Origin of the sequence: Aerococcus sanguinicola (assembly GCF_001543145.1) — a bacterium.
GTDB classification, from domain to species: domain Bacteria; phylum Bacillota; class Bacilli; order Lactobacillales; family Aerococcaceae; genus Aerococcus; species Aerococcus sanguinicola.
This window is the reverse complement of the sequence record NZ_CP014160.1, coordinates 922,743-1,038,085: the sequence shown is the minus strand read 5'-3', so window position 1 is coordinate 1,038,085 and position 115,343 is coordinate 922,743. Positions and strand designations below refer to the sequence as shown.

98 protein-coding genes, 6 tRNA genes, 3 rRNA genes and 1 riboswitch (1 of these 108 only partly in view) are annotated in these 115,343 nt (G+C 49.0%); of the genes, 36 read left to right on the top strand and 71 right to left on the bottom strand.

Annotated elements, in window-relative coordinates; translation table 11 throughout:
* Window positions 1-962 precede the first annotated feature (962 nt).
* The 7 genes from proS to AWM72_RS04575 form a co-directional block, all read right to left on the bottom strand.
* On the bottom strand, window positions 963-2,414 hold the full coding sequence (gene proS / locus AWM72_RS04605) for a proline--tRNA ligase (protein ID WP_067973935.1): 1,452 nt from the start codon (window positions 2,412-2,414) through the stop codon (window positions 963-965).
* A 269-nt stretch (window positions 2,415-2,683) separates the two neighbouring features.
* Window positions 2,684-3,214, bottom strand: a complete 531-nt coding sequence (locus AWM72_RS04600; protein ID WP_070486409.1) for an acyl-CoA thioesterase — start codon at window positions 3,212-3,214, stop codon at window positions 2,684-2,686.
* Between the two features lie 28 nt (window positions 3,215-3,242).
* Window positions 3,243-3,815: an ECF transporter S component gene (locus tag AWM72_RS04595; protein WP_067973932.1), complete on the bottom strand. Its 573-nt coding sequence runs from the start codon at window positions 3,813-3,815 to the stop codon at window positions 3,243-3,245.
* A 19-nt stretch (window positions 3,816-3,834) separates the two neighbouring features.
* Window positions 3,835-4,476 carry an NUDIX hydrolase gene (locus tag AWM72_RS04590; RefSeq protein WP_067973928.1) on the bottom strand — a complete coding sequence of 214 codons (642 nt, stop codon included), beginning with the start codon at window positions 4,474-4,476 and terminating at the stop codon, window positions 3,835-3,837.
* 578 nt (window positions 4,477-5,054) lie between these two features.
* Window positions 5,055-5,849 carry a Cof-type HAD-IIB family hydrolase gene (locus AWM72_RS04585; protein WP_067973924.1) on the bottom strand — a complete coding sequence of 265 codons (795 nt, stop codon included), beginning with the start codon at window positions 5,847-5,849 and terminating at the stop codon, window positions 5,055-5,057.
* 18 nt (window positions 5,850-5,867) lie between these two features.
* The gene (locus tag AWM72_RS04580; RefSeq protein ID WP_067973919.1) at window positions 5,868-7,175 is read right to left on the bottom strand and encodes an alpha-amylase family glycosyl hydrolase; all 1,308 of its coding nucleotides are present in this window, start codon (window positions 7,173-7,175) and stop codon (window positions 5,868-5,870) included.
* A 76-nt stretch (window positions 7,176-7,251) separates the two neighbouring features.
* Entirely contained in the window at window positions 7,252-7,824 is a 573-nt protein-coding gene (locus AWM72_RS04575) for an SGNH/GDSL hydrolase family protein (protein WP_067973916.1), read from the bottom strand.
* 141 nt (window positions 7,825-7,965) lie between these two features.
* On the opposite strand from AWM72_RS04575, the gene AWM72_RS04570 reads away from it, so the two are divergent.
* On the top strand, window positions 7,966-9,423 hold the full coding sequence (locus tag AWM72_RS04570) for an NCS2 family permease (RefSeq protein WP_067976568.1): 1,458 nt from the start codon (window positions 7,966-7,968) through the stop codon (window positions 9,421-9,423).
* A gap of 466 nt (window positions 9,424-9,889) precedes the next feature.
* Here the strand turns inward: AWM72_RS04570 and AWM72_RS09405 are convergent, their stop codons facing one another.
* The 3 genes from AWM72_RS09405 to AWM72_RS04555 are packed head-to-tail and all read right to left on the bottom strand — an operon-like array spanning window position 9,890 to window position 11,293.
* Window positions 9,890-10,063 carry a hypothetical protein gene (locus AWM72_RS09405; protein WP_158444752.1) on the bottom strand — a complete coding sequence of 58 codons (174 nt, stop codon included), beginning with the start codon at window positions 10,061-10,063 and terminating at the stop codon, window positions 9,890-9,892.
* Between the two features lie 12 nt (window positions 10,064-10,075).
* Window positions 10,076-10,903, bottom strand: a complete 828-nt coding sequence (locus tag AWM72_RS04560) for a hypothetical protein (RefSeq protein ID WP_067973909.1) — start codon at window positions 10,901-10,903, stop codon at window positions 10,076-10,078.
* A gap of 3 nt (window positions 10,904-10,906) precedes the next feature.
* Entirely contained in the window at window positions 10,907-11,293 is a 387-nt protein-coding gene (locus tag AWM72_RS04555) for a DUF488 domain-containing protein (protein ID WP_067973904.1), read from the bottom strand.
* An 89-nt stretch (window positions 11,294-11,382) separates the two neighbouring features.
* Between AWM72_RS04555 and AWM72_RS04550 the strand changes: the two genes are divergently transcribed.
* From AWM72_RS04550 to AWM72_RS04540, 3 genes are all read left to right on the top strand, one after another.
* Window positions 11,383-12,231: a putative RNA methyltransferase gene (locus AWM72_RS04550; protein ID WP_067973900.1), complete on the top strand. Its 849-nt coding sequence runs from the start codon at window positions 11,383-11,385 to the stop codon at window positions 12,229-12,231.
* 241 nt (window positions 12,232-12,472) lie between these two features.
* Window positions 12,473-12,793, top strand: a complete 321-nt coding sequence (locus AWM72_RS04545) for a putative heavy metal-binding protein (RefSeq protein ID WP_067973897.1) — start codon at window positions 12,473-12,475, stop codon at window positions 12,791-12,793.
* A 451-nt stretch (window positions 12,794-13,244) separates the two neighbouring features.
* Window positions 13,245-14,540, top strand: coding sequence for a uracil-xanthine permease family protein (locus AWM72_RS04540; protein ID WP_067976566.1), 1,296 nt, complete (start codon window positions 13,245-13,247; stop codon window positions 14,538-14,540).
* Between the two features lie 166 nt (window positions 14,541-14,706).
* On the opposite strand, the gene AWM72_RS09400 is transcribed toward AWM72_RS04540, so the two are convergent.
* Together AWM72_RS09400 and pdxR are read right to left on the bottom strand one after the other, a co-directional pair.
* Complete coding sequence (locus AWM72_RS09400) at window positions 14,707-14,853, bottom strand: hypothetical protein (protein ID WP_158444750.1); 147 nt, start codon at window positions 14,851-14,853, stop codon at window positions 14,707-14,709.
* A gap of 231 nt (window positions 14,854-15,084) precedes the next feature.
* A complete protein-coding gene (pdxR, locus tag AWM72_RS04535) occupies window positions 15,085-16,470 on the bottom strand; it encodes a MocR-like pyridoxine biosynthesis transcription factor PdxR (protein ID WP_067973893.1) in 1,386 nt (461 codons plus the stop codon).
* Between the two features lie 63 nt (window positions 16,471-16,533).
* Here pdxR and pdxS point away from each other — a divergent pair, with 63 nt between their 5' ends.
* Window positions 16,534-17,418 (top strand): pyridoxal 5'-phosphate synthase lyase subunit PdxS, encoded by an 885-nt coding sequence (pdxS, locus tag AWM72_RS04530; RefSeq protein ID WP_372595697.1) that lies wholly within the window; start codon window positions 16,534-16,536, stop codon window positions 17,416-17,418.
* Between the two features lie 58 nt (window positions 17,419-17,476).
* Here pdxS and AWM72_RS04525 read toward each other — a convergent pair whose 3' ends face one another.
* The gene (locus AWM72_RS04525; protein ID WP_067973885.1) at window positions 17,477-18,787 is read right to left on the bottom strand and encodes a sensor histidine kinase; all 1,311 of its coding nucleotides are present in this window, start codon (window positions 18,785-18,787) and stop codon (window positions 17,477-17,479) included.
* Between the two features lie 88 nt (window positions 18,788-18,875).
* Between AWM72_RS04525 and AWM72_RS04520 the strand changes: the two genes are divergently transcribed.
* Window positions 18,876-22,247, top strand: coding sequence for a hypothetical protein (locus tag AWM72_RS04520; protein ID WP_067973880.1), 3,372 nt, complete (start codon window positions 18,876-18,878; stop codon window positions 22,245-22,247).
* 81 nt (window positions 22,248-22,328) lie between these two features.
* Here the strand turns inward: AWM72_RS04520 and AWM72_RS04515 are convergent, their stop codons facing one another.
* From AWM72_RS04515 to AWM72_RS04480, 8 genes are all read right to left on the bottom strand, one after another.
* The gene (locus tag AWM72_RS04515) at window positions 22,329-23,090 is read right to left on the bottom strand and encodes a LytR/AlgR family response regulator transcription factor (protein WP_067973877.1); all 762 of its coding nucleotides are present in this window, start codon (window positions 23,088-23,090) and stop codon (window positions 22,329-22,331) included.
* Window positions 23,091-23,800: 710 nt separating this feature from the next.
* A complete protein-coding gene (gene apf / locus AWM72_RS04510; RefSeq protein ID WP_067973874.1) occupies window positions 23,801-24,505 on the bottom strand; it encodes an aggregation-promoting factor in 705 nt (234 codons plus the stop codon).
* Window positions 24,506-24,876: 371 nt separating this feature from the next.
* Window positions 24,877-25,317 (bottom strand): GNAT family N-acetyltransferase, encoded by a 441-nt coding sequence (locus AWM72_RS04505; protein WP_067973870.1) that lies wholly within the window; start codon window positions 25,315-25,317, stop codon window positions 24,877-24,879.
* A gap of 127 nt (window positions 25,318-25,444) precedes the next feature.
* The gene (locus AWM72_RS04500) at window positions 25,445-25,963 is read right to left on the bottom strand and encodes a hypothetical protein (protein ID WP_067973867.1); all 519 of its coding nucleotides are present in this window, start codon (window positions 25,961-25,963) and stop codon (window positions 25,445-25,447) included.
* 112 nt (window positions 25,964-26,075) lie between these two features.
* A tRNA-Gln gene (locus AWM72_RS04495) sits at window positions 26,076-26,147 on the bottom strand.
* A gap of 13 nt (window positions 26,148-26,160) precedes the next feature.
* A tRNA-Tyr gene (locus AWM72_RS04490) sits at window positions 26,161-26,241 on the bottom strand.
* 85 nt (window positions 26,242-26,326) lie between these two features.
* Window positions 26,327-26,701, bottom strand: a complete 375-nt coding sequence (locus AWM72_RS04485; protein ID WP_067973863.1) for a hypothetical protein — start codon at window positions 26,699-26,701, stop codon at window positions 26,327-26,329.
* A gap of 95 nt (window positions 26,702-26,796) precedes the next feature.
* Window positions 26,797-27,015 carry a hypothetical protein gene (locus AWM72_RS04480; RefSeq protein ID WP_067973860.1) on the bottom strand — a complete coding sequence of 73 codons (219 nt, stop codon included), beginning with the start codon at window positions 27,013-27,015 and terminating at the stop codon, window positions 26,797-26,799.
* 254 nt (window positions 27,016-27,269) lie between these two features.
* On the opposite strand from AWM72_RS04480, the gene cdaA reads away from it, so the two are divergent.
* From cdaA to AWM72_RS04435, 8 genes are all read left to right on the top strand, one after another.
* Window positions 27,270-28,124, top strand: a complete 855-nt coding sequence (gene cdaA / locus AWM72_RS04475) for a diadenylate cyclase CdaA (RefSeq protein WP_067973857.1) — start codon at window positions 27,270-27,272, stop codon at window positions 28,122-28,124.
* Window positions 28,111-29,199, top strand: a complete 1,089-nt coding sequence (locus AWM72_RS04470; RefSeq protein WP_067973854.1) for a CdaR family protein — start codon at window positions 28,111-28,113, stop codon at window positions 29,197-29,199. Before cdaA ends, AWM72_RS04470 begins: the two co-directional genes overlap by 14 nt.
* 102 nt (window positions 29,200-29,301) lie before the next feature.
* Complete coding sequence (gene glmM / locus AWM72_RS04465; protein ID WP_067973850.1) at window positions 29,302-30,666, top strand: phosphoglucosamine mutase; 1,365 nt, start codon at window positions 29,302-29,304, stop codon at window positions 30,664-30,666.
* A gap of 911 nt (window positions 30,667-31,577) precedes the next feature.
* On the top strand, window positions 31,578-32,294 hold the full coding sequence (gene pyrF, locus AWM72_RS04460; protein ID WP_067973846.1) for an orotidine-5'-phosphate decarboxylase: 717 nt from the start codon (window positions 31,578-31,580) through the stop codon (window positions 32,292-32,294).
* A 32-nt stretch (window positions 32,295-32,326) separates the two neighbouring features.
* Window positions 32,327-32,968: an orotate phosphoribosyltransferase gene (pyrE, locus tag AWM72_RS04455; RefSeq protein WP_067973843.1), complete on the top strand. Its 642-nt coding sequence runs from the start codon at window positions 32,327-32,329 to the stop codon at window positions 32,966-32,968.
* Between the two features lie 32 nt (window positions 32,969-33,000).
* Window positions 33,001-34,242: an MFS transporter gene (locus tag AWM72_RS04450; RefSeq protein WP_067973841.1), complete on the top strand. Its 1,242-nt coding sequence runs from the start codon at window positions 33,001-33,003 to the stop codon at window positions 34,240-34,242.
* Window positions 34,243-34,993: 751 nt separating this feature from the next.
* Window positions 34,994-35,914 (top strand): peptidase U32 family protein, encoded by a 921-nt coding sequence (locus AWM72_RS04440; RefSeq protein ID WP_067973834.1) that lies wholly within the window; start codon window positions 34,994-34,996, stop codon window positions 35,912-35,914.
* 25 nt (window positions 35,915-35,939) lie between these two features.
* Window positions 35,940-37,187, top strand: coding sequence for a peptidase U32 family protein (locus tag AWM72_RS04435; protein WP_067973831.1), 1,248 nt, complete (start codon window positions 35,940-35,942; stop codon window positions 37,185-37,187).
* 681 nt (window positions 37,188-37,868) lie between these two features.
* Here the strand turns inward: AWM72_RS04435 and AWM72_RS04430 are convergent.
* From AWM72_RS04430 to AWM72_RS04385, 10 genes are all read right to left on the bottom strand, one after another.
* Window positions 37,869-39,665, bottom strand: a complete 1,797-nt coding sequence (locus AWM72_RS04430) for an ABC transporter ATP-binding protein (protein WP_067973828.1) — start codon at window positions 39,663-39,665, stop codon at window positions 37,869-37,871.
* Window positions 39,662-41,392, bottom strand: coding sequence for an ABC transporter ATP-binding protein (locus AWM72_RS04425; protein ID WP_067973823.1), 1,731 nt, complete (start codon window positions 41,390-41,392; stop codon window positions 39,662-39,664). The genes AWM72_RS04430 and AWM72_RS04425 overlap by 4 nt, the downstream gene beginning before the upstream one ends.
* Before the next feature lie 702 nt (window positions 41,393-42,094).
* Window positions 42,095-42,406: a membrane protein insertion efficiency factor YidD gene (gene yidD / locus AWM72_RS04420; protein WP_067973820.1), complete on the bottom strand. Its 312-nt coding sequence runs from the start codon at window positions 42,404-42,406 to the stop codon at window positions 42,095-42,097.
* A complete protein-coding gene (locus AWM72_RS04415) occupies window positions 42,399-42,980 on the bottom strand; it encodes a DJ-1 family glyoxalase III (RefSeq protein WP_067973816.1) in 582 nt (193 codons plus the stop codon). Before AWM72_RS04415 ends, yidD begins: the two co-directional genes overlap by 8 nt.
* Window positions 42,981-43,240: 260 nt before the next feature.
* Window positions 43,241-43,690 carry an Asp23/Gls24 family envelope stress response protein gene (locus AWM72_RS04410; protein ID WP_067973813.1) on the bottom strand — a complete coding sequence of 150 codons (450 nt, stop codon included), beginning with the start codon at window positions 43,688-43,690 and terminating at the stop codon, window positions 43,241-43,243.
* Window positions 43,691-43,769: 79 nt separating this feature from the next.
* Window positions 43,770-43,985: a DUF2273 domain-containing protein gene (locus tag AWM72_RS04405; RefSeq protein ID WP_067973809.1), complete on the bottom strand. Its 216-nt coding sequence runs from the start codon at window positions 43,983-43,985 to the stop codon at window positions 43,770-43,772.
* Window positions 43,986-44,002: 17 nt separating this feature from the next.
* Window positions 44,003-44,581, bottom strand: coding sequence for an alkaline shock response membrane anchor protein AmaP (gene amaP / locus AWM72_RS04400; RefSeq protein WP_067973805.1), 579 nt, complete (start codon window positions 44,579-44,581; stop codon window positions 44,003-44,005).
* A gap of 673 nt (window positions 44,582-45,254) precedes the next feature.
* Window positions 45,255-46,151, bottom strand: coding sequence for a LysR family transcriptional regulator (locus AWM72_RS04395; RefSeq protein WP_067973802.1), 897 nt, complete (start codon window positions 46,149-46,151; stop codon window positions 45,255-45,257).
* 260 nt (window positions 46,152-46,411) lie between these two features.
* Entirely contained in the window at window positions 46,412-46,840 is a 429-nt protein-coding gene (locus AWM72_RS04390; RefSeq protein ID WP_067973799.1) for a universal stress protein, read from the bottom strand.
* An 86-nt stretch (window positions 46,841-46,926) separates the two neighbouring features.
* The gene (locus tag AWM72_RS04385; RefSeq protein WP_067973794.1) at window positions 46,927-47,220 is read right to left on the bottom strand and encodes a GNAT family N-acetyltransferase; all 294 of its coding nucleotides are present in this window, start codon (window positions 47,218-47,220) and stop codon (window positions 46,927-46,929) included.
* A gap of 119 nt (window positions 47,221-47,339) precedes the next feature.
* On the opposite strand from AWM72_RS04385, the gene AWM72_RS04380 reads away from it, so the two are divergent.
* The 6 genes from AWM72_RS04380 to AWM72_RS04355 all read left to right on the top strand — a co-directional run bounded on the left by AWM72_RS04380 (window position 47,340) and on the right by AWM72_RS04355 (window position 51,232).
* On the top strand, window positions 47,340-47,648 hold the full coding sequence (locus AWM72_RS04380; RefSeq protein ID WP_067973791.1) for a hypothetical protein: 309 nt from the start codon (window positions 47,340-47,342) through the stop codon (window positions 47,646-47,648).
* A gap of 212 nt (window positions 47,649-47,860) precedes the next feature.
* Window positions 47,861-48,886 (top strand): SPFH domain-containing protein, encoded by a 1,026-nt coding sequence (locus AWM72_RS04375; RefSeq protein WP_198434433.1) that lies wholly within the window; start codon window positions 47,861-47,863, stop codon window positions 48,884-48,886.
* A 2-nt stretch (window positions 48,887-48,888) separates the two neighbouring features.
* On the top strand, window positions 48,889-49,086 hold the full coding sequence (locus tag AWM72_RS04370; RefSeq protein ID WP_067973789.1) for a type II toxin-antitoxin system antitoxin: 198 nt from the start codon (window positions 48,889-48,891) through the stop codon (window positions 49,084-49,086).
* Window positions 49,087-49,381: 295 nt separating this feature from the next.
* Window positions 49,382-49,768 (top strand): GntR family transcriptional regulator, encoded by a 387-nt coding sequence (locus tag AWM72_RS04365; RefSeq protein ID WP_067973786.1) that lies wholly within the window; start codon window positions 49,382-49,384, stop codon window positions 49,766-49,768.
* Window positions 49,765-50,649 carry an ABC transporter ATP-binding protein gene (locus AWM72_RS04360; RefSeq protein WP_067973783.1) on the top strand — a complete coding sequence of 295 codons (885 nt, stop codon included), beginning with the start codon at window positions 49,765-49,767 and terminating at the stop codon, window positions 50,647-50,649. Before AWM72_RS04365 ends, AWM72_RS04360 begins: the two co-directional genes overlap by 4 nt.
* Complete coding sequence (locus tag AWM72_RS04355; protein ID WP_067973780.1) at window positions 50,630-51,232, top strand: ABC-2 transporter permease; 603 nt, start codon at window positions 50,630-50,632, stop codon at window positions 51,230-51,232. The genes AWM72_RS04360 and AWM72_RS04355 overlap by 20 nt, the downstream gene beginning before the upstream one ends.
* Window positions 51,233-51,292: 60 nt before the next feature.
* On the opposite strand, the gene AWM72_RS04350 is transcribed toward AWM72_RS04355, so the two are convergent.
* The 14 genes from AWM72_RS04350 to AWM72_RS04285 form a co-directional block, all read right to left on the bottom strand.
* Window positions 51,293-52,387 carry an aminotransferase class I/II-fold pyridoxal phosphate-dependent enzyme gene (locus tag AWM72_RS04350; protein ID WP_067973777.1) on the bottom strand — a complete coding sequence of 365 codons (1,095 nt, stop codon included), beginning with the start codon at window positions 52,385-52,387 and terminating at the stop codon, window positions 51,293-51,295.
* Window positions 52,388-52,581: 194 nt separating this feature from the next.
* On the bottom strand, window positions 52,582-53,937 hold the full coding sequence (locus AWM72_RS04345) for a GntP family permease (RefSeq protein WP_067973774.1): 1,356 nt from the start codon (window positions 53,935-53,937) through the stop codon (window positions 52,582-52,584).
* Window positions 53,938-54,070: 133 nt separating this feature from the next.
* Window positions 54,071-54,143 (bottom strand) — tRNA-Thr (locus AWM72_RS04340).
* 17 nt (window positions 54,144-54,160) lie between these two features.
* Window positions 54,161-54,234 (bottom strand) — tRNA-Asn (locus tag AWM72_RS04335).
* 10 nt (window positions 54,235-54,244) lie between these two features.
* Window positions 54,245-54,360, bottom strand: a 5S ribosomal RNA gene (gene rrf, locus AWM72_RS04330).
* 84 nt (window positions 54,361-54,444) lie between these two features.
* Window positions 54,445-57,350, bottom strand: a 23S ribosomal RNA gene (locus tag AWM72_RS04325).
* 173 nt (window positions 57,351-57,523) lie between these two features.
* Window positions 57,524-57,595: transfer RNA gene (locus tag AWM72_RS04320), tRNA-Ala, on the bottom strand.
* A 22-nt stretch (window positions 57,596-57,617) separates the two neighbouring features.
* Window positions 57,618-57,691, bottom strand: a tRNA-Ile gene (locus tag AWM72_RS04315).
* Window positions 57,692-57,769: 78 nt separating this feature from the next.
* A 16S ribosomal RNA gene (locus tag AWM72_RS04310) occupies window positions 57,770-59,319 on the bottom strand.
* The 16S, 23S and 5S rRNA genes sit together here with 4 tRNA genes alongside, the layout of an rRNA operon.
* Before the next feature lie 448 nt (window positions 59,320-59,767).
* Entirely contained in the window at window positions 59,768-60,286 is a 519-nt protein-coding gene (msrA, locus tag AWM72_RS04305) for a peptide-methionine (S)-S-oxide reductase MsrA (protein ID WP_067973770.1), read from the bottom strand.
* 136 nt (window positions 60,287-60,422) lie between these two features.
* Window positions 60,423-61,715 (bottom strand): serine--tRNA ligase, encoded by a 1,293-nt coding sequence (gene serS / locus AWM72_RS04300; RefSeq protein WP_067973765.1) that lies wholly within the window; start codon window positions 61,713-61,715, stop codon window positions 60,423-60,425.
* A 339-nt stretch (window positions 61,716-62,054) separates the two neighbouring features.
* Window positions 62,055-63,443, bottom strand: a complete 1,389-nt coding sequence (locus AWM72_RS04295; protein WP_067973762.1) for a serine hydrolase — start codon at window positions 63,441-63,443, stop codon at window positions 62,055-62,057.
* The gene (locus tag AWM72_RS04290; RefSeq protein ID WP_067973758.1) at window positions 63,440-64,585 is read right to left on the bottom strand and encodes a sensor histidine kinase; all 1,146 of its coding nucleotides are present in this window, start codon (window positions 64,583-64,585) and stop codon (window positions 63,440-63,442) included. Before AWM72_RS04290 ends, AWM72_RS04295 begins: the two co-directional genes overlap by 4 nt.
* Before the next feature lie 27 nt (window positions 64,586-64,612).
* Window positions 64,613-65,317 (bottom strand): response regulator transcription factor, encoded by a 705-nt coding sequence (locus AWM72_RS04285; protein ID WP_067973754.1) that lies wholly within the window; start codon window positions 65,315-65,317, stop codon window positions 64,613-64,615.
* Window positions 65,318-65,482: 165 nt separating this feature from the next.
* Between AWM72_RS04285 and AWM72_RS04280 the strand changes: the two genes are divergently transcribed.
* Window positions 65,483-65,767, top strand: a complete 285-nt coding sequence (locus AWM72_RS04280; protein ID WP_067973751.1) for a hypothetical protein — start codon at window positions 65,483-65,485, stop codon at window positions 65,765-65,767.
* A 159-nt stretch (window positions 65,768-65,926) separates the two neighbouring features.
* On the opposite strand, the gene AWM72_RS04275 is transcribed toward AWM72_RS04280, so the two are convergent.
* From AWM72_RS04275 to AWM72_RS04240, 8 genes are all read right to left on the bottom strand, one after another.
* On the bottom strand, window positions 65,927-66,439 hold the full coding sequence (locus AWM72_RS04275) for a type 1 glutamine amidotransferase domain-containing protein (protein ID WP_067973747.1): 513 nt from the start codon (window positions 66,437-66,439) through the stop codon (window positions 65,927-65,929).
* Between the two features lie 201 nt (window positions 66,440-66,640).
* The gene (gene guaB / locus AWM72_RS04270) at window positions 66,641-68,122 is read right to left on the bottom strand and encodes an IMP dehydrogenase (protein ID WP_067973742.1); all 1,482 of its coding nucleotides are present in this window, start codon (window positions 68,120-68,122) and stop codon (window positions 66,641-66,643) included.
* Window positions 68,123-68,255: 133 nt separating this feature from the next.
* Window positions 68,256-69,299 carry a thioredoxin domain-containing protein gene (locus AWM72_RS04265; RefSeq protein ID WP_067973738.1) on the bottom strand — a complete coding sequence of 348 codons (1,044 nt, stop codon included), beginning with the start codon at window positions 69,297-69,299 and terminating at the stop codon, window positions 68,256-68,258.
* Window positions 69,300-70,833: 1,534 nt separating this feature from the next.
* Window positions 70,834-71,538, bottom strand: a complete 705-nt coding sequence (locus tag AWM72_RS04260) for a DUF1129 domain-containing protein (protein WP_067973735.1) — start codon at window positions 71,536-71,538, stop codon at window positions 70,834-70,836.
* 11 nt (window positions 71,539-71,549) lie between these two features.
* A complete protein-coding gene (gene ychF / locus AWM72_RS04255) occupies window positions 71,550-72,647 on the bottom strand; it encodes a redox-regulated ATPase YchF (RefSeq protein ID WP_067973732.1) in 1,098 nt (365 codons plus the stop codon).
* A 22-nt stretch (window positions 72,648-72,669) separates the two neighbouring features.
* Window positions 72,670-72,870: a DUF951 domain-containing protein gene (locus AWM72_RS04250; RefSeq protein ID WP_067973728.1), complete on the bottom strand. Its 201-nt coding sequence runs from the start codon at window positions 72,868-72,870 to the stop codon at window positions 72,670-72,672.
* A 12-nt stretch (window positions 72,871-72,882) separates the two neighbouring features.
* A complete protein-coding gene (locus AWM72_RS04245) occupies window positions 72,883-73,815 on the bottom strand; it encodes a ParB/RepB/Spo0J family partition protein (RefSeq protein ID WP_067973725.1) in 933 nt (310 codons plus the stop codon).
* Window positions 73,805-74,569 carry a ParA family protein gene (locus AWM72_RS04240; RefSeq protein ID WP_067973721.1) on the bottom strand — a complete coding sequence of 255 codons (765 nt, stop codon included), beginning with the start codon at window positions 74,567-74,569 and terminating at the stop codon, window positions 73,805-73,807. Before AWM72_RS04240 ends, AWM72_RS04245 begins: the two co-directional genes overlap by 11 nt.
* Window positions 74,570-74,913: 344 nt before the next feature.
* Between AWM72_RS04240 and AWM72_RS04235 the strand changes: the two genes are divergently transcribed.
* Complete coding sequence (locus AWM72_RS04235; RefSeq protein ID WP_067973718.1) at window positions 74,914-75,093, top strand: hypothetical protein; 180 nt, start codon at window positions 74,914-74,916, stop codon at window positions 75,091-75,093.
* 330 nt (window positions 75,094-75,423) lie between these two features.
* On the opposite strand, the gene AWM72_RS04230 is transcribed toward AWM72_RS04235, so the two are convergent.
* From AWM72_RS04230 to AWM72_RS04215, 4 genes are all read right to left on the bottom strand, one after another.
* The gene (locus AWM72_RS04230; protein ID WP_067973714.1) at window positions 75,424-76,278 is read right to left on the bottom strand and encodes a VOC family protein; all 855 of its coding nucleotides are present in this window, start codon (window positions 76,276-76,278) and stop codon (window positions 75,424-75,426) included.
* Between the two features lie 1,319 nt (window positions 76,279-77,597).
* Entirely contained in the window at window positions 77,598-78,314 is a 717-nt protein-coding gene (gene rsmG / locus AWM72_RS04225; RefSeq protein WP_067973711.1) for a 16S rRNA (guanine(527)-N(7))-methyltransferase RsmG, read from the bottom strand.
* Between the two features lie 8 nt (window positions 78,315-78,322).
* The gene (locus AWM72_RS04220) at window positions 78,323-78,652 is read right to left on the bottom strand and encodes a DsrE family protein (protein ID WP_067973707.1); all 330 of its coding nucleotides are present in this window, start codon (window positions 78,650-78,652) and stop codon (window positions 78,323-78,325) included.
* 253 nt (window positions 78,653-78,905) lie between these two features.
* Window positions 78,906-80,066 (bottom strand): MFS transporter, encoded by a 1,161-nt coding sequence (locus AWM72_RS04215; RefSeq protein ID WP_067973704.1) that lies wholly within the window; start codon window positions 80,064-80,066, stop codon window positions 78,906-78,908.
* 545 nt (window positions 80,067-80,611) lie between these two features.
* Between AWM72_RS04215 and AWM72_RS04205 the strand changes: the two genes are divergently transcribed.
* A complete protein-coding gene (locus AWM72_RS04205; RefSeq protein ID WP_067973697.1) occupies window positions 80,612-80,827 on the top strand; it encodes a hypothetical protein in 216 nt (71 codons plus the stop codon).
* Window positions 80,828-81,791: 964 nt separating this feature from the next.
* On the opposite strand, the gene mnmG is transcribed toward AWM72_RS04205, so the two are convergent.
* From mnmG to AWM72_RS04185, 4 genes are all read right to left on the bottom strand, one after another.
* The gene (gene mnmG, locus AWM72_RS04200) at window positions 81,792-83,696 is read right to left on the bottom strand and encodes a tRNA uridine-5-carboxymethylaminomethyl(34) synthesis enzyme MnmG (RefSeq protein WP_067973693.1); all 1,905 of its coding nucleotides are present in this window, start codon (window positions 83,694-83,696) and stop codon (window positions 81,792-81,794) included.
* Window positions 83,697-83,720: 24 nt separating this feature from the next.
* On the bottom strand, window positions 83,721-85,112 hold the full coding sequence (mnmE, locus tag AWM72_RS04195) for a tRNA uridine-5-carboxymethylaminomethyl(34) synthesis GTPase MnmE (RefSeq protein WP_067973690.1): 1,392 nt from the start codon (window positions 85,110-85,112) through the stop codon (window positions 83,721-83,723).
* A gap of 210 nt (window positions 85,113-85,322) precedes the next feature.
* On the bottom strand, window positions 85,323-86,174 hold the full coding sequence (locus tag AWM72_RS04190; protein WP_067973685.1) for an HAD family hydrolase: 852 nt from the start codon (window positions 86,172-86,174) through the stop codon (window positions 85,323-85,325).
* Between the two features lie 82 nt (window positions 86,175-86,256).
* Window positions 86,257-87,033, bottom strand: coding sequence for a DeoR/GlpR family DNA-binding transcription regulator (locus AWM72_RS04185; protein WP_067973681.1), 777 nt, complete (start codon window positions 87,031-87,033; stop codon window positions 86,257-86,259).
* Window positions 87,034-87,247: 214 nt separating this feature from the next.
* On the opposite strand from AWM72_RS04185, the gene AWM72_RS04180 reads away from it, so the two are divergent.
* From AWM72_RS04180 to phnX, 5 genes are read left to right on the top strand one after another with little or no spacing between them, the layout of a single operon-like run.
* Window positions 87,248-88,012, top strand: a complete 765-nt coding sequence (locus tag AWM72_RS04180) for an ABC transporter ATP-binding protein (RefSeq protein WP_067973678.1) — start codon at window positions 87,248-87,250, stop codon at window positions 88,010-88,012.
* A 1-nt stretch (window position 88,013) separates the two neighbouring features.
* A complete protein-coding gene (locus tag AWM72_RS04175; RefSeq protein WP_067973672.1) occupies window positions 88,014-89,645 on the top strand; it encodes an ABC transporter permease subunit in 1,632 nt (543 codons plus the stop codon).
* Between the two features lies 1 nt (window position 89,646).
* The gene (locus tag AWM72_RS04170) at window positions 89,647-90,648 is read left to right on the top strand and encodes an ABC transporter substrate-binding protein (RefSeq protein WP_067973669.1); all 1,002 of its coding nucleotides are present in this window, start codon (window positions 89,647-89,649) and stop codon (window positions 90,646-90,648) included.
* A gap of 26 nt (window positions 90,649-90,674) precedes the next feature.
* On the top strand, window positions 90,675-91,775 hold the full coding sequence (locus AWM72_RS09485) for a 2-aminoethylphosphonate--pyruvate transaminase (RefSeq protein ID WP_198434464.1): 1,101 nt from the start codon (window positions 90,675-90,677) through the stop codon (window positions 91,773-91,775).
* Window positions 91,762-92,541, top strand: a complete 780-nt coding sequence (gene phnX, locus AWM72_RS09480) for a phosphonoacetaldehyde hydrolase (RefSeq protein ID WP_067973665.1) — start codon at window positions 91,762-91,764, stop codon at window positions 92,539-92,541. The genes AWM72_RS09485 and phnX overlap by 14 nt, the downstream gene beginning before the upstream one ends.
* 437 nt (window positions 92,542-92,978) lie before the next feature.
* Here phnX and jag read toward each other — a convergent pair whose 3' ends face one another.
* Genes jag through rpmH form a run of 4 tightly spaced genes read right to left on the bottom strand, consistent with a single transcriptional unit; the run spans window position 92,979 to window position 95,517 of the window.
* Window positions 92,979-94,061: an RNA-binding cell elongation regulator Jag/EloR gene (gene jag, locus AWM72_RS04155; protein WP_067973662.1), complete on the bottom strand. Its 1,083-nt coding sequence runs from the start codon at window positions 94,059-94,061 to the stop codon at window positions 92,979-92,981.
* Between the two features lie 41 nt (window positions 94,062-94,102).
* Window positions 94,103-94,957 (bottom strand): membrane protein insertase YidC, encoded by an 855-nt coding sequence (gene yidC, locus AWM72_RS04150; RefSeq protein ID WP_230080837.1) that lies wholly within the window; start codon window positions 94,955-94,957, stop codon window positions 94,103-94,105.
* 43 nt (window positions 94,958-95,000) lie between these two features.
* On the bottom strand, window positions 95,001-95,339 hold the full coding sequence (gene rnpA, locus AWM72_RS04145) for a ribonuclease P protein component (protein WP_067973659.1): 339 nt from the start codon (window positions 95,337-95,339) through the stop codon (window positions 95,001-95,003).
* A 43-nt stretch (window positions 95,340-95,382) separates the two neighbouring features.
* On the bottom strand, window positions 95,383-95,517 hold the full coding sequence (gene rpmH / locus AWM72_RS09195; RefSeq protein ID WP_083272416.1) for a 50S ribosomal protein L34: 135 nt from the start codon (window positions 95,515-95,517) through the stop codon (window positions 95,383-95,385).
* Window positions 95,518-96,100: 583 nt separating this feature from the next.
* Here rpmH and dnaA point away from each other — a divergent pair.
* The 3 genes from dnaA (at window position 96,101) to AWM72_RS04130 (ending at window position 99,339) form a co-directional block, all read left to right on the top strand.
* A complete protein-coding gene (gene dnaA, locus AWM72_RS04140; protein WP_067973656.1) occupies window positions 96,101-97,447 on the top strand; it encodes a chromosomal replication initiator protein DnaA in 1,347 nt (448 codons plus the stop codon).
* 204 nt (window positions 97,448-97,651) lie between these two features.
* A complete protein-coding gene (gene dnaN, locus AWM72_RS04135; RefSeq protein ID WP_067973653.1) occupies window positions 97,652-98,803 on the top strand; it encodes a DNA polymerase III subunit beta in 1,152 nt (383 codons plus the stop codon).
* Window positions 98,804-99,000: 197 nt separating this feature from the next.
* Window positions 99,001-99,339, top strand: coding sequence for a hypothetical protein (locus tag AWM72_RS04130; RefSeq protein ID WP_067973649.1), 339 nt, complete (start codon window positions 99,001-99,003; stop codon window positions 99,337-99,339).
* Between the two features lie 62 nt (window positions 99,340-99,401).
* Here the strand turns inward: AWM72_RS04130 and AWM72_RS04125 are convergent, their stop codons facing one another.
* Window positions 99,402-100,580 (bottom strand): cation:proton antiporter, encoded by a 1,179-nt coding sequence (locus AWM72_RS04125; protein ID WP_067973646.1) that lies wholly within the window; start codon window positions 100,578-100,580, stop codon window positions 99,402-99,404.
* Between the two features lie 60 nt (window positions 100,581-100,640).
* Window positions 100,641-100,724, bottom strand: a riboswitch (Fluoride riboswitch).
* 409 nt (window positions 100,725-101,133) lie between these two features.
* Here AWM72_RS04125 and yaaA point away from each other — a divergent pair.
* The 4 genes from yaaA to gyrA are packed head-to-tail and all read left to right on the top strand — an operon-like array spanning window position 101,134 to window position 107,212.
* Entirely contained in the window at window positions 101,134-101,391 is a 258-nt protein-coding gene (gene yaaA / locus AWM72_RS04120; RefSeq protein WP_067973643.1) for a S4 domain-containing protein YaaA, read from the top strand.
* Window positions 101,378-102,499 carry a DNA replication/repair protein RecF gene (gene recF / locus AWM72_RS04115; RefSeq protein ID WP_067973640.1) on the top strand — a complete coding sequence of 374 codons (1,122 nt, stop codon included), beginning with the start codon at window positions 101,378-101,380 and terminating at the stop codon, window positions 102,497-102,499. Before yaaA ends, recF begins: the two co-directional genes overlap by 14 nt.
* Window positions 102,500-102,517: 18 nt before the next feature.
* Window positions 102,518-104,506 (top strand): DNA topoisomerase (ATP-hydrolyzing) subunit B, encoded by a 1,989-nt coding sequence (gene gyrB, locus AWM72_RS04110; RefSeq protein ID WP_067973637.1) that lies wholly within the window; start codon window positions 102,518-102,520, stop codon window positions 104,504-104,506.
* A gap of 45 nt (window positions 104,507-104,551) precedes the next feature.
* A complete protein-coding gene (gene gyrA / locus AWM72_RS04105) occupies window positions 104,552-107,212 on the top strand; it encodes a DNA gyrase subunit A (RefSeq protein WP_083505578.1) in 2,661 nt (886 codons plus the stop codon).
* Window positions 107,213-107,278: 66 nt separating this feature from the next.
* Here gyrA and AWM72_RS04100 read toward each other — a convergent pair whose 3' ends face one another.
* The 5 genes from AWM72_RS04100 to AWM72_RS04080 form a co-directional block, all read right to left on the bottom strand.
* On the bottom strand, window positions 107,279-108,574 hold the full coding sequence (locus tag AWM72_RS04100) for an ABC transporter permease (RefSeq protein ID WP_067973633.1): 1,296 nt from the start codon (window positions 108,572-108,574) through the stop codon (window positions 107,279-107,281).
* On the bottom strand, window positions 108,567-109,472 hold the full coding sequence (locus AWM72_RS04095) for an ABC transporter ATP-binding protein (RefSeq protein ID WP_067973630.1): 906 nt from the start codon (window positions 109,470-109,472) through the stop codon (window positions 108,567-108,569). Before AWM72_RS04095 ends, AWM72_RS04100 begins: the two co-directional genes overlap by 8 nt.
* Window positions 109,473-109,709: 237 nt before the next feature.
* Window positions 109,710-110,822, bottom strand: coding sequence for a lactate oxidase (locus AWM72_RS04090; RefSeq protein WP_067973626.1), 1,113 nt, complete (start codon window positions 110,820-110,822; stop codon window positions 109,710-109,712).
* An 857-nt stretch (window positions 110,823-111,679) separates the two neighbouring features.
* Window positions 111,680-113,428: an ABC transporter ATP-binding protein gene (locus AWM72_RS04085; protein WP_067973621.1), complete on the bottom strand. Its 1,749-nt coding sequence runs from the start codon at window positions 113,426-113,428 to the stop codon at window positions 111,680-111,682.
* Window positions 113,421-115,139, bottom strand: a complete 1,719-nt coding sequence (locus tag AWM72_RS04080; protein WP_067973618.1) for an ABC transporter ATP-binding protein — start codon at window positions 115,137-115,139, stop codon at window positions 113,421-113,423. Before AWM72_RS04080 ends, AWM72_RS04085 begins: the two co-directional genes overlap by 8 nt.
* 167 nt (window positions 115,140-115,306) lie before the next feature.
* Here AWM72_RS04080 and AWM72_RS04075 point away from each other — a divergent pair, with 167 nt between their 5' ends.
* A protein-coding gene (locus AWM72_RS04075; protein WP_144435176.1) for a hypothetical protein crosses the window boundary here: on the top strand, window positions 115,307-115,343 show its beginning. The gene runs 263 nt beyond the window's last position; the window shows 37 of its 300 coding nt (coding positions 1-37); its start codon is at window positions 115,307-115,309; its stop codon lies off the right edge, out of view.

Below are 115,343 nucleotides of genomic sequence, written 5' to 3'. Positions count from 1 at the left end.
TAGCCTGAACCCGACTATAGGGTGTGAGCAGTTGCCTCCAGACTTTGAATGACTGGAGGCAAAGTGATAAGGCCAGCTTAAGCCACAATCAAATCCCAGGAGTGTGGGTTGGCAGCTCCCAAGCTTTAAACAACCACCGAGAGTGTGGATTAGTAGCGATCAACCTTTAAGCAAACATCGGAAGTGTGGATCGAGGACGATCAACCCACAATCAAAAGGTCCGAATGCGGATTGCCAAGCCAAGTCCAAGTAAAATATGGCGCAGTTAATGTGTAAAAATATAATATAAGGATCAACAAGCTAGCAAGGGCCTCGCTAGCTTGTTTTCATTATGGTGAGGCTAAGCAGCTTGCCTAGCAGGAGGTCAACTTGCTAAACGAGGGGCATTCACGAATTAGCGCGACCCTATTTGCTAATCGGAGCCCCGTTTGCGAGTTGGCATAAGTCTACTTGCGAACGGAGGCCGCATTCGAAACTTGCCAAGACCCTACTCGCAAACAAGATCATCATTCGCAACTTGCCAAGACCCTACTCGCAAACGGACGCCTCATTAAAAAGTTCCCTGTCAGCTACTTGCTAATCAAGCAGTTTTTCAAAAGTTAACGATTATCCATCCCTCAAAAATAAGGAGATCGATATTTTAATGCTGGTAATCTAGTAAATTAAGATATAATTTCTGTATCATTTACTTGTAAGCAGTAGTGCAGCTTTGAATTTGATCGTTAGCCATGAACCAGCAAGCGATGTGAATTAGGGATAGTTGGCGTAAGCCTTACTAGCCCTTTGAAGCTCGCTAGGCGAGAGACCTTGGCTCGAGCCGGTGCCATGGCTCTTCAACGATCAAATTCAAAAGCGAAACGGATGCGCACCTACATAATTTAGCGAAATTTAAAAACCAAAAAAAGCCAGCAAAATACCCCAATAAGAGTGTTTTGCTGGCTTTCAGTTTTTCTAGATTCTAATTAATAAGCACGGGCATACCAAACTGTGTATTTAGCAGGTTTACCTGAGTAAAGGTCGACAGTTTTTTCAACAGGAGCGTGGAAAGGAATGTTCCGGGTGGTAAAACCTGTGGCTTCCTTAACCGCAGCTTCGGATTCTTCCGTGCCGTCCCAACCAGCTAGCACCCAGCCTGGGTATTGGCCTTCTTCATGGCACTTGTCGAGGTGGGCTTGGAGGTCTTCCATAGTGTCGATATCATAGTGCTCGTTGGCCTTACGGAATTGGTCGGCTTTTTCGTAAAGGCGCGTCTGCATAGCGTCTAGCTTGTCTTGGACCGTTGTAACGAGATCTTCTAAAGCAACAGATTCCTTGTCCTCTTGGTCGCGCATCTTGATCATGCAGCTGTTGTTTTCCATATCACGAGGGCCAAAGTCGAGACGGAGTGGAACTCCCTTCACTTCAACTTCATTGTACTTGTAGCCAGGTGAGTTGTTGGAATCATCTAAGCTAACGCGGAAGCCCGCTGCCTTCAGTTCCTCTTCGATTTCACGCAATTTCTCTAGGACTTGTGGGTTCTTCTTCAGATTGCCGACTGGCAGGAGGGCCACTTGGACAGGTGCCATCTTAGGTGGGAAGACAACCCCTCTTTCGTCGCCGTGGGTCATAATCATCGCCCCGATCAAGCGTGTCGAAGCGCCCCAAGAGGAGGTATAAGTGTGAACATGTTCATTATCTTCATTTAAGAACTTGATGTCGAAGGCTTCAGCAAAGTTTGTTCCTAAGAAGTGAGAAGTCGCAGCTTGAACAGCCTTCGTGTCCTTCATCATCGCTTCGAGCGAATAGGTATTGTCCCCGCCAGCAAAGCGTTCGGAAGGGGTCTTCTCCCCTGTGTAAACTGGCATGGCCAGGAGATCTTCCACGACATCTTGGTAAATCTTCAAGAAGTGGAGGACGCGCTCATGGGCTTCTTCAGCTGTCGCATAGGCACAGTGGCCTTCTTGCCAGAGGAATTCAGACGTTCTCAGGAAGGGGAAGGTCCGTTTCTCCCAGCGGAAGACATTGGCCCATTGGTTGAGTTCCATCGGCAGGTCGCGGTAAGAATTAATCCAGTCGCTCATGGCATTGCCGAAGAGGGTCTCTGAAGTTGGACGGAGGGCTAGCGGTTCTTCTAACTCTTCGTCCCCTGCCTTCGTCACCCAAGGCAGTTCAGGGGCGAAGCCTTCCACGTGGTCCGCTTCCTTTTCAAAGAAGCTTTGCGGGATCAACATTGGAAAGTAAACCTCTTCAACCCCACTCGCTTCATATTGGTCATTCAGGCCTTTTTTAATTTGTTTCCATAAGAAATAACCATTGGGCTTGAAAATCATGGTCCCCCGGGCAGGCCCATAGGCAAAAAGGTCTGCCTTCTGAATACTTTGTAAGTACCACTTGGAAAAATCTGTTTGTTGTAGGTTTGTTTCTTCTTGACTCATTTGTCTCTCCTTTTCTCCATAAAAAAACGCAGATTCCCACATCCTAAAAGGACGGAAAATCCGCGGTACCACCTTCGTTAAGTTTATCACTTCACTCATTGCGCCGTAACGGGGCGCCCCCGTAGCTTGTTTCCAAGCCAGTAACATGCAGGAGGTTCATCTTGCCAGAGGGGGTGTTTTCCCAGCACCAAACACTCTCTTCACCCATAGCAACACTACTGGTCTGCAGCTTGCTTCTATTGTGACCGAATTTCTAGAGAAAGTCAACTCTAATTTCCGGACTTGTAGTAGTCCTCGTCCAACCAGAAGACTTGCTTGGTCAACTTCTCGTGGAGGGCTTGGTCGGCCTGGCGCTGGCTGAGACGTTCCTGCCGGCGTTGGTCATAGCCCGAACAGATCATGGCCTCTTCCTCACTATCCGCCACGATCTCAGGCATGCGAAAATCAGGGTCATCCGTAATCGCGACAAAGGTCATAAATGAAGTCGCCGCAATATAACGTTCACCCGTGGCTAAGTGTTCCCCAAGGACTTTGACAAAAACCTCGCAGCTCTTCTTGCCCACTCCAGAGACAAAACTCTCCACGCAGACGGAATCATTTTCGGGGAGGGGCGCAAGAAAGTTCATCTTATCCATAGCTGCCGTCATCACAACTGTCCGCGACATTCTCGATGCCGAGACGGAGGCACTATTGTCAACGAGGGACAAAAGCTGGCCCCCAAACATATTGCCGAAACTGTTGGTTTCTTGGGGCATAATGCGGTGGGTTTGGACAACACGCGTTTCCTTGCAGTGTTTCATTACAATCGCTTCCTTTTTCAGTAGAATTTTATTTGAGTACTTTTTGAAGGGCTTGGGCGAGCAGGGGCAAGACCAGGGCAGAGGCCAGCATTTCAGCCAGACCATTCGTCAGGACCACCCCTAAGATAATGGGAAGAATGGCCGCTTCACTCACTCCCAAGGCCTGAGCATAGGCCGCCCGGGCAAAGAGGTAGATAGCTCCCATCACGAGCCCCGTATTACAAAGGGCGCCCACAGCCCCAATCAAGGCATAAACCCAGCGTCCAGAGAACTTTTTCCTCAAGTAGCTGGCTAAGACCGCCGTCAAAAAACCGGTCAAAAGCCGGGGCAGGACCGAAACTAGGGGATTAATAAAGACCGGCGAAACCACGGTCGGTTGAACCAGATGGCGCAACCAAGCCAGGACACCCCAAATCCCTCCTAGCATGGTTCCCACCTGCTTATCGAAGAGGCTGGCCCCCAGCATGACGGTAATTTGAACAATGGTAATACTAATAGGCCCTAAAGGAATATAGCCCAGCCAAGGGATAAAGGTTTGTAGCAACAAGACAGCCGTTAGCAGGCTGACAATAGCTAGGCGGTAGACTTTTTTTTCGTGCATTAGTGTCTCCTCAGTCTAATCAAAGCTTTCCAGAAAAAATATCGGCCTCGCCCGTTCGGACAATATCCATCAAGCGTTCGGTGAGCCGGGCAGTTAAGCCCCAGAGAACCTCATCATCCACATCATAGAAGGGCACCTGGTCCGTTACTTGGCGATTGCGGAAAGGATAGGCCTTGCCCCCAGGAATCTTCTCGTAGGGAAAGTCCGCGTCGATCTGGAGCTCATGGCTAAAGGTGTAGGTCTTGGTTTCTTGGCGGAAGAGTTTCATGAAGGGCACCAAGAAAGGATAGGCCACTTCATCCGGGTTGACTGCTAAGTCTTCCAAGCTATCAATGTTCAATTGGGCCACGAAGCAAGCAATCACTCGGTCGCGCTCCACAACATAATCCATCTCACCCAAAAGCGCAATTTTATCGGGAGTCAAGCCTAATTCTTCCACTGTTTCACGAATCGCGGCCTCCTTAAAGCTCTCGCCCTCCTCGACCCGACCGCCAGGAAAAGACGTGTCCCCCGCCTGGGAAATGCCGGCCGCCCGACTCTCATAGAGAATATAGAGCTCTTCATCAATGACAAGCAAGGGAATTAAGACCGCATAATATTTATTGATCCCTAGAGGCTGGGCTTCATAAGACTGAAAAATATGGTAAATTTTCTCGAGCAAGCTAAAGCTCCTCCTTTGTTTTTGATTCTTGGACTGAGGGTTAGGGGGTAGGGGACGGCAATACACAATCAAAGGGCTTGTTTGGGGATTGGAACTTGCCAAGCCACACTCCAAGGTCATGTTTGGAAGTTGAACGCTGGCAACACACACTCCAGGCCTTCGATTGAGGATTGGAACTTGCCGACACACACTCCAGGTCTTCGATTGAGGATTGGGGCTTGCCGACACACACTCCAGGCCCCTATTTGGAACTTGGCCAGCTTTCCTGGCACAGGTTACAGGTCTTCCCCGCTCTATTTGCATATAAGATGTTCGAATGCAAATAGACCCCGGCTATTTGCAGACAGGACTTATGAAGGGAAATTGCGAGCTGCTATTTGCGCTCAGAGCCGCTGAACGAAAACTGTGATTTTCTATTTGCGCTCAGAGCCGCTGAATGCAGATTGCACTCTTCTATTTGCACTCGGATCCCTCTGAGCGCAAAATGACAGCTGCTATCTGCACAAAGAGCCGCCAAAAGCAGGCTGGCAGTCTGCAAGCGAGAGCTGCATTTTCTCTCGCCAAGTCTCACACCCTTTTTACACCAATGTTTTGGCGGCGTGTTCGATGCCGTCGGTGTTGTTGTCGTGGGTGACGTAATCGGCGATGTCTTTGAGGGCGGGGATGGCGTTGCCCATGGCGATGCCACAGCCTGCCCATTCGATCATGGAGAGGTCATTTTCTTGGTCTCCGAAGGCCATGCTTTGGGACTGGTCGACGTCTAAAATACCGCAGAGGTGTTCGAGGGCCAGGCCCTTGCTGGATTCTTTAGGGTTGAATTCGAGATAGTAGGGTTCGCTCTTGACGATATTGTAGCGTTGGTACCAGTCGCTCGGAATTGCTCCTTCAATTTCAAGGACGCGTTCAGCTGCTCCTGTAATCATCAACTTAGGGAAGTGAACATCATCAGCTAGGAAGTCTAACTGAGCGATCGGCATGTCGAGGATACCCGATTCAACACCCACATATTGATCAATAGGGTCGCGGTGTACCAAGACCTGACTGTCGCTGTGACCGTGGACATCCATCCCGTGGTCCAAGGCAAAGCGGGTAATTTCATGGACTTGACTAACTTCTAAATAGCTTTCAAAAATAATGCGGTTTTCTTTAAGGTTGTAGATCACACTGCCATTAAAGCAAGAAGCATAGTCTACCAAGTCCTGGTCGATCTGGTCAAGGACCTTGTGGACACCTTTGAGGGGGCGGCCCGTAGAAATCGCCACATGAACGCCCTGGTCTTGGAGGTAGGCTAAGCCTCTGAGGGTTGATTCGGTAACTTTTTTCTCATCATTTACTAGGGTGCCATCGATATCAAAAGCAGCAAGTTTATACATTAAGCATCTCCTTCTCTATTAGCGCGGTACTCGGATATCCCCATCATAGGAGATAATAATTGGTCCTTCTGTCACATGAATTCGTCCTTCTTTGGCTTCATAGTGCCCCTCCCCTAAGAGATTGGCATATTTACCTTCAGGAATCCCTAGTTCAACTTCAATCTCATCATTCGTATCCCCTCTCAATTTAAAGAGGCCAAAAACGTGCTGGTTATAAAAGTGATAGCTCACCAAGAGCCAGTCATCACTCGCTGCCTGGTGGAAACAGTAGCCCGACTTGAAGACTTCCCGCTTCTTCAATTGCATGAGCTGGCGAATCATCGCTGTCAGATCATAGGGCTTATCCCAAGTAATAGCTTTCTTTTCGTGGATCGGGATCCGTTCTTTGGTCCCGTACTCTTGACCCATCATCAGCTGGGCGATGCCCTTACGGAAGAAAGAAAAGGCTGTCCAGTTCCTTAACTCGCAATGATTTTTTACTCTGGTTGCGATACGTTGGCCCACCTCTAATTCAAGTCCCCGATTTAAGACACTGGTTGACGCAGTGACTAGGGTACGCATATTCAACAGGAAGGCAACATTGGCTAAGTCCATCAAGCCGTCATAGTAACGTTCCAGAAGGCCAGCATGGGGGCGGATGTCCAGGACATCGAAGTTGCTGTACATCTCTCCTTCTGTTTCAAAGTCGATATTTTGCAGGCGCAGGTCAAGGAGTTCCGAGCCCGACATCTGGCCGCCTAACCAGTAGAAGTAAGGGTGGACATCCCCTACCTCTGCCCGGGCCGAGGAGAAGAATTCGGAGCGAATCAATTGGGCATGAGGAATATAGAAACCATCCACATAATGGGCCCAATACTTCATTCGCTCAATCAATGCATCCCACATCTTAGGATTGGAGAAGTTCAAGTCATAAACAGGGGCTGCTTCTGGAAGCCGGCTGTACAGGTTCCCATCCAGTCCCTGCAAGAAAAAGTCAGGGCGTTCTTGAACCAAGGGAGCATCCATAGCTAGGGCCACAATTTCCATGGTCAAAAGCAGCTTCATCCCCTTGTGTCGGACAGCTTGGACCAAATCCTCAAAGTCGGCCATGCTGCCATACTCTGTCCCGATTTCATCAAAACTTTGGACGAAGAGGCTATCTCCCTCTCCTTCCGTCTCTTGCTGGCTTGGAAAAATGCTCGACAGTAAAATTAAATCGACGCCTAAGTCCTTCAAACGGTCCAAATCAGCTTCTAAAGCTTTAAAGCTAGCTTCTGGGCTGTAATTTCTTAAATAGACTTGGTAAATGAGTTGGTGTCTCAACGTCAAGTTCGTTACCTTCGCCATACCGTCCTCCTATCTCAGTAGCAGCCGCTTAAACAGCTCGTATTCATTCTATTTTATATTTTAGCATATTTTTGCCTTAAGTTAAGTGCGAGACCCAGTCCCTTAAGTGCGCTGCGACCTTCTCCTGGCCTCGCCCCTTGAGGTGGATCCCATCCGGCATAAAATCTTCCGGTATCAACCATCGATTGGGATCTACAAAGGTCAAGTGCTTGGAGGAGGCCAGGTCTCGGACAGCCTGGACCAAATCGAGCAGGCGCGGCTCAGTTCGGACAGCAACAGGGGCTAAAAGTAAGATAGGAAGATTCCGACCAAGCTGTGCCCGTAATAAAGTGACCAGGCGGCCATACTGGTCCTGCCAAGATAATACAAAATTGTTCCATTCGTCGTCCGAAGTCCCCAGCTGGCGCCCCAGGTCATTGATCCCAAGCCAAAGAATGACTCCCGCCAAATTCTGGCAGCCTGCCAGTGTCTCCAACAGATAAAAGTTCACATCAACCAAACGGGCCCCATTGTAGCCACCATTTAAAAAACGATAACTTGCCTGGTCTTTAGCCAGTACACCTACAAAACCATGCCCCAGGCTAGTCAAATCATCGGGATTGCGGCCACAAGCGACCAAACTATCCCCCAAAGATAAGATTTCTTTCATTGTAACCCTCCTAATGACGAACATTAATAAGTTTTATAAATATAAATATTCGCGATTACCTTTATTTTTTCTCCTTTGTCCGCTATAATAAGGACGTTCATTAGTAAATTCGTAATAAGGAGAATCATTGTGACTAATAAAATTACAGAATTCTTTCAACTAGAAGCCAATCACACGAGCTTGTCAACCGAAATCATGGCAGGTATTTCCACCTTCTTCGCCATGAGCTATATTATTTTCGTGAATCCGGCTATCCTGTCACAAACGGGGATGCCCTACCAAGGGGTTTTTCTGGCAACCCTTTTTGCTTCCGGTATCGCTACCCTCTTCATCGGCCTCTACGCCAATGTGCCCTACGCCCTAGCCCCCGGTATGGGGCTGAACGCCTTCTTCACCTTCACCGTGGTCATGGGCCTGGGCTTCACCTGGCAGGAAGCTCTAGCTATGGTCTTCATCTGTGGCTTGGTGAATATTGCCATCACCGTGACCAATATCCGCCGGGTGATTATTAGCGCCATCCCGGAATCTATCCAACATGCCATTTCTGGAGGGATCGGGGTCTTCATCGCCTATATCGGAGTGAAGTCAGCCAACCTGATCCACTTCCAAGCCGATGCGGCTGCCATCACGCAGATTAACGGCGCTCCTTATGACGCTGGCCAGCAAGTCTATGAGGCTGGGGTTCAAGCGATCTCAAGCAACGGGTCAACCTTACCACAAATCGCAACCTTTACCGAGCCCTCAACCCTCCTAGCTCTCTTCGGCCTAGTGTTGACCGTCATCTTAATGGCTAAGAACATCCAAGGGGCGATCTTAATCGGGATTGTAGCAACCACTGCCCTCCAACTGATTATTGACCCTTCGCTCCTCCAGCAGGTAGACTTTGCCCAAGCGGGTTTAGCTAACTCCTTCAAGGAACTCGGCATCACTTTTGGGGCTGCTTTTGGTTCAGAAGGGCTCCTCTCCCTCTTCTCTGACCCCAGCCGCCTACCCTTGGTCCTAGTGACCATCTTCGCCTTCAGCCTGTCCGATATTTTCGATACCATCGGGACCTTTATCGGCACCGGGCGGGCTACAGGCATCTTCTCCAAGGAAGATATCGATAACCTGGACACCCGGTCCAATACAAAATTGGACAAGGCCCTCTTCGGCGACGTGGTAGGGACTTCCATGGGAGCCATCTTCGGGACCTCCAACACCACCGTCTTCGCCGAAAGTTCGGTCGGCATCGCAGCAGGTGGACGGACCGGCTTAACCAGCCTAGCCACCGGTATCTGCTTCTTCCTCTGCATCTTCATCGCCCCCTTCATCGGTCTGGTGCCAGCTTCCGCTACGGCCCCTGCCCTGATCCTGGTCGGCGTCCTCATGATGTCATCCTTCCGCGAAGTCGAATGGGGCGACTTCTCCATCGCCGTCCCAGCCTTCTTCGCCTCAGTCTTCATGGGCTACTCCTATTCCATCTCTAACGGGATTGCAGCCGGCTTTATCTTCTACTGCCTGACCATGACCGTAACCAAACGCACTAAAGAAGTCCACCCCGTCATCTGGGGCGCCAGCCTCCTCTTTATCCTTAACTATATCATCATGGCCTATCTTTAATAAGGGTGCGAGCAGTTGCGTCTAGACTTGAATGGCTGGAGCCCAAGCGGATAAGAACGGCTTTAGCCGATCGTTCCGATTGGGTGAAGTCACTTCAAGTCTGCAACTGCGAACCCGACTAATAAGGGTGTGAGACTTGGCGGTTAGACTTGGATGATTGGAGCAAGTAAGGATAAGAGCGAAGGATTCGCTCGTTCCTTACTTGTGAAATCACTCCAAGTCTGCCAAGTCGAACCCGACTAGATAGGGTGTGAGGGAGCGCGGGTAGAAGTGGACCTCTGGAGCAAAGCGACAGAGAAGACTGAAAGTCTTCGGCGACGCTTTGTGAAGAGGAGCCACTTCTGCGCGACCGAACCCAACTAGAGTACGAGGCTCGGCAGTTAAATCAACCATCCGCCTCATAAAGTACCCAAACAAATAAGCGCCTCCTCGATCGGTTAAATCCAATCGAGGAAGGCGCTTTGTTTTATTTTTGCTTGAGTAAACGATCAGCCAGGAAGAGATAGAGGCCTAGGCAGGTCAGGGCAGCTAGGACGCGCGTAAGGAAGTCTGGCAGGCCCAGCTTCTGACAGAGGACATAGAGGATGCCCGCTAGGATCAGGGCCAGAGCCAGTATGCCCATACGTTTGATATTAATCATCTTAGTCCCTCCTTAAGTCTGACTGTCGGCTTGGTCATAGTCAATAAATTCGTCGATCTGCCACTGGCTAACAATCCAGCTGGCGACAAGCACCGCAAGAATATCTAGCGCAATCCGGATCAAAAGCCCCACCGCATCCAGGTCATAGCTCAAGACCAAGAAGAGATGGTAGCTAATCACTAGGGGACTAAAGAAGTTAAAGCTAAACTGGAAGGTCTTGCCCTTCTTGTCCTGCTTACTGAGATACCTCTGCAGGAAACAAAAAACAAGTCCCACCGCAAAGCCCATCAAAGAGGCCCATAGGATGGAAAAGGCCATCAGGTTGCGGGGCAATTGGTAGAGATCGAAGGCGAGATTACCCAGGGTTCGAAAAACCGCAAAACTCGCCGTAAAGACCGCGATCCCCCGCCAATACAGGAAGGCCTTACGCTGGTAATGGTAGCGCTCGGTGGCCAAGTAGCGGCGAATTAACTGGTACTGGACCAAGAAAATAATAAAGCCCTTCAAGAGATTGATGGTCAGACTGGGCAGGTCCAAATGAGGCAGGGGTTCCGCTGTATACAAGAGCCAGAGCAAGAGCTCGCAGGCCACATAGACCACCGTTTTGTAGAAGGCATTCCCTGGCAGGCGGAGGTCGATTAAATCATAGGCCTTAGTCATTAGACTAAAGGCCAGCCCCATCACCACGATAAAATATAGCCAATAGGGCCAGCCTTCCGCAAAAAGAGCTGGCCGCCCAAAGATTAACTCGAGGGCGCTATCAGGGAAAAGCAGCTCCAGGCCAAGAGCAATGAGGGCCATCAAAGCGCCAATGGCCAAACTATAATAAGTTCTCTTCATGGTCTAGTCTCCCTCCAAGTCTGTCCGGATCCCCTTCAGTAGCGACGCAAGATAGGCTTCAAGAACAAGGACATGGTTCTCTTCTTCATTCTTACTGGCATAGAGGAGGGTCACCCGGTGGTCGCGCGCACGGCGGGCCAGGTCCAAGCAGGTTTCCTGGATCTCTTCATTCCCCTCTAACTCCTCTTCATAGGCCTGGCTAAAGTCCTCAAAGTCCAGGTCAGCCTGGTGGAAGGCCTGGCGCAGGTCCTTGGAAGGGGCGATCTCCTTGGGCCAAGCATCTAGCTGGGCCTCTTCCTTCTTGACGCCACGCGGCCAAAGTCGGTCGACCAAGACCCGGTAACCATCCGACTCTTCCACAGCTTCATAGATTCGTTTTCTTCTAAACATGAGACACCTTCTTATTTATGATAAGATAGTTCTAAAACCATCGCTTTTCAGCATGGTACACGATTAATATTAAAGGAAAGGTCCCTATTATGCAAAGTAAAAAGCAACGCGCCCAAGCAAAAATCCAAGCCTGGCAGGGACGACTCACTTGTCCCCTCTGCCATGAAGCCCTGAACCCAGACCTCCAATGTTCCAACCGCCACCAGTTCAACCTAGCTAAGCAGGGCTATATCAACCTAGCTCCCAACCACCAGGAAAAGCACTACACCGCTGACCTCTTCCAAGCCCGCCAAGTCGTTATGGGCGAAAACCAGCTCTACGGGCAAGCCCTCAGTCAGGCCTACCTAAGTATCGCTGCCCAACTTCCCCAAGGCCCTATCTTCCTAGCCGACCTGGGAACAGGCGAAGGCAGCCACCTGCTAGACTTCTTGGCCCAGTTCGGAGATAAAGAAGTCCACGGTCTGGGTCTGGACCTAGCCAAGGCCGGCATCCAAAGCGCAGCCAAGCAATCCAGTCAGGCGCTCTGGGCTGTGGCTGACCTGGCCCAGATTCCGCTCGCCGACAAGACTTTGGACCTAGCCTTGACCATCCTCTCCCCTTCCAATTATCAAGAAGTGAAACGGGTCTTAAAGACTGACGCCCCTTTTATTAAGATTATCCCAGGACCAAGCTATCTCATCGAACTCCGCCGCTTGGTTCTCGACCAAGAAGACGTCGCCCAAGATCCCAGCCAGAGCCGCCAACGTTTCCAGGAGAGCTTCCCAGAGATGGAGAGCTTCCACTACCATAACCAGCTTGCCACGACACCCGCTCTCATGGCTGAGCTCATCCAGATGACCCCGCTCATGTGGCACGCCTCAGACCAAGAGCGGCAGGCAGCTCTTGACCTCACAGAGATGACGATTGATTTAGAGATTTTGATTGGCTACAAAGCCTAAATTGCAGCTTTCCGACTTGCACTAAACGGTTCTTTATGCAAATAGCAAGCTTATATTTGCACGCGAAAGCTCTGGGCGAAAATAGCAGCATTCTATTGGCTCTCACCTGCATTTGCATACAAATAGAACTGCTAACACTCCCACAAGACAAAATATTTTAAAAGCAGTGTTTTTTCTAGCACCATTCTCTGTTATGATTAAATTGTAGAAAACGTTTACAATTAGAAATGGAGATGGTCTCATGATTAGCACAACTACTGCCCAAATTGAAGGCAAAAACATCCAAGCCTACCACGGCATTGTCTTTGGTGAAGTGATTACCGGAATTAACATGTTTAGAGATATTGGCGCCGGCTTACGCAATATCTTCGGCGGTCGGTCACAAGGCTACGAGGAGGAGCTCAATCAAGCCCGGGAAGAAGCCCTTAACGAAATGAAGGGGCGGGCCGAGGAATTAGGTGCCAATGCTGTTGTTGGGGTTAAGATGGACTACGAGGTCCTCGGCGCAGACAATGGCATGCTCATGGTAACCTGTAGCGGGACTGCTGTTTCTATTGATTAGCCTGAAAGGGCATGATAAAAGTCATTCGCTCCAATGATTCAGATCTGGATTCTGGAGCTGGTTTTGAAAAATTCTTTTTAAGAGGTTGGAACTTTTGTCCCAGCCTCTTTTGTTTTTTACCATATCTGCTTAGTGAGTATTCCCTCTTATTCTGACTTGCTCCAGTGAAAGGAAGCTAGCCGCGCGTCCTCACACCCTTATAGTCGGGGTCAAGCTAGCAGAAATAGCTCCTTTTCACAAAAGGGATCGACCGGCTAAAGCCGCTCTTATCCCTTTTGCTCCAGAGGTCCCTTTCTCCCGCATCCTCTCGCACCCTTATTTTTTAATTTTTTCTTAACCTTCCCTTGAATAAGGGATTTTTATGCGGTATAATTTCAAAAGTTTGGCCAGTTTTAGGCTGGCTCTTGATCAATGATTGGATATTGCTTTATGGAGGGATGAAGTCATGGAAATGAACACCAAACAGTTACGCATGAATTTTGATATTGAGGACACCCCGCCCTTTGCAGAGGGTTTACTGCTCAGCTTCCAGCACGTCTTCGCCATGTTTGGAGCAACGATTCTGGTGCCGCTCATCTTGGGTTTACCAGTCTCAGTGGCCCTCTTCTGTAGTGGTTTAGGTACCTTGATTTACCACTTTGCGACCAAGCACCAGGTTCCTGTCTATTTGGGATCGTCTTTTGCCTTTATTGGGGCCATGTCCTATGCCATTAAGCAACTGGGAGGCGACATTTCAGCCGCCCAGACCGGGGTCATCCTGACGGGTGTGATTTACGTCCTGGTTGCCCTCCTCGTCAAAGCCCTGGGAACCGGTTGGATCGACCGGCTCCTGCCCCCTATCGTCATTGGGCCAATGATTATTGTGATTGGTCTAAGCCTCTCTTCCTCCGCCGTCAGCAATGCGGGCTTTACCGCAGACGGGACCTGGCAGGAAATGCTAGTGGCTATCGTAACTTTCTTAATTTGCGCCTTCGTTAACGTTTATGGTCGGGGTTTCATCCGAGTTATCCCCTTCCTGATTGGACTCATCGGGGGTTACCTCACCGCTGCTTGCCTAGGCTTAGTGGACTTCACTCCTGTCCATGAAGCGGCCTGGTTCCAATTCCCCGAATTCCAACTTCCTTTCCAGACCCCCTTCTTCGATAACTATCGCTTCTACTTCGGTCCTGAAGCCATCGCTATCCTGCCCGTCGCCCTAGTTACCATCTCAGAACACATCGGGGACCACACCGTCCTCAGCGAAATTTGTGGCCGTGAATTCTTGAAAAAACCGGGCCTCCATCGTACGCTGATCGGGGACGGGGTAGCAACGGCCGTCTCTGCTTTTCTAGGTGGACCTGCTAACACCACTTACGGGGAAAATACAGGCGTTATCGGTCTGACCCGAGTATCTTCCGTTAGCGTCATCCGCAATGCGGCGATCATCGCCATTATACTGAGCTGCTTGGGCAAGTTTACCGCCCTCATCTCAACCATCCCCGCCTCCGTACTAGGTGGGATGTCCATCCTCCTCTATGGGGTCATCGCCAGCAACGGTTTGAAAGTCCTCATCGAAGCCCGGGTGAACTTCAACCAAGTCCGCAACCTGGTTATCGCCAGTGCTATGCTCGTCCTAGGCCTGGGCGGCGCTATCCTCCAAGTCGGCGTCTTCTCCCTCTCTGGGACCGCCCTAGCCGCCATCGTCGGCGTCTGCCTCAACCTAGCCTTGCCTGAATTCAAGGACCTCAAGATTAATTCTGACCGGTAAAAAAATAACTATCTAATAATAATAAAGAGTTCAAAGTTTTAGCCAATTCGCTAAGATACTTCGAACTCTTTTTCTTTCATACAAAGATCAGAATAATGATTAACCCTTTTAAAAATATACCAACAAATTTCAAAAAGGTTTAACCCATAACCCATTGTAGTAACAGCTATTTCTCTTTATCTATAAACGTTTCTTTTAAAGCAAAAAACAAAAAAATCACACCTATAAATTTTAAAATTGTTTCATTACCAGGATTTTTATCTCCTGATATGATAAAGAAAACTGCCATAAGAAAATTAATAAAGGCATTCATAACTCTTCCACCTTCTATGATATTAGTTACCTAACTCTTAAACAAAGACTAACATATATATATATATATATATATATCACGTAGGATAGAAAAGATTTACATATTTTTTACTGTTTATTTTCTTTGAGATAGACTTAATACTTTTGAAATAATTTTTCTATTCTTCATTATATTGAATAACAAAAATAACAGTATTATTTATTTGATGAAATCCAAACACCAATGAAACTCTTACACCCGACTCCCCTCCAAACTCTGGCCAAGGACTTCCAGCGCCTGGGGCAGGTCAGCTAGGGGGACGCCGCCCAGTCCGAGGAGATAGTCCGCCCAGGGCCAGGTCAGCTGGCGGCTATAGCTGGCCACACTGTCGATTTTCAGGCCCTCTGCCTGCCAGGTCTGGGTCAGCTGGTCCAGGTCATAGCAGTCAGGGTCTAGGCGAAAGACCAGGTAGAGGCCTGTATCCGCCTGGGTGAAAGACAGGCCCGGCAGCTCTTGGAGGGCGTCGAGAATCAGGCCCTGCTTCTTTCGGTAATAGGTATTCATCCGGTTGACATGCTTGGTGAAGGCTCCCTCCGCCATCCACTGGCTGAGGGTCAACTGGCTAGCAATCGAGGGGGTCAAGCCGAGGTCTGCACAAGTCGCGTAGGCGTCCAAGAGAGCGTCTGGCAGGACCATATAGGCCAGGCCCATAAAAGGCCCAATTGACTTGGAGAAGGACCCCGATAAGATGACCCGGTCGTCCCGGTCGATAGCCTTCATGGCAGGAATCCGCCGCCCCGCATACTTGAAGACGGAGTCGTAGTCATCCTCAATAATGTAGCGGTCGGGCCGCTCAGAGGCCCAGTTCAACAAGCGCTGGCGACGGCGGACCCCCATCACTTGCCCGGTAGGAAACTGGTGGTTGGGAGAGACCACCGCAATATTGGCCGGCGTCTGCTCCAGGTCCTTGACTGAGAAACCGTAGCGGTCAATGGGGATCTTCTCCGTTCCTTCAAAGTTCGCATGCAGGCTGGCTAGGTTCAGCGCATAGCCGGGATCTTCCAGGCCATAACAGGCTTGGCCGAAGACCTGGTTTAGAGCCAGTAAGTTATGGGAAAAGCCCCGGGTAATCACGATATTTTCAGCCGAAGTGGCCAGGCCCCGGAATTCATAGAGATAGTGGGCTAAGGCATTGCGGAGGGGCGCTTCACCCAGGGGATTGGCCTGCTGGTAGCGACTAGCCTGGGCCATTCCCAGACTGGCCGCTTGTTGGAGACCGGTCCGAGCCAGGCCTTCTAGGTCAACCGCTGAGGGCGAGAAGTCATAGCGCCAAGGGGAGGCCGCTTTTTCCTCCGTCAGATACTGGGGATAGACCGCCTCTCTCGGTCCCAGATGATCCAGTTCGATCTTATCCACGAAGAAACCACAGCGTTCTTTAGAGATAATATAACCCTCTTCCAAGAGCTGGAAATAGGCCGTCTTGACCGTGTTCAAGCTAACGCCCAAGTGGTCCGCATAGGCCCGAAAGGAAGGCAACTGGTCCCCACTCTGATAGTAGCCGTCCGAAATGGCCGCCTTCAAACGGTCATAAATCTGTTCATAAAGTTTCTCGCCTGGCTTAAAGTCAATCGATAACATGGCATCTGTACCCCTTTTTTTATTGATGTTTGTACCTTTAGAAGGTTACAGCTTTATTTTATAATAAATGCATTAGAAAAAGGAGGCCCAATCATGACAAAATTCCAAGAAGTTAACGACCAATTACTGGGTGGGGTCATTATGGACGTGATCAACCCTGAACAAGCCAAGATTGCCGAAGCAGCAGGTGCTGTGGCCGTCATGGCGCTCGAACGCGTGCCCGCCGATATCCGCAAGGCAGGTGGGGTCAGTCGGATGAGCGATCCAGCCATTATCCAAAAGATCCAAGAAGCGGTGAACATCCCCGTGATGGCTAAGGCGCGGATCGGTCACTTCGTTGAAGCCCAGGTCCTCGAAGCCCTAAAGATTGACTATATCGATGAATCGGAAGTACTCTCTCCCGCCGACAATGCCAACCATATCAACAAGCACGACTTCAAGACGCCCTTCGTTTGCGGTTGCCGCAACCTAGGAGAAGCCCTCCGTCGTATCAGCGAAGGGGCAGCCATGATCCGAACTAAGGGGGAAGCGGGGACGGGTGACGTGGTCCAAGCTGTCCAACACCTCCGCACCCTCAACCAAGAAATCGCCAATGTTCGCGCCCTCCAAGAAGACGAGCTCTACACCAAGGCCAAGGACCTCCAAGTGCCGATCGAGCTCCTGCGCTTCGTCCACCAAGAAGGACGCCTGCCTGTCCCCAACTTCTCTGCCGGTGGCGTGGCCACACCTGCTGATGCCGCCCTCATGCGCCAACTCGGAGCAGAAGGAGTCTTCGTCGGTAGCGGGATCTTCAAGAGCGGCAACCCAGAAAAACGCGCCCAGGCCATTGTCAAGGCCGTCGCCCACTACGACCAGCCCGACGTCATCGCGGAAGTCTCCTATGACCTAGGCGAAGCCATGGTCGGCCTCAACGAAGACGAAATCGACGTCCTCATGGCCCTCCGCTAAATTTACAAGCTATACCTCATTAAGACAAAAGCGACCTCCTTGACAAGGTCGCTTTTTCTTATGCATTCAAATCAATCAAGAGCTCCTGAACCAGGAGGTCGCCCAAGAAACTAGTAAAGTGCTGGATCCCTTGCTGCTGGCTCAGCTCTTGGACATTGACCAAGCCGTAGCCCCGGTCCTGGCCGGGCCCAGCCTTGGTGGACTGCCCCCTCTGCTGGAGCACGGCCCGCACTTGGTCAGGATCCTGGCAGCGGTTGGCCACACTGATGGACAGGTAGCCTTCCACCGCCTCCACCGCAAAAGTCAGCTCAGCTTGGTCAAAACCCTCGGATTCTTCGATGGCATTATCGAGCAGGATACCGACAATCCGGACCAGACCTGTCACCCCTTCCTGGACTTGAGGAAGGTCCTCGGCTACTTCAACATGGACAGGGATCTCATAGCTCAGGGCCAAGCTTAGCTTAGTCTGGACCAGTTCCCGCAAGGCATCATTGGGCAAGTCAGCCAGGTCAAAGATAGGATGGTCCTCTGCCAGGTCTAGACTAGTCCCACTCTCCTTGAGCGACTGGTAATAGCTCGTCAAGCCCTCCCAGTTCTGATGGTCAATATAGCCGCCGAAGCCCACTAAGAGGTTCTTCAAGTCGTGGCGAAAGCGCCGCATTTCCTTATATTGTTGGCTAATCAACCGCCCATATTCCGCATCTATCCGCTGCTCAGCCTGTTGGCGCTCTGCCTGGCGGATCCGTTCCGTTCCCTGGTAGAAGAGAGCCGCTGCTAAGACGAGGAAGACCAGTAAGAAAAGATTGGTCAAGGCCAGGTAGACCCAGGTCGCCGAATTAATAGCTGATACCTTTTGGAAGTCACGGACAAAGGCGGGAAAATATAATAAGAAAGCTAGGCCCACCGTCAGGAGCAAGAAAGAGATGTGCCGGCGAATCGAACTAGAGAAATACCGCCGCCAGAGCCAGTCCTCCAAGCGGCTGAGGCCGAAAAGCAGAGGGACTGAGCCCAGGAGCCAGACCAGGAAGTGCCCCAGTGTACCATAGGGGAGGCTTTCGTAGACAAGGTTAAAGTAATAGCTATCCTGGCAAGAAATATTCACAAAGATTAGGGTTGTCATGGTCATCACCTGGGTCAATTCTCGCCACTGCCAATAGAGCCAAGCCGCAACCAGGAGAAAATTAAAGGTCATGTAAAAGTTCAGGCTCACGATTAAAGGGTTCAGGGCTGTCGACAACAAGAGTCCGTACAAGACCAAGTAGCTAGTGACAGACCGCTTGCCCTTGGCCCAAAAATGGCAGGTATAGACCACCAAAGCCTGAAAAACAAAATCATAGAGGGTCAAATGGCTCATCAAATAAGCAAGCATGGCCCACCTCCTTCGTTCAAACTAGTTAAAAATTATATAACGTGCTATATTTATATTAATCGATATTACCATTATAAGGAGAATCCTCATGCAAAGACAATTAAAACAAGATATTCTAAAAATTCTTGCCTGTAGCGCCACCCTCTGCTTCTTCCTGAGCCAGGAAGTCCAAGCCGCTCCCCTCGAAACGAGTTCGGCTGTCCAAAGCAAGGAAAACGAGTCAGCCCCAGCAGAAGCAGCAGCAGACCGTCCAACAGAGGAGGAAACGCCCACCGCTCTAACAGAAACCAGTGAAAGTTCTGTCTCCACGGGCGAAAAAACAGCTGATGGCGATAAGTCCCTTCAAAGTGAAAAGGAAGCTGAATCGAGTGCCAAGACTGAAAAAACAAACCCCAATGAGGAAAAGTCAACAGCCAGCGAGAAGAAAGCTTCACCTACGCCTAAAGACAAACCCGCTAATACAGCGCCAACCGCTTCAAAGGCCACTTCCAAAGCAACCGCAAACCAGCCCGAGCCCTATCGACCAGTTGTCAGCCGACACCCTCTCTCTTCCCCAGAAGATCCTTCTTCAACCCCTACTGACCAACTTCCCCTGGTCTTCCAAGCCCTGGTCAAGAAGGGGCTCCCTAGTGATAAATTAATCAACTATTCTTATGGCTGGACCGATCACAACACTAAAAATCCGCACGGTTACCCCAAAAATCTGGCTGCAGAGCAAAGACTGACTATTATTGATGCTCCAAGCAACTGGTCCCGTCTAATCAAACTATCCGAAGACCAAAAACGCCTCCTGGTCACTTACACCCACCTAGAGACCGGCCGAGAGAAGAAGTGGACCATCTCATACATGCTCAATGACCAGCCCCTCGCCCCCGAGAAAGCCGCCACCCTGACCTTCCGCTATGATTTAGACCGTGGTTTTGACCGCGTCGTCGAACAAGCCGAAGAGTCAAAACAGGCTGAACTCCCCCCTTACCAAAGATTTAGTAAAGAAGGGCTAAGTGAACAAGAAGCCAAGCTTCAAATTATTTATGACTTTGATCTCATCGGTCTTTCTAGAGATTCAAGTGGCCGCTATTACTTCTTCCCTATCCAATCACGTTCCGGATCTCCCAAAGGCCGGCACCTCATCATTCCCGAACGCGAAAACCCTAGTAACCCCCTCCGTATCACTTTCCTCGGTCCCCTGCGCAGCAAAAATGACCGCGACATGCTCATTGGCGTCCAGAATTGGACCCTCAACCCACAGGACTTTGGGAACTTACGAATTTGGCGCTGGATAGATAAGAAAAAACTCCAAGAACCCTTAGAAGCTCGCCCTGGCATGTTAGAAGATGATAACAGCTATTTTATTGTTGAATCTGAAGAAAATCCTTTCTCTGAATTCGCCTACCAGGAACTGCCCCATAGTCCTAAAGGCGCTTCGGATGAAGAATTACTCAGCTTCCACCCGCTCTGGATGGGCGTCAATTGGAAGAATGTTGAGAGTAAGTGGGACCCTATCCTCAATCTTCCTTTTAACCAATTGAACTATTATTCGATAGATAGGAAGGGGCAGCTCAAGAATAAAATCGAGTGGTCTAAGTTTGTCATCCCCCATGAGGACGGCAAGCAAGTCGACTTGATCTACCAATTCGGATCGCAGCCTGCCTTAGACACCAAGAACTTTAAGGTCCACTGGCGGGTCTCCAAAGAAGATCTCGATGACAAGCAGACCCGCTACCACTACCAACAGATCTACCACTTTACCGACGAATGGGCCCAAAAAAAGGAAGTAAAGGTCGATCCCGCTTCCAAAATACCAAGTGACCTCGACTTTATCCTTGCTAAGAAAGCAGATGACCCATACCACTATTTCGCTAAGGAAAGCCAACGTGAAAAAATCGATGACCAAACCGAACACATCCATATTGACCGCTATGACCTGACTGAGCGAAAGGTCGGCAAGATTGTTCTGCCTGCACTGACTTCCCACAAAGAAGTTTGGCGCAAGGAAGTCTCAGACAATGACAGTGAGACCTATCAGATTAAATACAGGCTCCTTAGCCGCGACCAGGAGCAGGTCACAGATGGGCCCGAAAAAGTCTACACCTTGCCCCTCACTGAATGGAAAAGTGAGCCAATCCCCTTCATCAACACTGCTGAGGATTTGTATACGCAAGGGCCGGATAAGAAGCCTATCGATATCCCTAATATCTTCAACCTCCTACCCACTCCAACTAAGTTTGAAGGGACTAATGTCTATCCCATTTACTCTAAAAACGATTTCTACTTATTTAAATCCCCAGATAAAACGTCAGGATTCGAAGCCTTCCACTACCAAACTGAACCGGTGAAAGACAGTTCAGACTACCTTCTTACCATTACGAATATCAGCGGGGCAGAGGATCCTTACAACGGGGCCCAACGCCGCTACCGGGTCCAACAGTTTGGCTTGGAAAGCCCAACCCCATTCATTATCTATGCCATGAAGTTTTATACCGATTTGGACCATCCCGAACGCGTTTACCGCTATATCGGTAACGAATTTGGCCAAGGCGGAACAGGCACCGGGGGACGCCGGGTCCTCACCAAGGAGAAACCCTATGAAGAAAGCCAGGTCAAACTCCCTGATAAAGCAAATCCAGTGCCTGATGCAAAAGTATCTAAAGACGGAGCCAGTAAAGGGACAGACGGTCGCGATGACATTACCAAAGAGAAACCCTATGAAAAGAGACAGGTCAAACTACCCGATAAAGCAAATCAAGATTCAGATCCAGGAGAAGCTGGAGCTGGGGCTGGTAAAGGGACTGACGGTCGTGATGACATCACCAAGGATAAGCCTTATGAAGAAAGTCAGGTGACCCTACCTAATAAAGAAGAGGATAATAGGCCAGCAGCTTCCCATCGTCCTAGCAGACCGGGACAGGTGAACCAACCGACTAGTTCTTCAAGTCAGCACGTAGGAAATGAGCGCCCAAGTCAAGTCAGCTCTTGGCTGGATAAGATCCGCCAAAGCCTCAAAGATTGGGCGAGCCAACCCAGCCAACGCCTAGCTAAACGTCAGGCCCTGCTTGCCAGCGAAGACAATCAGCCAAAGACTGGCTCCTTAGCTCAGCTCATCCAAAACATTCAAGGAATCTTCTTGGAGCCAGGTGGCAGTCAAGACAGGAAGACAGCCCGGTCGCTCTCCCCAGAAGACCGGCCCCTGCGGACAAAAGACGGCCTCACAGTTAAGGAAGCCATCGCCCAACTTTTCCAAAAGCCTGTCCAGGCAGCGGAGGAGGAAGTGACTGATTCAGACCTCCAAGCTATTGAAGACCCAGCAGAGCCAGCGGAGGACACGCCAAGCGCTAAAACAGAACAGGCCTCCAAAGAAAGCCTGGCAAGTAAAGAAGACCAAGGAAGTCATTGGAAGCTCCCAAGCCTCCTCCTTCTCTTGATCCTCCCCCTTGCCTACTGGTGGAAGAAACGTCAGTAAATGAATATAAGAAAAAACGACTCGCCCAGCTTAGCCATAAAAACTAAGTCGGGCGGTCGTTTTTTATGATGAAGAAGATTTTTACCTGGTGTACTGGTTGGAGTAAGTTGCCATAGCTTCCATCAAGTTCTCATAACGGTCTCTGGAGAAAGGAATGGCACTACCATCTAGGAAGGTAATCTGACGCTCCTTGCTATTTAACTCCTGAATATTCTCAATATTAGCCAGGTAGGACCGGTGACAGCGGACGAATTGCGGGTAGTCGGTTTCAATATTTTTAAGGGAATCATAGAAATCCACCAAAGCCTCTGGACCAACTAGGCGGATGCGGTGGGCAGGCAGGGTCTCGAAATAATTAATCGCTGCGCTGCGGATCACCTGGGTCTGGGCTCCCTTCTGGATAACGAAGGGTGGGAGGCTCTGAGACAGGACCAGACTCCGCTCGTAGGCCGTCTTGATACAGGCAATCATCTTGTCCCGCATCTTGTGGGGATTATCCTTCAAAATATAATCCAAGGCTTCCAGATGGTAGGTCATAGTGAAGGGCATATACTCCTCATGAGCCGTGACAAAAACTAGCTTGGCCTGGGGCTGGTAGCGGCGGACCTTGCGCGCCAAATCGAGACCGTTCATCTGCTGGTCACCCAGGCGCACATCAATAAAATAAAGGCTATCCTGCTTGGTCGACGTCTGCTTGGCATAGGCAAGAACCTCTGCAGACTCATCAGTTGATAGAGCCAGGCGAATGGGTAAATCTTCTTCCATCACAAGATAATTCTTCACATAAGTCGTCATTGCTTCCAGGTGTGCTGGATTATCTTCACAAATAATTATTTCAAACATTCGCAAGCCTCCTAACTCCCTTAATTATAACATGTTGGCCTTCCAGATTCCCAGTCTCAAGGGCTTAGGAGTGATTTTCAACAGTTCAGGAGTTATGGTGAGAAAAGGTCAAAAATTAAATTTTGGGGATTTCTGTTTCAACTTTTATTCAGAGGCTCTGTTTGAAAGTTGGAGGTCTGCAACTTGTGTTCAAAGCCTCTGTTTGAAAGTTGACAAGCTCCTACTTGCACTCGAAGGCTCTATTTGAAAGTTCATGACCTGCTACTTGCACTCAGAGGCTCTGTTTGAAAGTTCATGACATCCTACTTGCGCTCAGAGGCTCTATTTGAAAGTTGCCCCATATTTGTCCTTAAATACTGAAAAAAGCTAGCACGGCTTAGTTCTGCCGTGCTAGCTTTTCAGTGTGTATATTGAATGTTTTTGGATGGTGTCGGGCTTTTGCAGCTAAGCGCGTGCCCTCACACTCTGTAGTCGGGTTCGCAAAGGCAGAAAGGGAGTGACTTCAGCAAAAGGGAACGGCCGGCTAAAGCCGTCCTTATCCCTTTTGCTTCCAGTCATCCCTTTCTAAGCGCCTTTGCTCTCACCCTACCTAGTCGGGTTCGGTCACGCAGCTTTCGTGTCACTTCACAAGTCCCCGCCGCAGTCTTTCAGACTGCTCTGGTGACTTGCTCCAGTGAACGAAAGCTAAACGCGTGCCCTCTCACCCTTTTTTAATACCAACCGTTGTTGTTCCAGAAGGCTAGGGCGTTGTCCCATGAGCCGTAGCGGCTGGCTACGTATTGGTCAGCGACGCGTTCTTGGTTGGCTGGGGAGTAGTCGCCACCTAGGTAGCTGGCTGATAATTGGTAACGTCCGATGTATTGGCCGTTAGTTGCTGAGTATGAACCGCCTGATTCGCGTTGAGCGATGATTTCTTTAGCGGATGAAGATGAACCGGTGTAGTTTGAAGCGGCTGGAGCAGCTTGAGCTGGTGCTTCGTAGCTGTAAGCTTGTTGTGAAGGTTGAGCAGCTGGTGCGTTAGCGTATGAAGTTGCTTGGGCTTGTGGTTGAGCTGCAACTTGGTCATTGTTTTCAGCTTTTTGGCCTTCAGCTTTGACATTGTGAGCCTTGCCGTCTTTGTCCACTTCGAAGGTTAATTTTTGGCCGGGTTCGATGAGGTTAGCGTTTTCGATGTCGTTAAGGTCAGCGATAGCATCCACGTCAGCGTTTACTGCAGCTGCGATAACGTTTAGGGTGTCGCCCCATTGTACAGTGTATTCTTTAGCGTCTCCGTCAACAGCCTTAACGTCTGCTTGAACTTGTTCAACTGTACGAGCCACCCATTCTGCGGCTTGAACGTCTTGACCTTGAACGGCTTGGAAAGCAAAACCTGCGATTGCGACACTTGCTCCGAAAAGTACCTTGTTAAATTTCATTTGAGTAAATTCTCCTTTTTCATCTCTTTTTTTATCTATATTCTTTCACTTCAGGCGAAGGCGTCAGGGCCTTGCCTCGTCGACAAGAAATATCTTAGCACGGCCCCCAAGACAAAAAAAGCCCTCCGACCGACTTGTTAATCAGCCTTAACGACTCTGTTAACAAGTCCGGAGTTTTTGAAATTTAGCTGAAAAAATGTAAAAATCCTGTAATAAAAAGCGGCTTGAATTGTCTTTTGTCAAAAATTACATACCGCATTATGACAAAAAAGCCTAAGAAAACATAAAAGAAAAACCCAAGCTAAGCAAGTTTGCCTTGAAAACAAGCTTTCTTAGACTGGGCTTCTTGTAAGAATTGTTATATTCTGCCGCTAAAGGGCCTTGCTAAAGCAATAAACCGGCCGTTCCATGAAGTCGACCAGGTCTTCCTTGAAGCGGTAACCGGCCTTGGGATAGAGGGCTTCGTGCTGGGAGATGACATAGAGCTGGTCCTGGCCCTGGCTCTTGGCTTCCAGTTCGACCAGGGACACTAAATGGTAGAAGATACCCTGCCCCCGGTGGTTAGGATCGACATAGACGGCGGATAAAAAAGGGCCATAGTCGAGGTCTGGTACAATATCTTCCTTTAAGAGCGAGGCAAAGGCCATCAAGCTCCCACTGGCATCCGTCACCACCAAGACCATTTCACCGTCTTGGAGCTTCTGGTCCTCTAATTTCTCCGCCAAGTAGGCCCCTCCTGGAGAGTCCACACCCTCCAAGGCCTCGAGTATAGACTGTGGCGCCTGGTCGCCTGGACGATAGATCGTTAACATGGTAATAACCCCTCTCTACATATTATAATTTGACTCTAACATGCCTGGGCGTAAAAACAAAACCTGTCAGCTTGGATGAACAAGTCACCCACACTGACAGGCTGAAACAAAGAGACGGGATAGGCGCTTAAACCGCGCCCTGGTCCGCCAACTTCTTATAAGTATAGAAACAAATACCGAAAAGCACTAGATTCAAGACAACCACAATTGCGGCCCAAATCCAACCCGCCATAGCGGAGAAGGCGCCCAGACCCGCCAAGTGGGTCAGCAAGGCATTGACCAAGGGAATGGCCAAACTAATGGCGCAGGCAATCACAAAGTTGGTCTTGGTCTGAGGATCAATCTGGAAGTCACGCAATTTTTGCCATTCTTTATAGAAGATAAAGACTAAAGCCAGATACAATAGCAAGTAAACCACGTTCATCAAGCGGACAGGGGTCGAATGGGCATAAACAAAGGTCTGCTTCATCTGGTCGACCATCTCTTGCCCCAACATCTCAAACTGGCTGGGGTCAAAGTCCTTAGCCTGGAAGGATGAGATAGTGGTAATCAATTGGGAAATCGCATTAAAGACATTAATCACAAGGAAAAATATAGCAAAACGTTTCAGGCGCCGGATGAGCACCTGGTCTTGGGAAAGCTCCATAAAGCACAACTCCTTTCTCGAGTTACCTTAAGTATAACAATTCTGTTGAATAGCTACAATATTCATTATTCATTCGCACAAAAAAAGACCAGCTCCCTGCTGGTCTCCTCAACTGGGGTAGCTGGATTCGAACCAACGCATAACAGAGTCAAAGTCTGTTGCCTTACCACTTGGCGATACCCCAATAATAATTGAAATGGTGGGAATAGGATTCGAACCTATGAACCCGAAGGAGCGGATTTACAGTCCGCCGCGTTTAGCCACTTCGCTATCCCACCCGACGAATCAATTTGATTTATCGTACTCAATTATAATAACATCTCAGTCTGGGCTTGGCAAGACCTTTTTGATATTTTTTTCGGATTAATCTCTCTCTTGCTTCCAATCATAGAAAAGATTGGCTAGGACAATCATAATAATCAAGCCTAGAGTCAGCAGGCCAGTCAGCTTAAAATCAGTCCAAGTAATAGTGCCTATTTCAACAAAGGGTTGAAAAGCTATTAGAGGAAAAGAGAGGATAGGAATACCAATAAGGTACTGATAAAATTTCTTTTTACCCAAATCCTTACGTTTATCCAAAAACTGACTACTGACAAATAATGATAATAAGAAGGTTATTCTCGCTAACCATTGAAACCACCAAGTAACTTCTGCCTGGCTAATCAAAAAATAAAAGTAAAGCAGCCAGCTGAGGCCTGTTAGCCCCTTCCATAGTGACCAAAGCTGTTCTTTCCTCATCTAACTTCTCACACTCCTAAATATATGTTAAGGCTATAGTGATAATCATAGTTTAACATAATTTGGTTTTTTGCAATTAGATAAATCAAATCACCCTATCTCCGATTAGTCGGCTTTCCCCACTTGGCCTGGTATTTAGCCTTCTGATAGGCTTTAATCCGTGGCCCAATCATAGCTGTTACCGCAAAGAAAAGGCCCCAAGTTAGGTCTGTCCAAATAAAGGGCCAACCCGTCTCTTTAAAAATTCGAATGAAATAGACCGCAACAATCATCGTCAGACTAAGTTTTAAGAGATCAGTCACTTGAATTTTCATTATTCTGTCACTCCTTTTCATGGATACGCTTTTATTTAATTTTAACAAAGCATTAAATAAAAACCAATTTTTCTTCTAGCTGCCATTAATAGATTTAACTTCTATAATAAGGTTAATTATCTACCCCAGTCATTTTAAAGATTTCCTAAGCTTTAAGCCAGGCCTCAAGGGAGGTTTAGGGGGCCGGGTATGCTATACTTAATAGGTAAGAATGCTCTGGGCATTCGTGAATTAGCTGATAAGGAGGCCTCGCCATGTCTTTTGACTGGTCATCTATTTTTACTTTCCAACACCTCTTCAATCTGATTGATATCTTGATTGTCTGGTTTCTCTTCTACCAATTGTTGAAGGTGATCCGACATACCAAGGCGATCAATATTTTGAATGGGATTTTTGTCTTTATCGTGATTAAGATTCTGAGTTCGGTCTTTCGTCTGGAGACCATCGATTGGATCATGAACAGTATTATCCAGTGGTCCGTCGTAGGGGTCTTGATTATCTTCCAACCTGAGATCCGGCGCGGTCTGGAACATTTGGGCCAACGCCTCTTTACAGCTAAGAAGCAGCAGATGTACGCCAACCCCATGGAGGAAATGGTGGAAGAGATTATTGACGCTTCCAAGTACATGGCCAAGCGGCGGATTGGGGCCCTGATCTCGATTGAGCAGGAACAGTCCCTGACCGAATTCGCCAAGACCGGGATCAGCCTGAACGCCGCGATCAGCTCCCAGCTCCTCATTAATATCTTTATCCCCAACACCCCCCTCCACGATGGGGCGGTCATTATCCAAGATGGGGAGATCACATCCGCGGCGAGCTTCCTGCCCCTCTCGGAGAACCCCGATATCCCTAAGGAACTGGGGACCCGGCACCGGGCAGCAGTCGGCTTGAGCGAGCAGACCGATGCCATTACTGTTGTCGTCTCTGAAGAAACTGGGGGCATTTCCCTGACCTACCACGGCCGGATTATCCGCGACCTCTCCGAAGACGAACTCCGCCAAAGCCTCCAAGACCACTTCATTGTGGCTGAAGAACAGTCCGAAAGCAATATCCTGAGCCGCCTCTTCGCTAAAGAAGAGAAGGAAAGCGAGGCGCATGACGATGAATAAAATTTATGACAATAAGTGGTTAACTCTCCTGGTCGCCCTCTTCCTCGCCTTGACCATGTTCGTCTTCGTTAAGGCTGAGCGCTACAATGACAATCCCATTTCTTTCTTCCAGAATGTGAGTGAGAATTCGACGGAGACCATTTCCAATGTCCCCGTCCACATCAAGGGCAATGTCCAAAACTACTATATTACCGGTCTGCCCGAAACCGTGGACGTGGAGCTGTCGGGACCAGCCAATCTTATCCAACAAACCTTGGAGGCTGAGAACTTCAAGGTCGTCACTGAGGACTTGGAGCAGCTCGGCCAGGGCCAACACTATATCAAGCTCCGCCTGGAAGGGATCTCCAAGGAATTGCATTACAAGCTCTCCCCTTCCAGCGTCAATATCACTATTGCGGAACTCCAGACCCAAAATTATCCCATTGAGGTCCGGGTGAACAGTGATAAGCTCTCCCCCGACTATGCGGTCGGTAATGTGAGTGTCAACCCTCAAACCGTTACCCTGTCAGGCTCTGGCGACAAGCTCCAACAGATCAGCCAGGTCTATGTCAATGTGGATATCCCGAGCGATGCCAGCGACTCCTATACCACTTCGGCCACGGTCCTAATCGCGGATAGCCAGGGGCAGATGCTGGATATCAGTGCCGATCCTAAGCAAGTGGAAGTCCAAGTCGACATCCAGTCCAATACCAATACCGTCCCCATCCAATTTGAAGCTATCAACGGCCGGGCCGACACCGACTATGAGATCGAACCCCTTACCACCCATAACACGGTGCTCTCGGGAGATCCCGCCAGCATCCACCAGCTCAACCGGGTGATGGGCTATGTCGATGTCAGCCAGATTAGCAAGGAAGAAGAAACACAGGTGGACCTGGAACTGCCAGCCGGGGTAGCCTCCATGGAACCGGCCCAAGTCCGGGTCAAGGTCACGCCCCACCGGCAGAACGCTGCCAGCCGCCAAGAAGAAGCAACAAGAGAGGCTAATTCCGCTAGCAGCCAGCGGTCCCAGGAGAGCCGGTCGACAGCTGACCGCCCAAATTCTCCCAGCCAGGAACAAGACCCCTCCGCCTAGACCTTTAAGTTCGAACTTCACAGGCTGAAGCTTTCATGTTAAGATGACTTGTACAAAAGAAAAAATCCTCGAATTAAACCAATACTAAGGAGATTATTCATTATGCGTAAATATTTTGGAACGGATGGCGTTCGTGGTGAAGCTAACCGCGAATTGACACCAGAACTCGCCTTTAAATTAGGCCGTTGTGGGGGCTATGTCCTCCTCCAGCATGCCGGCGAACAGAGTGAAAATCCGCGTGTCCTCGTGGCGCGTGACCCGCGAATCTCAGGGCAATTGCTTGAACATGCCCTGATCTCCGGCCTCTTATCCGTTGGCATTGAAGTCTTCCAATTAGGCGTCATTTCAACCCCTGGGGTGGCCTACTTGACCCGGACAACCGGTGCCACAGCTGGTGTGATGATTTCAGCCAGCCACAACCCAGCAGCGGATAACGGGATTAAATTCTTCGGCAGTGACGGCTTCAAGCTTTCTGATGACCAAGAACTAGAAATCGAAGCCCTTCTCGACCAGGAGGAAGACGACCTGCCACGGCCAAGCAGCGAAGGTTTAGGTACAGTGAGTGAATACCTGGAAGGGGCCTCCAAGTACTTGGAATTCCTCGAATCCACCATCACTTCTTCACTCGAAGGCATCAATGTCTGCATCGACGCGGCTAATGGGGCAACCTCTCCCTTGGTTAACCGCCTCTTCGCTGACCTAGAAGCCAACTTCCAAACCATGGCCTCTTCCCCTAACGGCCTCAATATTAATGACGGCGTGGGGTCCACCCACCCTGAAGCCCTCGCACAAATGGTCCTCGACAACCAAGCTGACGTGGGGATCGCTTTCGATGGCGACGGCGACCGCTGTCTGGCTGTCGACGAGAAGGGCCGCTTGATTGATGGCGACCACATCATGTTCATCTGCGGCAAGTACTTGAACGAGCGCGGACGTTTGACGAACAACACCATTGTTGCCACCGTCATGTCCAATCTCGGCTTCCATAAGGCGACAGAAGCCGCTGGCATCAATGTGGAAACTACCAAGGTCGGCGACCGCTATGTGGTAGAAGCCATGCGCGAACACGGTTACAACCTAGGTGGTGAACAATCCGGCCATATCATCTTCATGGACTACAACACGACTGGTGACGGCCTACTGACCGCCATCCAATTGCTCTTCGTCATGAAGCAAACTGGGAAGAAACTCTCCGAACTCGCCGACGAGATGCAATCTTACCCACAAATCCTCGTCAATGTGCGAGTGACCCGCCAAGGCCGCGAAGATGCCATGAAGTCTGAAAGCGTCCAAGACGTTATCCAAGCCGTTGAAGCCGACATGGGCGGTGACGGACGGATCTTGGTGCGCCCTAGCGGTACCGAAAACCTCCTCCGCGTCATGGTCGAAGCCAAAACAGACGAACTCGCCGCCGACTACGCCAACCGGATTGCCGACCAAGTCCGCCAAGAATTCGGCGTTGAATAGAGGCTCTGCTGAGTCATCAATAACAAAGCAAAATTCATAAATTGTCATTCAAAGTAAACACTTCCCTATAGCAAGCGGCAGCTTTTGATCGCTTGGCTGGGGAAGTGTTTTTGTTTGACACAGGCAAGCCACAATCAAAGGCTCCGAGTGTGGATTAATAGGACTCAAGCCACATTCGGGAGGGCACTGTGTGGGTTAATCATAAGCAAGCCACAATCCAGGTTGCCAATTGTGGCTTGTAGCTGGGGAAGGCACAATCGGGGCTGTGGAATGTGGATTGACCGCGTCCAAGGCCCAATAGAGCCCCCCGAGTGTGGCTTAGCAACCTAAACACTCAATCAAAAGCTCTAAATACAGAATACAAACGCAATTCAACTGCACTAAAAAAATTTCAATACAGATTTTAACTTTTAATATTGCTAACTAGTAATCAAAATACAGTAGTATTTGTTGAGCAGGAGTGGAGCGTTGAAGTTAGGCCTTAGCCATGGAGAAACAAGCGATGTGAATTAGGGATAGTAGGTGTAAGCCGTACTAGCCCTTTGAAGCTCGCTAGGCGAGAGACCTTAGCTCGAACCGGTGTTGCTATAGACGTTGGAGCGTAAGCGACTTACGGATATAGTACAAAACGGCGTTAACCGTTCTTGACCCTCTGATACTCAAGGCCTAAATTCAAAAGCGCAACGCAAGCTCAACAGCACAATTCACTAGCACCATGCACTCGCAAAATTTACTTAAAGAATTTCACTGAAAAGGCTTGACAAGCTTTCGATAGGGGGATATAATATTTGACAATTTGAGCAAAATTTTATTCGCATCCTTTATGCTTGGCGCCAAGCAGGGGGTCGGCACTTTGATTTTAATCAACGTGCTTTTTTTTGGGAAAAAATAGTTATTTTTGGAGGCTAAAAATGCAAAAAGATAAACCAATTATTGCCCTAGACTTCGATACGGTCGATAAGATGGAGGCTTTTATCCAACAATTCGAGGGGCAAGCCTTAAATGTCAAGATTGGGATGGAGATGTACTATGCCAACGGTCCAGCCCTGGTGAAGCAACTCAAAGCGGCTGGCCACCACATCTTCCTTGACTTGAAGCTGCATGATATTCCAAACACAGTCCACCGTAGTATCCGCGCGCTGACGGAACTGGGCGTTGATATGCTGAATGTCCACGCTGCGGGTGGGGAAGAAATGATGCGCTGGGCTATGGAGGCAATTGCGGAAGCCCAACCTGATCCCGATAAGCGCCCTCTCCTGATTGCGGTCACCCAATTGACTTCAACCTCTGAAGCTGCCATGCAAGCGGAACAACTGACCCAAGCGACCATCGAAGAGAGTGTGGTCCACTATGCCCAACTCAGCCAAAAAGCAGGCCTCGATGGGGTTGTCTGCTCGCCTCTAGAATCCCGCCTGATTAAAGACCAAGTGGGTACTGACTTCATCACGGTTACGCCCGGCATCCGTCCTAGCAACTATCAGAGTCAACGGGAAGACCAAGAGCGGATCACCACGCCAGCCAAGGCCAAAGCGCTCGGCAGCGACTATATTGTTGTCGGCCGTCCCATCACCCAGGCTGCTGATCCAGTCCAAGCCTACCGCGATATCACTGCCGAATGGCAAGCCTAATCCGTCACCAGAATAGAAAAGGAGAATCTACCATGTCACAAGCCGAAAAAATTGCCCAAGCCCTCTTAGATATCCATGCCATCTCCCTTCGTCCCAACCAGCCCTTTACTTGGACCAGTGGCCTCAAGTCTCCTATTTATTGCGATAACCGCCTGACGATTTCCCATCCTGAAGTCCGCCAGCTCCTCATCGACGGCTTCCTGGCGACGATTAAAGACAAGTGTCCGGATATCGAAGTGGTTGCTGGAACAGCAACTGCCGGTATCCCCCATGCCGCCTTTATCGCCCAAGCTCTCGACCTACCAATGATCTATGTCCGCGATAAAGCCAAGGGTCACGGTAAGCAAAATGCCATCGAAGGCGAATTCGAAAAAGGGGCCAAGGTTCTCATGGTTGAAGACTTGATTTCAACCGGTGGCTCAGTGATCCATGCCGCCCACCAAGTCCAAGAAGCAGGTGGCGAAATCGTCGCTGCCCTGGCCATCTTTAACTACCTCCTCCCAGCCAGCCGCGAAGCTTTTGCCAAGGAAGACTTCCCGCTCTACACCCTATCGGACTTCAAAACTTTGATCCCAATCGCAGCTAAAGAAGATCCCGAAGTGGAAGCTGCCCAGGATGTGCTCGAACAATGGTACCAAGATCCCCAAGCTTGGACCGCCAGCCACAGTGACTAGTCAGCCAGTGTCTTAATTAAGGAGGTCATCTTGTGAATCATCCCAATACCAACAGTCAACGCGCCCTCATCGCTGCTATCCTGGCTTCAGGAACCGACGACCTCAATGTCATGTTCCTAGCCTTCTCCATGTCGGCGATTATCGCCCAGCTCGGCATCAACGGCGCCCAAGCCGGACTCATTGCCACCATCACCAACCTCGGCATGCTGGTCGGAGGCCTAGTCTTCGGCGTCCTTGCTGACCGTTATAACCGCTTTAAGGTCTTCAAGTGGACCATCCTCCTCTTCTCTCTGGCTACGGGGCTCATCTTCTTCACTCCTAACCTCGGCTACCTCTACCTCATGCGCTTCCTAGCAGGTATGGGAGTTGGGGGCGAATACGGTGTCGCCATTGCCATTATGGCCAGCATTGTGCCCGCCCAGAAGATGGGACGGGTCAGTTCCCTCAACGGGATCGCCGGTCAGATTGGTTCCATCCTGTCTGCCCTGCTCGCCGGTTTCATCGCTCCCCTCTTCGGCTGGCGCGGCCTCTTTCTCTTTGGCCTCCTGCCAGTCGCACTCGTGATTTGGATGGTTTTTGCGATCGATGACCAGCAAGTCTTTGCGGACACCCAAGCCCGCCAACAAAAGAAAGCTGCAGCCCAACAGCCTTCGATCAAGGAACTCTTCCAAACAGCTGAACTCAGCCGGCAGACCCTGGGACTTATGCTGATGACAACCGTTCAAATTGCCGGCTACTTCGGGATGATGAACTGGCTGCCGACCATTATGCAGGAAGCCAGCGGTGTCAGCGTGAAGGATTCTTCAACTTGGATGATTGCAACCATTATTGGGATGTGCCTGGACATGTTCACCTTCGGCCGCTTGCTTGACGCTCGGGGACCCCGCCTGGCCTATGCTACTTTCCTCAGCCTGTCTGCCCTGTCCGTCTACCTCTTCACCTTTGCCCGGTCACCACTCACTATGATTCTCGGTGGCGCCATCGTCGGTTTCTTCGTCAACGGCATGTTCGCAGGTTACGGGGCCATGATTACCCGTCTCTATCCCGACCACATTGCTTCGATTGCTAACAACGTCATCCTCAATGTGGGCCGGGCAGTAGGCGGCTTCTCCTCGGTAGTTATCGGTTGGCTGCTCGACGTCTCCTCCGTCCCCATGGTCATGCTCTTCCTAGCCAGCCTCTATTTAATCAGCCTGGCCACCATGCTCAGCCTCCCCAACCTCAAGGCCAAAAACTACCAGCACCAGCTCCAACAACTAGCTCACAATCATTAGAGCGCTGACAAATAACTTTCACTCTCTCCTTAAAAAGCACTATTTTTAGATTTTCTAATTTCTAGTATTGATAGCTAGGATTAGAAAAATATGTAACGATTACTTTTGAGCAGGAGTGGAGCGTTGAAATTGGACCTTAGCCATGAATAAGCAAGCGATGTGAATTACGGATAGTCGGCGTCAGCCGTTACTAGCCGAAACCTGCTTCAAAAGTCAGCTCTGACTCCACTTCACAAAGGATGGGTGAGCCTCTACAAGGCTCTTCCCTCCTTTGCTCCAGTGGTTCAGAGCTCCCGACTTTTGTCGCATTCTAATTTTGAAGCTCTCTAGGTGAGAGACCTTGGCTCGAGCCGGTGCTGCTTTAGCCGTAGGAGCAAAGCGACGTACGGATAAAGTACAAGACGGTGCTAGCCGTTCTTGAACCTTTGAAATTTAAAGACCAACTTCAAAAGCGAAACGGATGCTCATCAATACAATTCTTTACAAAGAAGCCCTGGTTCACTCCTCAACGAGTAGCCCAGGGCTTTTTAAATGAACTTTTCTTCTCTTTAACAATCAAATTCGAAAGTGTAACGGATGCTCTCCAGCACACTATCATAAGCAGTCTTGTTTTTTTCATAGCCACTGCCCTTTAAAATTGGCTTTCTCACTAAGATTTCCCCAACTTTTGCGGAAAGGCCTAGACATTTATTGCTTTTGAACTTAAAATGTAGAGATGTGTACTATAATGAAGAAAGAGGGAAAGAAACGAATGATTAAATTGATTGCGACAGCTGAATCCTTGAGCCAAGGTCAAGCCCTGCTGGAAGCCGGCGTCGACTATCTCGTCATTGGCGAAAGCAGCTACGGCCTCCGCTTGCCGGGATATTTTGACCGGGAAGAAATGGCTGAAATGATCCGCATCACGCACCAAGCAGGCAAAGAGGTGATTGTCGCAGCCAATGCTATCCTCCACAATGACAAGATCGACCGGGCCCGCGACTATCTGACTGCGGTCAAGGGCATGGGCGCTGACTTACTCATGGTTGGCGACACCGGTCTGATCCAAATCCTCAAAGAAGAAGCCTACCGCATGCCTTATATCTACGACGCCTCTGTCCTTGTAACTAGTCCGGGACAAGTTAACTTCTGGGCCCAGTACGGTGCGGTCGGCGCCCTGGTGGCCCGGGAAGTTCCCTATGTCGAACTAACTGAGATGGCCCGGGATGCCAAGATTCCACTTATGGTCCAAACTTACGGTGCCTCCTGCATCCACCAGAGCGGCCGCATGCTCCTTGACAACTACTTTAACTTTGTCGGCAAGGACAAGACCGAGGTCGCCGAACACGAGCTCTTCCTCTCCGAACCCAAGAAGGACGAGACCCACTATTCCATCTATGAAGACGACCACGGCACCCATATCTTCGCCAACAACGACTTGGACCTCATGATGTACCTGGACGACCTCCAAGAAGCCGGCATCCAACACTGGTATGCGGACGGCATCTACTGCCCCGGCCAAGCCTTTGTCGACATCAACCGCCTCTTTGCCCAGGCCCGCGATGCGATTGAGGCTGGCCAATGGAATGATGCCTATGCCCTCCAGCTCGACCAAAAAGTGCGCGAGCTTCATCCAGAAAACCGCGAACTTTCGACTGGCTTCTTCCTCTTCGACAAGGATACTGTCCAATAAGCACTTAACTAGAAAGGAAATCAGTGTGACACAAAGTGAATTAAAACGTCCCGAGCTCCTAGCACCAGCCGGGACCCTTGAAAAATTAAAAATTGCTATCCACTACGGCGCCGATGCCTGCTATATCGGCGGCGAGGCATACGGCTTAAGAAGTCGGGCAGGCAACTTCGACTTCGACGAAATGCGTGAAGCCGTTGATTATGCCCACAAACACAATGCCAAGGTTTATGTGGCCTCTAACATGGTCACCCACGTCGGCGATGAAAAAGGCGCTGGCGAATTCTTCCGCACCATCCGCGATATCGGTATCGATGCGGTCATTATTTCCGACCCTGCCCTCATGCAAATCTGTGCCAGCGACGCGCCAGGCCTGGAAATGCACCTGTCGACCCAGCAATCTGCCGTCAACTATGAAACCCTGAACTTCTGGGAAGATGCCGGTCTCACCCGCTGTGTACTGGGCCGGGAAGTCTCCATGGCTGAAGTCGCTGAAATTCGCCAAAAAACCAATGTCGAAATTGAAGCCTTCGTCCATGGCGCCATGTGTATCTCCTATTCGGGACGCTGTACCCTCTCCAACCACATGGCCCACCGCGACGCTAACCGGGGCGGCTGCTGCCAATCCTGTCGTTGGCAATATGGCCTCTATGACATGCCCAAGCTCGGTGACCGCTACATGGTCGGCAAGGGTGAAGAAGGCACGGATATCGATGAACCTTTTGCCATGTCAGCCGTTGACCTCTCCATGATCAACCACATTCCTGATATCATCCAGAACGGCATCGACTCCTTGAAGGTCGAAGGCCGGATGAAGTCCATCCACTACGTCTCCACCGTCATCAATGTCTACCGTAAAGCCATCGATGCCTACCTGGAAGACCCCGATAACTACCAAGTCCAACAAGAATGGATTGACGAACTCTGGAAATCAGCCCAACGTGAACTAGCAACCGGTTTCTACTATGGCCGCCCAACTGAGAACGAACAACTCTTCGGCAAGCGCCGCCGGATCCCCCGCTACCAATTCGTGGGCGAAGTCCTAGACTATGACCCAGACAGCCAAATCGCCACCATCCAACAGCGAAACAACTTTGGCGTCGGCGACCTCATCGAATTCTACGGCCCCGGCATGCGCCACTTCCAACAAGAACTCACCGCCATGCGCGACGAAGACGGCCAATCCATCGACCGCGCCCCCCACGCCATGCAAATCATCAGCATGAAAGTCAACCAACCCGTCAAAGCCCACGACATGATCCGAAAAGAAAGATAAGGGTGTGAGCAAAGGCATTCAACCTTTAAATAGACATCGGGAGTGTGGGTTGGCAGCTTCCAACCCACACTCAGAACCTAGCACTGTGGATTGGCAAGGTACAATCCATAATCAGACCACGAAAGTGTGGCTTGGCAATGACCAAGCTTGAAACAAGCACCAGGAGTGTGGGTTGAGGATGATCAACCCACACTAAAAAGGCCCGAATATGGATTGCCAAGCCAATTCCCACTAAAATAAGGACCAACAAGCTAGCAAGACTCTTGCTAGCTTGTTTTCATTATGGAAGAGCCCAGGCTGCTTGCCGAGCAGAGCTTCAACTTGCTAAACAGGGGGCCTCTTCGCTAATTGCCACCAAGCTACTTGCTAAGCGGAGCCTCCTTTGCAAGTTGACGCGACCCTACTTTCTAATAGAAGCCCTGTTCGCTAGCCGATCCCAGCCTAGTCGCCAACGGAAGGCTCATTCACAAGTTAGCAGACACACAGGGACTCTCCAGCAGCCAAGACCCAACCATCCTCTAAGTGCAAAGCATCAAGCCAACTCCAACAACCAAATAGCAGCTCACCTCCACCACTTACTAAAGAAGCCAAACTAAAAAGCTCCGAATCCAAGTCAATCAAATCTTGGAATTCGGAGCTTTTTGGCTTTTTAGGGGGCACGACTTTTAACGCACAGTCCCCCTAGTAACCCATATGAATTTCCGTCGCGGTTTCTTCATTGAACTGACTGTTGTAGAGATCAGCATAGAAGCCACCCTTGGCCAGGAGTTCATCGTGGGTCCCGTGTTCGATAATATCCCCCTGCTGCATCACGAGAATCATGTCAGCATTGCGGATAGTCGACAAGCGGTGGGCGATAACGAAGGAAGTCCGCCCCTGCATAATCTTATCCATGGCCTCTTGGATCAGCTGTTCCAAGCGGGTATCGACGGAGGAGGTGGCCTCATCGAGGATCAGGATATTCGGATCCGCAATCACCGCCCGAGCGATGGTCATCAACTGCTTCTGCCCGAGCGAGACGTTGGAGGCTTCCTCATTAATTTCCATCTGATAGCCCCCCGGCAAGGTTTGGATAAAGTGGTCCACATTAGCCACCTTAGCCGCTTCAATCACCTCATAGTCGCCCGCCTCCAGGTTCCCAAAGCGGATATTCTCCATCACCGTATCATTGAAGAGCCAAGCATCCTGGAGGACCATACCAAAGTTCCGGCGCAGGTCTTCACGGGAAACATCCTGGATATTCACCCCGTCCAGTTCAATGCTGCCTCCATCAATATCATAGAAGCGCATCAAGAGGTTGATCAGGGTCGTCTTCCCGGCACCGGTCGGCCCAACCACGGCAATCATTTGCCCTGGTTGCACTTCGAAGTTCACATCTTTCATCAGCGGGTTCTCAGGATCATAGCCGAAGCGAACATGGTTAAAACGCACATGCCCTTTAACCGGCCGAGGCAAGGTCTGGTCTTCGCCAGCTGTCCTGATTTCTTCCTCATCCAGGAAGCTAAAGATCCGCCCACCTGCTGCAAAGGCGCTCTGGATCAGACCGGACAGTTCGGTAATTTGGTTAATAGGTTGGTTAATTTGCCAAACATAGTTCAAGAAGGCTTGGAGGTTCCCGACCGTCAATGTGCCGTGGAAGCTCTTCAGCGACCCGAAGAAGGTAATGACAATGTAAGAAATATTGGAGATAAAGCTGAGCAAGGGTTGGAGAATCGTAGACAAGAAACTCGATTTAAAGCCGATATCGCGCAATTGCTTGTTGCGGTGCTGGAATTCCTTAATTGATTCTTCCTGGCGGTTGTAGACCTTAATCTCGGTAAAGCCGGATAAGTTTTCTTGGGTATAACCAAAGAGATGGCCCAAAGCATCCGCCTGTTCCTTAAAGATCGGTTGGGAGTAATGAATTACCCGCCGTGCCACCAAATAGCTGACCGGTAACATCACCAAGCTAATCAGGGCCAATTGCCAGTCCAAAAGCAGCATGGAGATAATCGCTAGGGAAATCTGTAAGACCCCGATAAAGAGCTGCATAGCGGACTGTTGCATGGCGTTAGAGATCGCATCCACGTCATTGGTCATCCGGCTGAGGATATCCCCGGTCTGGTTCTGGTCGAAGTAGGCAACCGGCAATTGGTTGGCCTTGCGCGAAATATCCAAGCGCAGATCGTACATGGCATCCTGGGTAGCATTGGTTAAGAAGTAAATCCCCAAGTATTGGCCAGCCTGGAAGAAAAGGCCGCGGATTAAATAAATCACTAGGATCCGGACCAAGTAAGGGAAGTTGATCCCAGCTCCCGGCACCCCCTTGACCATGTCGATGACATTATTGGCCACTTCCGTAATAGCCAGGCCAAGAACATAGGGTTCCAAGGCATTGGCGACCGACATCACGACAGTCGCTAGGATGGCCAGATAGAACTGCAGACGGTAGGGGCGCAGATAGTACCAGATACGCTTCATTAATTCAGTTGATTTCATCGAGCCAATTCCTCCTCACTAAGTTGGGATGAGGCAATATCGTAATAGAGCGGAGAGGTCTTCAGAAGTTCCTCGTGGGTGCCTCGTGCCGCAATCTCCCCGTGGTCGAGCACAATAATTTGGTCCGCATGCATGATAGTTCCCACACGCTGAGCCACAATAATGGTTGTCGCATTCTTGGTCTCTTCCTTGAGGGCTTGGCGGACGGCCGCATCGGTCTTATAGTCGAGAGCGGAGAAGGAGTCGTCGAAGATATAGATCTCCCGTCCTCCGATAATGGACCGGGCAATAGACAAGCGCTGCTTCTGCCCACCGGAGAGGTTGCTTCCCCCTTCAGCCAGGTGGGTATGGTAGCGAGTCTCCAGGCGTTCAATAAATTCACGGGCCTGGGCAATCGAAGTCGCCTCATCCATATCATATTCCGTAGCATCTTCTTTCCCATAGCGGAGGTTGTCTGCGATTTCACCCGTAAATAAGTTGGCTTTTTGCGGGGTAAAACCAATCTTATCCCTTAAGACAGTAGGGTCTAAGTCTCTGACGTCCACCCCATCGATGAGGATAGCCCCCTTGGTCACATCGTAGAAACGTGGAATCAACTTCACAATGGTTGATTTCCCCGAACCCGTTGACCCGATAAAGGCCACCGTTTCCCCTGCCTTAGAGCTAAAGGAAATATCTCTTAGGACAGGCTCTCTGGCGTCTGGATAGGCAAAGTCCACATGGCGGAACTCCAAACGCCCACTGCCATCGGTCTCCATCACAGGCTGGTCAGGATTTTCAACCGTAATTGGCGTATCCAAGACTTCCTGGAGCCGGCCCGCCGAAACGAGAGCCCGGGGGTACATCATATAAATATTGGCAAAAAGCATCAGAGAAATTAAGATGTGGAAGGCATACTCAATGAAGGCGAAGAGATTCCCCACCTGGAGCTGGCCTTGCTCAATATAACGTGACCCCACTAGCATAATCATAATAATGGTAACATTGATGAGAAAACTAAAAACAGAAGGCGTCACAGCCACTAACTTGAAGAGCTTCTTGGTGAGCTGCTTGTAGAGACTGGCCACCTTGGCGAAGCGCTTCTCAAAATAGCCCTGGCGGTTAAAGGCCCGCACAACCCGGGTCCCCGTAATATTCTCACGCAAACTCTGGTTGATCCGGTCCAAACTTTCCTGCTGGTCTTCTGAGATAGGCAGGGTGAGCTTGGTCATAAAGAGGACCAAGAGGAGGATAATCGGTACAATCGGAATAATATAAGCACCCAGGGCTGGCGAAATGGTCGTAATCATAAAAATAGACGTCGCAATCATCAAGGGCGATGTCATACCTGTTCGCAACATAATTTGGGTAAATTGTAAAAGAATAAAGGCATCCGTTGTGATCCGTGTCGTCAGCGACGGCACCCCTAATTCTTGGAATTCATGGTGCGACAGCGACTGCATCTTCGCATAAACGTCATTGCGGATCTTCATGGTCATATCGTTGACGATCTTACTAATAAAGTAAGAAGCCATCAACTGGCCCACTACCCCAACTAAGGCAAAGACCACCATATAGGCCATATAACGGTAAAAGACGGACATATTGCCTGCCACAATGGCGTGGTCAATAATAAAAGCGACCATAGTTGGTAGGCCTAGAGTCACCGCTACAAAAGCAGCCATGCCTAGAAACAACATCAATAAGTCGCCAGGATATTTCTTCAGATATTTCCAAATAAACTTCAAAGCGCAACACCCCTCCATTTATAAATAATCATGGAGCCATCAACATTAGCTCGCCTAGTCATTATAGGGGCTTACCAGCAAAAGTTCAAGCTTGCTTACTCAAAAAATCCTGAAGCCTTACCACACCGTATTAGTGAGCATCCCTTCCGCTTTTGAAATTGGTCCTTAAATGTTCAGTGGATCAACAAGGGCTGAAGCCGTCTTGTGCTTTATCCGTAGTATTAGTCGGGTTCGGGCTAGTCGGGTTCGGGCTAGTCGGGTTCGGGCTAGTCGGGTTCGGGCTAGTCGGGTTCGAGGATGCAGAAAGGGCTCCTCTTCACAAAAGGACGTCGAAGGCTTGCAGCCTTCTCTGCCTTTTTGCTCCAGAGGTCCCTTTCTCCCGCATCCTCTCTCACCCTTATCTAGTCGGGTTCGGTCGCGCAGAAGTGGCTCCTCTTCACAAAGCGCCGCCGAAGACTTTCAGTCTTCTCTGTTGCTTCGCTGCAGAGGCCCACTTCTAACCACGCTCCCTCACACCCTGACAAAAAGAAAAAGGCTGGCCTTTCCACAGCTCAGCCTTTTTCAGATATCTTTCAATTTGGAGGAGAAAGATATGAAGAAAAGTTTATTTGGGTTTGTTGGGTATGCTTATACTATAAGGGTCCCCTGTGAATTAAGTGTGAATTTTTCCTAAGCCCTTTTTGAAAAAAATAATAGGATTTTCTAAAGCTCTTGGTCGCTCATTTCTTCTGCCTTGGCCTGGATCAAGAGAGCCCGCTCTGCCTCCGAGATCTCCTCCCGGTTGCGGCAAAGGGTGAAGTGGTCAGGTACCGGGTCAAAGCCGCCTTTAATGAAAGGATGGCAGCGGCAGATCCGCCCCAGCCCCATCAAGCCCCCCTTCAAGGCGCCGTGCTTATCCAGAGCTCTCAGCATATAGGCCGAGCAAGAAGGATAGTAGCGGCAAGTGGCAGGAAATAAGGGCGAAATATAAGCCCGGTAGAAACGAACGGGAGCCTGGAAAAGAGCCTTAAGCATGATCGACTAGGCTCGCTTCCACCCGGTCAAGGAGCAAGGCTTGCTTCAAGTCACTAGCGGCCTCTTCACCGGCAAAGCTTTCCACTAAGCGGAGGGCAAAATAAGTCGCTGTAGCTGGACCGCGGGAAGTCACCAACTTAGCTTCTTCATCTACGACCACCAAGTCTTCCTTATGTTCCTTGAAGTGAACCTTCTCTTCGATCCCTGGATAGCAGGTTCCTTCCGCTTCACTAGCAATCCCAGCTGCTTCTAGGATAAGCGGGGAAGCACAGATTGAAGCCAACCATTTGCCAGCTTGGTGGTGGCTTTGGACCAATTCTAGGACAGCTGAATCTTCTGCTAATTGTTTAGAAGCAGGCATGCCACCTGGGGTCACAATCAAGTCATAATCGCTGGGATCAATCTCGGCCAGACGCTTATCAGCCTGGATGTGAATTTGGTGGTCACCTACTGTTTCCAGTTCATCCGACACCGAGACCATATCAATCTCAAGCCCCGCCCGCCGGAACCAGTCCACCACAGTCAGCGCTTCAACTTCTTCATAACCTCTTCCAAGTAAAATCATTGCACGCATCATACATTCCTCCTTTACTTAACTTTATTATAGGCCTTCTAAGAATTTTTGTTAAGAGAATCTATCCTTTACTCTAGTTTTCTATCAAATTCAAAGTTCCACTCCTGCTCAAAATTTAACTGATAATACAACTATTCTTTTGTTATTAATCAAGCCTACTAGAAACGGCGATCCCTAACTTATCTCCCTAAAAGAAAAGAAGCTAGGCTGCTTGTCCTAGCTTCTCGATTGAACACTTAACATGCTCTTCACTATAGATCTTATTGAACGCGTGAAGAACCAGAGTAGTCGCTAGCTTCTTTGCGGCGACGTGCTGCTTGTTCGCGTTCTTTATCGCTCTTGTTTTGTTCATAATCGCTCTTGGTGTAAACTTCATTAACGTGCATATTAACTTCTACAACCTTTAAGCCAGTCATGTGTTCAACGTTTTCGCTTACAACTTTAATGGTATCGTCAAAGGCTTTGCGTAAGTCTTTACCGAATTCACCAATAACTTCAAGGTCGAGAGCTACTTCTTTCTTACCAACTTCAGCACTTACGCCGCGGGTTTCATCTTCACCGTTATCTGAGAAGAAACCTTTGATGCCAGAAGTCATGCCACCTTTTAATTCTAAGATGCCATCAACGTTTTGTACCGCATAGTTGGCAATTTTTTGGATTACTTTGTCTTCATAGCTTAATTCGTTTTGATGTTGAACTTGTTCAGACATTAATAACTCCCCTTTACTTATTCTATTACATTTACACTATCTTCACTCTAACAAAAATTACCTAGAAATGAAACTGATATCACTTGATATTGAAGAATTTTAACCAAGCGTTAAGATCTAATTCTCCGTCGAAGTAAGCGCCCACACAGTAGGCAGCACCCATTACCACAAAAATCAGCAAGGTTTCAGCGAAGCCAATGCTCATCCATAAGAGGGCAAAAATAAAGCCGAGTACTGCGCCAATAATCCGACCACTGTATTGGTCCCAAACTTTCTTTACTTGTTCATTATCCATAATTTGACTCCTCCTGACTATCTAACACGTGGTTGCGCTGGCCGGGTCAAGTGCTTGGCTTGACGACTCTCTGCCGGGCTCACTTGGTTAATCTTGACATCAATCCGGTGCACATCGAGGTGCAAGGTCCGCTGTACGGCTGCTTGAACGCGCTCTTGGATCAATTGACCGAGCATTGGCACATTATCCATCTCACCAACACTCACTTGGATATCGATTTCTGTATCCTCAGGTTTATCGTAGATGGTCACCTTAGCATCTGGATAGTAGATATTCCCCACATGCTTCACGGCACTCAAAGCTGTTGCTTCAATGGCTTGCTTGGATACATTCATATCCCCGCGTGACGCATCCATCACCATTCTCCGGTGCTTGCTGGCAACAAATAAGGCTCTGAAGAACAGGAAGACACAATAAAGTAAGAGCAGGCCTAAAATCACGGCCACAACCAAACGTAGGGTCCAATTTCCAGCTAAGTAACTAATCGCGAAGGCGGATAGGTAAGGAATTGGGTAGAACAAGGAAATGGCGGCAACTAGGGCCAAAATAAAGATTAATGTAACGACAATCTGGATAAAACGACGAAAGCCTCCCATTGAGATCCCTCCACTCTGAAACAAAATATTGCTTTCTTAATACCTTCATTTTAGCGGATACAAGCCACAATAAGCAAATTATACGCTTGCAAAAAGGGGTATTTTTTGGGATCGAAAGCGTCTATTCGCTTAAAAGCAGGAAAATGTCTTACATAGAAGTTATCACGAAATAAGAAAAGCCCCCAAGATTTGGACTAAGAATCCAAATTTTAGGGGCACTGTATCGCTGTCTAGTCTATTATTTGGCACATCTCAAGAGATTAAGCTTAGAATGAATCATTTACCCTTGTGGTACCTGATAAAACTAGAAACATAAGATAGAACAGCCAAAAAGAATAACCAAGTTGATCCAGAGAAGATGGCTTCTTTCCAGGTAGATCCTAGGTAAACCTGCAAGCTAATCCAGAAAACAAGTATACCAATATCAAAGATTAAGGCAAAAGGTGAAAATATGGTTTCCTTTTTCATTATCACACCTCACTAACTTCTTTGTACATTTTCACCATAACAAAATACTCAACCGCTTTCAAATATCTGAAACATTTTCCGTATCACTTGGTCAACTTTCATCACTAACTTTTACTTTACGACGCTGCAATCTAATCCCCATTAGCTAAAGCAATAGCCCCCAAAACTTAGTCCACGTTTTGGGGGCATCACTTTGCTTATACTATTAATCCACCATGTCCGTCAAGAGCTCGATATAGCGCTTGGCCAGGTCGGATTGCTTGCGGTAGCTGGCGTGGATATAGCCGATATGGTTGGGTTCCTGGTCGCGGACAGGGATGGTCCGCATCATGGTCTTGAAGGGTGAGCTCAAGATTCCGGAGCCAATCAGATAGGCATCGGTATTGACCAGGACATTGATAGAACTCCCCCGGTCGGAAACCATGATCTGCTGCTGGTCCTTGTTATCCCCTTCAATCACCTCTTCCGAGAATTGCAGGGTATTGCTCTCCTTCTGCTCAAAGCCTAGGGAAGGATAGGGTTCCAGGTCTTCTAAGCTCACACTGTCCCGGTCCGCTAGGGGGTGGTCATGGCCCACAAAGATATGGACCGAGAATTCACCCAACTCCACGAAGTCCAGCTCATGGCGGTTCAGGTATTGCTGGATGACTTTACGGTTATTGGGATTCATGTAGAGAATGCCCAATTCGCTGTAGGCTGAGCGCACATCGTGGAGGACTTCCTTGGTTGAGGTTTCCAACAAACGGAAGTCTGTCTGCGAGGTGTCCGATTCCGCAATCAGCTGGGAGAAGGCCTCGGAGGCAAAGTCATAGTGCTGGCCCGACACCGAGAAAATCTGCTTGCCTGTTGGCTCCAGGTAGCGCTTCTCCAAGACATCCACTTGGGAGAGGATATCCCGGGCATAGGAGAGGAACTCGCTCCCTTCCGGCGTGATATAGATCCCCCGCTTGGTCCGTTCAAAGATCTGGATCTGGTATTCTTCTTCTAATTCTTTAATCGCAGTGGATAGACTGGATTGAGCCATGTACAGGCGGCGGGCAGCCTCCCGGAAGGACCCACTATCTGCTGCCACTACAACATACTTTAATTTATGAAAATTCATTGTCGCACCCCTCGCCTCTCTTCTTATCATCACTTACTATACAAAAATAAGCGCACTTGCGCAAGCAAAAAAATAGGGGCCCCATTTTGGAGCCCCCTTAATTAGCGCGTGATCAGTGATTTTATCAGGCTTGGCCAAATACCAAAATCTGGTCCAAAAGCTTGTCATCATCAGCTTTTTGTCTTATTTTATCAGTATCTAAGCTAGGCCACTGACACCTAAAAGCGAACAGTGCTTATCGAAATTCCGAATGTCCCCGATCAGCGCACCACGAGGACATCGCAGTGGGCATGGCGGACAATATAGGATGATACAGAGCCTAAGAGGGCCCGGCGGATGCTGCCCTTACCGGTTGAACCCACAACAATCAGATCGATGTCATTGGCCTCAGCATAGGACACAATCTCATCCTTGGCTTCGCCTCTGAGCAGCTTAATTTCTGCCCGGTCAAAGCCCAGGGACTTGACGTAAGCTTCATCCTCTTCCAACTTGATCCGGTTCTTGTCATATAAGATATCGCTCAGCTTGGTATAATCGCTAGCATCCGTATAAGCACCGAAGTCATCAATCACGTTCAATATCGTCAGATCAGCCCCATGGTGTTGGGCTAAGTCAACTGCTGCTTCTAAGGCCGCTTTGGCGGGTGTTGACCCATCCACAGGGGCTAGAATACGTTTAATCTCTTTCATTATAATCCCCTCCGTGAACTATTTTTTCTACTAACCTAATTATAGCCCAAAAGCAGAGGGAAGCAAGCGCTTTCTAGGTCTTTCGCTTAATCTTTCTTATCGAAGTTAATGGCGTCATATTTTTCAGGATTTTCCTGGAATTTACGCACAACATAAGGGCAGAGAGCCTTAATTTGCTTACCTTCTTTGGACATTTCAGCCACCAGGTGGTCCAGCAACTTGCCCGCAATTCCTTGCCCGCGCAAGCTCTCATCCACATAGGTATGGTCGGCAATCACAAAGTCCTCGGAAGCTGGGGAATAAGTAATTTCAGCGATTTTCTCGCCTTCATCTGAACGAATCACATAGGCATTATTCTCTTTGATAATTTCATTAGCCATTAGGCATCGCTCCTTTCTTGGTCTTATTCTAACATCTTTTTAGTCAATTGCCTCGCCAGAGCCTTGCTCCCTTGCTTTTACCAGCCAGGTGATTATACTGGAAGAAAGGAGTCGATCACATGGGATTTAAATTCGATATCACACAGCTCAAGGGCTTCGGCGACCGCTTTGACCTGGCCCAGAAGAAAAAGAAGACAAAAGAGCCAGTGGATGCCAGCAAGCTGGACCAGCTCTTCAGCAACAGCTTCCTCCAGGCTCATTCCGACCTAGTCTCCAAGGGCGACCTCCTAGCCCAAGTCGGTAGGGACAGTCTGGAAGCTATGGAGGACATGCCGAGCCAACAGCTGGACCCTATCATAGCGGCCCATAGCCCCTACGATAGCTATGAAGCCTTCAAACTAGCTGCTATCCGCTACCAACAGGAATAAAAACTACAAGAGAACACGGATACTGGCATAATTTTGCCCATTTCCCCTAGCCAAGTCATTGACTAGGGGATTTTTATTTTGTAAGGGTTTTCTTGCATAGTATATTATAAAATGATATCATTATGATATCAAATAGAATGGAGGATGTTGAAATGAAGAAGAATCAGAATCAAATTGACCAGCTGGGCCAACAGTTGGACCACAGCGATAAGATCGAAGAGAAGGTGCTCGTCGGCAAACAGAAGGGCATGATCGTCTTGATCACTTATTTTGTCTTACTAGTGCTTGCTGTTCTAGGATTTATTTGGGGCATTAATCAAGACGGTAACCAGGCTGGATCCAACTTGGTGATTGGTCTAGCCCTGGCTTATATCGCCTTCGCTTGGGTCTTCCTCCTTGGTCTCAAGGTGCTTAAGCCCCAAGAAGCCCTGACTTTAACCCTCTTTGGCCACTACTATGGAAGCCTCAAGGGAGCGGGCTTCTACTATGTCAACCCTTTCGCCCAGGCTTTTAACCCAGCGGCCCAGACCAAGTTAGGACAGAGCGGGGATGTTAGTGAGCAACCTAGCGGGGCCAGCCAAGATAAGGAAGCCATTAGCTTGAACCTCAATCGTCAGGACAAAAAGATCTCGATGAAGGTCATGACCCTCAACAATTCCAAGCAAAAGATTAATGACTATCTGGGCAACCCAGTTGAGATTGGTGTCGCTGTTATCTGGAAGGTCAACGACACAGCCAAGGCAGTCTTCAATGTCGATAACTTCAAGGAATATCTCTCCCTGCAAACAGATACCGCCTTGCGCAATATCATCCGCCAATACCCCTATGACGTCAATCCTCGCGTTCCTATCGATACTAGCGGGGACGGCGAACCTGACGATGGGTCCTTACGCGGGTCTTCGGAAATTGTGGCCCAACGCATCAAGAATGAAATCCAAGAACGGGTGGAATTTGCTGGGCTAGAAATCCTGGAAGCTCGGATCACCCACCTCTCCTATGCACCAGAAATCGCAGCTGCCATGCTCCAACGCCAACAAGCCTCCGCCCTGATCGATGCCCGCGCCATGATCGTGGACGGCGCAGTCGGCATGGTCGATATGGCCCTGGCCAAACTAGAAGAAGAGTCCGTCGTCGAACTCGATGAAGAACGCAAGGCTGCCATGGTCTCCAACCTTCTCGTCGTCTTATGCGGAAATAACGACGTCTCACCCATTGTCAATTCAGGGAGCCTCTACTAGCCTTGGCTAAGAAGAAACAAGTCCCCCTCCGGATTTCCGACAAGCTCTACCAAGAACTCGCAGCCTGGGCAGAAGATGATTTCCGCTCGATCAATGGTCAGATCGAATATCTTCTCACCGCCTGCGTCAAACAGCACAAGAAAAATGGCAAATACGTCTCCGAAAGCCAGGACGACCACTTCGAACCTGAGAGAGTGTGACAAAAGTCGATCAGGCCTGAACCACTGGAGCGAACTATGTCCAAGCGTTGATCAACGTTTGGACATAGTTCGTGAAGTGGATGTCAGGTCTGACTTTTGGAACAGGTTTTTGAAAAATATTTGCTATTTAAAAAGAGATCGGAATCTTTGTCTCAGTCATTTCTCAGAAAAGCATAAAAAAGTTTTAAAAGCCAGCAGAGCATCCATCACTTTCTGCTGGCTTTTGCTTTGACTTCTCGAGAAATTTCACCTATACTGTATATACCGTATATATACGATATGAGTGGGAGATTTTATGCATATTTTATTGTCGTCATCCAGTGACCAACCAATTTACGAACAAATTATCCAAGAAATCCAAGGACAAATCCTCAAGGGCAGCCTGACACCAGGCCAGCAACTGCCCTCCTTAAGGCAACTTGCCCGTGACCTCAATGTGTCGATTATTACTACCAAGCGGGCCTACGAAGAGCTCGAACAAGCGGGCTTCGTCCAATCCATACCAGGCAAGGGAACCTTTGTCGCCCACTTGAATGTGGACTTCTTACAGGAACAAGAGCGCTTGAAATTAGACCATTACTTGCAGGAGGCGGTCCGTACCGCGCGCAAGCTAGACCTCAACGCCAAGGACCTTTATCAGTTACTACAGTCACTTTTTGAAGAGGAGGAATCGTCATCATGACAGACCAAGCCATTCGTTTAGACGGGGTGACTAAGGCCTATCCATCTTTCCAGCTGGGTAAGCTTGATTTAGCTATTCCTAAGGGTTATATTACAGGTTTCATTGGCCCTAATGGTTCAGGGAAAACCACCACCATGCAATTAATCATGGGACTCATCCATGCCGACCAAGGGGCTATCCGAGTTCTCGGCCGGTCCATGGATCAAGACGCCATTACCATTAAAGACCAGATTGGTTTTGTCTATGCTGAAAACCCTATCCCTGAGAATTTCAAGATCAAACAATTAGAGAATATTGTCAAAAAGGCCTACAGTCAATGGGACACAGGCCTTTTTTCGCGCTATTGTGACCAGTTCGGCCTTTCCGTCGACCAGAAGATCAAGGATTTCTCGACGGGGATGAAATTCAAGCTGGCCCTAGCCATTGCCCTCTCCCACCATGCCCACTTAATTATTCTCGATGAGCCAAGTTCAGGCTTAGACCCGATTGTGCGCCGAGAAATCCTAGACCTGCTCCAGGAAGAAATGCTGGACGGGGAGACAAGCATTCTGATCTCCAGCCATAATACCCAAGAGCTCGAGCAGATTGCTGACTACATCATCTTTATCGACCAGGGGCAAGTCGTCTTTAATGCCTCGACGCTCGACCTTAGAGACCGTTACCGCTTGGTTAAGGGGCCTGTTGAGCTCTTGGAAGACCCAGAAATAGTAGCACTCCTAGAAGGCATCCAGACCAGTCCCCACGGCTTCAAAGCCCTCAGTCAAGATACGCAGGCGCTAAAAGAAAACTACGGGCAGGCGCTAATGATTGAAAGGGCTAGCTTAGAAGATATCATGTACCACACAGTGAAAGGAGATTCTCATGAAAGCACTGATTTATAAGGACTGGCTCCAGTCTTGGAAGTTCTTAGCTGTCTTACTCCTCATCGCTTGTTTCTTCACCTTTACTTTAAGCGAAGACAAGTCTGCCTCTTTCTTTCCCTTTATCAGTCTCTATGGCGCGATCATGTGCCTGTCCACTGAGAACGCCAGTGACCAAGTCTTCTACAACTCCCTGCCGGTCAGCCGTAGCCAGTATGTCCTGGCCCACTACCTCTTCGCCATGGCTTCGACGACCGCTCTCCTCTTGATTGGCTATGCTCTAAATTTCCTGACCCCCACTTATCCTTTCAGCCAAGCCGTCTTCTATTTCTTCTTGAGCTTGCTCGTCGTGGCCCTCTTCTTCCCCCTCCATCTCTTCCTAGGGCGCCGGATCTCCCTGCTGATTTTTATGGTCATCTGGTTCGCTAGCTTCACCATCGGCCCCTGGCTCATGAAAACATTCGACGGCGGTAGGCAGGTTATCATCTGGCTCCAATCCCTCTCCACCACAAGCTTGCTGATGGCCTTTTACCTCATCTGCACTTGTCTCTGGGGCCTCTCCCTCTTCCTATCCATCAAATACTACCAGCAAAAAGACCTATAATAATAGAAAAAGGAAGCCTAGAGCCATCCGCTCTGACTTCCTTTTTACTTGGCTAGCAAGTTAACGCACAGCATCAAAAGCTTGCTTGAGGTCTGCGACCAAGTCTTCAGCAAATTCAATCCCCGTCGAAATCCGTAAAATTTCATCGGTCAAACCATAAGAGAGCCGGACCTCTTCAGGAATATCCGCATGGGTCTGGGTCTTAGGATAGGTAATCAAACTCTCCACCCCACCCAAGCTCTCCGCAAAGGTAATAATATCTAGGGCCTGGAGGAAGTCACTGATCAATTCCGTATCCTTAATAGCAAAGGACAACATCCCCCCACGGCCAGGATAATTCACGGCTGTCACTAGGGGCTCTTCCTTCAGGTAGTCCACAATAGCCCGCGCATTCTTCTCATGCTGCTTGAAGCGAAGCGCCAAAGTCTTCAAGCCCCGGATCACTAACCAAGAATCAAAGACACTCAAGGTCGAGCCCGTTGTGTTCAATTGGAAGTCTAATTTTTCTCCGAGGTCATCGCGCGAACAGACCACCAAGCCAGCTAGAACATCATTGTGGCCAGCCAAGTATTTAGTAGCCGAATGTACAACAACATCTGCTCCAAGTTCCAGAGGCCGTTGGATAATCGGTGTATAGAAGGTATTGTCGACCACTAAGAGCGCGCCCGCTGCCTTGGCCAAATCAGCAATGGCTTCAATATCAAATTCTACCATCAAGGGGTTAGTGGGGGTTTCAATAAAGACCATGGCTGTCTCTTCCTTCAAGGCAGCCTCCAAAGCTTCCTGGTCCAAACAGTATTCAAATTGGTAGACCCCTAATTCTTCCATGTGGTGGAAGTAACGGTAGGCCCCCCCATAGAGATCTTGGAGGGTAACAATCCGGTCGCCAGCCTTTAAGAGACCTTCCAGGACTAACTGGATAGCTGCCATCCCTGAAGCCGTTGCGAAGCCATATTTGCCCCCTTCGAGCTCTGCAATTCCTGCCTGCAAGACATCTCTAGTCGGATTAGCGGTGCGCACATAGTCATAACCCGTCGATTCCCCCAAGTGTGGGTGGGCATAAGCTGTACTGAGATAGATTGGTGTATTAATTGCCCCTGTCCGCGGATCGCTGTGGTTACCTAACTGCGCCAAAATCGTTTCAACGTGTTTCATATTTATCTGCCCCTGTTCTCTATATATATCATTCATCATAGCATGGAATCCTTAGCTAAAAGCGATCAATAAGAGAACACCTGTGTTCGCTAAAAGCGATCAATTATTTTCCAACTTGATCATAATCAAAAACACCCCAGCTCACGACATAAGCTAGGGTGCAGGTAGGCAATGACAAAGATTGCCGGCTAATTTTAATAAAAGAAGTAAGTGATCACTAACATGGTAATTAAAGCAACGAAGTGACAGCCACCGACAATCGCGAAGGAATCACGATAAGTCGACTTCTGAGGCAGATGTGTTAGAGAGCTAAAGGTAATGTAGGCTCCGGCATGGGGAAGGAGAGCAAAGATTGAAGATGCCACACCTGAGATCCGGTGAACGACAACAGGGTCAACCCCCTCAGCAATAATCTCTGGTGCCATCGTATTGACTAAGATCCCCACTGTCCCTGAAGAAGAACCAGTAATAGCCCCCAAGGCAACGGACACGATGGTCAAGCGTAAGACTGGGTTGGCAAGGACACTGTTTAAGAAGGTCACAATGAAGTTAAAGCCTGTCGACTCAATCAAGACCGTCCCGAATGCCACTGTACTCCCCATGGCTAGGGTTGGCATTACAGCATCAGCTGCCCCCTCATTCAAGAGTTCCTTATCCGAAGAATTCAAATATTTTCTGAAGAAAATAGCACAGAGTAAAACAGCTACTAGGAGGGCAATGACAACAATATTAGTCACTTCACTAAACATAAAGATAATCCCAATCAAGACCAACATCGGCAAGATACTCAAGAAGAAAGGTGGTATATCTTCCTCAGCCACTTCCTCTTCATCCAGGTCGGACTCATCAGGGTCTGGCAGCTCTTGGTCCGTATCCTCGAGGTAAGAATAGAAGGTCTCACCATTAGCTAAACTCTTGTCCAAGCGGAATTTCATGTAGGCCACCCCATAAATAAAGGCCACAATCGACGCCCCGAAACCGAGCAATTTCCCAGCCGTCATTGATGTGCCCAGAGCTTCTGCTGGGATAACATTGGTTGGTGAAGGGGTCCCTGGCAGCATGGTCATCGTAATTGACGCCACCCCTAAGAAGACAGGGATACAGATCAAGCGCCAATTAATATCCAGTTCCTTAAAGACCGAGTGAGCAATGGGAATAATCGCGAAGTAAACAATCACCGAGTTGATCCCCCCATAAGAAATCAAGAGCCCAATGACAGCGAGGGCAAAGAGGGCATTAAAAGGTTTATCCCGGCCCACAATCTTTAAGACCGTCCGCGCAATCGAGGTCGTCGCATGGGAATCCTGCATGTACTGCGACAGAATCGTCCCCAAGATAAACAGTGCGAACATACTGACAAAGAAATTACCCACTGAAGCCAGGTAAGACTGCTCAGGACTGAGCATCCATTCCAGTACATTCATGCGATTCGTTACTAAGACTACCATTGTCGCTAGAGGAGCTCCGATTAATATATTGAGCCCCTTAGCTGAAAAGAGGATAATCAAACAGATGGCGGCTAAAACGCCAATAAATCCAATAATTTCCATAATAATCTCCTTATATTAAGTTATCCATTCTAATTTAGTCTATCAAATAAAAAAACAAATTGCGAACATGACCGCTTAAACTAAGCAATAAAGCAAGAAAAAAGACCTAGTTTGAACTAGGCCCCCTAAATGAAGCTACAGATGGGATTTGAACCCACGACCTCCGCCTTACCAAGGCGACGCTCTACCGACTGAGCTACTGCAGCAAGCTATAAAAGAAAAACTCCGCAAGTAGGACTCGAACCTACGACATCTTGATTAACAGTCAAGCGCTACTACCAACTGAGCTATTGCGGAATAATGAACTGCGCGGCAGCGTCCTAGTCTCACAGGGGGCAACCCCCAACTACATTCGGCGCTAAGAAGCTTAACTGCTGTGTTCGGCATGGGAACAGGTGTGACCTTCTTGCCATTACCACCGCACAATTTCTATTTAATTGAGAAAAGCTTGTTCTCTCAAAACTGAATCTGCTCGTAATTACCCAACCACTCATACAATCTTATCCTTTGGATAAGTCCTCGACCGATTAGTACTGGTCCGCTCCATATATCGCTATACTTCCACTTCCAGCCTATCTACCTGATCATCTCTCAGGGGTCTTACTACTTTAAAAGTATGGGAAATCTCATCTCGAGGGGGCTTCACGCTTAGATGCTTTCAGCGCTTATCCCTGCCGCACATAGCTACCCAGCTCTGCTCCTGGTGGAACAACTGGTACACCAGCGGTGCGTCCATCCCGGTCCTCTCGTACTAAGGACAGCTCCTCTCAAATTTCCAACGCCCGCGACGGATAGGGACCGAACTGTCTCACGACGTTCTGAACCCAGCTCGCGTACCGCTTTAATGGGCGAACAGCCCAACCCTTGGGACCGACTTCAGCCCCAGGATGCGATGAGCCGACATCGAGGTGCCAAACCTCCCCGTCGATGTGAACTCTTGGGGGAGATAAGCCTGTTATCCCCAGGGTAGCTTTTATCCGTTGAGCGATGGCCCTTCCATGCGGAACCACCGGATCACTAAGCCCGACTTTCGTCCCTGCTCGACTTGTAGGTCTCGCAGTCAAGCTCCCTTCTGCCTTTACACTCTGCGAATGATTTCCAACCATTCTGAGGGAACCTTTGGGCGCCTCCGTTACACTTTAGGAGGCGACCGCCCCAGTCAAACTGCCCGACTGACACTGTCTCCCGACCAGATCTATGGTCGCGGGTTAGAGTGGTCATGTCACAAGGGTAGTATCCCACTTGTGCCTCCACCGAGACTAGCGTCCCGGTTTCAATGGCTCCTACCTATCCTGTACATGTCACACAAACACTCAATATCAACCTGCAGTGAAGCTCCATGGGGTCTTTCCGTCCTGTCGCGGGTAACCAGCATCTTCACTGGTACTACAATTTCACCGAGTCTCTCGTTGAGACAGTGCCCAAATCGTTACGCCTTTCGTGCGGGTCAGAACTTACCTGACAAGGAATTTCGCTACCTTAGGACCGTTATAGTTACGGCCGCCGTTTACTGGGGCTTCAATTCAGAGCTTCGCTTACGCTAACCCTTCCTCTTAACCTTCCAGCACCGGGCAGGCGTCAGCCTCTATACGTCATCTTTCGATTTGGCAGAGACCTATGTTTTTGATAAACAGTCGCTTGGGCCTATTCACTGCGGCTGGCCTTGCGGCCAGCACCCCTTCTCCCGAAGTTACGGGGTCATTTTGCCGAGTTCCTTAACGAGAGTTCGCTCGCTCACCTTAGGATTCTCTCCTCAACTACCTGTGTCGGTTTGCGGTACGGGTTGTCTGATTCTCACTAGAAACTTTTCTTGACAGTGTGACATCAGCAGCTTCGGTACTAAACTTCCCTCCCCGTCACAACTCATCCTTAGGATGTTAAGCCTTTTACTCAACATCAGACTTGTTGCTTGGACGCGTTTTTCCATCTCCGCGCTCTGCTTAGCCTCCTGTGTCCTTCCATTGCTCAAACAAATCAGACAAGTACAGGAATCTCAACCTGTTGGCCATCGCCTACACCTTTCGGTCTCGGCTTAGGTCCCGACTAACCCTGGGAGGACGAGCCTTCCCCAGGAAACCTTAGTTATTCGGCGGACGGGATTCTCACCCGTCTTTCGCTACTCATACCGGCATTCTCACTTCTAAGCACTCCACATGTCCTCACGATCATGCTTCGCCGTCCTTAGAACGCTCTCCTACCATGTCCTTAGACATCCACAGCTTCGGTGTTCAGTTTAGCCCCGGTACATTTTCGGCGCAGGGTCACTCGACTAGTGAGCTATTACGCACTCTTTGAATGATGGCTGCTTCTAAGCCAACATCCTAGTTGTCTGTGCAACCCCACATCCTTTTCCACTTAACTGAAACTTTGGGACCTTAGCTGGTGGTCTGGGCTGTTTCCCTTTCCACTACGGATCTTATCACTCGCAGTGTGACTCCCGGATTAAAATATTTGGCATTCGGAGTTTATCAGTTTTCGGTAATCCTTGTTGGACCCCTAGAACAAACAGTGCTCTACCTCCAATATTCATCATCCGAGGCTAGCCCTAAAGCTATTTCGGAGAGAACCAGCTATCTCCAGGTTCGATTGGAATTTCACCGCTACCCACACCTCATCCCCGCCTTTTTCAACAGACGTGGGTTCGGCCCTCCAGTGCGTTTTACCGCACCTTCAGCCTGGACATGGGTAGATCACCTGGTTTCGGGTCTACGACAACATACTCAACGCCCACTTCAGACTCGCTTTCGCTGTGGCTCCGACTCTTCGTCTTAACCTTGCATGCTATCGTAACTCGCCGGTCCGTTCTACAAAAAGTACGCCATCACCCATTAACGGGCTCTGACTGCTTGTAGGCATACGGTTTCAGGTACTCTTTCACTCCCCTCCCGGGGTGCTTTTCACCTTTCCCTCACGGTACTGGTTCACTATCGGTCACTAGGTAGTATTTAGCCTTGCCGGATGGTCCCGGCGGATTCCGACGGAATTTCACGTGGTCCGTCGTACTCAGGATACTGGTAATGTTAGTTGGGCTTTCGTCTACAGGATTCTCACCTTCTCTGATTGGCCTTCCCATGCCATTCGACTAACCCGCCTAAATCATAGGTCCCAGTCCTACAACCCCAAAGAGCAAGCTCTTTGGTTTGGGCTCTTTCCGTTTCGCTCGCCGCTACTCAGGAAATCGATTTTTCTTTCTCTTCCTACAGGTACTGAGATGTTTCAGTTCCCTGCGTCTACCTCTAACAAGCTATGTATTCACTTGAAAGTCATCATCGATCAAGATGATGGGGTTCCCCCATTCGGAAATCTCCGGATCAAAGCTTACTTACAGCTCCCCGAAGCATATCGGTGTTCGTCCCGTCCTTCATCGGCTCCTAGTGCCAAGGCATTCACCGTACGCCCTTATTCACTTAACCGTTGGTTAAGTTGTATGATGTGCGAAAAGTTTAATTAAACTCTTTCGGTTTTTTACTCTTGGTAAAATTGGTTTATATCCTTAACTGCTTCCTGGTGGTCACAGTTAAAAATATGGTTATTACTTGCAGTATTCAGTTTTCAAAGAACAAGTTGCAACCACATTGGGTTGCTATGGAGAATAGCGGGATCGAACCGCTGACCTCCTGCGTGCAAAGCAGGCGCTCTCCCAGCTGAGCTAATCCCCATAGGATTTTTTATTTAATTAATGGGCCTGAATGGATTCGAACCATCGACCTCACCCTTATCAGGGGTGCGCTCTAACCAACTGAGCTACAGGCCCGGTTACTTTCCATTTCGCTTGAGATAGGCCTCTCAAAACTGAACAAAGTGACGATTGTGTATTCCGTTATATCCTTAGAAAGGAGGTGATCCAGCCGCACCTTCCGATACGGCTACCTTGTTACGACTTCACCCCAATCATCTGTCCCACCTTCGGCGGCTGGCTCCAAAAGGTTACCTCACCGACTTCGGGTGTTACAAACTCTCGTGGTGTGACGGGCGGTGTGTACAAGACCCGGGAACGTATTCACCGCGGCGTGCTGATCCGCGATTACTAGCGATTCCGGCTTCATGCAGGCGAGTTGCAGCCTGCAATCCGAACTGAGAATGGCTTTAAGGGATTCGCTGACTCTCGCGAGTTCGCAGCCCGTTGTACCATCCATTGTAGCACGTGTGTAGCCCAAGTCATAAGGGGCATGATGATTTGACGTCATCCCCGCCTTCCTCCGGTTTGTCACCGGCAGTCTCGCTAGAGTGCCCAACTAAATGCTGGCAACTAACAATAAGGGTTGCGCTCGTTGCGGGACTTAACCCAACATCTCACGACACGAGCTGACGACAACCATGCACCACCTGTCACTTTGTCCCCGAAGGGAAAGCTCTATCTCTAGAGTGGTCAAAGGATGTCAAGACTTGGTAAGGTTCTTCGCGTTGCTTCGAATTAAACCACATGCTCCACCGCTTGTGCGGGTCCCCGTCAATTCCTTTGAGTTTCAGCCTTGCGGCCGTACTCCCCAGGCGGAGTGCTTAATGCGTTAACTGCGGCACTGAAGGGCGGAAACCCTCCAACACCTAGCACTCATCGTTTACGGCGTGGACTACCAGGGTATCTAATCCTGTTTGCTACCCACGCTTTCGAGCCTCAGTGTCAGTTACAGACCAGAAAGTCGCCTTCGCCACTGGTGTTCTTCCATATATCTACGCATTCCACCGCTACACATGGAGTTCCACTTTCCTCTTCTGCACTCAAGTTTCCCAGTTTCCAATGACCCTCCACGGTTAAGCCGTGGGCTTTCACATCAGACTTAAGAAACCACCTGCGCTCCCTTTACGCCCAATAAATCCGGACAACGCTTGCCACCTACGTATTACCGCGGCTGCTGGCACGTAGTTAGCCGTGGCTTTCTGGTAAGATACCGTCAAGACTGTAGCAGTTACTCTACAATTTGTTCTTCTCTTACAACAGAGTTTTACGATCCGAAAACCTTCTTCACTCACGCGGCATTGCTCCGTCAGGCTTGCGCCCATTGCGGAAGATTCCCTACTGCTGCCTCCCGTAGGAGTCTGGGCCGTGTCTCAGTCCCAGTGTGGCCGATTACCCTCTCAGGTCGGCTATGCATCATGGCCTTGGTAAGCTTTTATCCCACCAACTAGCTAATGCACCGCAAGACCATCTATGAGTGACAGCAAAAGCCGTCTTTCCAATTTGTCAGATGCCTGACAAATTACTATGCGGTATTAGCACCCGTTTCCGAATGTTGTCCCCCGCTCATAGGTAGGTTCCTTACGTGTTACTCACCCGTCCGCCGCTAACGTCAGAAGTGCAAGCACTTCGTCGGTTCGCTCGACTTGCATGTATTAGGCATGCCGCCAGCGTTCGTCCTGAGCCAGGATCAAACTCTCATGAAAGATTCATGAGCTTTGATAAGCTCGTTATTGCTGACTTTTTATAGTTGTTTGCTCAACTATTTATTGTTTGAATTGTTGGTTCATCAACTCGAGGTTGATGCCCTACACAATTGGTTCGTCTTCTTTGTTCAGTTTTCAAAGGTCTATCTCGTCTCTCTTTGAGACAACTATTTAATGATATCTCATCGAGAACGAAATGTCAAGAACTTTTTTTAAAATTCTTTTTTTGTTTACTTGAGAAACAACTTTTATAGCATAGCATTTCTCGTAGGTCTTCGTCAAGGCTTTTTCAAAAAATATTTATTTTGCTTACGGCCTTTTTGAGGACAAGAAATATATTATCACCTTTCTAGATCTTTGTAAAGTCTTTTTCTTAATTTTACTTGGAAAAAATAAAAAAAGTGACAAAAGCCCAGTTAGCAGCTTTTGTCACTCTTTACTCGATCTCCTACCAGTTTTCGTCGATAAAGCTTTGGCGGCCGGAGCCTCGACGGTAGCGTTGGTAGTGTTCGGGATTCTTCTTATAGAAATCTTGGTGGTAGTCTTCTGCTGGATAAAAGGTTTGGGCGGGTTCAATCTGAGTCACAATCGGATCGTCGAAACGTCCGCTGGCTTCGAGTGCCGCTTTAGAATCAAATGCTGCTTGCTTCTGCTCTTCATCCGCATAAAAGATCACTGGCCGGTAAGAATCTCCCCGGTCAACGAATTGACCCATAGCATCCGTTGGGTCTGTCTGTTGCCAGTAAATCTTCAGTAAGTCTTCATAAGAAATTACATCAGGGTCGTAAGTAATTTCGACAGCTTCTGTGTGGCCGGTATTGCCCCGGCAGACTTCCTGATAAGTTGGATTGGGCACATGTCCACCAGTATAACCCGATACAACCGAAATAATACCAGGATATTGGTCGAAGGGTTGGACCATACACCAAAAACATCCCCCTGCAAAAATAGCTTTCTTTTCTGCCATATCGCATCACCTTCCTTTGCTAACTTACTTCTATTGTAACAGCTTTTCGGTCGTTCACCTACTTCTAGGTCTTAAATGACAAAAGAGGCCGGGGCTTTTGTCCCAACCTCTTCTCACTTGTTTGATTACTCAGTTTCTAACCTAAAGCATTCTCTTTAGTAATTTTCGTTACGCCACCCATGTAAGGAACGAGTACTTCTGGGATGGTCACTGAGCCATCCGCATTTTGATAGTTTTCAAGGACTGCTGCTACGGTCCGACCGACAGCCAAACCTGAACCGTTCAAGGTATGGGCGAGTTGTGGTTTACCGTTCTCATCGCGGTAGCGGATCTTAGCCCGGCGTGCTTGGAAGTCTACGCAGTTTGAGCATGATGAAATTTCCCGGTAGGTATCTTGGGCTGGGATCCAAACTTCGATGTCATAAGTCTTAGAAGCTGAGAAGCCCATGTCACCGGTACAGAGAACAATGCGACGGTAAGGTAATTTCAGCATCTCTAAAATATTTTCCGCATTTTGGGTCATGCTTTCGAGTTCATCGAAGGATTGGTCGGGTTTAGCAAATTTGACCATTTCAACCTTGTGGAATTGGTGGAGACGAATCAAGCCCCGGGTATCTCGGCCTGCAGACCCCGCTTCTGAACGGAAGCAAGGTGACATGGCAGTGAACTTAATAGGTAATTCTTCACCTGGAATGATATCTCCTGCATAGTAGTTGGTCAAGGTCACTTCGGCAGTTGGGATCAAGGTCAGGTCGCGATCGTCATGTTCAATTTGGAAAACATCTTCAGTAAATTTAGGGAACTGACCAGTCCCGTACATGGCTTGGTCATTGGCCAGGTAAGGGGTGATGGTTTCAATATAGCCTTCCTTAGCATGTTGGTCGAGCATGAAGTTGTAGAGGGCCCGTTCCAGCTTAGCCCCCATCCCACGATAGTAGAGGAAACGTGAGCCAGCTACCTTGCCCCCCGCTGCGAAATCAAGAATGCCTAAGTCTTCACCGATTTCGTAGTGGGCTTTAGGCGTGAAGTCAAAGTCTGGCAGGTCGCCTTTGCGGTGGATTTCTTCATTATCGTCTTCATCTTCCCCCACTGGAACACCTTCTGCAGGCAGGTTGGGAATGCGGGCTAAAATATCATGGCGTTTGTTTTCGACCTCTTTGACTTCTTGGTCTAGCTTAGAGATTTCCTCGCCTAATTCCTGCATGGCCTTAATCTTGTCATCTGCATCTTCTTTGTTCCGCTTCAACTGGGCAATTTCTTCAGAAGTTTGATTGCGGACTTTCTTCTGTTCTTCAACTTGGACTAAGAGCTTACGGCGGTCTTCATCGAGAGCCATCACTTGGCCCAACTCTTCCCGGCTCACCCCGCGAGTCTCTAACAATTGGGCTGTTTCTTCAAAATTATTTCGTAATTGACGCATATCAATCATGGGTCTTCCTCCTCCATTGGTGTAAAAAATTAAAATAAAAAAAGCTATTCCATACCCTTTCGATTAAGAAAGGGACGGAATAGCTGCTTGTTTCGGCATTATTGCGCGGTACCACCCTGCTTCAGCATATCACTATATGCTTGCTGCACTCTTCAGTTAACGGTCTGTCCGGAAATGCTTCACCCATCTGCGGGCTCGCACTCAGCGATTGTGTGGATTCCATGATAACAAGTATCCGTTCCCACCGACCACGGACTCTCTTGAACTTATCCATCACTTACTAGTCACAATCCTACTTTTTATCTATTAATGCTATTATAATCTTTCTCTTAATAAATGTCAATTTGTCTTTGCAATTTGCGTATCGAGCCAGTCTTCCACCTGGTCCACCAGGGATTCAATCAACTGGGACATGCGCCGGGTCACCCGGACAATGGGGCTCAGACTTTCCACTTCTTCACTCGGCACAATGGCATTGGTCAAGGCCATATCCTGGCCCTCCACATCTTTAAGGAAGGGCAGGTGGATGGTCACCTGGTTAACGGCCTGGCTAGGATCGAGCGGAGCCTTCACTTGCAGGGTCCCTTGGGGGGTATACCGCCAATTATCGCTATAAGATTCCACCTTTTCTTGGCCCCAATCGATTCCTTGAGGCAAGAAGGCAGCTGAATTATCCTGGTAGAGCAGATCCACCTGGTCTTGGCGGCCTTGGTAGACATCCACATGGTCCCGGCTAGCGAAGACTTCCCCTTTTTGGTGGACGAGGGTCCAAGCTAGATTGTCCTGCAGACCGTTCAATAACTTGTTAGTTTCCCGGTAGCGGGCCTCATTATCGCTCGCTCCCAGGGTCAAAAGCAAGACTGGACGGTCGTTGATCCGGCTAACAATCAGGATGCAAGCTCCAGCCAAGTCTTCCGTCCCAGTCTTCAAGCCCAAGACATCTTCGCGTCCATAAGCCAGTCCCGGGAGAAACTCATTGAAGTTCACCATTCGAAAAGTCGTCTCTGGGTTAACTTGGAAGTCCTTAACGGAAACGGCCGAGCGTTTGAGAATATCGGGATAGTCTTTCAATAAGTGCTGGGTCATCCGCAAGAGGTCAATCCCCCGCATCTGGTTTTCATCCTGGCTGGTGTACTGGTCACCATTAGTGGTCTGGTACTTGCCATCAAGTCCCGAGGCCGTATAGAGCTGATAGTCTGTAATCCCCAAGGACTCCAACTTATCGCCCATCTGTTCCACAAAAGTCGCCTCGTCCCCTGCCACATATTGGGCCAGGGCCACAATGGCTGAATTAGCTGAATAAATCAAGGTGGCATCGATCAGGTCGCCGGCAGTGTAATAGTCCGTTGACGCATCCAGAGGGACATTAGATAAGTTGGGGAGGCGGGAGAGTTCAGCCACCCCTTCAGAGACGGGAATCTTGGTATCGAAATCTAATTGACCAGCCTTGATGGCATCGTAAACCACATACAAGCTCAGCAACTTGGTCAAGGAAGCAATCCCGTGCAAGTTATCATCCTGGTAGCGGAAGAGGGCCTGGCCAGTCGCTTGGTCCATGGCTGCTGCTTGGTCAACTTCTAAGTTCAATTGGGCTGCGAGTTGGCTCGAAAAATCATCCAAACTTGTTCCCTGGTCCTCAGCCAGTACCAGACTAGGCGTCAAGACCGTCCACAACAAGCTCAATACGAGACCAACTTTGAATACTTTCAGCTTCTTTCCAAGATTCATCCATTCAACCTCTCTTCCTGGTAATGATTCGGAATTTTAAAAATAAAACGTGTGCTATGGCTATCAGATTCAGCCCATATCTTGCCGTGGTGGTGGAAGACAACCCCTTCTGCAATGGCCAAACCTAGCCCAGAGCCGGATTTTTCTTGCGACCGTGAACTATCCACCCTGTAAAAACGTTGGAAGAGCCGGTCTAAGGCCTCTTCTGGAATCTGGTCGCCATCATTTTCGACGACAAAAGTGGTCTCTTTAGCATCCTGGCTGACCGCCACACGGACATAGTCACCGTCGCCACCATATTTAAAGGCATTGGTCAGTAGGTTAGAGAAAACCCGGGCCAGCTGCTCTGGATCCACATCGACAATGATTTCCTGGTCTTCTGGGACATCCAAGCGGAGCTCGCGACCAGCTTGTTCCGCCTCCATCTCAAATTCAACCAGCATCTGTTGGAGCATCCGCACCACATTGATGGGCATGACATTGAGCTGGATATTGACCTGGCTAATCTTCGTATATTCAAAGAGGTCATTCACCATCCGCTGCAATTGCAAGGACTTGGTATAAGCAATATGGGCATAGTGCTTCATTTCTTCCTCATCGTTATAGTGGCCGCTCTCCAAGAGACCCAAGTAGCCGATCACCGAGGTCAGCGGGGTCCGGATATCATGGGACATGTTGACAATCAACTCATCCTTGGACTGTTCAATCCGGCGCTCCTCCTCCATGGCCTCAACCGTGCTATCCACCAAGCGGTTAATCGAGGACACCACCGGCTTCATCGAATCCAAGTGCTTGCTGGAAATCCGGTGGTCATAGTTTCCCTGAGAAATAAAATGCAGCTCGTCCAAGATATAACCTAATTGGACCGTCCGATAGCGCCGGTAGATCCGCCAAGCCACCGCTCCCAGGCCAATCACCACATAGCAGAGGGTGAAGCCCAGAAAGAAGTTTTGTTGGAAATAGGGTTGGAGAATAATGGAGAAGGGATTTTGCTGCATAATCTGGACATAGTAATAATCGTAGGCAAAGATCAAAACGAACATAATGCCAAAATATCCCAGCAAAAGAATGGCTGTCCAAACCACCGCCTCAAAACAAACTTCGAGGAAGACGCGGTATTTACTTCGTTTGGAATGGTACATGAAATGGCCTCCCTTCATCCATTCATACTAGGCCTGGTCAGCTGTCGGATCAACAATCCGGTAGCCCACACCCCAAACCGTTGAGATAACCTTATCACCATTGGTTGCCTTGCCGATCTTGTCGCGCAAGTGGCTGACATGGACCATAACCGTCTTGGCTGACACCACCGAATCCTGCTGCCAAACCCGCTCAAAAATCTCATCTGCACTGAAGACTTCATTCGGGTGACTAGCTAAGAGATAAAGGATCCCAAATTCTAAAGCTGTGAGCTGGATCTCCTTCCCATCGATGGTCTTCACCTCATGGGAATTCTTATGAATCGTCAAAGGCCCAATCTCAATCGTATCGGTATTATTCTCATCCGACAAGTTAGCCCGACGCAAGAGGGACTTCACCCGGGCCATGACTTCTAGGGCATTGAAGGGCTTGGTCACATAGTCATCCGCCCCCGTCGTCAAGCCAGAAATCTTGTCCATATCGCTGGACTTAGCCGACAACAAGAGGATTGGAATCTCAACATTCCGCCCCCGGAGCTCCTTCAAGAGGGTCAAACCATCCTTACCCGGCATCATAATATCCAAGATCATCAAGTCAATATCTGGATTATCCACCATCTGCTTGAGGGCGTCATCCCCATCAAAGGCCTGAACCACCTGGTAACCCTCATTCTTAGAATAAATCGTCAATAACTCAACAATATCCTTATCATCATCTACAATTAATAACTTCATCTCGCCACTCCCTTACACAAAAAATGATTTACATACTATTACTTTACTAAGAACACACTCCCCTATATTTTAGCAAAACATCCCTAGCATTGTTTAAAGAAAACCCACAAATCTCCTTAAGAAAGAATTAAATCAAAGGGTGTGAGCAAGAGCGGTTAGCTTTGGATGCTTGGAGTAAGTCGGAATAAGGGCAAGCCCCGCTTGCACGTTTCCGACTTGCGAAAGCACTCCAAAGCTGCTCTTGCGAGCCCAACTGAAGGGTGTGAGGGAGCGCGGGTAGAAGAGGAGCCGCTTCTGCGCGACCGAACCCGACTAAAGGGTGTGAGGGCTGGCGCTCAACTTGACCAATCCCCAATCGGACTGGCGGATTGTGGCTTGGGAGCTTTTAACCCCCAATTGTCCCATTCGAGTGTGGGTTGCCAGGCCCCAGCCCCCAACCAAGGGGATTAACTGTGGGTTGACACTTTCCAATCCCCAAACAAGGCCGCCGAATGTGGCTTGAAAATAGCCAACCCCCAATCGAAGCTTCCGAGTGTGGGTTACTCCACCCTCAGCACCCCAAAGAAAAAGGAGCAGGCTGCCCTGCTCCTTTCTTTATTCATATAGAGCCTATTTCAAAGCATCGACAATCGCTTTATTGAAAGCCTCTAAGTCTGCTGGGGTCCGACTGGAGATAATACCGGATGGATCAATGACAACTTCTTCATCAAAGAAGTTGGCGCCCGCATTTTTCACATCGACAGCGACTTGTTTAACAGCCGTAATGGACTTGCCCTTCAGAACATCAGCGTTGACGAGTAGTTGAGGGGCGTGGCAGATAGAGAAAATCGGTTTGCGTTTGAAAGCAAAATGACGCACAAAGTCGAGCACGCGTTCATCGCCCCGCAATTTATCAGGAGAATAGCCACCAGGGATGAGCAAGGCATCATAGTCTTCACCCTTGGCTCCGTCAATGCCAACAGCGACTTCGACTTCTGTATCTTCACTTTTACCTGTAACGGTTTGGCCAGCTTCGAGCCCCACGGTCACTACTCCATGACCAGCTGCCTCGAGGGCTTCCTTAGGTGATGTAAACTCTGAATCTTCGAATAGGTCTGTGATAATTGCTGCAATTTTTGCCATAAATTATGGAACCTCCTTCAATTCAATACAAGTTCAACTTCTCTTCCATCCTAACATGTCAACTGGCTAAAGGCGAGCAATCCGCTCATCTTCCCTAATAAGATAAAGAAAAAACGCCTAGACGAAGCTAGACGTTTTTAATCTATTTTCTGCACTTTAATGTCGATGATTAATTAAGGAAATTAATTTTATATCAAACACTTAACCCCGAGAGTAGTTTGGTGCTTCCTTGGTAATTTGAATGTCGTGTGGGTGGGATTCAATCAGACCAGCGGCTGACATGCGGACAAATTGAGCGTTTTGGCGGAGGTCTTCAATATTGTGTGCCCCGCAGTAGCCCATGCCTGAGCGGATACCACCGACCATTTGGAAGATAATATCAACGACTGAGCCCTTGTAGCTGACCCGGCCTTCGATACCTTCTGGAACTAGCTTGTTGGCTTCATTGACTTCACCTTGGAAGTAGCGGTCTGCCGAACCCTTCTTCATGGCACCTAGACTGCCCATGCCACGGTAGGTCTTGAAGCGGCGGCCTTGGTAGATTTCAATCTCGCCTGGGGATTCATCCGTTCCTGCTAGCATGGACCCTAACATCACGGCATGGCCACCTGCAGCCAGGGCTTTGACAATGTCCCCTGAATACTTAATCCCCCCATCGGCAATGATGGTCTTGCCGTATTCATTGGCTACTTCAGCAGCATCGTAAATCGCTGTCAGTTGTGGCACGCCGACCCCAGCAACTACCCGGGTGGTACAGATCGATCCTGGGCCAATGCCAACTTTAACAATATCTACACCCGTTTCGAAAAGGGCCCGGGTGCCTTCAGCAGTCGCAACGTTCCCAGCAATCAAGGTAACGTCTGAGAAGTGGTCGCGGATTTCTTTGACCTTGCGGAGGACCCCCTTAGAGTGACCGTGAGCGGTATCGATCACAATGGCATCCACCCCTGCCTCAACCAAGGCCTTGGCGCGTTCAAAGGTATCTGAGGTCACTCCGACAGCGGCCCCGCAGATCAAACGCCCCTTGGCATCTTTAGCGGCATTCGGATAGTCGGTAACGTTTTGAATGTCTTTGAAGGTAATTAAACCCGTCAAACGGCCTTGGTCATCGATCAAGGGGAGTTTTTCGATGCGGTATTTCTGTAAGAGAGCTTCGGCTTCTTCCAGACTCGTATTCGAAGGAGCGGTCACCATTTCTTCAGTGGTCATGTATTCGTGGATCGGTTCGGACAGGTCGCGGACGAAGCGGATATCGCGGTTGGTAATGATCCCTAATAATTCACGCGAGCTTTCATCCTTGACGATAGGCACCCCGCTGATATGGTAGCGGGCCATCAAGTCCTCTGCCTCTTGGACCTGGTTGTCTGGGAAGAGGTAGAAAGGATTGGTAATGACGCCACTTTCCGAACGTTTCACCTTGCGAACTTCCTCTGCTTGCTGGTCGATGGTCATATTCTTATGAATAATACCTAGACCGCCAGAACGCGCCATAGCAATGGCCATATCCGCTTCGGTTACCGTATCCATAGAGGCTGATAAGATCGGCACATTCAACTTCAAGTGGTCAGATAGCTGGATCCCTAAATCCGCCTCATCAGGCAGGACATCACTTTCAGCAGGCACGAGTAAGACATCATCGAAGGTAATTCCTTCTTTTACAAATTTATTTTCCCAGTTCGACATGGTGTTAATCCGCTCCTTTTCCTTTTTAGATTATTCAATAGGATAGCCCAAACTTCCGAAACTGTCAACAATTATTTGAATATTTTACAGTTAATAACGAACTTTTATGATAAATATTATTTTATTGTTCGTCTTATAGCTTATCTTGGACGCCTGCTAGGGCTTGGTCAGCTTGGAAGCCTCGACCATCGATAAAGACAGCAGGACTGGCTTCAACACCGACTGCTTGGCCTTCTTTATGGGCTGCCTTGAGGGCTTCTTGATTGCCTTGGTAACTGTAGCCTAGTTCTTCTTCGGCGAACTTAAAAACGCCTTCGAAGTCAGAGGCCTCCCATTCTGGACGTCGACTGAGAATCTCTTCGACTTGGTCTAGGGCCTTGTCCGAATCTTGGTAATCAATAAAACGCTGCATCACTTCACCCTTGTAGCCGCCACCGTGACGCAGGCTAAAGATCTTGGTCACTAGGCGGATTTGTCCGGATTCTACCGCTTGGCGTAAGATCGGGAAAGCTTCCTTAACATAGGCCGCAGATTCCGGCTCGTAGAGATCGATGAATTGGTAGACCGTCTTTTCTGCCTGGTCCGAACCGAGGACAAAGCCATTAGCGTCGCTGAGGGCAGAAGGATCAAAGGAATTTTTTAGTGCTTGGTCTTCAAGGGCTTCTTGCAACCACTTGCGAATGGTGAAGTAGTCTTCGTGCTCATCTAAGATGTGGCCAGCCAGGAAAACGGTTGGCACGAAACGCACCCCATTGCCTTCCCCTTCTTGGCGGATGGCTTGGGCAATGTCTTCATTATCTTGGCGTTCCAGACCAACGACATTCTCCACCCAGTCCTTAACGCCATCATGGTCCATCTCACCCCAGACATCCTGGTTGGCATAGAAATAATGGATCATCTGATAAGCTTCCTCTGGTCGGTCGTAGTCAATGTATTGGTGGAGGATATTGGCCTTGGAGAGCTCATGCTTGTCGCGGTCGTAAGACTTGATAATCCGCTGCAACTTACCCGCTGCCACCCACTCATCCAGCAAGTAGGAATTACTCTGGAAGAACTTCCGGGCAAAAGGACAGCGGTAATTAATGAACTCAATCGATTTGATGGGGGCATCATCGCAGCCCAATTTCAAACCGAGCTCCGTACCGATCCCCTTAGGATTAATATCTGCAGTATTCATATAGAAACAACCTCCTCAGTTAGTTAGCTTCATTGTAACAAGAAGAAGGGGCAAGGACTATAAAAAGCCCTCCAGTAGGGATAGGATTTCTTAGCTGAATTGCATTGATGAGCATCCGTTACGCTTTTGAATTTGGTCCTTATAGAGCCATGGCACCGGCTCGAGCCAAGGTCTCTCGCCTAGCAAATCTCAAACGGACCGTACGGCTGATGCCTACGTTCCGTAATTCGCTTTACTTGCTTGTTCATGGCTAAGGACCAACTTCAACGCTTCACTCCTGCTCATAAATAAATTGTTTATAAAATAAGTTTTCTTTAATTGCTAAATAGTCGTAACTAAAAATGAAGCAGCAGGCACTATAAAAAGGATTCCACGAAGGATAGAGCTTCTAAGCCAAATGGTATTAATGGGCATACTTTGCACTTTTGAATTTGGCTCTTAACTATTGAAAAAGCTCCCAAATTTAGACTTTAAAGCCAAAATTTGGGAGCTTGTTACTGTCTTTCTTATTAACTCATTAGCTACTAGCTTTCCTTAGTTATGCCGATGCTTTCTATGGTATTGGATGAATTTTATGACATAAAAAGCATGCATGAGATAAATTGGGAAGGCTAACGTCAACCAGCTGCGATATCCCAGATACTTTAAACAAAGCTAAGATAATCACTTGAATTAGTATGGAAATGATTAAGACATCTTTTCGGTAGATAGTTTCATTCACCATGTTCGCGGTCACCTCAATGAATATTTATGCTAAGTGAGAACTTAAGCTTGCGAATAGCTTGTAAGCTTAGCCTAACAAAAAATTCAAGTCTTTTAAAGTACATCACTTGATTTTGAGTCTGTAACAAAACTAAGCTAGCAAGGAAGTCCTGCTAGCTTAGCTGTGCGATGTTTGTAATTTTTATTCTGGGCTTGTGGCCTCACACCCTAGTCAGGCTCGGTCGCGCAGAAGTGGCTCCTCTTCACAAAAATCTGTCGAAGATTTGCCGTCTTCTCTAGCTTTTGGCTCCAGAGGTCCCTTTCTCCCGCATCCTCTCACACCCTTGTAGTCGGGTTCAGGCTAGCAGAAATAGCTCCTCTTCACCAAAATCCGTCGAAGACTTGCAGTCTTCTCTGGCTTTTGGCTCCAGAGGTCCCTTTCTCCCGCATCCTCTCACACCCTTTTATAGTCGGGTTCGCAGTTGCAAACTTGAAGTGACTTCACCCAATCGGAACGATCGGCTAAAGCCGCTCTTTTCCGTTTGGGCTCCAGTCATTCAAGTCTGGGCGCAACTGCTCACACCCTATATAGTCGGGTTCGGTCGCGCAGAAGTGGCTCCTCTTCACAAAATCCCGGCGAAGTCTTTCAGACTTCTTCGGTCTTTTGCTCCAGAGGTCCACTTCTACCCGCGCGCCCTCACACCCTTTTCTAGTCGGGTTCGCAAGAGCAGCTTTGGAGTGCTTTCGCAAGTCGGGAACGTGCAAGCAAGGCCTGCCCTTATCCCGACTTACTCCAAGCATCCAAAGCTAAACGCTCTTGCTCACACCCTTATTAAAACATTGTGTTTGTCTGGATGTTATAGGTTTTCTTATACCACCATCTGCCGACGAAGGCGATGACGGCAATGGCGAAGTAGAGGAAGGAGGGGAGGACGATGTTGATGTTGGCTGGGATGAGGGCGGTGCTGAGGCTGACGACGCCGATCCAGATGATGACCACGGCGGCTCCGACGCCGATGTAGCGGAGGATGGGGTGCTTGGCGTCCCGGTCCATGTTTTGTTGGTAGTAGGTCAGGATCGCCATGGCTAGGCCACCGAGGACGAAGTTAATGATTAAAGAAATCACACCGAAAGATTGGTTATTGTTGGCCTGGTTACTGCTGAGGGCGCCAATCCCTGCCAAGGCCGCGAACATGCCCCCGATAAATAGGGAGCTGTCCAACCAGATTTGTTGGAAGGTCGCAGGCTTCACTTCGACTTCACTAGGACCGTAGAGGACTTGCTGGGCATATTGGGTCGGCGTGCCGTAGAGATGGTTGGCCGTGATGCCCTGGCCCTGCTTGTCCAACATTTCTTTAATCATAGTGTTTTCGTGGCGGATGGCAGCTTCTTCAGCGCCCTGGGCCTTCATTTCCTTATTGAATTGGAAGATGAAGTCTTGGTTGCGCTTGGTCAGTTCGGGATAGAGTTTCTGGTTTTCTTCTTGGAGGTCAGCCAGGCTCACTTCCTGGTCTTTAACAGCTTGGTCTTGTGTCATCAGAAAACCTCCTAAACATTGAAGCGGAAGAGCATGATGTCGCCATCTTGAACGACATAATCCTTACCTTCCGACCGGTACTTGCCGTGCTCCTTGCAAGCCTGCATGCTGCCGTAAGTCATTAAATCATCGTAGTGGACGGTTTCTGCCCGGATGAAGCCACGCTCGAAGTCGGAGTGGATGATCCCAGCAGCTTGAGGGGCCTTCATGCCCTTCTTGAAGGTCCAAGCGCGAACTTCTTGTTCCCCTGCGGTAAAGTAAGTGGCCAGGCCAAGCAGGGTGTAGGACCGCTGGATCAAGACATCCAAACCAGATTGTTCCATGCCGAGATCTTCCAGGAACATGGCCCGGTCGTCTTCTTCCATGGTTGCCAGGTCTTCTTCCAATTTGGCGCAGACAACAACCACTTGGGCCCCTTCGGCATCGGCAATTTCACGAACTGCTTGGACGTGTTCGTTGTCGCCAGATGCGGCATCCTCTTCTTCCACATTGGCGACATAGAGGACGGGTTTCATGGTCAAAAGGAAGAGCTGTTTAACAAAGCCCATCTCTTCTTCGTTGAAGTCTAAGGCCCGGGCAGGCGTGCCGGCTTCCAGGGCTTCCTTAATCCGGCCCAAGACATTGGCTTCGACAACGGCTTCATGCTGCTTGGACTTAGCCATTTTAGCTGCTTTTTCATAGCGCTTGCTGACGCTTTCTAAGTCGGCGAGGACCAGTTCCAGGTTGATGGTTTCGATATCGTCTTTAGGATCGATACCACCGCTCACGTGGGTAATATTTTCATCGTCGAAACAGCGGACTACGTGGCAGATAGCGTCCACTTCACGGATATTGGCCAGGAACTTATTTCCCAGGCCTTCCCCCTTGGAGGCACCCTTCACAATCCCCGCAATATCGGTAAATTCAAAGGTCGTAGGGACCGTCTTCTTAGGGTCCACCACTTCGGTAATCTTCCAGAGGCGGTCGTCAGGGACTTCCACCACGCCCACATTAGGGTCAATCGTCGCAAATGGATAGTTGGCTGCCTCCACCTGCGACTTAGTAATTGCGTTAAATAAGGTTGACTTACCCACATTAGGCAAGCCGACAATTCCTGCTGTTAAAGCCATTGCTTATCGTTCACTCGCTTTCCTATTCATTTTCTGCTTTTTCAAGGACTTTTTTCATTTTCTTTTCAAATTCGCGCCGTGGCATCATCACAGACTGGCCACATCCCTGGCACTTCATCCGGATATCCATCCCCATGCGGATAATCTTCCAGGCATTGGTCTTACAAGGGTGGGGCTTCTTCATCTCGACCACGTCATGGAGCGCATAATTCTTGTCTACCATCCTATCCCCTCCTTAATCATCTAGGCGAATATTCAATAAATCTAAGATCCGGGTCAGGTCTTCCTCGGACAAGTATTCAATCTCGATCTTGCCGTGGTCCCCCTTGCTCTGGATCTGCACATTGGTCCCGAACTTGTCCATCAAGAGGTCTTCACTCTCACGGATATAGGTCGGTTTCTGCGGCGCTTGGACCTTCTGACTCTTCTGAGCTTCGACGGGTTCATTCAGGCTCTGGACCATCTTCTCCAATTGGCGGACCGTCATCCCCTCATTGACCACCTTCTTGGCTAGTCGGGTCTGGTCTTTAGGGTTCTTCAAGGCCAAAAGCGTCCGGGCCTGGCCCATGGACAAGTCGCCGTCTTGGACCAATTCCTTCACTTCCGGTGTCAGATCCAAAAGGCGGAGGTAGTTGGCAATATAAGACCGGCTCTTACCCAAACGCTTGGCCGCTTCAGCCTGGGTCAGAGACAAGCTATCAATTAAATTCTGATAGGCCTGGGCCTCTTCTAGGGGCGTTAGGTCTTCCCGCTGCAAGTTCTCAATGATCGCAGTTTCGATCATTTGGGCATCGGTCATCTCGCGCACAATGGCGGGAATGGTCTCTGCCCCATTCAGCTTGGTCGCCCGGTAACGGCGCTCCCCTGCAATAATCTCATAACCCTTAATAGCCGACTTGCGGAGGATAATAGGCTGGAGGAGCCCCTGCTCCGCAATGGAATCCGCCAACTCTTGCAGGGCCTTCTCTGAGAAATTGAGCCGCGGCTGGTAAGGGTTGGGGCGGATCTCATCAAGGGCAACCTCTACCACCTGCTCATGATCAGGATCAAGCGGCGCCTGGGCAGGACCCTGGCTGTCGCTTCCGATATAATCTTTTTCAAAAGGATTGCTTTCATCGGAGAAGAAAGCGCCGATCCCTTTACCTAAACCACGGTTCTTAGTCGTCATTTGCCAGCACTTCCTTTGCTAATTCAAGATAGACTTCCGCACCCCGCGATCGCTTGTCATAGTCGATAATGGCTAGGCCATAAGAAGGGGCTTCGGATAAACGGACATTGCGCGGAATCAGAGTGTCATAGACCTTGTCGCCGAAGTACTTGCGCACCTCTTGGACCACTTCATTGCTGAGATTGGTCCGCGCGTCATACATGGTCATCAAGACCCCTTCCAGCTTCAAGTGCGGATTGAAGTGTTTCTGAACCAGTTGAATAGTGTTAAGCAACTGGCTCAGCCCCTCCAAGGCATAGTACTCACTCTGTACAGGAATGAGGACGGAATCCGCTGCGGTGAAGGCATTGAGGGTCAGATGGCCCAGGGAAGGCGGGCAATCGATAAAGATATAGTCATACTGGTCGCGAACCGCTGCAATAGCCTCCTTCATCCGCTGCTCGCGGTGGGGGACATTGGTCAATTCCACCTCAGCCCCCGCCAATTGCAGGGTCGCTGGGACAACATCCACATTCTCCCGGGAAGAAGGCAGGGTCACATCTGCCAAGTCCTTGCCATTAATGAGCACATCGTAGATATCCTCTTCGACCTCTGCCTTGTTGATCCCTAGGCCGCTGCTGGCATTCCCTTGGGCATCGCTATCGATCAAGAGAACCTTCTTATCATTGTAAGCCAGGCAGGCCGCCAGGTTCACTGTCGTGGTGGTCTTACCAACGCCACCTTTCTGATTGGCAACCGCAATTACCTTTCCCATATTTTAATTACCTCCTTAGTCGCTTGCCGCGCAGTCACAAGCCAAGAAAGAAAAAAGGAAGGAAATGCGCTCCTTCCCCCTCGCATTTCTTCCGAATCCCAGCTCGAGTCTGACATTCTTCGCACATATTCTAATCTGTCTACTTTATTGTATCAAAAAAAAGCCCCCTGTGCTCATAATTTTATCTTTAGAAGACTTCTACAAGTTAGGAGCCTATCATTTCACGCCAAAAGCCTAGCATGTTATCATGTAAGCGTAAACATTTATTTGTATTGACTTGCCAACCATCACTTGCTCGCCTATTGAAAAAGCGAGCTCAGCCCCCTAAGCAAGGAGGAACCGATATGCCACGCTCCAGTTTAAAAATTGTTTTTTGGTGTCTTATCATCGATACACTCTTAAACGGTATCTTGGAATACTTTTGGTCACCCGCCCTCTTGGAGGCCTTTAGCTCCATACCTGGAAATATCGCCTTCCTCATCGTCCTCTACTACTGGTGGGAGGGTCGGAAGGAGGAAGACTAAGAAATTAAATAGAAATACGTAATATGTTAATAGCATGAATGAGCATTCGTTTCGCTTTTGAATTTGGTCGTTAAAAAGCCATGGCACCGGTTCGGGCCAAGGTCCCTCACCTAGCATTCTTCAAACGGCTAGTAAGGCTTGCGCCAACTATCCGTAATTCATAATGCTTGCTTTTCATGGCTAACGACCAACTTCAAAGCTTCACTACTGCTCATAAATAAATTGTCTAAACGTGTTATTTAATTACTAGTCTTTAAAATAAAAATTAAAACAAAAAATAGAAACGCCGTTCAAACAAGACAGCTCAGTCTTGCTTGAACGGCTTTTTAATTATGCTAACACTAAGCGAATTTGGGTTTGGGCGGGGTCGTGGAAGATGAGGCTGGAGCCGTCTTTGTCATAGTCGATCGCCTTGGCTTGGAGTTGGTCTTCCACCCAGTCCAGGTCGTCTTGGCTCCCCTGCCAGATGCTTTCGCGGAGACCCTGGCTGGTGTAGTCTGCCTGTGGGTCGATGTCCTTGCGCCAAACATTGGCCCCAAGGTGGTGGTGGTAGTCACCGGTCGCCATGAAGAGGGCGGACTTGCCCATGAGGAATTTGACGCCGAGGCCCATCACGTCATAGTAGAAGTTAAGGGTTTCTTCGATATCATGGACGTGGAGATGGATGTGGCCCATGATGGTTCCGTTCGGCATGCCCTGGTAGTCGCCTGCTTCAGCCAGGGCGAGGACTTCCTCTGCCGCTATAGGCTCAACGATCCCAGCGATAGCCCCTGATTCATTGATATCCCATTCAGATCGGTCCTTGTCAGCATAGATTTCAATTCCATTATCCTCAGGGTCCTGGAGGTAGAGGGCCTCGCTGTAGCCGTGGTTGGAAGCACCATCCAGGGGCGCTTTGACCTGGAGGAGGTGCTTGAAGTTATTGGCTAGGTCCTTGCGGCTGGGCAGGAGGAAGGCCATATGGTAGAGACCCGTATAGTCCTTCTTACGCTCATCAGTCGGATAGATCTCGAGAAGGACCTGACCATCCGCTGTCCCTAAGTAATACACCTCATCCTTGACCTCAATTTGGCTGAGACCAATTGTTTCTTGGTAGAAATTCGCTAAAATCTTGGGGTCCAGGGCATTGATCGCCACCGCTCGCGTCCTTACTTTAGTCGCTGATTCAGTCACCTGTCTTGTCATAAAATAATTGCTCCTTTGTTTTATTTTTCCGTCTTCACTTACATTCAGTAACCAGTCTAGCATGTTTTATTTCTGAATCGAAGCAATAAGTCTTGGCCTGTTTTTTTCATTTGGCTGAAGCGCTTTAATGTGTTAGTCTGACTTTAATGAAAGCATTGAATTAATTTTGAGGAGGAATGCTTATGTCGCGAGAAATTTTACGGTCTTTCATAATCACTTCTTTGCATGCTCTCTTTATCTTCTTAGTCCTGGCCCTCATCGAAAGCATATTCTCTGTGACGATTCCTTTTGCCCTTCAATTTTTGATCCTGATTTTATATGTGCTTGGCCTGAATTTGAAAAAAATAAGGAAGCTTTGATGCATGGTATTGGAGAGCATCCGTTCCGCTATTGAATTTGATCGTTGAAGAGCCATGGCACCGGCTCGAGCCAAGGTCTCTCGCCTAGCGAGCTTCAAACGGCTAGTAACGGCTTACGCCGACTATCCGTAATTCACATCGCTTGCTTGTTCATGGCTAACGATCAAATTCAAAGCTCCGCTCCTGCTCAAAACAATTGTAATAAATTTTTTAAATCATTAGTCACTGACACTAAAACAGAGATAAGCAAAAAAGAAGCAGTAGATGGTTGAAAAATCTGCTGCTTCCTTTTTATTTTGAATTAAACTGTCTTGATAGGCATTTATTAGTGAGTAAGATGGTGGCAACTTTCAAATACCAGTTCGATTTGAAAGTTCGACCTCCGCTACTCTCAAACTCCTTGTCCATTTGAAAGTTGGGTCCACGCTACTTTCAAACTCCTCGTCCATTTAAGAGTTGGGTCCGTGCTACTCTCAAACTCCGCTTCCATTTAAAAGTTCGACCTCCTCTACTTTCAAAGTCCATATCTATTTGAAAGTTGGGCAGCGGCTAGACAAGCTAGCTTGCCCCAACATAATGAAAACAAGCTAGCTAAGAGCTTGCTAGCTTGTTGAAGATGATTTTAGAAAATAGTATTGCTGTATTCTAATGAATTTTGTGCTTACAGGCCGCATTCGAAGCTTTTGTGTAGGAATTGTGCGCTCTTGCTCTCACCCTAGTCGGGTTCGCAAGAGCAGCTTTGGAGTGCTTTCGCAAGTCGGAAACGCGCAAGTATAGCTTGCCCTTATTCCGACTTACTCCAAGCATCCAAAGCTAATCGCTCTTGCTCTCACCCTTTCCTAGTCGGGTTCAGGCTAGCAGAAATAGCTCCTCTTCACCAAAATCCGCCGAAGACCTTCAGTCTTCTCTGGCTTTTGGCTCCAGAGGTCTATTTCTCCCGCTAGCCCTCACACCCTGTGTTTACTGAATTGGTTTTTTGGCTGGGGTGCCGGGTTTTCTGGGGTATTTGTTGGGGCTTTCTTTTTTCTTGGCGATGCGGATGATGTGGCGTTCGCCGGCGTTTTCGGGGAGTTCGAAGGCGATGTCTTCTAGGAATTTTCCGCCGAGGGTGGCGATGGCTTTCTTGGCGTCCGCGAGTTCGTCTTCTGCCTGGGCCCCCTTCATGGCAACGAAGAGGCCGTCTTTTTTGACTAGGGGGAGGCAGAATTCGGCGAGGACAGAGAGCCGAGCCACGGCGCGGGCGGTGGCTAGGTCATAGTGGGCACGGTGGGCCTTGTTCTGACCGAATGTTTCGGCCCGGTCGTGGATGGCTTGAACCTGGTCTAAGCCGAGTTCGTCAATGACCGTATCCAGGAAGCCAATCCGTTTTTTGAGGCTGTCCACGATCGTGACCTGGAGCTCTGGGAAGGCAATCTTGAGCGGGATACTTGGGAAGCCTGCGCCTGCTCCGACGTCCACTAGGGTCAGCGGACGGCTGAGGTCAACGTGGAAGGCCAGGGTCAGGGAATCGTAGAAGTGCTTGAGGTAGACCTCATCGCGGTCGGTAATGGCAGTGAGATTCATCTTCTCGTTCCATTCGACCAAGAGTTCATAGTAACGGGCGAATTGGGCCATTTGTTGGTCGGTCAGTGAGAGACCTGCGTCTTGGACTTGTTTTTGGAATTGTTCGGGATTCATGGCGCCTCCTAGACTCTAATGTAGGCATAGCGGTCGTGTTGGTAGTCAATCAGGGCTGCTACCCCATCCAGAGCGACAGCTAGGCCGACTTGGGCCACTCGGTCTTCGTCAATGCCCTCCCGCTCTAGGCTGGGTTTGGAGAGTTCGAAGGTCACTCCGCGGTCTAACCAAGGCTTGGCCTGGTCGAGGAGCTCCTCACGGTCAGCCAGACGGACAGCTGCCCCATTGGCAACAACTACCGCTTTAAGGTCAGGGCTTACTTCATAGGCTTTTTCTAAATACGTAAATAAGGTTGGCCATGCTTTCATTTCATGGACATGGAATACCACACGTTTCATTCCGATCGACTCCTTCTCGTCTATTATCACTGTCAGTATAGCATACTTCCTTCCACAAAAAAATCCTCCCAAGTCCGTGCCTAGGAGGATTTAGCTAGTAAGTTTATAACACTTTAGCCACTGGTCACCAATACTAACTAATATAGAACGATTCAATTTCATCACTTCAATAATTAGTATTTTATTTACCAAGCACTATAAACAGGAGCGCAACGGATGCTCACGAGCACCGCTCGTTTCGTAAAGAATAACTTTATTCAAAATTCTTAGGATGGGTCACCACTAGGGCAAGGCCCAGGACGAACATAAAGATGGCAAAGAGCAGGGTCGCGGACAGGCCAAATGACTTCAAGAGGAAGGCCCCCACCCCACTAGCAATCATAATCGACAGGTCGAAACTAGTCGTCTGCAGAGAGATGGCAATGTCTTGGCCTTCTGAGGTTTGCCGGGTGGTGGCTGTCTGCATCAAAGTCGAAATCGGACCGAAGCTGAGCCCCCAGAGGAACATACCGATGAAGCCCAACCAGAGCGAGGAAGCGCCCCAGATGAAGATGGCCATAGCGATAATTCCGATGATAAAAACCGTCAGCATAATGGACTTGAGATGGTCGTCGATGAGACGGGCCACCGCAACCACCGCACAGATAGCTCCGAGTCCAAAGACAATCTGCATGGCTTGAAGGCCCATGCCCAAGCGTTCAGCAATCATTTGAATGTAGACATAGCTGGTGTAGTGGGCGCAGACGAAGAGGAAGGTGAGGACAACGACCATCATCACATTGCGGTTCTTCACCATATCCTTGGGGCTGATCAAGTGAGCGCTGGATTGGCCAGGGACTGAGGGCAGGAGCTTATAACCCAGAGCGGCGACGATGAAGAAACCTAGCGCCACCATCCCAAAGGCCAGCCGCCAGTGCATGGCCTGGCCGATGTAAGTCATCAAGGGCACGCCCAGGCTCAGGCCAATCGTTGAACCTGAGAAGACCAGGGTTACCGCCCGACCAGCATGGGCAGCCGGCACCATCTGCAGGGTGTAGGCCGCCAACATGGACCACATCAAGCCGGCACAGACCCCACCGATCAAGCGGGCCCCCATAACCAACCAGAAGTAAGGCGAGATGGCCGTCAGTAAATTTCCCAGGCCAAAGCCTAAGACTACCGCGATCAAGAGGGGACGGCGGTTGACCTTGGTCACTAGCCGGGTCACGGGAATCGCTCCCAAGGCGGCTGTCAAGGCATAGGCCCCCACGAACTGACCCACCATGGAATAATCCGCTGACAGGCTCTCACCCATCTCCCGCAACAAACCCGCAGGCAGCAGTTCAGAAATAATCGCTAATAATGTAATCACACTCATCAGGAGAATCACCGGCCAGGGCATGGCTTGGTCATTTCCCCGTAAACTTCTCGTCATATTCTACCTCCACTCTAAAAGCTTCACCAATATCATTGTATTCGATCATTTTGGCAATCTTTGATCGAAAAGTCAAGCTTAGCCCCCTAAAAGATTCATGAGAAAAGGGATGGACTAGTTGCTGGGAATTGAACTTGCCGCTAAAGCACCTAGTGAATATAGAAACTGAGTAAGCAATTCTCTTGACGGAACGGTCATTTCGATTAAGGAACAATGAACCATATAAGAATTGCTTCATAAATAGCGAATAGAAGGCAAGCTCTTTGAAAGCGCTTCTTATTCTTGTTAAAATAAAAGTGTAAATGAAAGACAGACAGCGAAAGGAGAGGCGTTTTATGGATAGAGTTCACCAATTCTTATACCGCACACCGGAATTAATCAAATTGCTCATTATAGCTGGTCTGCTCATTAGTAATTACATCTTGCTGATCGAGCACTTCTCCTCACCTAGCCATCGGATGCTCCTCTCTCTTTCCTTTTTCATCCTTGCTGGTATTTTAGGTATGGTCTTTCGCAGACCGAAGACTAAGAAATAGAGGGATTTCATGGATTTCTTTAAGCAGTATAAAAATCAATTGATCGGCTATTCGACTCGGATTTTTATTGTCTATTCTGTCCTCAGTATTTTCCGCGACTTTGACTCTTGGGAGAACTACTTCTTCCGCCTCTTCATTTTTGTCATCTCTATAGCCATTATGTGTTGGCCACTGACCCGCTTGGCCAAGTATTTCTATGAAGAAGGCAAGAAAGATCGTCAGTGATAGGAGGTGAAGCAAAGGTAAGGCCGACTTACTTTTAAATGTATGAAACATTCTAATTCATTAATCTATCTTTTTCTATTTTTCAACCTGATAGCTTTTGTCCATGCAGATCAAAGCATCCAATATTTCTTACTCAGCCTATCCACCGCCCTCTTCCTCCTTCTAGCAGTGAAGGATCAACGGGCTCGGAAGTCAAAGGAAAAATAAATCATATTGTATACGACCAGCAAGCTTCTGAAGGCTCGGAGCTGCTGGTCGATTTTATTTATTGGATTGGAATAGCGCTGACTTAAGGCCTGGGCCTTACTTAGCACAAGCAGAAAAACCAAGCCTACAAGGTCCTTCATCCTTGTAGGCTTGGTTTTCCTTATTTTTTAGCGATTCTTGATAAGGCCAGACCACACTCGAGACACTTGAGTGTGTGTTAGCCCCCAGTAAGCCTCACTCGAAGGGCTTGAGTGGGTGTTGGAATCTAGCAAGCCCCATTCGAAGACCCCGACTGTGTCTTGAAACCCAGCAATCCCCACTCGAAAGTCTCGATTGTGTGTTGACAGCAGCCAACCCACAATCCAGGCTTTTGTTTGAAGGTTGATTAGAGGTAGAGAAGATCGAATTTCAGAATACAGTAAGATAGACACTCTTTGATTTTTAGTGATACTGCATACTAAGAATTGAATCAAAATTACTTAACCAGGTCCTTATGAGCAAGAGTGGAGCTTTGAATTTGATCCTTAGCCATGAAAAAGCAAGCGAAGAGAATTACGGATCGTAGGCTCTAGCCGTACGAACCGTTTGAATCTCGCTAGGTGAGAGACCATGGCTCGAACCGGTGCTATGCTTTAGCCGTTGGAGCGATAGCGACTTACGGATAAAGTACAAGACGGCTTTAGCCAGTGTTGATCCTCTGAATATTTAAGGATCAAATTCAAAAGCATAACGGATGCTCACTAGCACAATTTATATTCTACACCCTCCTCTTAACTTTCCCTGATTGTAAGTAGACAGCAAGGATAGAGATGTCGGCGGGGTTGACGCCGGAGACGCGGCTGGCTTGGGCCAGGGTGCGAGGGCCGATTTCGGCGAGGCGTTGGCGGGCTTCGGTGGCGATACCTTCAATAGCATCCCAATCGATGTCTTCAGGGATGACCTTGGATTCCATCCGGTGGAGTTTGTCAACGTTGCGCTGGGCTTTTTCGATGTAGCCGGCGTATTTGACTTGGATTTCGACTTGGTCCCAGACTTCGTGGGGGTAGTCGGTGTCGGATGGGGCGAATTTCAAGATATCAGTAATCTTGAGTTCGGGGCGTTTGAGGAGGTCAGCGGCCAGGATGCCGTCCTTCAAGCGGGAAGACCCCTTGTCCTCTAGGTAAGCTTGGAGCTCAGCAGTTGGCTTGAGCCGGGTCGTTTGTAGGCGGTTGAGCTCGGACATGACGGCATTTTGTTCGAAGAGATAGCGTTGGTAGCGCTCGTCCGTTACCAGGCCGAGCTGGCGGCCGTATTCGGTCAGGCGCAGGTCGGCATTGTCGTGGCGGAGGAGGAGCCGGTATTCGGCCCGGGAAGTGAGGAGGCGGTAGGGTTCCGTCGTCCCCTTGGTGACCAGGTCATCCACCATGACGCCGATATAAGCTTCGTCACGACCAATAATGAAGGGGTCCTTGCCCTGGATCTTCAAGGCCGCATTAATCCCTGCATAGAGACCTTGGCCAGCTGCTTCTTCATAGCCCGAGGTCCCATTAGTCTGGCCAGCTGTATAGAGGTTGTCAATATGCTTGGTTTCAAAAGTCATCTTCAATTGGTTAGGTCGAACCACATCATATTCGATAGCGTAGCCATCACGCATAATGCGGGCCTTTTCCAAGCCCTTGATGGAGTGGATCATAGCTTCTTGGACTTCTTCAGGCATGGAGGTGGACAGGCCTTGAACATAGATTTCATTGGTATAGCGGCCTTCCGGTTCCAAGAAGAGTTGGTGCTTGTCCTTGTCGGCAAAGCGCACAATCTTGTCTTCAATGGATGGGCAATAACGAGCACCGACCCCGTCCACAATCCCCGTGAACATAGGCGCCCGGTCTAAATTTTCGCGGATAATCTCATGGGTACCTTCATTGGTATAGGTCAACCAGCATGGAATCTGCTCGTCAGCGGGTAGGTAGTCTTCGTCATCAGAGAGGAAGCTGAAGTGGTGGGGCGTTTCGTCCCCAGGTTGGATGCTGGTTTGGTCATAGTCGACACTATCCTTGGCCACACGGGGTGGAGTCCCGGTCTTAAAGCGGACAATGTCAAAGCCATATTTCTCAGCTAGGTTCTTGGTCAGTTCAGTGGCTGCCTGGGAGTTATTGGGACCAGAAGAATATTTCAGGTCGCCGATAATAATTTCACCCCGGGCAGCTGTCCCAACGGTTAGAATAACGGCCTGGCTACGGAAGACCGCTCCAGTTTCCGTGATGACGCCCCGACACTGGCCTTCTTCAACAACTAAGTCACTGACAATGCCTTGGCGCAAGTCTAAGTTTTCTTGGGCTTCGACGGTTTGGCGCATGGTCCGGGCATAGGCTTCCTTGTCGGCTTGGGCGCGAAGGGCACGCACAGCCGGCCCCTTGCCCACATTGAGCATCCGCATTTGGATGTAGGTCTTATCGATATTGACCCCCATTTCACCACCGAGGGCATCGATTTCGCGGACGACAACTCCCTTAGCCGGCCCACCGATCGAGGGGTTACAAGGCATGAAGGCCACCATATCGATAGAAATCGTGATAAGGAGGGTCTTTTGTCCCATCCGAGATGTCGCTAGCGCCGCCTCACAGCCTGCATGGCCAGCACCAACAACAATGACATCATAGTCTCCAGCTGCAAATTGTTCTACCATTCTTTCATCCTTTCTTTATGTCCATTACTTGCCCAAACAGAATTGGGTAAAGAGTTGGGTAATCAGTTCATCAGGAGCGCTCTCGCCGGTAATTTCACCCAGCAAGTCCCAAGCCCGGGTAAAGTCGATCTGGATGAGGTCTACCGGCATGCCGGCTGCAATTCCCGCTTCCACATCATCCAGGGCTTGGTCGGCCTTCTGCAAGAGGTCGATGTGGCGGGAATTAGTCACATAAGTGGCATCCCGTTCGCCCGTCTGCCCGCTAAAGAAGAGGTCTGCAATGTCTTCTTCTAGGCGATCCAAGCCACTCCGTTCGACCATCGACGTTTCGATCACGGGATCATCGCCTAAGTAGGTCGCTAATTCGGTCCGATCAAGTTTTTGGGGGAGGTCGGTCTTATTGAAGATGATAATCCGCTGGCTCCCTGACGTTAGTTCCAATAATTCCCGGTCCATATCGGTCAAAGGCTCGCTCTGGTTGAGCAAAAGAAGGACCAGGTCCGCTTGTTCTAAGGCTTGGCGGGACCGTTCCACGCCGATTTTTTCCACCTGGTCATCGGTTTCCCGGATCCCGGCCGTATCGATCAGTTTCAAGGGCACGCCGCGGACATTGACATATTCTTCAATGGTGTCGCGGGTGGTCCCTTCGATATCGGTCACGATGGCCTTGTCTTCTCTAAGCAAGGTATTGAGCAAGCTGGACTTGCCCACATTAGGGCGGCCGATAATAGCGGTATTCAGACCATCACGCAGGATCTTCCCTTGCTTGGAGGTGGCTAGTAGGGACTGGATGCCTTCCTTAACTTGGGCTGTCTTCTCAGCGAGCAAGGAGAGGGTCATCTCTTCCACATCATCATATTCCGGGTAATCAATGTTCACCTCGACCTGGGCCAGGGTATTGAGGATGTCCTGGCGCAGGTCCTTGATAATGGAAGACAAGTGGCCGTCCAAGTGGTTGACCGCCTGCTGCATGGACCGGTCAGTCTTAGCCCGGATCACATCCATCACGGCTTCCGCCTGGGTCAAGTCAATCCGCCCGTTCAGGAAGGCCCGCTTGGTGAATTCCCCCGGTTCCGCCATGGTGCAGCCCTCGCGCAGGGCCAATTCCAAGATCCGCTGGGTCGCCAGCATTCCCCCATGGCAGTTAATCTCCACAATATCTTCCCGGGTAAAGGTCCGCGGCGACCGCATCACGCTCACCATAACTTCATCAATTTCCTCGTCCGTTTTGGGGTCCACAATATGCCCGTAGTGGATGGTGTGACTATCTTGGTCCACCAAGTGCTTCTTCCCCATCCGATAAATCTTATCCGCAATCTCAACCGCTTCCGTCCCTGACAGGCGCACAATCCCAATCGCCCCTTCACCAGGCGCCGTCGAAATCGCAGCAATCGTATCAAAAGCTTCCGTAAACATAAACCCACGCTCCCTTTCCTTATCATTCTTAGTGTCTAAGTCAGCTAGTCGTTATTTTTAATTTTTCTAATAAAAAAAGTGCCTAGTCTGCCCCCTAGAAACTAGGCAGCAGACGGACACTTTGACTGTCGTTGCTTAATGTTAAATATAAAGTCGACCATATTATACCGATTCTTTTGGTATTTGTAAACTACTTGCGCTGGATTTTTTCTAGTCAGCTGACCGCACAAATTCTTCCATAAAGTCCAAATTCCCTGCTTCCAAATAGCGGTTGAGGACTTGGAGCACAGCCCCTTCGTTATTGCTGCCGATTTCGTAGCGGCAGAGGGACTTGAGGTCGGGGTCGGCGTTGGACATGGCAACCGAATAGCCCACTTCTCCCATCATAGAAGCATCATTCAGGCTATCCCCGAAGGCCATAGTCTCTTCTGGTTGAATCTGATACTTATCTTGCAAGTAGCGCACAGCCGACCCCTTGCCGCCATCCGCATTGATAAAGTCCATCCACATGGTCGCGGAAGTTACCCCTGTGATACGAGGGAATTTGGCGTTCATTTGAGTCACAAATTCCTTATTGGCAGCTAGTCCTTCAAAAGAATTCACAGCTAATTTGACCGGATGGTGGCCCAAATCTTCAAGTTCAGCATAGGAAGACAAGGAGATAATGTCTGGACAGTAGATGCGGATATTGGCCTCATTCTCTTCCAATAGGCGGGTGGAATAGAAGCGGTCACCGGCACTGACCAGGGAACTATAGTAAGGGTTGGCGTGGACTTCTCGGTCCAGGGCTAGTAAGTCATCGAGGGCAATCACCTTCTCTTCAATCCGCTGGCCGTCCTTTTCGATGACATTGCCATTCTCACCGGCCAAGTAAACTAAGTCTTGCAGAGACCCGGACAGGTAGTATTCCAACTTGGATAGGCTATTGCCACTGGCGATGCAGACGACCACACCGCGTTTTTGTAAGTCTTGGACAATTTCCAAGAAGGCTGCCGCATCATAGGTCTTATCCGACCGCAAGAGGGTCTCATCCATATCAATAGCAAGTAATTTAACTGTCATAACGAACCTCCATATCTTCCGAACGCACTCTCTGGCATTATAGCATGCTGGACCAGTCTTGAAAAGCACCAGCCTGGGCAGCTTAAGGGCTGACCTCTGGGCTAGTTTCAATAAGATTTAGGCCTTGGTCGAGAAGAACCTTCTTCAAATTAGCATCTGGGCAAGCGTCTACAATCAGGGTCTCAATCGCTGACAGAGGGGCGAACTGTTCGAGGGTATGCTGGTTTAACTTGGAATGGTCGCAGAGGACGTAATTATGTTCCGCATTGGCAATCATCTGCCGGCGGACCTGGTTCTCATCGAGATGGTAGTCGGTAAAACCCTGGTCAGCTGAGACGCCGCTCGCCCCCAAGAAACACCGGTCTGCATAATACTTCTTTAAGGCCAGGACAGTGTCTGGACCGGAAGTCGACATTTCCTTGGCCCTTAAATTACCGCCCAGTAGGATCACAGTAAAGGCAGCCTTCTCCCTTAAATCGATAGCAACTTGGACATTATTGGTGATAATGGTTAATTGGTTGAAGGCTGAAAGATAAGGAACCATGGCGGCAGTGGTGGTCCCCATATCAATAAAAAGGGTCTCCCCTTCCTTCACGAATTGGGCAGCTTGACGAGCGATAGCATCCTTTTCTTTAGGAAAGTGTTGCTTACGCTGGTGGGCTTCCGGTTCGATGGCAACCTTGTTGGAGACTGCTCCACCGTGAACCTTCTGCAAGAGTCCCTTGCTTTCCATCACGTCAATATCATTATGGATGGTTTGTCTAGATAAATTAAAGTAATCACTCAATTCAGAAGTTTTGACCACCTGCTGGCTAGCCAATAGTTCAAGAATCTTTTTGTGGCGTTCAGCTTGGAGCATCCCAACCCCTTCCTTTCCTCTATTTTACTTTCTTCTTTACAAATCTTAACATAAATTGTCAATTTTGAATGCTTTGGAGGGTCAAATACCGGGAATAATTTACTGATAATTAACGGCATTTTTACATCAAGTTTACATTAGCTGTGTATACTTGAGTTAGTTCGAACTAATGTTAATCAATGTAAAAATATGTCTATTGAAAGGAGTCCTTATCTTGCTTGAGTTAATCAATATCACCAAGAGCTATGGCGACACCCAAGTCCTCCACGATATCAATCTCACGATTGAAGATAGCGACATCGTCTCCATCCTCGGTCCATCTGGATGCGGCAAGACCACCCTCTTGAACCTCATCCTCGGCCTGATTCCAGCAAGTTCTGGTCAAATTCTCTACCAGGGCAAAGATATTACCGATACCCCCATGGAAAAACGTGGCTTTAATATTGTCTTCCAAGACTATGCCCTCTTCCCTAACCTTAATGTCTATGACAACATCACCTACGGCCTAAAGAATAATCCCGAGATTTCGAGTCAAGCAGAGGTCCAAGACCTCATCCAATTGCTCAACTTGGAGAAGCACCTGGAGAAATCTATCCGTCAATTATCGGGTGGTCAGAAGCAGCGGGTCGCTCTGGCACGAACCCTGGTGATGAAACCTAAGATCCTCCTCCTCGATGAACCCCTCAGTGCACTGGATGGGGTCATCAAAGAACAGATTAAGGAGCGCATCCATACCATCGCTAAGAAATACCAATTGACGACCATCATGGTAACCCACGATCCTGAAGAAGCACTGACCCTATCCGATAAAGTCATCATCTTAAACCAAGGCCATGTGGAACAATATTCAGCCAGCCAAAAGATTGTTAGCCAACCAGCGACTGATTTCGTGGACCAATTCATTCTGAACCAGTTGCGAATCAAACGCGACAATATTGTCGGCCTCTTCCAGGAAGAACCGGTAAAGGAGAGGGTCTAGGATGAGAGAGTCAAAGACAAGTACTATCCTCAGCTGGATCATCATTGCTTTCTTCCTCTTGGCCCTGGTCTATCCTTTAATTAATTCCTTTATGGTTGCTTTCCTAGAAGATGGACACTTTACCCTCCAGCACTTCCAAAATGTCTTCCAAGCCGGCAATATTGGGCAAGTGTTTAAGAACAGTTTGGTGATTGCCCTCAGCTCGGCGCTCCTCTCAGTAGTGATTGCCTTCTTAATGGCCTTTGGGGTTAATTTTACCAACATGTCCCCAGGTCTCAAGCGGGCTCTGAGCTTGTTGATTATGATCCCCATGCTGCTACCGACAATTACTTATGGCTTTACCATCATCTATTCCATCGGTAACCAGGGACTCTTTACCCGGCTCTTAAATATGGAAGCTCCTGATTTTTATGGTTTCAAAGGGCTCTTGCTCGGCTATACCATCTATACCCTGCCCGTGACCTTCCTGATGATCAATAACGGGATGACCTTTATTGATAAGCGTTTCACTCTTGTGTCGCGCTTGATGGGAGACACTTATCTCAAGCGGGTCTGGACGACCATCCTGGTGCCCCTCCTTCCGTCACTAGGAGCTGCTGTTATCCAAGCCTTCTTTATGGCCTTTACTGATTATGGGATCCCTTCCTATATCGGTGGGAGCTATGAAGTCATTGCGACCTCCCTCTACAACCAAATGCTAGGAACCATTCCTAATTTCAATCATGGGGCCGTGATTTCTCTACTCATGCTCCTACCATCCGTAATCTCCATGGCCATCCTCCACTACTTGGACAAAAAATCCATTGAATACGACAATTTCTCTGATTTTAGGGCCAAGGAGAACAAGGGCCGCGACCTCTGCTTTGCGATCTTATCTCTATTAGTGATCGCCTTGATCATTATTATCTTCATCCCGATCTTCATTGTACCTTTCACAGAGTCTTGGCCTTACAACCTGTCCTGGACCAGCAAGCACTTGGTGTCAGCCTTCAAGGATTCAACCATTACCAAGGCCTTCACCAACTCGCTCTTCATCAGTCTCTTAGTTGCTGTCATCGGTACGGGGCTGGCTTACTTTGCTGCCATTCTCACAACTCGGAGCAAGCAGCGCCCGATCATCCAAAAAGCTATCGACCTCATGGCTACCATCTCCAATACGATTCCGGGTATGGTGCTGGGGCTAGCCTTCCTCTTGGTGATCAATGGAACTCCACTTAAATCAACCTTCACGATCATCATTATTGCTAATATTATCCACTACTTCTCTACCCCCTACCTCACCCTGAAGAGCAGTCTCGACAAGCTCTCTAAATCTTGGGAAACCACGGCCGCCCTCATGGGAGATAACTTCTTCCAAACCGTTTGGCGGATCCTGACTCCCAATGCGGTCACTGCCCTTCTCGAAGTCATGAGTTATTACTTTACCAATTCCATGGTAACCATCTCCGCTGTCGTTTTCCTATATTCAACACGGACCATCCTCATGACAACCAAGATCCAAGAACTCCAGTACTACAATAAATTCAACGAGGTCTTCATCCTATCTATCATGCTTTTCCTCACGAATTTAATCGTACGTGCCGTCTTTAACTATCTCAGCCAACGCAATCAAAAGAAAATGGAGGCTCATTAAAATGAAACGATTCAAAAAATCGCTACTCTCTTTACTCGCCCTGGTCTGCTTAATCGCCTTACCTCTGAGCGCTTGTTCATCCTCTTCCGACAAGGTCATTATCTACTCCAATGCGGATGACGAAGCTATTGCAGCCATTGAAAGCAGCCTAAATGAAGAAGGCTATGAAGGCCAATACGAGATCCAAACCTTCGGCACCTCTGAATTAGGAGGCAAACTCCTCGCTGAAGGCAAAGACATCGAAGCTGATATGGTCACCATGTCAACCTTCTACCTAGAATCTGCCCAAAACCAACATCAAATGTTCCAAGACCTCGCTTGGGACGTCAATACCCAACAAGAATTTCCGAGCTACGCCGCTCCTCTAACTGTCCAAGAAGGAGCCATCATCGTTAATGATGAAATGGTTAAATCTGAAAACTTAGACTTGCCACAGTCCATCAAAGACTTGGCAGATCCTAAATATGAAGGCAAAGTTGCTGTAGTCGACATTGATTCCTCATCCACTGCTTGGTTAATGGTCCAAGCCCTAATCGCTGAATACGGTGAAGCTGAAGCCCAAGATATCCTTGCCGGGATCTACAAGAATGCCAGCAACCATATCGAATCTTCCGGTTCTGGCCCATTGAATAAGGTTGTCAGCGGGGAAGTTCCATTCGGCTTTGGTTTACGCCACCAAGTTGCTGTTAAACAAAATGAAGGGGCACCTATTTCTCTTATTGACCCAGCAGAAGGGAACTTCTCTCTCACCGAATCAGTTGCTGTTATCGACAAAGAAGACAGTGAAAAGGCTGAACTCGCCCAAAAAATGAGTGAAGCTATTATCAAGAAGGGCCGCCCTAAGGTTCAAGAATTCTATCCTGTTGCCCTCTATGAAGGTGAAGAAACCGACGCCAGCAAACAATCCGCCAAGCCTAAACAATTCGACGAAGCCTTGACTGCTGAATTATTGGCCAAACACCAAGAAATTTCTCAAAAAGCCAAGGAACAAGCCCAACAATAATTTTTGTTTAGAAAGAAGTGTTTATTTTGACTCCCTATAAATTACTCACGCCCGGCCCCCTCACAGTGACAGACCGTGTCCGCCAAGCCATGGACTTCGATTATTGTACCTGGGACGAGGATTATAAAGCCGTCACCCAAAAGATCCGCCACGACTTGCTCCAGATTGCTGGAGTGGATCCTGAGCGCTACACAAGCATTCTCCTCCAGGGCAGTGGGTCCTATGCTGTCGAGGCCTGTTTGTCGACCTTCAGCTATCCCGGTTCTAAGTTCCTGATCCTATCTAATGGTAAGTACGGTGAACGGATGCTCCAGATGGCTGACTACCAGCACTTAGACTATGAGACTTACAAGGTTGGCTATGATGAAGTCCACGATCCCCAAGTCTTGGACTGCCTACTCGACAATAATCCTGACATTAGCCATGTCATGATGGTCCACTCTGAGACGACTTCAGGCATTCTCAATCCGATTGCTGACATCGCCCAGGTTGCCAAGGCCCACGATTGCTTCTTCTTTGTCGACGCCATGTCCAGCTTCGGTGGGGTCCCCATTGATATGACCCCTATCGATGCCCTCATCACCAGCGCCAATAAGTGCATCCAAGGCGTTCCTGGCTTCGCCATTGTGATTGTACGCAAGGACTTGATTGAAGCCAGCAAGGGGAATTCTTCTACTCTCTCTTTAGACCTCTTCGACCAATACCAAGAGATGGCTAAAGACGGGAAATGGCGGTATACCTCCCCTACCCATGTGGTCATGGCCTTCAATGAAGCCCTCAAGGAATTTAAGGAGCGCGGCGGGGTAGAAGCCCAGCACGCCCGCTATCAGAAGAACCAAGAACTCTTACAGGAAGGGATGGAAGCCCTCGGTTTTACAGCCTATGTCCCTAAAGAAAATCAAGGACCAATCATCACGACCTTCCTCTATCCAGAAGGGCAAACCTGGGATTTCCAAGATATGTACCACTACATCAAAGAACGGGGTTATGTGATCTATCCCGGTAAACTCACCGATGTCGATACCTTCCGCATCGGTAATATCGGTGAGATTTACCCTGAAGATATCGAACGCGTCTTAGACATTTTTAAAGCTTATATGGAGGAAAATAACAATGACAAAAACTAAATTATTGATCTGTGACTGGGCTGGAACGACTGTCGACTATGGCTGTTTCGCTCCCATCCAAGCCCTAAAATTAGCCTTCGAAAAGGCTGATATCTCGGTAAGTGATGAGGAATTACGCCAACCCATGGGCATGGGCAAAAAAGACCATATCCGCACCATGCTCCAAATGCCGCGCATTGAAGCAGCCTGGACGGATACCTACAGCAAGGCCCCCAATGAAGAGGATGTCGAATCCCTCTACAGCAACTTTAACGAAGCCATCCTAGACACCCTAAAGGCTCCTGAATACGCCCAACCCAAGCCTGGTGTTGTCGAAGGTATAGACAGATTACGGCAAGCTGGCATCTCTATCGGGGCTAGCACCGGCTACACCGCTGAAATGATGGAACTCGTTGAACCAGCTGCTGCTGACCAAGGCTATGCTCCAGACTACTCCGTCACGTCAGAACAAGTTGGGCATCTCGGACGTCCCTACCCCTACATGATTTTCGCTAACATGGCGCACTTTGAGATTGAAAGTGTTGATGAGGTCGTAAAAATTGGGGATACCCTAACAGATATCAAAGAAGGTCGACACGCTGGCGTCCTATCCTGTGCCGTTATCGAAGGCTCTTCTGAAATGGCCCTAAGCCAGGAAGAATTCGAGGCCCTATCAGCCACTGACCAAGACCAATTAAAAGAAAAAATCCGCCAAAAGATGCTAGACGCAGGAGCCGACCAAGTCTTTGACCGCTTCGAAGACCTAGTTGCCTACTTAATCGACTAAGATAAGAAAAAAAGATGAAGGATACTGAGAGTCCTTCATCTTTTTCTTTGTTTAAATTTTAGGGTGCTTGCTCGCGGCCTTTAGTCGGGTTCGCAGTTGCAGACTTGAAGTGACTTCACCCAATCGGAACGACCGGCTAAAGCCGCTCTTTTCCGTTTGGGCTCCAGTCATTCAAGTCTGGGCGCAACTGCTCTCACCCTTTTTAGTCGGGTTCGACTTGGCAGACTTGGAGTGATTTCACAAAACAGAAACGAGCGAATGCTTCGCTCTTATTCTGTTTTGCTCCAATCATCCAAGCCTAAGCGCCAAGTCTCGCACCCTTCAAGTCGGGTTCGAGGATGCAGAAAGGGCTCCTCTTCGCAAAATGCCGTCGAAGGCTTGCAGCCTTCTCTGGCATTTTACTCCAGAGGTCCCTTTCTCCCGCACCCTCTCACACCCTAGTGGCGATAGTCAACAATCAAATACCGGTGGGGCTCGCGACCCTCGGACCGGGTTTCGATGTGGTCATACTTGGAGAGGGCTTGATGGACGATCTTTCGCTCGTTGGCGGGCAAGGGGGAGAGTTGGACGGAGGATTGTTTGACCGTCACTTCATCTGCTGTGCGTTCCGCCAAGCGTTCCAAGGTCTTCAAGCGGCGTTCCCGGTAGTCGCCGACATTAACTACAACATTGACGCGGTTACGGACATGCCGGTGGACGAGTACCTTGGCTAGGGCTTCTAGGGAATTCAAGATCTTACCGTGTTTGCCGATGACGAGGCCTGGCTTATCGGTATTAATGTGGTAGATAATCTCGCGATCATGATCCTCCACATCTACTGTAACGTCAACCCCATAAGCTTCGCAGACATCAATAATATAACGGGCGGGGAAGTCGACATCGTAGAAAACTTTGTCATTTTCCTCTTCAACCGATGTGTCTTCTTCCTCCTCTTGGCGTCCCGCTTGATCGGCCTGTTCTGAAGCTTGAGTACTAGCTTCCACCTCTTCTGCAGCTGCTACTTCTTCGGTGTCCACGTCTTGGACTGCTTCTTCTTGCTTGCTCGTCTCAACGCCTGTTTCTTCTTCAGAAACGGATTCTTGGACAGGGTCAGCTAGGGGACGGCCGTCTTCCTGGGCCTCATCCTTCGCGAGGACAGGCGCTTCTTCAGCTGAAATCGCTTGGACTTCTTCGACAGAATCGCTAGCGGGATCATGCCCTTGTTGGCTCCGGGCTTGCTTATCGTCTGCGACATAGACAGAGGACGTACTCGCCTCATTGGTCGGATCAGCGACCGACTTGCTAACGGGGTCATCTGGATCGTCAGCATCCTCTGTAGCTTCTGTTTGGCCTTCTTCTGAGTGATCAGCTGCCTTGACAAATAATTTAACAATGGCATCACGGGCCCCAATGCCTAGGAAACCCTTGCGTGCTTCCTGCAGCACTTCCACTTCAACTTCTTCTTGGGCGACTCCTAATTCTTTTAAACCAGCCTTGATGGCGGCTTCCACAGAGTCGGCTTGAAATATTTTGGCTTGCATGCTTGCTTCAAACTCCTTTCACTCATTGACTCTTTCATTGCTTAGCGCTTCTTTTTGGTCGTCCGTGGGTGGCGTTTAGCTTTTTCCAAACGTTTCTCGAGGTCGCGCTCCGCCTTTTCCTTCTCTAAGCGGGCTTCCCGCTTCTTATAAGGGTTATTCAAAATGAGCGTCTGACCAATGGTGAAGGCATTCGATGCCACCCAGTAGAGAGCGATAGCACTTGGCAGCGTCGCCCCCATAAAGAGAATCATGGCAGGCATCATCCACTGCATGGCAGCCATGCTCTGGTTACTTTGCGGGTTGCCGATCGTCATCAGGCGGGTATTGTACCAGGTTAAAGCGGCAGCTAGGACAGGTAAGATAAAGTAAGGGTCTGGTTGACCGAGTTCCATCCATAAGAAGTGACCATTGCTGAGCACTTCGGTCCGGCTGATCGCCTGGTAGAGACCCATAAGAATAGGCAATTGGATCAGCATAGGCAGACAGCCTGAGAGGGGATTATAGTCATACTTCTCATTAAGCTTGGCCATTTCCTCTTCCAGCTTTTGCTGGGTTTCTGGGTCCTTTGAGGCATATTTTTCACGCAGGGCCTGCATTTCAGGTTGGACTACCTGCATCTTTTCTGTGCTCTTAATCTGATAATGGTAGAGAGGCACCAGGACTAGGCGAATGATTAAGGTAAAGATAATAATCCCTAGGCCGTAATTCCCTCCGAAGAGGTCTGATAGCCAGATAATCAAACGCGAGAAACTATAGACAATATAGCGGTCCCAAAAACCGGTAGATTCCGCTGTGATGGGTTCACGTGCCGTTGCACAAGCCCCCAAGAAGAGGGGCAAGGCCATTAAGACTAAGCTAAGGCTTAGCTTTTTTTTGGTCCAAAATTTTGATTTCAATTGACTCCTCCAAAATATCTGTCGTCCAGCCCGACTGCCTGGCCTAGGATTTAAAGATGCCAGCTAAGTTGAAGACGTGCTCGAGGCTCTTCTTAATTTCAGCCATGGACATCTGGGCCGTGGGTTTACGGGCAATTACAATAAAGTCTTGGTTAGGGCGAATGGCATCTCGCAGTTCATAAACGGACTGGCGGATCCGGCGCTTGACATAGTTACGAGTCACCGCATTGCCAATCTTCTTACCGACGGAGATCCCCAGGCGAAAATGCGCTTGTTCCTTATCTATAGTATAAACAACAAACTGACGGTTTGCAGTACTTTTACCTTGGTGGAAGACCCGACCAAAGTCTGCTTCAGATTTCACCCGATAGGCCTTACGCATTTAAATCCCCCCTAAAAAAAATAAGACCACAGCTTTTGTGGTCTTAAGCAGAAATAACTTTTCTTCCTTTACGACGGCGAGCTGCTAATACGCGACGTCCGTTTTTAGTACTCATACGTTTACGGAAACCATGTTTCTTTTGGCGTGAACGTTTATTTGGTTGGTAGGTTCTCTTCATGACTACACCTCCTATGATGATTGAATGTTTTTATCATTTGATTTCAACCTGTCGACTTGCTATTGAAAAGTTGAATGTCAACACAAGGGTTATTTTACCATAACACAAGCGATTGACTCAAGCCCTTTTTCGGATAAATTTCTATTTTTTTCTTCACAATTGTGGATTTCTTTTAAACAAGGAGGTGGATAAAGCGACTTGTGGGTAAGTTTTCCCAGCCTTCTTCACAGGCTTGTGGACATATCAACAGAATGTTAATTGTTATCCACAGCTGTGAATAAGTCTTGGAAAGTGTTGATAAAAGAGCTTTTTAATACTTGAAACTATCCACAAGAGCAAATTATCCCCATTTATACCAGTAAGTTTCCACAGTTTGTGGATAAATTTAATCACAACTTGGGATAATTTCTATTCACAGCTTAATTATCTGTGGAAAAAGACTTTTTTTCATGTTATCCTTTTATTACCATTAATTTGGGGATAACTTAGCTTTTTTTATTGAAATGATCTTTTCCTTGCTGCTTATCATAAGTTATCCACGATAGGAACGATATACAAATTTGTTTATTAAGGAGATATACGCATGGAAGAAATGATGAAACTTTGGGAGTATATTGACAATTATTTTAAAGAAGAACTCTCAAAAGCCAGTCACGAAACCTGGTTTTCAGAGTTACGTCCGGAGCGTTTAGAGAATAATACCCTCTATCTTGTGGCGGGCTCTGAACTACACAAGAAACATATTGAAAACCACTACCTGGTCCAAATCCGCCAGGTGGCCTTTAACTACCTAGGCTATGACATCGATGTGGTCGTCCATCTGGCTAGCCAACCGGCGACCAACTTCACCCTCAACGGCCAGCGTCCCCAGGAAGAAGAGAAACCCAACCGCTACCACGACCGCAGCACCATGTTGAATCCTAAATACACCTTCGATAATTTCATCGTTGGGGAAGGTAATAAGATGGCCCATGCCGCAGCTCTAGCGGTAGCTGAGGGACCGGGTCGGGACTACAACCCCCTCTTCTTCTTCGGGGGTGTGGGGCTAGGAAAGACCCACTTGATGCAGGCAATCGGCCATGAAGTTTTACGAACCAATCCCGAAGCCCGGGTTAAATATGTCACCAGTGAGACCTTTACCAATGACTTCATTGAAGCGATTCGGACTAACTCAACCTCTGAATTCCACGAAGAGTACCGGACGGTTGATATCCTACTCGTGGATGATATCCAATTCATTGGCAACAAGCAGTCTACCCAGGAGGAATTTTTCCATACTTTCAATGCCCTCTATAATAAGAACAAACACATTGTGCTGACCTCTGACCGAGACGCTAGCCAGATTCCAGAATTAGAAGACCGGCTGGTTTCCCGCTTCAAGCAGGGCTTATCGACCGATATTACCCCACCTGACCTAGAAACGCGGATCGCTATCCTGCGCAACAAGGCCCAGGTCAACCATATTGATATCGAGGACAGCACCCTAACCTATATTGCTGGACAGATTGATACCAATATCCGTGAATTAGAGGGAGCTCTGACTAGCGTCCAAGCCTATGCCGTCATGCACCAAGAAGAGATTACCCCTAGCATGGCAGCCAAGGCCCTCCGCAACTATAAGGATACTTCGGCCCAGGCCCTGCCTTCGATTGCCGAAATCCAAGAGACGGTGGCCCAGTACTTCGACCTCACCGTTGAAGACCTCAAAGGCAAGAAGCGCAAGCGGGAAATCGTTGTCCCCCGCCAGATCGCTATGTACCTCTCCCGGGAAATTACCGAAGCTTCCCTTCCCAAGATTGGTCAAGAATTCGGCGGCAAGGACCACACCACCGTCCTCCACGCCCATGAGAAAATTCTTGGCGAAATCGACGAATCAACCGATGTCAAACGCGATGTCGAAAACATCGAAAAGCTACTCAAAAATAGCTAATCAATGTATCCACAAGCTCACTATGTTAAAATAGTAAAAAAGGACCTGTGGATAATTATGAAAGAAGTCCCCAGTTTATAAACAGGCTTTCCACATGTGGAAAAGCAGGTGTCTGATAAGGATTAGCCACTTATCCACAGATTTAACAGGCCCTATTACTATTATTATCTTTATATTAATATATATAAATAAAGGAGTGCTCAAATGAAATTCTCAGTGAACCGTGCTGTCTTCGTTGAAAATCTCAGCAATGTCCAACGTGCGATCAGTTCACGAACTACCATTCCTGTCCTTACAGGAGTCAAAATTCTAGCAACTGATAACGGCATCCTCCTTACCGGGAGTGATTCCACTATCTCGATCGAAGCTTTTATTGATGCCAATAATGAAGACAACCAATTGCAAGTGGAAAAAGCAGGTTCCATTGTCTTACCTTCACGTTTCTTTGGCGAAATTGTTAAGAAGCTACCCAATGAAATCATGCACTTGGAAGTTAAAGACAACCTACAGACCGATATTACGGCTGGCCAAGCTGCCTTCACCCTCAATGGGACCGCAGGCAGTGAATACCCTAAGCTACCGGAAATTGATTCCGATACCAGCTTTACCATTCCAGCCAATATCTTCCGCCAAGTGATCAACCACACCATTATCTCTGTCTCCAACCAGGAAATCCGGCCGATTTTTACAGGGATCCATTTTGTCATTGCAAATAACCATCTCAAGGCAGTTTCCACAGACTCCCACCGGCTCAGTCAACGGATTGTGCCCTTGGAAGTTCCTGAAAGCCTAGCCGATCAAGAATTTGCCCTGAATATTCCTGGTCGCAGTCTGAGTGAACTGACTCGGATTGCTGAAGATAGCGATAACATTGAAATGATGGTGGCAGATAAGCAGGTTCTCTTTAAGACCGATAACATCTACCTCTATTCCCGGCTCTTAGAAGGTAAGTACCCTGATACGGACCGCCTCTTGCCTGAAGACTATCAAACTCGGATCCAGATTGATGCACCAGACCTTTTGAGCGCTATCGAACGGGCTCTGATCCTGAGCCACGAAGGCCGTAACAATGTGGTTAAACTAAGTATTGATAGTGACCAAGTTGTTCTATCCGGTCAGTCAGCCGAAGTTGGTGAGGTGGAAGAAGAATTAAATATTTCCTCTGCTGATGGGGAAAGCCTAGCGATTTCTTTCAACCCGGACTACATGCGCCAAGCCCTGAGAACTTTTGGCGCCCAAGAGATTGCCCTGCGCTTCCAATCGCCTTCTCACCAATTTATTCTCCTGCCAGCCAATGCCCAGGATAACTTCAATTTTGTCCAATTGATTACGCCTATCCGGACACCGGGGAATTAGGTTGTATAAAAAACAAAAATAAAAGCGCCCCTGATCTGGCTTTAGCTGTTGAGCTGAGGCCGGTCTGGGGGTGCTTTTCTTATGTTTTTAAATGGTGCTAGTGACCACCTGTCTTTTCTTTGGATTTTATATTTTTGTCTGTTTATTTTATAATAAGTGTAAGAAAGGTAACCGGTTTTAGAGAGAGGTGGTCCATAATGGCAGAAGAAACTATGAGAAAAGTAGCCGATGTGCTTTTTTGGTTGACTTTGTTGGCATATGTTGCGCTGGCTTTTGTAGGTGTTAGCCGTCTTGTTGAGAATTTGGCTCTCTATACCTGTTGGACAACAATTTATTTTAAGAAGGCTTGCGAAGAGCATGGTTTTGATAAGTGGCCTAGCAACTTAGTCCGGGCCCTGGTGCAAATGGGAGTTATTTTACTCCTGGTCAACTTAATTATCCAAGTGTTCCCAGAAGCTTCCCAGCGTCGTCTAGCCCTCTTTTTGGTCTTACTTGCCTATATAGCTTATCTATTAGTTAAACAAATGAAAAAATAAGACATTAAAAGGCCTTCCCCATGCTCAAGGGAAGGCCTTTGATTTTATTCACATGTGGATAATTATTCCTTTGAAAGGAATTTTTTGTAGCTGAGGTCGATGCCGAATGCGCCTAGGGGGGCGGTGAGGAGGATGGCGACGACGGAGACGGTGAGGATGATTTCGCCGGAAGGGAGTCCCATGGCGAGAGGGATACCGCCAATGGCAGCTTGGACGGTGGCCTTAGGGAGGTAGGCGATGACGCTGAAGGCGCGTTCTCGGAGGCTGAGATTGGTATGGCTGAGGCTGACCAGGACGCCCACTGCGCGGAAGCATAGGACAAGGGCAATCAAGAGGATAGGCAGCCAGCCGGCTTGGAAGGCGTAGGGCAGGTTGACGGAAGCCCCTACCAGGACAAAGAGCAGGATTTCACCAGGGATCCACAGCGCATTGTAGTAGCGGGAGAGGTCCTGGGCGCGTTTGCCGTCCAAACGGTTGATCAGGATCCCCATGCTCATAACGGCTAGGATGCCGGAGAAGGGAACTTGTGGGAAGGCCTTCTCTAGGGAAACAAAGACAAAAGAGAAGCCTAAAAGGAAGATCACTTGGCTAACAGTAGGCCAATCAAAGCGTTTGAAGAAGGCATTGAGTCCTGCACCGACTAGTCCGCCTACCAGGATGCCGAGGATAATGGAAATTGGAATATTTAAGAGCTGGGTGGCCTGGAAGTCTCCGCCCTGGGCTAGACCGAGGAAGGAGGAGAAGAGGACGAGCACGTAGATGTCATCGGCCGAGGATCCAGCGAGAATAATTTGGGGAATCTGCTTGTCCATCCCATAGCCTTCGTCCATCAATTTAATCATCTTTGGAACCACCACAGCAGGCGAGACCGCGCCCAGTACCGTCCCCAAAAGCAGGGCGTCGATCCGGGAAATGCCTAGAATGCTGGGGGCGAGTAGGGCCGTTCCTAGGATTTCGAAAGTCGCTGGGACAAAGCACATGAGTAAGGCAGGTCGCCCGACCTTCAATAAGCCCTTGATGTCCAGTGACAGGCCTGCCCGGCTGAGAATAATAATGAGGGCGACTTGGCGGAGGTCAGCCGACAGGTCAAGGATTCCCCCGTCGAGAAGCTTCAAGACATGGGGACCGAGAACAATCCCTAGAAAGAGAAAACCGATCAGACTCGGGACCTTGATCTGCTTACAGACCCGGTCGATCAAGAGCCCAAAGATAAAGATATAAGCAAAGCTCATTAGTAACATAAGACCACTCCTTTGATTATTTGATTAAGTAAAGAGCAAAAAAAGCTGATACTCCTGCCCTTTACAGCAGAAGTCATCAGCTTTTGAATCATCAATAGCGGTTTAGGGCTAGGCCCAAGGAAGACATTCATTTCCTGTGTCTTGATTATAGGCAGTTTGTCCGTTTTTTGTCAATCAGAACTTTCGATCGCTTGAAATAAGTTTCATTTATCTTATTTGATTGCTTCTTTTGATTGAATACTCGGCTTTCACAAAAATAAGACAAGTTTTTTCTTAGAGCGGCCTTATTTTGTCCTGAGAAGGCTTTTCAATCTTTAGAGACGAATTTCCCTCCCAATAAAAAACAAGCCAATAGCCCCCTCTCTTTGCAAAAAAGCGGTTTTTGGGGTATAATAAGAGGTGACAGTATAGATCTAAATGAGCTATAGATTTTTTAATTTGCGACGACCGCTTTGGCTCGTATTTGGCTAAATCGCAAATCTCTGCCGGTTCGAGCAGGGATTGCGATTTTTTATTTAGCGGAAGCTAAGGAAGATGGAAAGGAAGTGACGCAATGACTGAGACCATTGAGATAACGGGTGACTTTATGACTTTGACCCAATTGTTGAAGGAAACAGGCATTATTGCAACGGGTGGCCAGGCGAAATGGTACCTGTCTGAATTTGCGGTTTATATTGATGGTGAGCAGGACCAGCGTCGAGGACGAAAGATTTATCCAGGGTCAGTAGTTGAAGTGCCTGCTGAGGAAGCCATTTTCCAGCTTGTCAGTGCTTCTGGCGCGGCTTTGGATGATGCCCATGATCCTCGATGAGATCCGCCTGCTCAATTTCAGAAATTATGAGTCTGCTGAGGTGACTTTTTCACCGGGAATCAATGTCTTTATTGGGGACAATGCCCAGGGGAAGACCAGTCTCCTAGAGGCAATCTATATCCTCTCCCTAGCCCGCAGCCACCGGACCAACCATGACCGCGAGCTCTTGCGCTGGGAGAGTCAGGAAGCCCTGGTTGAAGGCCGGGTCAGCAACCGTTTCGGCAAGCTGCCCTTAAGTGTCAAGCTGACCAAAAGCGGCAAGCTGGTTAAGGTTAACCACCTCGAGCAGCGCCGCTTGAGCGACTATATTGGCCGCTTGAATGTGGTGCTCTTTGCTCCCGAAGATTTGGACCTGGTCAAGGGGGCCCCACAATTACGGCGAAAATTTATTGATATGGAGCTCAGCCAGATGAGTCCCGTTTATCTGCACACTTCGGTTGACTACCAGCAGATCTTAAAGCAGCGCAATGCCTACCTAAAGCAGCTACTCAGTCAGCAGGCCCAAGACAAGCTTTACTTGGAGATCTTGACGGAGCAAGTGGCTGCTGCGGGCGCCCGGATTATTTGCCAGCGCTTGGCCTTCCTCGATAAGTTAGAGGCCTGGGCGAGCGAGCTCCACCACCATATCTCCCAGGGCAAGGAAGCGCTCAGCCTGCGCTATCGGAGTGCGGTCGACCTACCCCAGGCCCCCTCTGAGGAGAATGTCTATGAGGCCCTCTTGGCTAAGTTTGAAGAAGTCGAGTCGCGTGAACTGGACCGCGGGGTGAGCTTAGCTGGCCCCCACCGGGATGACCTTCAATTCTTGATTAACGGCCAGGATGTCCAGAAATTTGGCTCACAAGGCCAGCAGCGGACCACAGTCTTAAGTATGAAATTAGCAGAAATTGAGTGTATGCAGGAGATGACGGGGGAATACCCCATTCTCTTATTGGATGATGTCTTGAGTGAGCTGGATGATGACCGGCAGACCCACTTGCTCAAAACCATTGAAAAGAAAGTTCAGACCTTTTTGACGACAACCAGTCTCGATGGGGTCCAGGAAGAACAGATTGATGAGCCGGCGCTATTTGAAATTGCGCAGGGACAAGTCCAACGATTGGATGACTAGAAGGAGTGATGGAAAGCGATGGCAGATGAGAAACACTTTGAAGACCAAGCACAGGAAGAAAGCCAGGAACCAAGCAAGGAGGAACAGGAGGAACTGGCCCATCTGGCGGAGAGCTATGATGCCAGCCAAATTCAAGTCCTAGAGGGGCTCGAGGCGGTCCGGAAACGGCCTGGGATGTATATTGGGTCGACCAGTGAGACCGGCCTCCACCACCTAGTTTGGGAGATTGTCGATAACTCAATCGATGAGGCCTTAGCTGGTTTTGCCAAGCATATTCAAATTGAAATCTTGGAAGATAATGTGATTCGGATTACGGACGATGGCCGGGGGATTCCTGTCGATATCCAACAAAAAACCGGCCGGCCAGCAGTAGAGACTGTCTTTAATGTTCTCCACGCTGGGGGTAAATTCGGGGGTGGCTCTTACAAGGTCTCCGGCGGCTTGCACGGGGTGGGGGCCTCAGTGGTGAATGCCCTCTCTGAATGGCTCCACGTCGATGTCTACAAGAATGGCAAGATCTACCACCAAGAATACAGCCGGGGGAAGATCATGACCGAGCTCGAAGTGACAGGAGAAACCGACCAGCAAGGAACGGTTGTCACCTTCAAAGCCGATAGCGAGATTTTCCGAGAAACAACGGTTTATAACCGGGAAATACTGAATAAACGGACCCGGGAGCTCGCCTTCTTGAACAAGGGCTTGCGGATTTCACTGACCGACAAGCGGGAAGAAGAAACGGTTGAATACAGCTACCACTTCGAAGGTGGGATCAAGGAATATATCGACTTCCTCAACCAGAATAAGACCCCGCTTTTCCCTGAACCTATCTACCTAGAAGGGGAACAGGATGATATTGAGGTCGAAGTTGCTCTCCAGTATACGGACGACTTCCATGTGAACTTTATGAGTTTTGCTAACAATATCCATACTTTTGAAGGGGGGACCCATGAATCTGGGGTTAAGACCGCCCTCACCCGGACTATCAACGACTATGCCCGGAATGTCAATATTCTCAAGGATAATGATGAGAACCTGACTGGGGAAGATGTGCGTGAAGGCCTGACCCTGATCGTTTCAGTACGCCACCCCGACCCTCAATTCGAAGGGCAAACTAAGATGAAACTCGGAAATTCGGAAGTACGAACGATTACCGACCGACTTTTCGGCCAGCACTTTTCGACCTTCCTCTTAGAGAATCCCAATATCGGCCGGCAAATTGTCGACAAGGGCTTGGTTGCTTCTAAGGCACGGAAGGCAGCCAAACGGGCCCGGGAAATGACCCGGAAGAAGTCTGGGCTAGAAATCTCCAACCTACCGGGTAAATTGGCCGATTGTTCCAGCCGGGTGCCCGAGGAATGCGAACTCTTCATCGTCGAAGGGAATTCCGCTGGGGGCTCCGCTAAGAACGGCCGGGACCGCCACTTCCAAGCCATCTTGCCTATCCGTGGTAAGATCTTGAATGTTGAAAAAGCGTCTATGGACCGGATCTTAGCCAATGAAGAGATTCGTTCCCTCTTTACAGCGATGGGGACGGGCTGGGGCAATGACTTCGATGTCTCCAAGGCCCGCTACCATAAGCTCGTTATCATGACCGATGCCGATGTCGATGGGGCCCACATCCGGACCCTCTTATTGACTCTGATCTATCGTTACATGCGTCCCCTCTTGGATGCGGGTTATGTGTATATTGCGGTTCCTCCCCTCTACCAGGTACGCCAAGGGAAGAAGATCCAGTATATTGAATCGGATGCCGAATTAGAGGCATATATGGCCAGTCTTCCTGAGCGTCCTAAGCCCGTTGTCCAACGCTATAAGGGGCTGGGCGAGATGGATGCCGAACAGCTCTGGGATACGACCATGGACCCAAGTACGCGTCGCATGCTTCAAGTCAGCGTTGAAGACGGTGTGGAAGCCGACCAAATGATCTCCATGTTAATGGGCGACCATGTGGCACCGCGGCGGAACTTTATCGAAGAGAACGCCACTTATGCGACCATCGACCTTTAGTCATGACCAATTGGACGACTAGGCAAGCTAGAATAGGAGGCTAGTATTTTGGCTTTAGACAATAGATTAGAACGTCGAGAAATCTCCCATGAAATGCGGACATCCTTCCTCGACTATGCCATGAGTGTTATCGTGGCACGGGCACTGCCGGATGTTCGGGATGGGATGAAACCTGTCCACCGGCGAATTCTCTACGGGATGAATGAATTGGGGGTTACCCCAGATAAACCTTATAAGAAGTCAGCGCGGATTGTCGGAGATGTCATGGGTAAGTACCACCCCCATGGGGACTCCGCCATCTATGAATCTATGGTGCGGATGGCCCAGGACTTCTCCTACCGCTATATGCTGGTAGACGGCCACGGGAACTTCGGCTCCATCGATGGGGACCAGGCTGCCGCCATGCGGTATACCGAAGCGCGGATGAGTAAGATTGCTACTGAAATGTTGCGGGATATCAACAAGGACACGGTGGACTTTATCGCCAACTACGACGGCGAAGAGCGTGAACCAGAAGTTCTCCCTTCCCGCTTCCCTAACCTCTTAGTTAACGGGGCGACCGGGATTGCGGTCGGGATGACTACTAATATCCCACCCCATAACTTAAATGAGGTAATCTCAGGTATCCACACCCTGATGAAGAATCCAGAAGCAACGACGGCTGAGCTGATGGAAGCCATCCCTGGACCGGACTTTCCGACCGGGGGGATTGTGATCGGCAAGTCGGGGATCCGCAAGGCTTATGAAACAGGCCAAGGACGCATCATTGTCCGCGGTAAGTTGGATATCGACCAGATGTCCAGTGGTCGCGAACGGATTGTCATCCATGAGATTCCTTATATGGTCAACAAGGCTAAGTTAGTGGAACGGATTGCGGATTTAGCTCGTGACAAGGTGATTGAAGGCATCACGGCAGTCCGGGATGAATCCGGCCGGGATGGCATGCGGATTGTGGTGGAATGCCGCAAGGACGCCAGTGCCAGTGTGATCGTCAACAACCTCTACAAGCTGACCCAGCTCCAAGCCAACTTCAACTTTAATATGTTGGCCATCGTCAACGGTGTGCCTAAGACCCTGAGTCTCAAGGAAATCCTGACCTATTACGTGGACCACCAAGAAGAGATTATCCGTCGTCGGTCGATCTTTGAGAAGAAAAAGGCCGAAGCCCGGGCCCATATCCTGGAAGGTTTACAGGTGGCCCTGGACCATATTGATGAAATCGTCAATATCCTGCGCTCATCACGTTCTGGTGACGAAGCCAAGGAAATCTTTATGACCCAGTACAAACTCTCGGATAAGCAAGCCCAAGCCATTCTCGATATGCGTCTGGTCCGCTTAACTGGCTTGGAACGGGAAAAGATTGACAAGGAACATGCCGAACTGATGGCTGAAATTGCCCGCTTGACGGAAATCCTAGCCAGCGAAGAGAAACGTTATGAAATTATTTACCAAGAATTATTAGAAATCCAGGCTCGCTATGGCGACGACCGCCGGACCGAACTGCGGGTGGGTGAAATCACCAGCCTGGAAGATGAGGACTTGATCGAAGAAGAGAATGTGCTCGTTACCCTGACCCGGAACGGCTATATTAAGCGGGTTGCCGATGATGAATTCCGCGTCCAAAACCGCGGCGGTCTCGGCGTCAAAGGCATGAGCATGAACGATGGGGACTATATCGAAACCATGTTCTCAACTTCTACCCATGACATTATCCTGTTCTTTACGGACAAGGGCAAAGTCTACCAGATGAAGGGCTATGAGATTCCAGAATACGGCCGGCAAGCCAAGGGGATTCCGATCGTTAACCTCCTGAACTTGGAAGAGGACGAGAAGGTGCGTGATGCCATCAATGTGACCCCGGTGGACCATGACGGCGATTCTGACGGCTATCTGGCCTTTATTACGCGCCAGGGTGTCATTAAACGGACTCCTGTTCGCGACTACTTCAATATCCGTAACAACGGCCTGATCGCCCTCAATCTCAAGGAGGATGATGAGCTCGTCGATGTGCTCTTTACCAATGGCCAGCGCAATCTGATCGTGGCTTCCCACGATGGCTATGCGGTCAGCTTCAATGAACAAGACGCCCGGTCGATGGGGCGGACAGCTACCGGTGTTCGGGCCATCCGTTTGGAGCCTGGTGACTATGTGATTGGAGCCGCCGTCCTAGCTGACGTTGCGGATGTCCTTGTCGTCACCGAGAATGGTTATGGGAAGCGGACCCCAGCCAGCGAATATGCCATCCGCAAGCGCGGCGGTAAAGGGGTTAAAACCATCAATGCCAGCCAGCGGAACGGGAAGCTGGTGGGGATGACAACCGTCGACCTAACTGAAGATATCATGCTGATGACCGATGAAGGCGTAGTCATCCGCTTCCATGCGGCTGATATTTCCCAAACAGGTCGGGTGACCCAGGGTGTCCGCCTCATGCGCTTGAATGATGACGCCAAGGTTTCAACTATGGCCAAGGTGGAAGCTGAAGAAGAGGAAGAAGTTGCTTCTGCAGGCGCGGCCCAACAAGCAGAGGGCGAGGAAGACTTCTCAGCCATTGCTGAAAAGGTCAACGAAGAAACCGAAGATAGTGATGAATCGGTTTACGATGACCAGGATATTCCTCAAGCTCGCCTGTCGGATGACCAAATCCAAGAAAACCTGCACCATTTCACCAATGAACTCTTGGATGAAGAAGACGACGACCAAGAATAGGAATAAAACTAAGTAAAAAGCCAGCCCGAAAGCTGGCTTTTTCTTATGGAATTTTTGAACGGCTAGCTAAGCCTCTTTCTCGCTGCGCCAGAGGGTCCATGACCGCTTCAGGGTGTCCAGCATGCCCTTGTCACTGTAGGTGAGGACATTGCTCTTGTAGAAGGCCGCTGAGAGGTAGAAGATGGCTACCATCGTGATCAGGCTGAGCACGACAGAGAGGCCAATTTCGAAGCCTGAGACACTTTCTCCAGCGATACGGAAGGGCATCACGAAAGGCGTGAAGAAAGGAATCTGTGAGCTGATCCGCACCAAGGCATTGTTGGCTGAGGAAGCGAAGGCGAAGAGGCCGATATAGAAGCCAGCCACCCCCAAGAAAACAACAGGCATGATGGTTTTTTGGACATCTTCGGTCTTGGAAACGAGGGAGCCCAGGAAGCCCGCAAAACTGGTGTAGATCAGGATACCGATAAGGGCGAAGACCAGGCCCAAGGCAAAGATCGGCAGGGCTTCTTGGATCAGACTGCCTAGTTGTAAGTTGTCTAAGAGCTTATCTGGAATCGGCAGGCTGACTAGGGAGCTGGCGAAGGCAGCCGCTCCTAGGAGATAGAGGATTAGGTAGCAGCCAATCTGAGTCAGAATCATGAGCCCCACCCCAATCATCTTGCCGAAGAAATGGGTTCGGGCCGGGATACTGGAGAGGATAATTTCCATAATCCGCGAGCCTTTCTCTGCTGCAATCTCTTGGGCAATGATGTTGACATAGGAAATAATAAAGAAGAAAACAATAAAGCAAGTAAAATAGGCCATAAATGAGCGAATGATATACTTGATCGAATTCCCTTCTTCTTGGGAGAGCTTGCCATCCTCCCCAAAATTCAGGTTATTGACATTGATTGCTACCGATTGACTTTGGAGCTTGGCCAGGTCCTCTTGGCTGAGCCCCAGACTTTGAGCCAGGCGCCGGACTTGTAAATCCTGGAGCCCTTTTTCAATATCGTCTAAATTAACATCGCTAGAAGTGGTTTTGTGGAAGAAATTGGCCTTAATTTGGCCCTTGTCCTCGCCGACTTCAAGGTAACCATCAATCTTGTCGTCGCGCAAGGCGGCCTGGGCCTCTTCTTGGTTGAGGTCCAAGATAATCTGGTTGTGGCCCTTATTCGCCTCTACAATCTCTTGGACTTCGGGAGAAGCCTGGACCAAGGCGATATCCCCCGACTTAGTGGCCTCGCTCTGACCAATGAAGTAGCCGATGAGACCAAAGACAGCGACCATGACTAGGGGCGAAGCGACCATCCAGACGAAGGACCAGGAAAAGACATTCTTGCGGTATACGCTTTTTGCGACAGTCCATAATTTACTCATTGGAGCCACCTGCTTTCATTTTAAAGATTGCTTCGAGTGTGGGCGGTTGCTGGCTGAAGGCTTTAATATAATGGCCCTGGGTCACCTGGTCGAAGATCTGCGGACCATAACTTTCATCCTGGAGCTCCAATTGGTAAACGCCAGGACGGTCGCTTTCAACCTTGTCCACACCCTCTAATCCGGCCAATTGTTCCGCTGTCCACTTGTCTGTTTCCAGGTAGAGCCGGGTGTTGCCGAAGCTTTCACGGACTTGGTGGATGGGGCCATAGAGCACGCGCTTGCCATCATGGATCATAATCAGTTCATCACAGAGCCGCTCGACATTATCCATATTATGGCTGGAGAAGATGATAGAACTCCCCTGGTCTCTCAGATAGAGGATGCCATTCTTGAGCAAGTCAGCGTTGACCGGATCCAAGCCAGAAAAAGGCTCATCTAGGATCACAAATTCAGGTTCATGGATGAGAGTGGCGATCAGTTGGACTTTCTGCTGGTTCCCCTTAGACAGGGTCTTGATCTTGTCCTGGCGCTTGCCCTTAACCTGGAAACGGTCCATCCACTCATCAATCCGGGCCAAGACATCCTGGCGCTTCATCCCCCGCAATTCAGCGAAGTAAACAATCTGCTCTTCGATGGACATCTTCTCGTAGAGCCCCCGCTCCTCTGGCAGGTAGCCGATAATATTATAGATTTGGGTGTTCATGGCCTTGCCATTCCAGGTCACACTGCCCTCGCCTTCTGGTGTCAAAAAGTCCAAGATCATCCGGAAGATGGTCGTTTTTCCAGACCCATTACGGCCAATCATGCCAAGAATCTTCCCGTTCTCCAACTGGAAGGAGACATCATCAACCGCGACATTCTGCCCGAAAGTCTTGGTTAGGTGCTTAGCTTCAAGCATTTCCCTCACTCCTTTATTTTTTCTTAAAATTAATTTAACCCTAGTATATCATGTGCGGCAAAAGACATAAATCAAAGACTAGATCTTCTGGGGAAAATATTTGTGTGTTAGCAGTGATTAACTAAACAATCGCGGCTTACAAGTCGAATTGTGAGCAGAAGGTATGCTCACTCATATGATTTATTTTAGAAAAAAAAACTGGCTTCCCCAAAAAGGAGGAAGCCAGTGAATTTGGTCTTAGTTCCAGTTATCTAAAGCTTTTAAGCGGGCTGCTTTGACTTGGTCAATGTTTTGCGTCCCAGCCAATTGCATCACGCGTTTGAGGTCGGTTTCGAAGTATTCAAAGACGGACCGCACACCCTTCCAGCCACCTAGGGCTAAGCCAAAGAGGACAGGACGTCCCAGAGCAACCAGGTCGGCACCTTGGGCTAGGGCCTTGAAGATGTGTTCACCGCGGCGGACACCTGAGTCGAAGACAATTGGCACCCGGCCAGCAACCGCATCAGCAACTTCAGCTAAGCATTCAAAGGAGCCTGGTGCTTCGTCTAATTGGCGGCCACCGTGTGTGGATACCCAAACACCATCAGCCCCTGCTCCGATGGCCACATTGGCATCTTCCGCTGTCTGCAGCCCTTTAACAAAGACAGGGAGGTCAGTATGTTTCTTGATGAATTCGACATCACGCGGGGTAATCTTTTGCTTGGATTGGCCATAGATATTGTTGAGGGACATATTTTCCCCAGTCCCTGTCAGGTAGCGGGAAACAATTGGCATACCGAAGGGGTAAACAAATTCATTCTTGTCATCCCGGTCGCGGTTACCTGAGATGGTCGCATCGGCCGTTAGAATAATAGCGGATGCCCCATCGGCCTTGGCTTCGTTCAGGATGTTAATATTAAGTTCATCATCCTTGGCCATATAGATTTGGAACCAGCGCGGATTACCTTGGAGGCCTTCATCAATTTCTTCGAAGGTAGCTCCTGAATATGCTGAAATCGACATAATGGTGCCTCCAAATTCAGAAATCCCCTTAGCTGTTCCAGCTTCCTTAGTTTCGTGGGCTAGACCATGGGCTGCGATTGGCGCCATGATGAAAGGCACTTTCAGTTTTTGACCAAAAATTTCTGTTTCCGTTTCTGGGAACTCGACATCGGCCAAAACCCTTGGCAGGATACCTTGCGATTTGAAGCATTGCACATTACGTTTTAAGGTAAATTCTTCACCTGAACCGCCTGCTAGGTAGTCAAAACCGCCTTTAGGCATGACTTCTTTTGCTAAGTCTTCAAGTTCAATAGTATTATAAATGGTTAAGTCTTTCACCTCAGAAGGTGCTTTGTATTCGGCTGACATAATTTTTCTCCTTTTCTGTGAATAATGAAAGCTTAATGAAAACACTTTCTTTACACTTCTAAATTAACATAAAAGCCTTAAATTCAAAAATAAAACGCTTACTTTTTAATAAAAAATTATCGCTGTGAATCATAGATTCTAGGTATAGGTGGAGCGGCTTAGATTAAGGAGCTAAGATTTGGTCATGCTGGCAAGACTTTATTGACCTAAAAGTTGGACGGTGCTGATTTTTGAATACAAGTCTCGTTAGCAAGTTGACTTTCATTAAAATTTCACTCCCAATAAAAAAACTCTAGCCAGGCTTGATTCAGCTTGGCTAGAGGGTTTAGCTAGTTTGTACATTCATCATATCAAAAGCACTGATTTGGAAGAGCTTTTGTAGTCGAATATTGTTAACCCACAATTGGAGCTTGCTAGCGTAGATTGAACGGTGCCAAGCCACACTTCGGAATCTCGAGTGTGGCTTCCCAATCTTCAACCCACAATGGAAGAACTTGATTGTGGCTTGTTCATTATGAAGCCACAAATTGAAGCTCTGAGTGTGGGGTGAGCGATGTCAAACCACACTCGGCCCCTTTGATTGTGGATTGGCTCATTATGGGCGCGCTCCCTTACACCCTAGTCGGGTTCGAGGATGCAGAAAGGGCTCCTCTTCGCAAAAGTTCGTCGAAGGCTTGCAGCCTTCTCTGGTCTTTTACTCCAGAGGTCCCTTTTTCCCGCATCCTCTCACACCCTGATCTAGTCGGGTTCGGTCGCTTAGCTTTCGTGTCACTTCACAAGTCTCCGCCGCAGTCTTACAGACTGCTCTGGTGACTTGCTCCAGCGAACGAAAGCTACCCGCGCGCCCTCACACCCTTTTATTCAGCGAATTGGCTTTGGTAGAGTTTGGCGTAGGTGCCGTTGAGGGCGAGGAGTTCTTGGTGGCTACCCTGTTCAACGATGTCCCCCTGGTCGAGGACGAGGATGCGGTCGGCGTCGACGATGGTGGAGAGGCGGTGGGCGATGACGAAGTTGGTCCGCCCAGTCATGAGATTGGCCATGGCTTCTTGGATGAGGCCTTCTGTCCGGGTGTCGACGGAGGAGGTAGCTTCGTCCAGGATGAGGATGTCAGGGTCCGAGATGAAGGCCCGGGCAATGGTGAGGAGCTGGCGTTGGCCTTGGGAGATGTTGGAGGCTTCTTCGTTGAGTAGGGTGTCGAAGCCATCTGGTAGGCTCTCAATGAAGTGGTAGCAGTGGGCTTGTTTGGCCGCCTGAATCACTTCTTCTTGGCTAGCTCCGGACTTACCATAGCGGATATTTTCTTCGATACTGGCTTGGAGGAGCCAAGTGTCTTGGAGGACCATGCCAAAATGTTGGCGCAGGTTATCGCGCGGTACCTGGCGAATGTCCGTTCCGTTGATCCGGATCGCGCCCTTGCTGACATCGTAGAAGCGCAAGAGGAGGTTGATCAGGGTGGTCTTACCGGCTCCCGTTGGCCCCACAATGGCAATTGTTTGCCCCTGGTCCACTTCTAAACTCAGGTCTTTGATAATAGGATGGCCGGCTTCATAGGCAAAGCCCACATGGTCGAAGCTGATGCTTTCGATAGGTGAGTCAATTCGCGCTTCATCGCATTCCACTTCTTCAGGGGCATCTAAGAATTCGAAGACCCGGTCGGCTGATGCCATGGTCTCTTGGAGGAGGTTGGCCATCTCTGCCATGGTATTGATGGGGCGAGTCATCTTCTGACTGTACTGGATAAAGGCCAAGACGTCCCCGACGAGGATCTGTTGGTTGAGGACGAGGAGGCCGCCGACGATGGCAATAGCGACATAGCCCATGTTGCTGACAAAGGTCATCACAGGTAGGAGGACCCCCGCCATAAAGCTGGCCTTGTAAGACACGTCATAGAGCTTGTCATTGTAGCTACGGAATTCTTTGTCGGCCCGGTCTTCATAGTTATAAGCCTTGATCAGGTCTGTCCCAGTAAAGCTTTCTTCAACGTAGGCGACCATAGCCCCCAGACCCTTTGCCTTGGCACGGAAGTATTTCTGCGACCGGCTGGTAATAAAGCGGGTAGCAAAGAAACTCAGGGGGATGGTGACGAAGAAGATAGCGGTCATCACAGCAGAAATGCGGAGCATCATCACGATAATTCCTAGGAGGAGGATAATCCCGTAGAAGACCTGGCTGATGGTTTGCTGGATATTCTTCCCGAGTACCTCTACATCGCTGGTCATCCGGCTCAAAAGGTCGCCCGTTCGTGCTTGGTCGAAGTAGGCTAAGGGAATATGCTTGACCTTATGAGATACTTCTTCCCTGAGTCTTAAGATAAAGTTCTGGGAAATATAGGTGAGAAGTTGCCCCTGGATGAAATTAAAGACAGCTAGGGCCAAGTAGAGACCGACTAGGATAAGGCAGAGTCGGCCTACTGCCTGGAAGTTAATGGCCTGGCCGGATTGGATATCGTGGAAGAGTTGACTGGTTAAGTCCCCCATCATGCGAGGGGCAATGATATCACAGGCAGCGATGACCAAGGTGGCTAAGACACTGAGAGCTAAGAAGAACTTGTATTGGCCCAGGTAGGCGAGGAGCCGGGGTAAGGTTTTTTGTTTTTGCTTAGGCATGGTCAACCGCCTCCTCTCCTTGACTTAGGGCAATTTCACGGTAAATTTGGTTATTTTCTAGCAAGTCCTCATGGCTGCCGAAACCTTTGACTTGGCCATTATCGAGGACAAGAATTTTATCGGCATGGCGAATGGTAGCCACACGCTGAGCGACAATAATTAAGATGGCCTGGTCCAGGGCTTCCTGAAGGGCCTGGCGGAGTTCGTAGTCCGTCTGATAATCTAAGGCAGAGAAGGAGTCGTCGAAGATATAGACAGGGACCTGCCGACTCAAGGCCCGGGCGATGGCTAGACGTTGGCGTTGGCCGCCTGAGAAGTTATTTCCTCCCCGGATCATGGCTTCATCGAGTGGGCTTTCTTCAGGCAGGAAGTCTCTGGCCTGGGCGATCTCTAGGTTATTCAGCAAGCGGTCGTCACTGACGGCTTCATTACTATAGGATAAGTTGTCACGGATGGACTTGGTGAAGAAGAAGTTTTGCTGGGGCACATAGCTCATCTGGTCGCGTACACTAGCGGCTTCTAAGTCTTCAATATCCTGGTCGTTAATGAGTAAGTGGCCGGCACTTGGATCATAGAATTGGAGCAGGAGTTTGAGCAGGGTCGACTTCCCCGATCCTGTTCCTCCAATAATGCCCAGGGTCTGCCCACGTTCGACCCTAAAGTTAATCTCCTTTAAGGCCGGCAGATTGGCGCCTGGGTAATAGAAGGTCAAGTCACGGGCTTCAATCCGTTGAATCGGCTCTTGGAGGGAGATCTGTCCCCCAATTTCACGCGTTGGATAGGTCAAGAGTTCATTCACCCGCTGGGCCGAGGTAAAGGTTCGCGGCAGCATGGTTAAGAGGTGAGAGATCATGATCAAAGCCGAAAGTACCTGGGTAATATACTGGAGATAAGCCATCATATCTCCAATCTGCAAGTCCCCCTGGTCGATCAGGTGAGAACCAAAATAAGCCACACCAACTAGGGAGAAGTTCAAGATAATGGTCAAAAGAGGCATAACGGTAATCATAATACGGTTCACCTTGAGGGCAGTCTGGTAGTAGTCCTCATTGGCTTCACTGAAGATCTCTTCTTCATAACGGTTACGAGAAAAGGCTCGAATAACCCGCAGCCCCGTCAGACGCTGGCGGAAAAGCAGGTTGATGCGGTCGAGATAGGCTTGCAACTTAGGAAAATAAGGCAAAGCCACTCGAAAGACAATATAGGTCCCGATAAGAATTAAGGGTAAACTGAGAAAAATAACAAAAGACAAGCGGAGATTAGTGGTTAGGGCCATAATCAGCCCGCCCACAAACATTAACAGTCCCCGGACCCAGGGCCGCATGCCCATCAAGGCCATTTGTTCAATTTGATTGACATCATCCGTTGTCCGGGTAATTAAAGAGGAAATTCCGAAGTCTTCGGTCTCATCGAAGGTCATGTGGTTGACCTTGGTATACATCTGGTGGCGGACGTCCCTGGAGAAGCCCATAGTTGCCTTAGCCGAGTGGTAGGCAGCTGAGCCCCGGCAGAGGACGGTCACGAGAACAACAAGCAACATGACGCCCCCGATCTTAAGAATCAGCTGGGTATCCCCATTAGCCACCCCTTGGTCAACCACCGTAGACATTAATTTGGGTAGAAAAAGTTCACCCAGAGCATTTCCGAAGGTCAGTAAAATAACGAGTAAGATTCGCCAACGGTAAGCTCTTAGGTAAGCAAATACTTGCACAATCGAGTGCCTCCAATCTAATCAAACAATCACTATTGATCATAAATGCGTACCCTCCACTTTATCACAAGCCAGGCCAGCAAGCGAATAAAAGAACTCAGCCCTCCTATTTGCAGCTAAGAGAATAAATCCGGTAGAATATAGCTAAGCCTAAGAAAGGAGGGCTCATGATGCTTTATCTTATCTTTCTTATCCTGGCTGTGG

Coding starts and splice junctions, on each gene's coding strand:
- proS (WP_067973935.1), bottom strand. CDS start 2,414: ATGAGTCAAGAAGAAACAAACCTACAACAAACAGATTTTTCCAAGTGG.
- AWM72_RS04600 (WP_070486409.1), bottom strand. CDS start 3,214: ATGAAACACTGCAAGGAAACGCGTGTTGTCCAAACCCACCGCATTATG.
- AWM72_RS04595 (WP_067973932.1), bottom strand. CDS start 3,815: ATGCACGAAAAAAAAGTCTACCGCCTAGCTATTGTCAGCCTGCTAACG.
- AWM72_RS04585 (WP_067973924.1), bottom strand. CDS start 5,849: ATGTATAAACTTGCTGCTTTTGATATCGATGGCACCCTAGTAAATGAT.
- AWM72_RS04580 (WP_067973919.1), bottom strand. CDS start 7,175: ATGGCGAAGGTAACGAACTTGACGTTGAGACACCAACTCATTTACCAA.
- AWM72_RS04575 (WP_067973916.1), bottom strand. CDS start 7,824: ATGAAAGAAATCTTATCTTTGGGGGATAGTTTGGTCGCTTGTGGCCGC.
- AWM72_RS09405 (WP_158444752.1), bottom strand. CDS start 10,063: ATGATTAATATCAAACGTATGGGCATACTGGCTCTGGCCCTGATCCTA.
- AWM72_RS04560 (WP_067973909.1), bottom strand. CDS start 10,903: ATGAAGAGAACTTATTATAGTTTGGCCATTGGCGCTTTGATGGCCCTC.
- AWM72_RS04555 (WP_067973904.1), bottom strand. CDS start 11,293: ATGTTTAGAAGAAAACGAATCTATGAAGCTGTGGAAGAGTCGGATGGT.
- AWM72_RS04550 (WP_067973900.1), top strand. CDS start 11,383: ATGCAAAGTAAAAAGCAACGCGCCCAAGCAAAAATCCAAGCCTGGCAG.
- AWM72_RS04545 (WP_067973897.1), top strand. CDS start 12,473: ATGATTAGCACAACTACTGCCCAAATTGAAGGCAAAAACATCCAAGCC.
- AWM72_RS04540 (WP_067976566.1), top strand. CDS start 13,245: ATGAACACCAAACAGTTACGCATGAATTTTGATATTGAGGACACCCCG.
- AWM72_RS09400 (WP_158444750.1), bottom strand. CDS start 14,853: ATGAATGCCTTTATTAATTTTCTTATGGCAGTTTTCTTTATCATATCA.
- pdxR (WP_067973893.1), bottom strand. CDS start 16,470: ATGTTATCGATTGACTTTAAGCCAGGCGAGAAACTTTATGAACAGATT.
- AWM72_RS04525 (WP_067973885.1), bottom strand. CDS start 18,787: ATGCTTGCTTATTTGATGAGCCATTTGACCCTCTATGATTTTGTTTTT.
- AWM72_RS04520 (WP_067973880.1), top strand. CDS start 18,876: ATGCAAAGACAATTAAAACAAGATATTCTAAAAATTCTTGCCTGTAGC.
- AWM72_RS04515 (WP_067973877.1), bottom strand. CDS start 23,090: ATGTTTGAAATAATTATTTGTGAAGATAATCCAGCACACCTGGAAGCA.
- apf (WP_067973874.1), bottom strand. CDS start 24,505: ATGAAATTTAACAAGGTACTTTTCGGAGCAAGTGTCGCAATCGCAGGT.
- AWM72_RS04505 (WP_067973870.1), bottom strand. CDS start 25,317: ATGTTAACGATCTATCGTCCAGGCGACCAGGCGCCACAGTCTATACTC.
- AWM72_RS04500 (WP_067973867.1), bottom strand. CDS start 25,963: ATGGAGCTTTCCCAAGACCAGGTGCTCATCCGGCGCCTGAAACGTTTT.
- AWM72_RS04485 (WP_067973863.1), bottom strand. CDS start 26,701: ATGAGGAAAGAACAGCTTTGGTCACTATGGAAGGGGCTAACAGGCCTC.
- AWM72_RS04480 (WP_067973860.1), bottom strand. CDS start 27,015: ATGAAAATTCAAGTGACTGATCTCTTAAAACTTAGTCTGACGATGATT.
- cdaA (WP_067973857.1), top strand. CDS start 27,270: ATGTCTTTTGACTGGTCATCTATTTTTACTTTCCAACACCTCTTCAAT.
- AWM72_RS04470 (WP_067973854.1), top strand. CDS start 28,111: ATGACGATGAATAAAATTTATGACAATAAGTGGTTAACTCTCCTGGTC.
- glmM (WP_067973850.1), top strand. CDS start 29,302: ATGCGTAAATATTTTGGAACGGATGGCGTTCGTGGTGAAGCTAACCGC.
- pyrF (WP_067973846.1), top strand. CDS start 31,578: ATGCAAAAAGATAAACCAATTATTGCCCTAGACTTCGATACGGTCGAT.
- pyrE (WP_067973843.1), top strand. CDS start 32,327: ATGTCACAAGCCGAAAAAATTGCCCAAGCCCTCTTAGATATCCATGCC.
- AWM72_RS04440 (WP_067973834.1), top strand. CDS start 34,994: ATGATTAAATTGATTGCGACAGCTGAATCCTTGAGCCAAGGTCAAGCC.
- AWM72_RS04430 (WP_067973828.1), bottom strand. CDS start 39,665: ATGAAATCAACTGAATTAATGAAGCGTATCTGGTACTATCTGCGCCCC.
- yidD (WP_067973820.1), bottom strand. CDS start 42,406: ATGCTTAAGGCTCTTTTCCAGGCTCCCGTTCGTTTCTACCGGGCTTAT.
- AWM72_RS04415 (WP_067973816.1), bottom strand. CDS start 42,980: ATGCGTGCAATGATTTTACTTGGAAGAGGTTATGAAGAAGTTGAAGCG.
- AWM72_RS04410 (WP_067973813.1), bottom strand. CDS start 43,690: ATGTCTGAACAAGTTCAACATCAAAACGAATTAAGCTATGAAGACAAA.
- AWM72_RS04405 (WP_067973809.1), bottom strand. CDS start 43,985: ATGGATAATGAACAAGTAAAGAAAGTTTGGGACCAATACAGTGGTCGG.
- amaP (WP_067973805.1), bottom strand. CDS start 44,581: ATGGGAGGCTTTCGTCGTTTTATCCAGATTGTCGTTACATTAATCTTT.
- AWM72_RS04395 (WP_067973802.1), bottom strand. CDS start 46,151: ATGAATTTTCATAAATTAAAGTATGTTGTAGTGGCAGCAGATAGTGGG.
- AWM72_RS04390 (WP_067973799.1), bottom strand. CDS start 46,840: ATGAAAGAGATTAAACGTATTCTAGCCCCTGTGGATGGGTCAACACCC.
- AWM72_RS04385 (WP_067973794.1), bottom strand. CDS start 47,220: ATGGCTAATGAAATTATCAAAGAGAATAATGCCTATGTGATTCGTTCA.
- AWM72_RS04380 (WP_067973791.1), top strand. CDS start 47,340: ATGGGATTTAAATTCGATATCACACAGCTCAAGGGCTTCGGCGACCGC.
- AWM72_RS04365 (WP_067973786.1), top strand. CDS start 49,382: ATGCATATTTTATTGTCGTCATCCAGTGACCAACCAATTTACGAACAA.
- AWM72_RS04360 (WP_067973783.1), top strand. CDS start 49,765: ATGACAGACCAAGCCATTCGTTTAGACGGGGTGACTAAGGCCTATCCA.
- AWM72_RS04355 (WP_067973780.1), top strand. CDS start 50,630: ATGAAAGCACTGATTTATAAGGACTGGCTCCAGTCTTGGAAGTTCTTA.
- AWM72_RS04350 (WP_067973777.1), bottom strand. CDS start 52,387: ATGAAACACGTTGAAACGATTTTGGCGCAGTTAGGTAACCACAGCGAT.
- AWM72_RS04345 (WP_067973774.1), bottom strand. CDS start 53,937: ATGGAAATTATTGGATTTATTGGCGTTTTAGCCGCCATCTGTTTGATT.
- msrA (WP_067973770.1), bottom strand. CDS start 60,286: ATGGCAGAAAAGAAAGCTATTTTTGCAGGGGGATGTTTTTGGTGTATG.
- serS (WP_067973765.1), bottom strand. CDS start 61,715: ATGATTGATATGCGTCAATTACGAAATAATTTTGAAGAAACAGCCCAA.
- AWM72_RS04295 (WP_067973762.1), bottom strand. CDS start 63,443: ATGAATCTTGGAAAGAAGCTGAAAGTATTCAAAGTTGGTCTCGTATTG.
- AWM72_RS04290 (WP_067973758.1), bottom strand. CDS start 64,585: ATGTACCATTCCAAACGAAGTAAATACCGCGTCTTCCTCGAAGTTTGT.
- AWM72_RS04285 (WP_067973754.1), bottom strand. CDS start 65,317: ATGAAGTTATTAATTGTAGATGATGATAAGGATATTGTTGAGTTATTG.
- AWM72_RS04280 (WP_067973751.1), top strand. CDS start 65,483: ATGCTTGGAGTAAGTCGGAATAAGGGCAAGCCCCGCTTGCACGTTTCC.
- AWM72_RS04275 (WP_067973747.1), bottom strand. CDS start 66,439: ATGGCAAAAATTGCAGCAATTATCACAGACCTATTCGAAGATTCAGAG.
- guaB (WP_067973742.1), bottom strand. CDS start 68,122: ATGTCGAACTGGGAAAATAAATTTGTAAAAGAAGGAATTACCTTCGAT.
- AWM72_RS04265 (WP_067973738.1), bottom strand. CDS start 69,299: ATGAATACTGCAGATATTAATCCTAAGGGGATCGGTACGGAGCTCGGT.
- AWM72_RS04260 (WP_067973735.1), bottom strand. CDS start 71,538: ATGACACAAGACCAAGCTGTTAAAGACCAGGAAGTGAGCCTGGCTGAC.
- ychF (WP_067973732.1), bottom strand. CDS start 72,647: ATGGCTTTAACAGCAGGAATTGTCGGCTTGCCTAATGTGGGTAAGTCA.
- AWM72_RS04250 (WP_067973728.1), bottom strand. CDS start 72,870: ATGGTAGACAAGAATTATGCGCTCCATGACGTGGTCGAGATGAAGAAG.
- AWM72_RS04245 (WP_067973725.1), bottom strand. CDS start 73,815: ATGACGACTAAGAACCGTGGTTTAGGTAAAGGGATCGGCGCTTTCTTC.
- AWM72_RS04240 (WP_067973721.1), bottom strand. CDS start 74,569: ATGGGAAAGGTAATTGCGGTTGCCAATCAGAAAGGTGGCGTTGGTAAG.
- AWM72_RS04235 (WP_067973718.1), top strand. CDS start 74,914: ATGCCACGCTCCAGTTTAAAAATTGTTTTTTGGTGTCTTATCATCGAT.
- AWM72_RS04230 (WP_067973714.1), bottom strand. CDS start 76,278: ATGACAAGACAGGTGACTGAATCAGCGACTAAAGTAAGGACGCGAGCG.
- rsmG (WP_067973711.1), bottom strand. CDS start 78,314: ATGAATCCCGAACAATTCCAAAAACAAGTCCAAGACGCAGGTCTCTCA.
- AWM72_RS04220 (WP_067973707.1), bottom strand. CDS start 78,652: ATGAAACGTGTGGTATTCCATGTCCATGAAATGAAAGCATGGCCAACC.
- AWM72_RS04215 (WP_067973704.1), bottom strand. CDS start 80,066: ATGACGAGAAGTTTACGGGGAAATGACCAAGCCATGCCCTGGCCGGTG.
- AWM72_RS04205 (WP_067973697.1), top strand. CDS start 80,612: ATGGATTTCTTTAAGCAGTATAAAAATCAATTGATCGGCTATTCGACT.
- mnmG (WP_067973693.1), bottom strand. CDS start 83,696: ATGGTAGAACAATTTGCAGCTGGAGACTATGATGTCATTGTTGTTGGT.
- mnmE (WP_067973690.1), bottom strand. CDS start 85,112: ATGTTTACGGAAGCTTTTGATACGATTGCTGCGATTTCGACGGCGCCT.
- AWM72_RS04190 (WP_067973685.1), bottom strand. CDS start 86,174: ATGACAGTTAAATTACTTGCTATTGATATGGATGAGACCCTCTTGCGG.
- AWM72_RS04185 (WP_067973681.1), bottom strand. CDS start 87,033: ATGCTCCAAGCTGAACGCCACAAAAAGATTCTTGAACTATTGGCTAGC.
- AWM72_RS04175 (WP_067973672.1), top strand. CDS start 88,014: ATGAGAGAGTCAAAGACAAGTACTATCCTCAGCTGGATCATCATTGCT.
- AWM72_RS04170 (WP_067973669.1), top strand. CDS start 89,647: ATGAAACGATTCAAAAAATCGCTACTCTCTTTACTCGCCCTGGTCTGC.
- phnX (WP_067973665.1), top strand. CDS start 91,762: ATGACAAAAACTAAATTATTGATCTGTGACTGGGCTGGAACGACTGTC.
- jag (WP_067973662.1), bottom strand. CDS start 94,061: ATGCAAGCCAAAATATTTCAAGCCGACTCTGTGGAAGCCGCCATCAAG.
- rnpA (WP_067973659.1), bottom strand. CDS start 95,339: ATGCGTAAGGCCTATCGGGTGAAATCTGAAGCAGACTTTGGTCGGGTC.
- rpmH (WP_083272416.1), bottom strand. CDS start 95,517: ATGAAGAGAACCTACCAACCAAATAAACGTTCACGCCAAAAGAAACAT.
- dnaA (WP_067973656.1), top strand. CDS start 96,101: ATGGAAGAAATGATGAAACTTTGGGAGTATATTGACAATTATTTTAAA.
- dnaN (WP_067973653.1), top strand. CDS start 97,652: ATGAAATTCTCAGTGAACCGTGCTGTCTTCGTTGAAAATCTCAGCAAT.
- AWM72_RS04130 (WP_067973649.1), top strand. CDS start 99,001: ATGGCAGAAGAAACTATGAGAAAAGTAGCCGATGTGCTTTTTTGGTTG.
- AWM72_RS04125 (WP_067973646.1), bottom strand. CDS start 100,580: ATGTTACTAATGAGCTTTGCTTATATCTTTATCTTTGGGCTCTTGATC.
- yaaA (WP_067973643.1), top strand. CDS start 101,134: ATGACTGAGACCATTGAGATAACGGGTGACTTTATGACTTTGACCCAA.
- recF (WP_067973640.1), top strand. CDS start 101,378: ATGATCCTCGATGAGATCCGCCTGCTCAATTTCAGAAATTATGAGTCT.
- gyrB (WP_067973637.1), top strand. CDS start 102,518: ATGGCAGATGAGAAACACTTTGAAGACCAAGCACAGGAAGAAAGCCAG.
- AWM72_RS04100 (WP_067973633.1), bottom strand. CDS start 108,574: ATGAGTAAATTATGGACTGTCGCAAAAAGCGTATACCGCAAGAATGTC.
- AWM72_RS04095 (WP_067973630.1), bottom strand. CDS start 109,472: ATGCTTGAAGCTAAGCACCTAACCAAGACTTTCGGGCAGAATGTCGCG.
- AWM72_RS04090 (WP_067973626.1), bottom strand. CDS start 110,822: ATGTCAGCCGAATACAAAGCACCTTCTGAGGTGAAAGACTTAACCATT.
- AWM72_RS04085 (WP_067973621.1), bottom strand. CDS start 113,428: ATGCCTAAGCAAAAACAAAAAACCTTACCCCGGCTCCTCGCCTACCTG.